The organism is Niallia oryzisoli, assembly GCF_043641075.1.
GTDB lineage: Bacteria > Bacillota > Bacilli > Bacillales > Cytobacillaceae > Bacillus_BD > Bacillus_BD oryzisoli_A.
Map to the genome: position 1 here is coordinate 166,399 of NZ_JBHZRC010000005.1, position 105,540 is coordinate 271,938.

94 protein-coding genes, 1 pseudogene and 1 riboswitch are annotated in these 105,540 nt (G+C 39.0%); of the genes and pseudogenes, 80 read left to right on the forward strand and 15 right to left on the reverse strand.

Annotated elements, in window-relative coordinates; genetic code table 11:
* Window positions 1–614 precede the first annotated feature (614 nt).
* From ACHUFV_RS16340 to tatA, 5 genes and pseudogenes are all read left to right on the forward strand, one after another.
* Window positions 615–689 (forward strand): annotated as a pseudogene (locus tag ACHUFV_RS16340) (4Fe-4S binding protein); the annotation flags it as partial.
* A 39-nt stretch (window positions 690–728) separates the two neighbouring features.
* The gene (locus ACHUFV_RS16345; protein WP_394236140.1) at window positions 729–1,172 is read left to right on the forward strand and encodes a 4Fe-4S dicluster domain-containing protein; all 444 of its coding nucleotides are present in this window, start codon (window positions 729–731) and stop codon (window positions 1,170–1,172) included.
* A 10-nt stretch (window positions 1,173–1,182) separates the two neighbouring features.
* Complete coding sequence (locus ACHUFV_RS16350) at window positions 1,183–2,763, forward strand: PucR family transcriptional regulator (RefSeq protein ID WP_394235960.1); 1,581 nt, start codon at window positions 1,183–1,185, stop codon at window positions 2,761–2,763.
* Window positions 2,764–2,955: 192 nt separating this feature from the next.
* Window positions 2,956–3,873, forward strand: a complete 918-nt coding sequence (locus tag ACHUFV_RS16355) for a 4Fe-4S dicluster domain-containing protein (protein WP_394235962.1) — start codon at window positions 2,956–2,958, stop codon at window positions 3,871–3,873.
* Window positions 3,870–4,043 carry a twin-arginine translocase TatA/TatE family subunit gene (gene tatA / locus ACHUFV_RS16360; RefSeq protein WP_394235964.1) on the forward strand — a complete coding sequence of 58 codons (174 nt, stop codon included), beginning with the start codon at window positions 3,870–3,872 and terminating at the stop codon, window positions 4,041–4,043. Before ACHUFV_RS16355 ends, tatA begins: the two co-directional genes overlap by 4 nt.
* 216 nt (window positions 4,044–4,259) lie before the next feature.
* Here the strand turns inward: tatA and pdxR are convergent, their stop codons facing one another.
* Window positions 4,260–5,708 (reverse strand): MocR-like pyridoxine biosynthesis transcription factor PdxR, encoded by a 1,449-nt coding sequence (pdxR, locus tag ACHUFV_RS16365; RefSeq protein WP_394235966.1) that lies wholly within the window; start codon window positions 5,706–5,708, stop codon window positions 4,260–4,262.
* A gap of 332 nt (window positions 5,709–6,040) precedes the next feature.
* Between pdxR and ACHUFV_RS16370 the strand changes: the two genes are divergently transcribed.
* Window positions 6,041–6,655, forward strand: a complete 615-nt coding sequence (locus ACHUFV_RS16370; protein WP_394235968.1) for a LysE/ArgO family amino acid transporter — start codon at window positions 6,041–6,043, stop codon at window positions 6,653–6,655.
* A 259-nt stretch (window positions 6,656–6,914) separates the two neighbouring features.
* The gene (locus ACHUFV_RS16375; RefSeq protein ID WP_394235970.1) at window positions 6,915–7,097 is read left to right on the forward strand and encodes a YolD-like family protein; all 183 of its coding nucleotides are present in this window, start codon (window positions 6,915–6,917) and stop codon (window positions 7,095–7,097) included.
* 77 nt (window positions 7,098–7,174) lie between these two features.
* On the opposite strand, the gene ACHUFV_RS16380 is transcribed toward ACHUFV_RS16375, so the two are convergent.
* On the reverse strand, window positions 7,175–8,056 hold the full coding sequence (locus ACHUFV_RS16380) for a LysR family transcriptional regulator (RefSeq protein ID WP_394235972.1): 882 nt from the start codon (window positions 8,054–8,056) through the stop codon (window positions 7,175–7,177).
* Window positions 8,057–8,317: 261 nt separating this feature from the next.
* On the opposite strand from ACHUFV_RS16380, the gene ACHUFV_RS16385 reads away from it, so the two are divergent.
* The 23 genes from ACHUFV_RS16385 (at window position 8,318) to ACHUFV_RS16495 (ending at window position 34,612) form a co-directional block, all read left to right on the forward strand.
* Window positions 8,318–9,937: a PucR family transcriptional regulator gene (locus ACHUFV_RS16385; RefSeq protein WP_394235974.1), complete on the forward strand. Its 1,620-nt coding sequence runs from the start codon at window positions 8,318–8,320 to the stop codon at window positions 9,935–9,937.
* Between the two features lie 175 nt (window positions 9,938–10,112).
* Complete coding sequence (locus tag ACHUFV_RS16390; protein WP_394235976.1) at window positions 10,113–11,573, forward strand: CoA-acylating methylmalonate-semialdehyde dehydrogenase; 1,461 nt, start codon at window positions 10,113–10,115, stop codon at window positions 11,571–11,573.
* Window positions 11,574–11,617: 44 nt separating this feature from the next.
* On the forward strand, window positions 11,618–12,955 hold the full coding sequence (locus ACHUFV_RS16395) for an aspartate aminotransferase family protein (protein WP_394235978.1): 1,338 nt from the start codon (window positions 11,618–11,620) through the stop codon (window positions 12,953–12,955).
* A 165-nt stretch (window positions 12,956–13,120) separates the two neighbouring features.
* A complete protein-coding gene (locus ACHUFV_RS16400) occupies window positions 13,121–13,777 on the forward strand; it encodes a DUF6198 family protein (RefSeq protein WP_394235980.1) in 657 nt (218 codons plus the stop codon).
* A gap of 45 nt (window positions 13,778–13,822) precedes the next feature.
* Window positions 13,823–14,902 carry an ethanolamine utilization protein EutH gene (eutH, locus tag ACHUFV_RS16405; RefSeq protein WP_394235981.1) on the forward strand — a complete coding sequence of 360 codons (1,080 nt, stop codon included), beginning with the start codon at window positions 13,823–13,825 and terminating at the stop codon, window positions 14,900–14,902.
* A gap of 304 nt (window positions 14,903–15,206) precedes the next feature.
* On the forward strand, window positions 15,207–16,646 hold the full coding sequence (locus ACHUFV_RS16410; protein ID WP_394235983.1) for an alanine/glycine:cation symporter family protein: 1,440 nt from the start codon (window positions 15,207–15,209) through the stop codon (window positions 16,644–16,646).
* Between the two features lie 302 nt (window positions 16,647–16,948).
* The gene (locus tag ACHUFV_RS16415) at window positions 16,949–18,460 is read left to right on the forward strand and encodes an alanine/glycine:cation symporter family protein (protein WP_394235985.1); all 1,512 of its coding nucleotides are present in this window, start codon (window positions 16,949–16,951) and stop codon (window positions 18,458–18,460) included.
* Between the two features lie 380 nt (window positions 18,461–18,840).
* On the forward strand, window positions 18,841–20,322 hold the full coding sequence (locus ACHUFV_RS16420; protein ID WP_394235987.1) for an alanine/glycine:cation symporter family protein: 1,482 nt from the start codon (window positions 18,841–18,843) through the stop codon (window positions 20,320–20,322).
* Window positions 20,323–20,512: 190 nt separating this feature from the next.
* Window positions 20,513–21,058: a DUF2179 domain-containing protein gene (locus tag ACHUFV_RS16425; RefSeq protein WP_394236142.1), complete on the forward strand. Its 546-nt coding sequence runs from the start codon at window positions 20,513–20,515 to the stop codon at window positions 21,056–21,058.
* 260 nt (window positions 21,059–21,318) lie between these two features.
* Window positions 21,319–22,839 (forward strand): aldehyde dehydrogenase family protein, encoded by a 1,521-nt coding sequence (locus ACHUFV_RS16430; protein ID WP_394235989.1) that lies wholly within the window; start codon window positions 21,319–21,321, stop codon window positions 22,837–22,839.
* A gap of 227 nt (window positions 22,840–23,066) precedes the next feature.
* Entirely contained in the window at window positions 23,067–24,260 is a 1,194-nt protein-coding gene (locus ACHUFV_RS16435; RefSeq protein ID WP_394235991.1) for an NAD(P)/FAD-dependent oxidoreductase, read from the forward strand.
* A gap of 53 nt (window positions 24,261–24,313) precedes the next feature.
* Entirely contained in the window at window positions 24,314–25,225 is a 912-nt protein-coding gene (dapA, locus tag ACHUFV_RS16440; RefSeq protein ID WP_394235993.1) for a 4-hydroxy-tetrahydrodipicolinate synthase, read from the forward strand.
* A 71-nt stretch (window positions 25,226–25,296) separates the two neighbouring features.
* Entirely contained in the window at window positions 25,297–26,091 is a 795-nt protein-coding gene (locus ACHUFV_RS16445) for an aspartate/glutamate racemase family protein (RefSeq protein WP_394235995.1), read from the forward strand.
* 231 nt (window positions 26,092–26,322) lie between these two features.
* Window positions 26,323–26,589, forward strand: a complete 267-nt coding sequence (locus ACHUFV_RS16450) for a (2Fe-2S)-binding protein (RefSeq protein WP_394235997.1) — start codon at window positions 26,323–26,325, stop codon at window positions 26,587–26,589.
* Window positions 26,590–26,592: 3 nt separating this feature from the next.
* Window positions 26,593–26,925 carry a (2Fe-2S)-binding protein gene (locus ACHUFV_RS16455; RefSeq protein WP_394235999.1) on the forward strand — a complete coding sequence of 111 codons (333 nt, stop codon included), beginning with the start codon at window positions 26,593–26,595 and terminating at the stop codon, window positions 26,923–26,925.
* Window positions 26,922–28,133, forward strand: a complete 1,212-nt coding sequence (locus ACHUFV_RS16460) for an NAD(P)/FAD-dependent oxidoreductase (RefSeq protein ID WP_394236001.1) — start codon at window positions 26,922–26,924, stop codon at window positions 28,131–28,133. The genes ACHUFV_RS16455 and ACHUFV_RS16460 overlap by 4 nt, the downstream gene beginning before the upstream one ends.
* A gap of 166 nt (window positions 28,134–28,299) precedes the next feature.
* The gene (locus tag ACHUFV_RS16465) at window positions 28,300–28,833 is read left to right on the forward strand and encodes an NAD(P)H-dependent oxidoreductase (RefSeq protein ID WP_394236003.1); all 534 of its coding nucleotides are present in this window, start codon (window positions 28,300–28,302) and stop codon (window positions 28,831–28,833) included.
* 223 nt (window positions 28,834–29,056) lie between these two features.
* Window positions 29,057–30,190 carry an alanine dehydrogenase gene (ald, locus tag ACHUFV_RS16470; RefSeq protein ID WP_394236005.1) on the forward strand — a complete coding sequence of 378 codons (1,134 nt, stop codon included), beginning with the start codon at window positions 29,057–29,059 and terminating at the stop codon, window positions 30,188–30,190.
* A 147-nt stretch (window positions 30,191–30,337) separates the two neighbouring features.
* Complete coding sequence (locus ACHUFV_RS16475; RefSeq protein ID WP_394236007.1) at window positions 30,338–30,748, forward strand: LytS/YhcK type 5TM receptor domain-containing protein; 411 nt, start codon at window positions 30,338–30,340, stop codon at window positions 30,746–30,748.
* 105 nt (window positions 30,749–30,853) lie between these two features.
* Entirely contained in the window at window positions 30,854–31,615 is a 762-nt protein-coding gene (locus ACHUFV_RS16480; protein WP_394236009.1) for an ATP-binding protein, read from the forward strand.
* Window positions 31,616–31,811: 196 nt separating this feature from the next.
* Window positions 31,812–33,101, forward strand: coding sequence for an ATP-binding protein (locus ACHUFV_RS16485; protein ID WP_394236011.1), 1,290 nt, complete (start codon window positions 31,812–31,814; stop codon window positions 33,099–33,101).
* Between the two features lie 112 nt (window positions 33,102–33,213).
* On the forward strand, window positions 33,214–34,065 hold the full coding sequence (locus tag ACHUFV_RS16490; RefSeq protein WP_394236013.1) for a DegV family protein: 852 nt from the start codon (window positions 33,214–33,216) through the stop codon (window positions 34,063–34,065).
* 31 nt (window positions 34,066–34,096) lie between these two features.
* Window positions 34,097–34,612 carry a YehS family protein gene (locus ACHUFV_RS16495; protein ID WP_394236015.1) on the forward strand — a complete coding sequence of 172 codons (516 nt, stop codon included), beginning with the start codon at window positions 34,097–34,099 and terminating at the stop codon, window positions 34,610–34,612.
* A 50-nt stretch (window positions 34,613–34,662) separates the two neighbouring features.
* Here the strand turns inward: ACHUFV_RS16495 and ACHUFV_RS16500 are convergent, their stop codons facing one another.
* Window positions 34,663–35,517 (reverse strand): HipA family kinase, encoded by an 855-nt coding sequence (locus tag ACHUFV_RS16500; RefSeq protein WP_394236017.1) that lies wholly within the window; start codon window positions 35,515–35,517, stop codon window positions 34,663–34,665.
* 343 nt (window positions 35,518–35,860) lie between these two features.
* Between ACHUFV_RS16500 and ACHUFV_RS16505 the strand changes: the two genes are divergently transcribed.
* Genes ACHUFV_RS16505 through ACHUFV_RS16520 form a run of 4 tightly spaced genes read left to right on the forward strand, consistent with a single transcriptional unit; the run spans window position 35,861 to window position 39,926 of the window.
* On the forward strand, window positions 35,861–37,396 hold the full coding sequence (locus ACHUFV_RS16505) for a spore germination protein (protein WP_394236019.1): 1,536 nt from the start codon (window positions 35,861–35,863) through the stop codon (window positions 37,394–37,396).
* Between the two features lie 18 nt (window positions 37,397–37,414).
* Window positions 37,415–38,509, forward strand: coding sequence for a GerAB/ArcD/ProY family transporter (locus ACHUFV_RS16510; protein ID WP_394236021.1), 1,095 nt, complete (start codon window positions 37,415–37,417; stop codon window positions 38,507–38,509).
* Complete coding sequence (locus ACHUFV_RS16515; RefSeq protein WP_394236022.1) at window positions 38,506–39,765, forward strand: Ger(x)C family spore germination protein; 1,260 nt, start codon at window positions 38,506–38,508, stop codon at window positions 39,763–39,765. The genes ACHUFV_RS16510 and ACHUFV_RS16515 overlap by 4 nt, the downstream gene beginning before the upstream one ends.
* Window positions 39,766–39,767: 2 nt before the next feature.
* Window positions 39,768–39,926: a hypothetical protein gene (locus ACHUFV_RS16520; RefSeq protein WP_394236024.1), complete on the forward strand. Its 159-nt coding sequence runs from the start codon at window positions 39,768–39,770 to the stop codon at window positions 39,924–39,926.
* A 69-nt stretch (window positions 39,927–39,995) separates the two neighbouring features.
* Here the strand turns inward: ACHUFV_RS16520 and sstT are convergent, their stop codons facing one another.
* Window positions 39,996–41,240, reverse strand: a complete 1,245-nt coding sequence (gene sstT, locus ACHUFV_RS16525; protein ID WP_394236025.1) for a serine/threonine transporter SstT — start codon at window positions 41,238–41,240, stop codon at window positions 39,996–39,998.
* 289 nt (window positions 41,241–41,529) lie between these two features.
* On the opposite strand from sstT, the gene ACHUFV_RS16530 reads away from it, so the two are divergent.
* Window positions 41,530–42,111, forward strand: coding sequence for a hypothetical protein (locus tag ACHUFV_RS16530; RefSeq protein WP_394236027.1), 582 nt, complete (start codon window positions 41,530–41,532; stop codon window positions 42,109–42,111).
* Between the two features lie 74 nt (window positions 42,112–42,185).
* Here the strand turns inward: ACHUFV_RS16530 and ACHUFV_RS16535 are convergent, their stop codons facing one another.
* Complete coding sequence (locus tag ACHUFV_RS16535; RefSeq protein WP_394236029.1) at window positions 42,186–43,046, reverse strand: YitT family protein; 861 nt, start codon at window positions 43,044–43,046, stop codon at window positions 42,186–42,188.
* Between the two features lie 349 nt (window positions 43,047–43,395).
* Between ACHUFV_RS16535 and ACHUFV_RS16540 the strand changes: the two genes are divergently transcribed.
* From ACHUFV_RS16540 to paaX, 20 genes are all read left to right on the forward strand, one after another.
* Window positions 43,396–44,592 carry an efflux RND transporter periplasmic adaptor subunit gene (locus tag ACHUFV_RS16540; protein ID WP_394236031.1) on the forward strand — a complete coding sequence of 399 codons (1,197 nt, stop codon included), beginning with the start codon at window positions 43,396–43,398 and terminating at the stop codon, window positions 44,590–44,592.
* Window positions 44,579–45,259 carry an ABC transporter ATP-binding protein gene (locus ACHUFV_RS16545; RefSeq protein WP_394236033.1) on the forward strand — a complete coding sequence of 227 codons (681 nt, stop codon included), beginning with the start codon at window positions 44,579–44,581 and terminating at the stop codon, window positions 45,257–45,259. The genes ACHUFV_RS16540 and ACHUFV_RS16545 overlap by 14 nt, the downstream gene beginning before the upstream one ends.
* Window positions 45,256–46,467 carry an ABC transporter permease gene (locus ACHUFV_RS16550; RefSeq protein WP_394236035.1) on the forward strand — a complete coding sequence of 404 codons (1,212 nt, stop codon included), beginning with the start codon at window positions 45,256–45,258 and terminating at the stop codon, window positions 46,465–46,467. Before ACHUFV_RS16545 ends, ACHUFV_RS16550 begins: the two co-directional genes overlap by 4 nt.
* 257 nt (window positions 46,468–46,724) lie before the next feature.
* On the forward strand, window positions 46,725–49,109 hold the full coding sequence (locus ACHUFV_RS16555; protein WP_394236037.1) for a polyprenyl synthetase family protein: 2,385 nt from the start codon (window positions 46,725–46,727) through the stop codon (window positions 49,107–49,109).
* Window positions 49,110–49,242: 133 nt separating this feature from the next.
* Window positions 49,243–49,426: riboswitch (Lysine riboswitch) on the forward strand.
* Between the two features lie 172 nt (window positions 49,427–49,598).
* Window positions 49,599–50,444 carry a transporter substrate-binding domain-containing protein gene (locus ACHUFV_RS16560; protein ID WP_394236039.1) on the forward strand — a complete coding sequence of 282 codons (846 nt, stop codon included), beginning with the start codon at window positions 49,599–49,601 and terminating at the stop codon, window positions 50,442–50,444.
* 61 nt (window positions 50,445–50,505) lie between these two features.
* Window positions 50,506–51,270 (forward strand): amino acid ABC transporter permease, encoded by a 765-nt coding sequence (locus ACHUFV_RS16565; RefSeq protein ID WP_394236040.1) that lies wholly within the window; start codon window positions 50,506–50,508, stop codon window positions 51,268–51,270.
* A 20-nt stretch (window positions 51,271–51,290) separates the two neighbouring features.
* A complete protein-coding gene (locus tag ACHUFV_RS16570) occupies window positions 51,291–52,028 on the forward strand; it encodes an amino acid ABC transporter ATP-binding protein (RefSeq protein WP_394236042.1) in 738 nt (245 codons plus the stop codon).
* 378 nt (window positions 52,029–52,406) lie between these two features.
* The gene (locus tag ACHUFV_RS16575) at window positions 52,407–53,732 is read left to right on the forward strand and encodes a phenylacetate--CoA ligase family protein (protein WP_394236044.1); all 1,326 of its coding nucleotides are present in this window, start codon (window positions 52,407–52,409) and stop codon (window positions 53,730–53,732) included.
* 408 nt (window positions 53,733–54,140) lie between these two features.
* Window positions 54,141–55,100: a 1,2-phenylacetyl-CoA epoxidase subunit PaaA gene (gene paaA / locus ACHUFV_RS16580; protein WP_394236046.1), complete on the forward strand. Its 960-nt coding sequence runs from the start codon at window positions 54,141–54,143 to the stop codon at window positions 55,098–55,100.
* A gap of 19 nt (window positions 55,101–55,119) precedes the next feature.
* A complete protein-coding gene (gene paaB, locus ACHUFV_RS16585; protein WP_394236048.1) occupies window positions 55,120–55,473 on the forward strand; it encodes a 1,2-phenylacetyl-CoA epoxidase subunit PaaB in 354 nt (117 codons plus the stop codon).
* Window positions 55,470–56,276 (forward strand): 1,2-phenylacetyl-CoA epoxidase subunit PaaC, encoded by an 807-nt coding sequence (paaC, locus tag ACHUFV_RS16590; protein ID WP_394236050.1) that lies wholly within the window; start codon window positions 55,470–55,472, stop codon window positions 56,274–56,276. The genes paaB and paaC overlap by 4 nt, the downstream gene beginning before the upstream one ends.
* A gap of 27 nt (window positions 56,277–56,303) precedes the next feature.
* The gene (paaD, locus tag ACHUFV_RS16595) at window positions 56,304–56,804 is read left to right on the forward strand and encodes a 1,2-phenylacetyl-CoA epoxidase subunit PaaD (RefSeq protein WP_394236052.1); all 501 of its coding nucleotides are present in this window, start codon (window positions 56,304–56,306) and stop codon (window positions 56,802–56,804) included.
* Window positions 56,805–56,823: 19 nt separating this feature from the next.
* Entirely contained in the window at window positions 56,824–57,126 is a 303-nt protein-coding gene (locus ACHUFV_RS16600) for an EthD family reductase (protein WP_394236053.1), read from the forward strand.
* Window positions 57,126–57,902, forward strand: a complete 777-nt coding sequence (locus ACHUFV_RS16605) for an enoyl-CoA hydratase/isomerase family protein (RefSeq protein ID WP_394236055.1) — start codon at window positions 57,126–57,128, stop codon at window positions 57,900–57,902. Before ACHUFV_RS16600 ends, ACHUFV_RS16605 begins: the two co-directional genes overlap by 1 nt.
* Window positions 57,903–57,917: 15 nt before the next feature.
* Window positions 57,918–58,691 carry an enoyl-CoA hydratase-related protein gene (locus ACHUFV_RS16610; protein ID WP_394236057.1) on the forward strand — a complete coding sequence of 258 codons (774 nt, stop codon included), beginning with the start codon at window positions 57,918–57,920 and terminating at the stop codon, window positions 58,689–58,691.
* 28 nt (window positions 58,692–58,719) lie between these two features.
* Window positions 58,720–60,237 carry an aldehyde dehydrogenase family protein gene (locus ACHUFV_RS16615; protein ID WP_394236059.1) on the forward strand — a complete coding sequence of 506 codons (1,518 nt, stop codon included), beginning with the start codon at window positions 58,720–58,722 and terminating at the stop codon, window positions 60,235–60,237.
* Window positions 60,238–60,338: 101 nt separating this feature from the next.
* Window positions 60,339–61,214, forward strand: coding sequence for a 3-hydroxyacyl-CoA dehydrogenase (locus ACHUFV_RS16620; RefSeq protein WP_394236060.1), 876 nt, complete (start codon window positions 60,339–60,341; stop codon window positions 61,212–61,214).
* The gene (locus ACHUFV_RS16625; RefSeq protein ID WP_394236062.1) at window positions 61,211–62,416 is read left to right on the forward strand and encodes a thiolase family protein; all 1,206 of its coding nucleotides are present in this window, start codon (window positions 61,211–61,213) and stop codon (window positions 62,414–62,416) included. The genes ACHUFV_RS16620 and ACHUFV_RS16625 overlap by 4 nt, the downstream gene beginning before the upstream one ends.
* 252 nt (window positions 62,417–62,668) lie before the next feature.
* A complete protein-coding gene (locus ACHUFV_RS16630; protein ID WP_394236064.1) occupies window positions 62,669–63,445 on the forward strand; it encodes an enoyl-CoA hydratase-related protein in 777 nt (258 codons plus the stop codon).
* 108 nt (window positions 63,446–63,553) lie between these two features.
* The gene (gene paaX, locus ACHUFV_RS16635; RefSeq protein WP_394236065.1) at window positions 63,554–64,444 is read left to right on the forward strand and encodes a phenylacetic acid degradation operon negative regulatory protein PaaX; all 891 of its coding nucleotides are present in this window, start codon (window positions 63,554–63,556) and stop codon (window positions 64,442–64,444) included.
* Between the two features lie 11 nt (window positions 64,445–64,455).
* On the opposite strand, the gene ACHUFV_RS16640 is transcribed toward paaX, so the two are convergent.
* Window positions 64,456–64,983 (reverse strand): gamma carbonic anhydrase family protein, encoded by a 528-nt coding sequence (locus tag ACHUFV_RS16640; protein ID WP_394236067.1) that lies wholly within the window; start codon window positions 64,981–64,983, stop codon window positions 64,456–64,458.
* A 72-nt stretch (window positions 64,984–65,055) separates the two neighbouring features.
* On the opposite strand from ACHUFV_RS16640, the gene ACHUFV_RS16645 reads away from it, so the two are divergent.
* A complete protein-coding gene (locus ACHUFV_RS16645; protein WP_394236069.1) occupies window positions 65,056–66,021 on the forward strand; it encodes an NAD(P)H-dependent flavin oxidoreductase in 966 nt (321 codons plus the stop codon).
* A 705-nt stretch (window positions 66,022–66,726) separates the two neighbouring features.
* On the opposite strand, the gene ACHUFV_RS16650 is transcribed toward ACHUFV_RS16645, so the two are convergent.
* The 8 genes from ACHUFV_RS16650 to thiS form a co-directional block, all read right to left on the reverse strand.
* Window positions 66,727–67,176: a PaaI family thioesterase gene (locus tag ACHUFV_RS16650; protein ID WP_394236071.1), complete on the reverse strand. Its 450-nt coding sequence runs from the start codon at window positions 67,174–67,176 to the stop codon at window positions 66,727–66,729.
* Window positions 67,177–67,199: 23 nt separating this feature from the next.
* On the reverse strand, window positions 67,200–68,753 hold the full coding sequence (locus ACHUFV_RS16655; RefSeq protein ID WP_394236073.1) for a solute symporter family protein: 1,554 nt from the start codon (window positions 68,751–68,753) through the stop codon (window positions 67,200–67,202).
* Complete coding sequence (locus ACHUFV_RS16660) at window positions 68,750–69,097, reverse strand: DUF485 domain-containing protein (RefSeq protein ID WP_394236075.1); 348 nt, start codon at window positions 69,095–69,097, stop codon at window positions 68,750–68,752. Before ACHUFV_RS16660 ends, ACHUFV_RS16655 begins: the two co-directional genes overlap by 4 nt.
* A gap of 394 nt (window positions 69,098–69,491) precedes the next feature.
* A complete protein-coding gene (locus ACHUFV_RS16665; RefSeq protein ID WP_394236077.1) occupies window positions 69,492–70,076 on the reverse strand; it encodes a thiamine phosphate synthase in 585 nt (194 codons plus the stop codon).
* 12 nt (window positions 70,077–70,088) lie between these two features.
* Window positions 70,089–71,243 carry a 2-iminoacetate synthase ThiH gene (gene thiH, locus ACHUFV_RS16670; RefSeq protein WP_394236079.1) on the reverse strand — a complete coding sequence of 385 codons (1,155 nt, stop codon included), beginning with the start codon at window positions 71,241–71,243 and terminating at the stop codon, window positions 70,089–70,091.
* A 7-nt stretch (window positions 71,244–71,250) separates the two neighbouring features.
* Window positions 71,251–72,033 (reverse strand): thiazole synthase, encoded by a 783-nt coding sequence (locus ACHUFV_RS16675; protein WP_394236081.1) that lies wholly within the window; start codon window positions 72,031–72,033, stop codon window positions 71,251–71,253.
* A gap of 14 nt (window positions 72,034–72,047) precedes the next feature.
* A complete protein-coding gene (gene thiF / locus ACHUFV_RS16680) occupies window positions 72,048–72,851 on the reverse strand; it encodes a sulfur carrier protein ThiS adenylyltransferase ThiF (protein WP_394236083.1) in 804 nt (267 codons plus the stop codon).
* A 5-nt stretch (window positions 72,852–72,856) separates the two neighbouring features.
* Entirely contained in the window at window positions 72,857–73,051 is a 195-nt protein-coding gene (thiS, locus tag ACHUFV_RS16685; RefSeq protein ID WP_394236085.1) for a sulfur carrier protein ThiS, read from the reverse strand.
* A gap of 821 nt (window positions 73,052–73,872) precedes the next feature.
* On the opposite strand from thiS, the gene ACHUFV_RS16690 reads away from it, so the two are divergent.
* From ACHUFV_RS16690 to ACHUFV_RS16745, 12 genes are all read left to right on the forward strand, one after another.
* Window positions 73,873–75,321 (forward strand): MFS transporter, encoded by a 1,449-nt coding sequence (locus ACHUFV_RS16690; RefSeq protein WP_394236087.1) that lies wholly within the window; start codon window positions 73,873–73,875, stop codon window positions 75,319–75,321.
* A 277-nt stretch (window positions 75,322–75,598) separates the two neighbouring features.
* Window positions 75,599–76,681 (forward strand): hydroxyectoine utilization dehydratase EutB, encoded by a 1,083-nt coding sequence (eutB, locus tag ACHUFV_RS16695; RefSeq protein ID WP_394236089.1) that lies wholly within the window; start codon window positions 75,599–75,601, stop codon window positions 76,679–76,681.
* 1 nt (window position 76,682) lies between these two features.
* A complete protein-coding gene (locus ACHUFV_RS16700) occupies window positions 76,683–78,383 on the forward strand; it encodes a PucR family transcriptional regulator (RefSeq protein ID WP_394236091.1) in 1,701 nt (566 codons plus the stop codon).
* Window positions 78,384–78,760: 377 nt separating this feature from the next.
* On the forward strand, window positions 78,761–79,951 hold the full coding sequence (locus ACHUFV_RS16705) for a M24 family metallopeptidase (protein ID WP_394236093.1): 1,191 nt from the start codon (window positions 78,761–78,763) through the stop codon (window positions 79,949–79,951).
* A gap of 27 nt (window positions 79,952–79,978) precedes the next feature.
* A complete protein-coding gene (locus tag ACHUFV_RS16710; protein WP_394236095.1) occupies window positions 79,979–80,986 on the forward strand; it encodes a cyclodeaminase in 1,008 nt (335 codons plus the stop codon).
* A gap of 29 nt (window positions 80,987–81,015) precedes the next feature.
* Window positions 81,016–82,209 (forward strand): M20 metallopeptidase family protein, encoded by a 1,194-nt coding sequence (locus ACHUFV_RS16715; protein ID WP_394236097.1) that lies wholly within the window; start codon window positions 81,016–81,018, stop codon window positions 82,207–82,209.
* A 34-nt stretch (window positions 82,210–82,243) separates the two neighbouring features.
* On the forward strand, window positions 82,244–83,695 hold the full coding sequence (locus tag ACHUFV_RS16720) for an aldehyde dehydrogenase family protein (RefSeq protein WP_394236099.1): 1,452 nt from the start codon (window positions 82,244–82,246) through the stop codon (window positions 83,693–83,695).
* 84 nt (window positions 83,696–83,779) lie between these two features.
* Window positions 83,780–85,117: an aminotransferase family protein gene (locus ACHUFV_RS16725; protein WP_394236101.1), complete on the forward strand. Its 1,338-nt coding sequence runs from the start codon at window positions 83,780–83,782 to the stop codon at window positions 85,115–85,117.
* 214 nt (window positions 85,118–85,331) lie between these two features.
* A complete protein-coding gene (aspA, locus tag ACHUFV_RS16730; RefSeq protein ID WP_394236144.1) occupies window positions 85,332–86,756 on the forward strand; it encodes an aspartate ammonia-lyase in 1,425 nt (474 codons plus the stop codon).
* A gap of 47 nt (window positions 86,757–86,803) precedes the next feature.
* Window positions 86,804–87,607 carry a fumarylacetoacetate hydrolase family protein gene (locus ACHUFV_RS16735; RefSeq protein WP_394236103.1) on the forward strand — a complete coding sequence of 268 codons (804 nt, stop codon included), beginning with the start codon at window positions 86,804–86,806 and terminating at the stop codon, window positions 87,605–87,607.
* A gap of 85 nt (window positions 87,608–87,692) precedes the next feature.
* Entirely contained in the window at window positions 87,693–88,826 is a 1,134-nt protein-coding gene (gene ald / locus ACHUFV_RS16740; protein ID WP_394236105.1) for an alanine dehydrogenase, read from the forward strand.
* A gap of 611 nt (window positions 88,827–89,437) precedes the next feature.
* Window positions 89,438–89,665, forward strand: coding sequence for a hypothetical protein (locus tag ACHUFV_RS16745; protein WP_394236106.1), 228 nt, complete (start codon window positions 89,438–89,440; stop codon window positions 89,663–89,665).
* Between the two features lie 142 nt (window positions 89,666–89,807).
* On the opposite strand, the gene ACHUFV_RS16750 is transcribed toward ACHUFV_RS16745, so the two are convergent.
* Entirely contained in the window at window positions 89,808–90,524 is a 717-nt protein-coding gene (locus tag ACHUFV_RS16750; protein ID WP_394236108.1) for a FadR/GntR family transcriptional regulator, read from the reverse strand.
* 439 nt (window positions 90,525–90,963) lie between these two features.
* On the opposite strand from ACHUFV_RS16750, the gene ACHUFV_RS16755 reads away from it, so the two are divergent.
* The 12 genes from ACHUFV_RS16755 (at window position 90,964) to ACHUFV_RS16810 (ending at window position 105,405) form a co-directional block, all read left to right on the forward strand.
* Complete coding sequence (locus ACHUFV_RS16755; RefSeq protein WP_394236110.1) at window positions 90,964–92,148, forward strand: M24 family metallopeptidase; 1,185 nt, start codon at window positions 90,964–90,966, stop codon at window positions 92,146–92,148.
* A 5-nt stretch (window positions 92,149–92,153) separates the two neighbouring features.
* Window positions 92,154–94,277: a hydantoinase/oxoprolinase family protein gene (locus tag ACHUFV_RS16760; protein WP_394236112.1), complete on the forward strand. Its 2,124-nt coding sequence runs from the start codon at window positions 92,154–92,156 to the stop codon at window positions 94,275–94,277.
* Complete coding sequence (locus ACHUFV_RS16765) at window positions 94,270–96,036, forward strand: hydantoinase B/oxoprolinase family protein (protein WP_394236114.1); 1,767 nt, start codon at window positions 94,270–94,272, stop codon at window positions 96,034–96,036. The genes ACHUFV_RS16760 and ACHUFV_RS16765 overlap by 8 nt, the downstream gene beginning before the upstream one ends.
* Before the next feature lie 113 nt (window positions 96,037–96,149).
* Window positions 96,150–97,556 (forward strand): purine-cytosine permease family protein, encoded by a 1,407-nt coding sequence (locus tag ACHUFV_RS16770; RefSeq protein ID WP_394236116.1) that lies wholly within the window; start codon window positions 96,150–96,152, stop codon window positions 97,554–97,556.
* Window positions 97,557–97,643: 87 nt separating this feature from the next.
* Window positions 97,644–98,882, forward strand: a complete 1,239-nt coding sequence (locus ACHUFV_RS16775) for an acyl-CoA dehydrogenase family protein (protein WP_394236118.1) — start codon at window positions 97,644–97,646, stop codon at window positions 98,880–98,882.
* Window positions 98,860–99,633, forward strand: a complete 774-nt coding sequence (locus ACHUFV_RS16780) for an SDR family NAD(P)-dependent oxidoreductase (RefSeq protein ID WP_394236120.1) — start codon at window positions 98,860–98,862, stop codon at window positions 99,631–99,633. Before ACHUFV_RS16775 ends, ACHUFV_RS16780 begins: the two co-directional genes overlap by 23 nt.
* A 32-nt stretch (window positions 99,634–99,665) precedes the next feature.
* Window positions 99,666–100,979, forward strand: a complete 1,314-nt coding sequence (locus ACHUFV_RS16785) for an aromatic ring-hydroxylating oxygenase subunit alpha (RefSeq protein ID WP_394236122.1) — start codon at window positions 99,666–99,668, stop codon at window positions 100,977–100,979.
* Window positions 100,979–101,557, forward strand: a complete 579-nt coding sequence (locus tag ACHUFV_RS16790) for an aromatic-ring-hydroxylating dioxygenase subunit beta (protein WP_394236124.1) — start codon at window positions 100,979–100,981, stop codon at window positions 101,555–101,557. Before ACHUFV_RS16785 ends, ACHUFV_RS16790 begins: the two co-directional genes overlap by 1 nt.
* A 40-nt stretch (window positions 101,558–101,597) precedes the next feature.
* A complete protein-coding gene (locus tag ACHUFV_RS16795) occupies window positions 101,598–103,106 on the forward strand; it encodes a glutamine synthetase family protein (RefSeq protein WP_394236126.1) in 1,509 nt (502 codons plus the stop codon).
* Between the two features lie 35 nt (window positions 103,107–103,141).
* The gene (locus ACHUFV_RS16800; protein WP_394236128.1) at window positions 103,142–103,411 is read left to right on the forward strand and encodes a hypothetical protein; all 270 of its coding nucleotides are present in this window, start codon (window positions 103,142–103,144) and stop codon (window positions 103,409–103,411) included.
* Between the two features lie 87 nt (window positions 103,412–103,498).
* A complete protein-coding gene (locus tag ACHUFV_RS16805; protein ID WP_394236130.1) occupies window positions 103,499–104,209 on the forward strand; it encodes a class II glutamine amidotransferase in 711 nt (236 codons plus the stop codon).
* Window positions 104,210–104,295: 86 nt separating this feature from the next.
* Complete coding sequence (locus ACHUFV_RS16810; protein WP_394236132.1) at window positions 104,296–105,405, forward strand: LLM class flavin-dependent oxidoreductase; 1,110 nt, start codon at window positions 104,296–104,298, stop codon at window positions 105,403–105,405.
* The last annotated feature ends 135 nt before the right edge of the window (window positions 105,406–105,540 follow it).

A 105,540-nucleotide genomic window follows, 5' to 3' on the forward strand; every position in this document is an offset into this window, starting at 1 on the left:
CCGAACCTGTGTCGACTTCGGACAGTTTTCATTGAATATAAGCTAGAACAATCCGAACTTCGGCGGACTTCGGACAGCTGTCATTAAATGTAGGCAAAAGCAGTCCGAACCTGTGTCGACTTCGGACAGCTTTCATTGAATATAAGCTAGAACAGTCCGAACTTCGGCCGACTTCGGACAGCTTTCATTAAATGTAAGCAAAAGCAGTCCGAACCTGTGTCGACTTCGGACAGCTTTCATTGAATATAAGCTAGAACAGTCCGAACTTCGGCGGACTTCGGACAGCTTTCACAGAATGTAAGCAAAAACAGTCCGAACCTGTGCCGACTTCGGACAGCTTTCATTGAATATAAGCTAGAACAGTCCGAACATCGGCTGACTTCGGACAGGTTTCACAGAATGTAAGCAAAAGCAGTCCGAACATCGGCTGACTTCGGACAGCTTTCATTGAATATAAGCTAGAACAGTCCGAACTTCGGCTGACTTCGGACAGCTTTCATTAAATGTAAGCAAAAGCAGTCCGAACATCGGCGGACTTCGGACAACTTTCACAGAATATAAGTAAAAATAGGCCAAACCAGGGCGGAAATAGTTCAGAAAGAAGGAATTACTTTATGACATCACATTTAGTGTTTTCCATCGACCTTAACAGGTGTATCAATTGTAAAACGTGTGAAATGGCCTGTAATGATTTTTATGGATTGATGGGGATGCATCGTAGAAATGTAATGACAATTGAAACAGATGCTTATGAACCGCCATTGCATATTTCTCTTTCTTGTAATCATTGTATGAACCCGGTTTGTGTATATATTTGCCCTGAGAATAACTTTCAAGTACGCGAGGATGGGATTGTTGTCCATAATCCAAGCGGCTGTAAAGGATGTGAGAGATGCATTGAAGCATGTCCTTTCGATGCCTTAAAGTTAAATCCAAAAACAAATCGAGCGGATAAATGTAATTTTTGTGTAGATCGGATTGAAGGTGGCTTAAGGCCAGTATGTGTAGAAAATTGCATAACAGGTGCACTGAGCATTATGAAAGTATCTTCAGATGAGATTAAGTCAAATAATTTTCAAGATGCAGATGTACCCATTGTTGCCTATACAAAACCTTCTATTAATATATTAAAAAAACAAAAGGGGCATATTTTTTTAAGGGAAGGAGGATAAATATCTATCTATGAAGCTCTTATTACAGGATGTTTTGTTTTATATACCACTATATCAACTTACCTTTTTAACTCCTTTACCAAAGGAAAATACTTATTTTGAGACCGTTTCAACCACCATTCCTGATCAATGGTTTGAAAGTCCAACTTTACTTCTGCTTGATACGGATGAGGAATGTTTAAAGCTAAGCAATAAAAAATTCGTCAATCAATTGATTCAAGATTCAAATCTGATTGGAATTATCCTTTGTCATCGACATGAAATCCATATTCAAGAGGATTGCCTTTTACTGCTGAGCGAATGTAAAGTACCGCTAGTCATTGCAGAAGAACCTTTATCTATCTCCGATCTACTTGAAGTTAAGAAGCGGCATCACGCCTTTAGTCTGCTGAGTATAGAGTTAAATGGATTTATGAATAAAGGGTTTATGCAAATTGCTGAAAATCTTTCTACAGCTTTAGAAACACCCTTTCTCTTTTTTGATGAAAATGACCAGCTCCTTTGGCAAATCGGTTCAGAAGAAGAGATTGAAAAAGTGTTACAATGGCTGCAAAGTGATGGGCATGAAAAGGGGAAAACCAATAATCCGAACCGATTGCTACCCGTACCATACGCAGATATGGGAATGGATGAGCCTTATGAACAATACATGATGAACATTGCGGGACAAGTTCAGCTAAGCCTAGTGACTTTAGCGAATTTGACAGAATGGCAGGGGAAAATCCTTGATAAATTCATTGGATTGTCAGCCCTCTTTTTTCAAACAGAAGAAATTATTAGGACTCAACGGGAACAGATGAAAGAGCATTTTATTTATGACCTTCTCTATCACAAGTTTGAATCGAAAAAGGTCCTGATCAAACAAGCAAAAACATGGGGATGGAACTTAGAAAAACCGCATCATCTATTTGTCATTGATGTTGCCTTGTCAGATGAGTGGATGATGAATTTGGAGTGGATGGATGAAATGATTGTTTATTTAGAAAACCATCTATCCGATTTAAATGATCAGATCATTTTATTTTCGTTTCAGGATCAAATTGTTGTTCTCTTGAAGGATGATGAAAATCGCAATCCAAGTAATAGAAAGAGTTTTGTATTTGAAAAAGCTGCAATGATTGAAAAGGAACTTTCGAGCCATTGGTCCGGCTGCCAATTTCATATTGGTATAGGGAAATGGTGTCAGGATAGCGTTAATCTTAATAAAAGTTATCAGGAGGCTAAAATGGCCTTGCAGTTTGGCAAAGTATGGTTGGAAAATCATCGTGTCTTTCATATTAATGATCTGGGTATATTTAATCTCATCATTCATTTGCATAAGGAGATTCTATACGATTTTTGTGAAGAATATCTGCCCTCTTTAATTGAAAGTGATAAAAAACTCGGAACAGAATATCTTAAGACCCTTAAAGCCTATTTTCAGTATCAAGGAAACGTTAATGAGGTATCCGAAGCGTTGTACATTCATCCTAATACGTTAAGAAATCGACTGAAAAAGATTGAAGACATGACCGGTGTGTACCTACAAAATAATGTAGATTTGCTAAACTTAATGGTGGCCGTTAAAATTCATTATTCTATGTCTTATTAAGTTCAATTCCCACTTAAAGGTAAGGCCAATTCATCATTTGGTCACCAATCATTTCTGTAAATAGGAATGGACTAGTAAACCTACACAATTTAACATGCTTAAGTGTAGAGAAACCCACACTCCTCAGATTGGACGATCCCTATTAAAATGAAATGGTAAGAGACAAGCAATCGAAAATAGGTGGTGGCATAGATGGCATTATTAAGTAAGTGGGTAGAAAGCTTGGATTATGAATATGAAATATTATCTTCCTGTACACGTCATAAAAGCCATCATTCTAATTGTTCAAAATGTGTGGATGTCTGTGAAAAGCAAGCCATTTCATTCACAAAAGGAAAGCCGGTGATCAATCATTCTGAATGTCTGCAGTGCGGTGAATGTATGGCCGCATGCCCTGTTCAAGCTGTTGCAGGCATCCTTCCGAAAAGGGAAATCAAACAAAATTGTCTTATGATTTCAGATCGTCATTTTCCAACAATAACGGAATTGCTTATTCTTCATAAAAAGGGGGTTCATTCCATTATTTTTGAAAATGAAGCCTTCATCCAAGAATGGAATTATCGGGTGGAACGGGTGAACGAAATGCTCTTGGAACTAGGAGAATCTCCCTTTTCAATTTCGACCGATTCTGTGGAGAGTGAGGATGTTTGCTCGAGAAGAGAACTTTTCTCACTGTGGAAAAAGGAGAGCAAATCTTTAATGAAGCAGATGACTCCTGCTAAGTGGCGTTTTAATCATAATGCTTTAGATTTGCGACAGTATTATACTGATTTTCAATTTACCACCATAACGGTTGATACGGATAAATGTACGCTCTGTGCAGTTTGTAAAAGAATTTGTGACCAAAAATGTTTTGATATTCAAGAAGGACACTTTTCTCTGTCATTGCAGGAATGTAATTCTTGTGGTTTATGTGCAGATATCTGTCCTGAGGCGGCGATTGTAGTGGAAGAACAAATCATAAAAACGAAAGAAATTCATTTTCCTGTATACGAGAAAACGTGCCAGACTTGTAATCACTCTTTTAAAACAGTGCGTGAACATGATGAAATCTGTACGATTTGTACAAAGATGAATCATATCTCGCAGAAAGGAGAGCGGGTAGTATGATATCTAATATTGGAATTCCGGGATTGATTTTAGTCTTAGTTCTTGCACTGATTATTTTTGGACCTAAAAAATTGCCTGAACTAGGGCGTGCAGTGGGTCAAACCTTAAAAGAATTTAAAAGTTCTACCAAGGATTTAATCCTTGATGAAGATGAAAAAAGTGAAAAATAGACAGAGTGACAATGCACAACCAGTATTTGTCCTTCTTATGGGAAGTACGCAACCACGTGAGAAAAACCAAGGGGACGGGCCCCATGGCCCTCCTAGACAGACAAAAAACTAGAGAGACAAAATTAAACAGAAAGTGCTGAAGAGATTCGAGTCTCTTCAGCACTTTCTGTTTATTCCTTCCGAGCCACGGAACCCGTCCCCGTGGTCTCGTGGTCTTTACATTAATCTTTTTATGACCATGGACAAGCGGCGCAGTCCGTCTTCTAGGTCTGAAAGAGATGCAAACGAATAGGAAATGCGTAGATATTGATCGGCTTGGCTGTCATAGACGTTTCCTGGATTAAGTAATATGCCTTCTGCAAGTGCCGTTTCAAATAGTTTTCTCATTGAAATCGGGGGTAGTAAACGCACCCAAATATAAAATCCTCCATTTGGCTTCTCCCATGTGGCAAGATGAGAAAAATACTTATCCAAAATAGTTAAGGTAAAATCTCTGCGAATTTTAAGCTTCGTCCTTATTTCATTAAGATGCTGATCATAAAGTCCACTGGTAAACCATTCAACTGCTGCCCATTGTGATAAAGAACTTGAGCCATAATCGGTTTGCATTTTAATATCTGCTAAATGCTCAATAACTGGCTCCGGGCCCACTACCCAGCCAATTCTAAGACCGGGACTTAACGTTTTTGATAAACTTCCCAAATAAAGAACTAATCCATGTTTGTCAAAAGCCTTAAGAGGTTTCGGAGGGTTCTCATCGAACCATAATTCCCGGTAAACATCATCCTCAATCAGCGGTAATTGTACTTGCTGACATGTGTTCAACAATTGATTGCGTCTTTGGGCTGTCATTAACGTTCCTGTAGGATTATGAAATGAAGGAATTGTATAAAGTAAGGAAGCTTTATGCAGCTTTTTATACTGTGGGATATGATCTACCTTAATCCCTTCCTCATCCAAAGGGATACCTAATAATCGCATACCTGATGATTGAAAGACATGCAGTGAATGAAGATAGGAAGGTTTTTCCGTTAATACGGTAGACCCTTTATGTAATAAGCTTACGCTAATAAGCTGTAAGGCCTGCAGAGCGCCTGAAACAATTAAAATGGAAGAAGGTGAAGCTTGAATACCCATGTTTTTCAGGTAGCTGCTTATTTCCTTCCTTAGTGGTAGTAAGCCTTTTGGTTCTTCATATCCATAGGAAATTTCTTTCATTGATAATTTTTCAAAAACCTGTTTCATAGACAGACCAGCCAAGAGGTCTGGTGATAATTCGCCCGTTCCTAAACGAATGATGTTAGGAATAAATTCTGCTTGATTAATTTCTTGAATGGTTGGGAGGTTTGGCTTGTGAATTCCCGAATTCACATATGAACTCCAATCAGGTGGAGGGGTTACAGCTAATAGATTCCATGAATTATGAATCACTTTTGTACCACTGCCGCTCTTTCCCTCAATAAGTCCTTCAGACGTTAGTTCATCATAAGCAGTAACAACTGTACTTCGATTGACTTCCAATTCTTTTGCTAACATGCGTTGAGGCGGAAGTTTATATCCTATCGGCCATTCTCCTGTTGATATTTTTCCTCTAATAAAATCAGTTATCTGTATGTGCAATGGTATAGATGAGGACTTATTAGGCCTCCAATTAATTGAAGACATGAAAGGCGTTCTCCTTTTTATTTAATCTTTGGCAATGTTAAAGAATAGAACTGAATTTAGTCAGCAGGTTGATTACAGTGGAAGGCACGAAGACTCCTGCGGGAGAAGCGAGACAGTCGAGACCCCGCAGACACGAAGTGGCGAGGAGGCTCGGCGGTCGCCCGCGGAAAGCGAAGTGCCTGAAACGGAAATCAACAACCATGTTTAACTGAGCCAATCTTTAACTAATTATATTACTTGGTTGGTTTACAATCCATCCAATTGGTTGGAGACAAGGATAAAGACACTTATTACAATAAAATTAGTTTAATAAAAGAAAGGGAGAATTTCAGATGTTAGAAGCATTTATTCATGGGTTTATTCTTGCACTGGGGCTCATTTTGCCACTCGGTGTTCAAAATATTTTTGTATTCAATCAGGGGGCACTTCAACCGAGCTTTATCAGAGTATTACCAGTTGTCATTACAGCCTCTTTATGTGATACATTTTTGATTCTGGTTTCGGTTTTAGGTGTTTCATTGTTAATCTTAAGCTCCTTTTGGATTAAAACCGTTCTGATAGGAGGAGGCTTTATTTTCTTAATCTATATGGGATGGACGACGTGGAATAGTAAGCCAAATAATGAAAAAGAAGAAGTGGCAAAGAAGTTTACATTAAAGAAACAAGTGTTGTTTGCTGCCTCTGTTTCGCTGCTCAACCCACATGCCATAATGGATACGGTTGGTGTAATTGGTCCAAGCTCCATCACATACCAAGGGGAAGAAAAAATAATGTTCGCCGTTTCATGTATTTTGGTTTCTTGGCTTTGGTTTTTAGGACTTGCCATTTTTGGACGAATAAGTGGAAAACTCGATAAATCAGGAAGCTTTATGCTGGTATTGAATAAAATTTCAGCCTTAGTGATGTGGGGTGCTGCTATTTACCTGGGGCTATCTCTTTTTAGTTAATAGATTCAGTTAAGGAATTTGTTATAGAGTTGTGCTACAATTCCTTTTACACTATCTCTTTCCTTTATCCTCCAATACCTCCTTTTCAATTGTATTTACTATTGATCCGTCCTAGTTATCTATAATAACCAAGATGTAGAAAATAATCAGAAAAAGACTTACATAACGTCTAATGATTGTATCTTATAAAAAAATATAATTGATTCATAGATTAGTTATTAAGAGGGCATCAATTGTCAGTTGAAAAGGAGAATTGTATATGTTTCTAAGAGAATTATCAACAAATCGCTTAATCACCATTAATTATTATAAGGACGGACTTTCACAAACATGTAAAGGCCATGTTTGCAGGCTTGATATATATCAACAAACCCTTTCTTTAAAAGGTGAGAATGAGCAGGTCTACTCTATTCGTTTTTCGCAAATTAAGGAAATTTGTTAACGCTTACTTATCTGTCTACAATACAAAGTAAAAAGTGACTCAAAAGGGAGAAAACCGTTGAGTCACTTAATTTAAAGCTAAAAATCCAATAAGTTATTGTCACTTAACCAGGAGTGGACACAATCAATAAATTTTTTTGTGGCAGGTGACATATTGGGTTTTGTGGCAATACCGATAATACGGAAAAAATCTTTTTCCAAATTAAGAATACGAACGTTATCGGGAACATGTGATAACGTCATTTTAGGCCTTATGCTGATACCTAAATTTTCTTGTACCATAGACTTGATTGCTTGGTCATCGGATACCCTGAATTTTACATTTGGTTTCATATTGTTTTCTCTAAAAATCTGTTGGATCTCGTTGTCCCAGCCTTCTTTGGGCAAAATCATGGGTTCGGCTTGTATTTCTCTAAAGGATATTTGTTCTTGTGAATGAAGTGGGTGCTGATCCGATAATATACAAAGCATTTTATCTTTTTTTAAAGGTGTAAATTCTAGAGATTTTGGAGTAGGTAAGGTTAAAAAGCCACAGTCAATGACTCCTTGTAAAATCCACTCCTCTAATATTGAATAATCACCTTCATATAATTTTAAGGTTATTCCTGGATAATCATTTTCAAACCGTTTAATAATATGAGGCAGCCATTGTGATGCAACACTCGTAAATGTACCAATATTCACGATACCAATATCTAAACCATTTATGGCGGCCACTTCCTGATTCATTCTTTCATTTATGAGGAGGATTTCACGAATAAATGTAATGATACGTTCACCATTACTCGTTAGCTGAATGCCTGACCGCCCCCGAGTTAGTAAAGAAAAGCCAAATTCGTTTTCTAGACTGGTAATAGCATGGCTGATACCCGATTGTGTTAATTTTAATATTTCCCCTGCTTTTGTTAGACTTCCCGATTCAACAACCGTAAAGAAAATTTCATATCTACTAAGTGTCATTGTCCTTATTCCTCATCCATTAATTATTCTCATGTATTATATTATAAACATTCATTTTACTCATGTATATGGTTGATATATACTTAGATTAATCTCAAAGTTAAAAAGATTTAGAAAATTATCTAAAATAACGACATTTTTCTAAAATAATAAAGATCGACATATATTATTTTTTTACTGTTAAATAAAGCGGTTACATCTTATTTAATTATGTGTACAAACAATGAATCAAATCACATCAAGAGAAACGGGGGAGTTGCGGTGAAATTTGAAGTAAAATTAACGGTGGAAGAAATTATGCAGAATAAGCAATTTAAACATGCACAAGTTTTAGCAGGGAAAACAGGTCTTAATCGACATGTCCGATGGGTTCATATTCTAGAATTAACATCAATAGATAATCTATTAAATGGAAATGAACTGATCCTTTCTACAGGAATTGGGTGGGAAGGGAATAAAGAAACTTTTAGATCTATCGTTCAACAGTCTATTGATTCCAATGCAGCTGGACTATGTATTGAATTGGGACGGTATATATCTGAGATTCCTCAAGAAGTTATAGAACTAGCTGAAACCCACAATTTCCCAATCGTTGTTTTTCCTAAAAAAGTACGATTCATTGACATCACACAGGAAATACATAGTCTTTTGATTAAAAAAAATTATCAAATCCTTTCTGATTTAGAGGAATATTCAACTAGTCTAAACCAATTGCTGCTTTCCTCTAATTCACAGCAAAGAATCCTGCAGCTTTTACATGATCATATAAAAATGACCGTATTTTATATCTCTAACCAAGGTAAAGTGCAAGTCATATCTAAGAAATCACCAGCAGAACAAGAGAAACTATTCCGACTTTTGAATGATAATAGCAGGTCAGAACATATGAACATTGCTCATCAGTCTGTACAAGCGATGGATCATACACTTGCAGATTTATTCATCATATCAGAGTCTGAAACTATTACGGAATATGAATCTTTAATATTAGATCGTAGTGCAACTGCATTAGCGCAAAGTCTTTTACGTGAGCTATATGTAGAAGAGCAAAGAAAGGCCAAAGAAGCAGAGTGGGTAGGACGTTGGCTTGAAGGCGAATACAGCAATGAACAAATCAGTCGCCATCTTTTAGAAATTGAACCGACTCTAAAGCCAAATGGATGTACGGTTTTGCTCTGTAAAGTTGATAATCTAGATGAAGTCATTCCGGAACTTAATTATTTATTAGTATACCTCCGATCCATTTTTGAACAACGCGGTATCTTCCTATTATCTCATCTACAAAAAAATCAAATGGTTTTTATTCTCATTAATAAATGGAAAACAAATGATATGAAGAAAAGGGTATCAGATGGAATTGAATGCCTTAGGAAGTCGGAATTTATAAAAAGAACAAAAGATTCCAACATCTACTTAGGTGTTGGGAAAATCGTCAGTCAATTAGATTTCATTAAAAATAGCTATGGTACAGCAAATGAAACTCTGAAATTCCGAGAAAAGATGTCAAATAAACTTAGCAGTTATTTCTATGAGGATCTATATATATTCCGATTAGTATTAACAGCAAACGAAAAGGGAGTCTTAAGTGATTTTATATCAGATTATTTAGGTCCAATATTATGGTATGATGAAAAGAAAAATGGTGAGTTACTTAAAACATTAAAAATTTATTTGCAATGTAAAGGTGGTAAAAAAGAAACGGCAGAACAACTTCATATTGTTCGTCAAACCCTTTATCATCGACTTGATAAAATCTATGAACTCATTGGTGATGATTTCATGGAACCCTATAAACGTCAAGCTATCGAAGTAGCGATTTCTGCCTATGAGTATATTTCCGAAACTGTTCCAGATATAACATATCAGATGAAATCATCATAAATTTTCATGAAACCCTCATTTGGGTTTCTTTTTTTTGCTCAATGTAAATTGATTCATGGAAAACAAACCCTTATTGCAGAAAATATTCAATTGATATGTTACACATTGTCTAATGAATGTCGTTTGGCTGCTTACTATAATTAACTCAAGAAATGAAACAATTGGAGGTTTTATCATGGAAGTAATTAAAGAGGTCCAAACGTTAAAGAACTTTATTGGAGGACAATGGATAGAATCCGCATCTGAAAAAATTGAAGAGGTTCCCAATCCAGCAACAGGTGAGGTTATAGCACGTATTCCGATATCTACTCGAGAAGATTTAGATCATGCTGTTTCAGTAGCACACGAAGCTTTTAAAATGTGGCGTAAAGTAGCCGTACCTCGCCGGGCACGTATTCTATTCCGTTATCAACAGTTGTTAGTAGAGAACTGGGAAGAGTTAGCTAAGCTAGTAACCTTAGAAAATGGAAAAAGTTATGCGGAAGCGTACGGTGAAGTTCAACGCGGGATCGAGTGTGTTGAATTTGCTGCAGGTATCCCAACGTTAATGATGGGAGAGCAGCTCCCTGATATTGCCACTGGAGTTGAATCAGGTATGTATCGTTATCCAATTGGGGTAGTCGGGGGAATCTCACCGTTTAACTTTCCGATGATGGTTCCATGCTGGATGTACCCACTTGCGATTGCATGTGGAAATACCTTTGTTCTAAAACCTTCTGAAAGAACGCCATTGTTAGCGAATCGTTTAGCGGAATTGTTTAAAGAAGCAGGTCTGCCGGATGGAGTCTTCAACATTGTACATGGTGCACATGACGTGGTAAATGGCATTTTAGAAAATGAAGATGTAAAGGCTGTGTCTTTCGTAGGATCTCAACCTGTAGCTGAGTATATCTACAAAACAGCGGCAGCAAACGGCAAACGTGTACAAGCTCTTGCAGGAGCGAAAAATCATTCAATCGTTATGCCGGATGCTGATTTAGATAACGCAGTTACGAATATTATTGGAGCGGCATTTGGATCTGCAGGCGAACGCTGCATGGCTGCCTCAGTTGTTGTTACAGTAGGTGATGTTGCTGACGAGTTAGTAAGTCGTCTGAAAAAAGCGGCGGATGAAATTACAATTGGAAACGGTATGGATGAAGGGGTATTCCTTGGGCCGGTTATTCGCCAGTCACATAAAGAACGTACCCTTCAGTACATTGAAATTGGTGAAAACGAAGGAGCTTCTCTCATTCGGGATGGAAGAAAGGATGCAGCAGCAAGTGAAGACGGGTACTTTGTTGGACCGACTCTCTTTGATAACGTACAAACAGAAATGAAAATTTGGCAGGATGAAATCTTTGCTCCTGTGTTATCCATTGTTCGAGTAGATACATTAGAGGATGCAATTGAACTTACGAACAAGTCCGAATTTGCTAATGGTGCATGCTTATATACAGATAGTGCAAATGCCGTTCGTACATTCCGTGAGGATATTGATGCGGGTATGCTTGGTGTTAATCTTGGAGTTCCTGCGCCAATGGCCTTCTTCCCATTCTCAGGTTATAAGAAATCCTTCTACGGTGACCTTCATGCAAATGGAAAAGATGGCGTAGAATTCTATACTCGTAAGAAAATGCTTACAGCTCGTTATTAAAAAAAGGACTAAAAAATTAATCTGGATGATAGGAGTTGATTATGTTGAATACAACAACCGTACAGGATTTACAGAAAACGGATGAAAAATATTTATGGCATGCGATGAGAGGGGCAAATCCTAATCCAAGTAATTTAATTGCCGCTAAAGCAGAAGGGGCATGGGTAACAGATATTGAGGGAAATCGATATTTAGATGGTATGTCTGGTCTTTGGTGTGTAAATGTTGGGTATGGACGAAAAGAGCTTGCTCAAGCGGCCTATGAACAACTAATGGAAATGCCTTATTTTCCTTTGTCACAAAGTCATGTTCCAGCAATTAAATTAGCTGAAAAAATAAATGAATGGCTTGGTGATGATTACGTCATTTTCTTCTCTAACAGCGGTTCGGAAGCGAATGAAACAGCATTTAAAATTGCACGTCAATATCACCAGCAAAAAGGGAATCATAATCGGATTAAGTTTATTTCTCGCTATCGTGCATACCATGGGAATTCAATGGGCGCACTTGCTGCTACTGGTCAAGCACAGCGTAAATATAAGTATGAGCCATTAGGTCAAGGATTCCTGCATGTAGCGCCACCAGATACGTACCGTAATCCAGATGATGTTCATACACTGCAAAGTGCGGAAGAAATTGATCGTGTCATGACATGGGAATTAAGCCAAACTGTGGCTGGTGTCATCATGGAGCCTATTATTACAGGTGGAGGAATTTTAATGCCTCCTGATGGGTATATGGCAAAGGTAAAAGAAATCTGTGAAAAGCATGGGGCACTCCTAATTTGTGATGAGGTTATCTGTGGATTTGGCCGTACAGGAAAACCATTTGGATTTATGAACTATGATGTAAAGCCTGATATTATTACGATGGCTAAGGGTCTTACAAGCGGTTACCTTCCGCTTTCAGCAACAGCGGTTAAAAGAGAGATTTATGAAGCATATGTTGGTACTGATGATTATGATCGTCTTCGCCATGTCAATACTTTTGGAGGAAGCCCTGCTTCATGTGCCTTAGCATTAAAGAATTTGGAAATTTTAGAAAATGAAAACCTAATTGAACGTTCTAAAGAATTAGGTGAAAGACTTTTACTAGAACTAGAAGAGATCAAAGCACATCCAAACGTAGGAGATGTTCGTGGAAAAGGTCTTCTATTAGGGATTGAACTAGTAGAAGATAAGCAAACAAAAGAGCCAATTAAGATTGAAAAAATAAACAAAGTAATGGCAATTTGTAAAGAAAAAGGCCTCATCGTTGGTAAAAATGGAGATACGGTAGCTGGATACAATAATATTTTACAACTTTCGCCTCCATTAAACATTACAGAAGAAGACTTTACGTTTATTGTGAATACGTTAAAGGAAAGTATTCAACAATTGTAATGACTGATTTTATAAATATATTGTAAAAAGTACTCTCGATCCCATGAAGGGGCGTCCCTATCCACACAGGGACGTCCCTATTGCATTCAAGGTGTAATTTATAGAGTGAGACTGCCCTTCTTAGATGGATGAAGTAGTGCTGGATCAGTGAATAAGTCGGAGGTCATGATGAAAAGTCTACCTGTAAACACATTATGGTTTGTTTGTTCTATTATGTTAAATGCTTTAGGAAATAGTTTTATGATCATAGCAAACCTAGGAAGCGCCCCTTGGGCAGCTGCAGGGGAAAATCTGGCGTCAATATTACCGTTTTCCATTGGCGTCTGCATTATTTTTTTGAATTTCTGTTCGTTTATGCTTAGTTACATTATGAAAATAAAATTTTCCTTCTCGATGTTTATTAAAAGTATGGTTCTTACCTTTGTTTTTGGAATGCTAATTGATCTGTTTGTGCACTTTCATCACATGATGTATGTACCGGAGAATATATGGATTCGTTGTTTATATATATTAATTGGGCTCAACCTCATGGCAATAGCTATAAGTATTTATTTTCAATCAAGCACAGTGTATTTGCCGTCTGATTATTTGTTGAAGGCATTTGGGAAGCTAATGAACAATTATACATTAGGAAATATTATTTGTACGTTAATTCCGTTATCCATCAGCCTCCCTATAATGATCGTTCAACAGCATATAATGGGTCTAGGTATAGGCACGATGTTGTACTTGTTTGGAATTGGAATTTTTATTGATCAATATAATCGCTGGATTGTGATTCATAAAGAAGTTCCAAAACAAAATACATACTTAGTAAAATAAAGAATGTGCAGGCTAACTGGGTAGTATTTGAAGGGAAGAGTTTTTATGGGAATCAATGAAATAATCGTTTATATCATGGTGTTTTTTCTCTGTTTAGGTGCCGTCGACAAATGTATAGGCAACCGAATGGGCTTAGGTCAAAAATTTAGTGAAGGCTTTATGGCCATGGGGATGTTAACGATGTCTATGGTTGGTATTGTATCCATAGCTCCTGTGCTATCTGGTATTTTAATCCCTTTAATTGCCCCCATCTATGCTTTAATGGGTGCTGATCCGTCTTCGTTTGCTAATACAATATTAGCCTTGGATATGGGTGGATATGCACTAGCGAAAGAAATGGCGTTAACTCCTGAAGCAGAGTTATTTTCATGGGTATTTTTAGGAACGATGATGGGGCCCACGATTGTCTTTACCATTCCAGTTGCTTTAGGGATGATTGAAAAAGAAGATTATCCCTACTTTGCGAAGGGGATTTTATTAGGTATCATTACGGTGCCCTTCGGTTGTCTTGTTGGTGGAATCGTGGCGAATATAAGCTTAAACATCATTATAGCCAACCTCATTCCGACTATTATCTTTTCAATCGTGATTGCGATAGGACTATGGAAAGCAGCAGACAAAATGATGAAAGGATTTCATTACTTTGGTAAGTGTATTGAAATTCTAGCGATATTAAGTCTTACAGCTATTATTATTGAAACATTAACAGGTTTAATCATTATCCCACATATGACGCCTATTTCGGAAGGAATTCAAACAGTTGGGATGATTGCCATTGTACTTGCTGGAGCTTTTCCAATGGTAGCGTTTGTAACTAAAATATTTAACAAGCATTTGGGGAAAGCAGGTAATCTGCTGGGAATAAATCATACGTCCGCAGCTGGTTTAGTTGCTACACTTGCCCATAATATTCCTATGCTTACTTTGCTAAAGAACATGGATCCAAGAGGAAAGGTCATAAATATTGCATTTGCCGTTAGTAGTGCTTTTGTTTTTGGAAGCCACCTAGGCTTTGTGGCAGGGGTTAATAAGGAAATGGTGTTTGCGATGATCGTTGGAAAGCTGGCGGGAGGATTGGCAGCTGTATTCTTAGCGATGATTGCCACGCGTAAGTCAACCAGTTAATAATGATATTAGACTAAATGCTGTTTAAATAGGGTGGCCACATTCGTGGTTGCCCTATTTCAATAATGTTTTTTGAAAATAAGTCTATTTGCCCTAATTATATTTGAACGTATTGTCTATGGAATAAATAGATCATTAGATTCTATTTTTATATTGTGAAATAACATAAAATAAATTATATTAGTATAGCAGAATATTTAGAAATATTAAAATTATGATAGATGTTAGGCATAGATCCACGGGATTTCTATGTAATACACCTTATTCATCCTAGTGTGTGCAGCAAATGATAGAAGTCCAAAAAATGAAATTGGAAATGGAGTATGTTATGCAGGCAATAATAAATGGGTTCAACGGAATTGTATGGTGTAAAGCTCTTGTTATTCTTTTTCTTGCAGCAGGATTGTTTTTTTCTATTGCTACTCGGTTTCCACAGCTAAGGCATCTTAAGGATATAAGAAGTTTAATTTTTGAGAAAGGTGATTCTAAATCCGAAGTATCTGCATTTCAAGGATTAACGATGACGCTTGCCAGCAGAGTCGGAATAGGGAATATCGCAGGCGTTGCAGCGGCCATTGCATACGGGGGACCAGGAGCTCTTTTTTGGATGTGGGTCATGGCATTTTTAGGAGCGGCCACTTCATTTGTTGAAACAACGCTTGCGCAGGTATACAAGGAGAAAGATGAAGGAGAGTTACGTGGAGGTCCACCATTTTACATCGAAAAAGGGTTAAAGTTAAAATGGCTGGCAGTACTCTATGCTGCGGTTACCGTGCTGGCACAAGGAGTACTATTACCTCCCTTACAGGCAAACACAGTTGCAGCTGGAATTGAAAATGCATTCGGGATTCCACCTTCCATAACAGGTGGAATATTGGTCATTGTTTTAGCGGCTATTATTTTTGGTGGAGTGACACGCATTGCTAGATTTGCAGAGATAGTGGTTCCCTTTATGGCAATCGGATATATAGTAGTTTGTTTCCTTGTTTTGGGGGCAAATATTTCTGAAATTCCTCAAATGTTTAAACTTATCATTGAAAGCGCTTTAGGTGTAAATGCAACATTTGGAGCAATAATAGGGTCTGCAATCACTTGGGGGATTCAAAGAGGCCTTTATTCAAATGCAGCTGGTGTAGGAAGTGAAATTTTCGGCGCAGCAGCAGTAGAAGTGTCCCACCCGGCAAAACAAGGATTAGTTCAGTCCTTTGCCGTTTATGTTGATACCTTACTTATTTGTTCAGCTACTGGTTTTATGATTCTTATTACAGGAATGTACGATGTTATTCCAAATGGAACAACACCCCTAGTAACGAATCTTGGGGATGTAGAACCAGGTGCAGTTTATACACAAAGAGCCATTGAGTCTGTATTACCAGGCTTTGGTTCTCCATTTATTGCTATAGCTGTTTTATTCTTTGCCTTTACGACTATGGTTGCCTATTATTATAGTGCAGAAACCTGTCTTGCTTATATTCTAGGGGTAAAGAAGAAAATCTGGATGAGAAATGTATTAGGGTTACTCGTATTAGGTGCTGTTTACTACGGGAGTGTTAACACTGCCGAAATTGGGTGGGGATTAGGCGACTTAGGAATAGGGAGTATGGGTTGGATGAATATCATCGTTATTTTATTTCTATCAAAGAAAGTGTTTATAATATTAAAGGATTATGAGATTCAGAAGAAAGAGGGGAAAAATCCATTATTTGATCCTGCTGAATTAGGTATTACAGATGCTGATTATTAGGAAAAGGAATACAAAAACAAAGAACACTCTAAATGTATTAAAAGTTAAATACTAAAAAAAAGCAGGGTGGCCATGTAAATGGCCACCCTGCTTTTTTAGGTTAAGGGAGTAGTCTACACCTATACAATCCAACTAAACTGCATCTGTCTTACCTATATTCTTATTTTCGCAGTGACAGAAGGTAAGTTTTGTTTAAATGAATCTTTTACAGAGTGTCTAAAGCAAATATTAATATATTCTATATAATTTATTTTATATTCTGAATCTTTAAATAATATTAATGAAAGGGAAGTGATATTTTTATGTTAGAATTGGTCAATTTACTGAATAGTTATGTTTGGAGTAATGCTCTAGTATTCTTATTCTTAGCTGTCGGACTATTTTTTACTGTCCGCACCAGATTTGTACAAGTCAGACGTTTTAAAGACATGGTTAAATTATTATTTGAAAAGAACAATGACAATGCAGGTATTTCTTCCTTCCAAGCATTAGCAATGTCTTTAGGTAGTCGTATCGGAACGGGTAATATCGTTGGGGTGGCTGCTGCAATTAGTTTAGGAGGACCAGGAGCAGTCTTTTGGATGTGGATCACAGGATTTTTTGGAAGTGCAACTTCTTTTATCGAGATCACACTAACCCAAATCTATAAAAGTAAATTAGAGGGTGAGTATCGTGGTGGTACACCGTTCTATATTTACAAAGGGTTAAATTTAAAGTGGTTCTCTGTTATTTCAGCAATTGTCTTAACCGTAGTTATTGGTCTTCTCTGGCCTACTGTACAAGCTAATACAATTGCTTTAACGGTACAAGATACTTTTAATATTCCACCTTTGGTTACAGGATCTTTATTAGCTTTATTAATTGCTGGTATTATTTACGGTGGTGTTAAGCGTATAGCAACTGTTTCAGAATATTTAGTTCCGTTTATGGCGTTTGGATATGTCGGTATCTGTATCGTATTATTAGCTTTAAATGTTTCTGAAATTCCAGCTATGTTTTCATTAATTGTTTCTAGTGCATTTAATTTAAATGCTGCATTCTCGGGACTTTTAGGTACTGCAATTGCTATGGGTGTACAGCGCGGAGTGTTTGCAAGTGCTGCAGGTCTTGGTACTGAAACTTTTGAATCTGGTGCAACAAGTGTGTCGCATCCTGCAAAACAAGGCTTAGTGCAAGCGCTTTCTATTTACATTGATACCTTCTTAATTTGTACTGCAACTGCATTTATGATTCTAATTACAGGAAAGTATAACGTTATTCCTAGCGGTGGGGATCCTATTGTTAACAACTTACCAGGTGCTGGTCCAGAATTATATACTCAAGTTGCAATGGGAACTCTAGTTTCACAGACTTTCGGTCAATATTTCATGACTGCTTCATTATTCTTATTCTGTTTTACAACATTAATTACGTATTTCTATAAAATGGATACAAATATAGCATTTGTTAGAGAAATTCTTAATCTTAAAAGTTCAAGCAACTTTGTTAATCACTTGGCACGCTTCGGACTTCTCGGAATGGTCATTTTCGGTGCTATTAACTCAGCTCCATTAATCTGGGGTATAACGGACTTAGGTGTTGGACTTCTCGGATGGATTAACGTAATCACTATTTTCCTTTTATCTAAGATTGCCCTAAAAGCGCTTAAAGATTACGATGAACAGAAACTAGCAGGACTCAATCCTGTCTTTCGCCAAAGTAAAGTTGGTATAAAAAATGCTGATTTCTGGGAAGAGCTCGAAGAAAAAGAGCTCGCAGAAAGAGAGATTGCAGCAACAAAGGAGCTAAAAGCAAGAGGACGCACTATTAAATAAGAAAATCTAAAAACAGATAGCATTGATGGTGGTTAAATATTTAGAAATAATAATAGAATCAAATGGAGCAGACGTTTTAAAAGCGACCTGCTCTTTTTTATTTACAGGGTTTAATGTAAAAGCAATAGTTATGAACGTTTAACAATATGTCTAATGATAGTATTCGGAAAATAGATTATTTTTAGATAAAGAACGGCAGCCAAGCATCAATTATAGAAAAATTGAGAGTGCTTTCAACAGAAGAATTTAATAACAGGAGAGGATAAGAGGTTTCAAGACAACCATTAAAGGATTAGTAAAGATGCTTACAATAATTTACTGAATATTAGTAATTTTAGGTTACCTATTAATTTAGAAATACACTAATCAGGGGGGATTTGATGAATGAAATGATTAATTGGTTAAATGGATATGTCTGGAGTCCAGTACTAGTTTATTTGCTCTTAGGGGTAGGTTTGCTGTATACCATTCTCACACGTTTTGTACAAGTAAGGTTTTTTAAAGAGATGATAAAGCTAGCTGCTGAGGACGAGAGTTCAAAGGCTGGAGTAAATTCTTTTCAAGCGTTAATGATGTCATTGGGAAGCCGAATTGGTACAGGTAATGTTGCCGGTGTAGCTACAGCGATTGCATTAGGAGGACCTGGTGCTGTTTTCTGGATGTGGCTTTCGTCATTTTTCGGGAGTGCGATTTCGTTCATTGAAATCACACTTACACAAGTATATAAAAGAAAAATAGATGGTGAATACAGAGGAGGTACTCCCTTTTATATTGAAAAAGGATTAAAACAAAAGTGGTTTGCCATTTTATCTGCCATTGTCACATTGATTGTCATGGGCCTATTATGGCCGGGTATACAAGCCAATACCGTTGCATTATCAATCAATGATGCCTTTGGAATATCACCAACTATAACGGGTATCCTTGTGGTTGTTTTACTAGGAACGATTATTTTTGGGGGTGTTAAGAGAATAGCGAAAACTGCAGAGATCATTGTTCCGTTTATGGCTATTGGTTACGTCATCGTTTGCTTAATCACCCTTGCCATGAATTATTCTAGCATTCCTAGTGTTATTTCCTTAATCTTTTCTAGTGCTTTTGATTTAAATGCAACTTTTGGAGGATTATTGGGTGCAGCCATTTCTTGGGGAGTTCAAAGAGGTATTTATGCAACGGGAGCTGGTTTAGGTAGTGAAACCTTTGAATCTGGTGCTGCAGAGGTATCCCACCCAGCAAAACAAGGTTTAGTACAAGCACTTTCTGTTTACATTGATTCCTTTTTAATTTGCACATCTACGGCATTTATGATCCTTATTACTGGAATGTACGATGTGAAACCAGAAGGAATGGAACCTATTACAAATAAACTTGGAGAAGTGGCTCCATCTTTGTATACACAACTTTCTATTAATTCAATATTCCCTGGTTTTGGTGCAGCTTTTCTTGCTATTGCTTTGTTTTTCTTCTGCTTTACAACACTAATATCTTACTACTATAAAGCCGAGACAAATCTTGCTTTTCTTAGAGATAATTTAAAAATAAAATCAGCTTGGCCCAATCATGTATTGAAGGTTTTCTTACTTGCAAGTGTCATGTATGGCAGTGTTAAATCAGCTTCTTTGGTTTGGGCGATAGGGGATTTAGGTACGGGAGCGATGGCTTGGGTAAACCTTACTGTCATTCTTCTCCTTACAAAAACAGCATTAAAAGTATTAAAGGACTATGAAATGCAGAAAAAGGCAGGGAAAAATCCCGTATTTGATCCTGTCAAGCTAGGAATAACTGGGGCAGACTTTTGGGAAGAAGAATACAAGGTACTTGAACATAATCAGCCAAAAAAGCAAAAAAAATCCATATCTTAATAGCCAATCAGTAAATTAAGATGTAGGTCATTTTGAACAGACTTTTCATTGAAGGGAGTCTGTTTTTTTGTGCATAATACTTCAAGATTACAAGTGTAAGAATAGTATTCTTTGCATGATCAAATGAATAAACTAATATTGGAATGACATTTTACATATAAGCTTAATAGGATGAGAGGAGTTATTTATGGTGATAAATATTCTGCTAATTTTTGCTCTTCAATTGGTGTATGTCCCTATTTTAACCCTTCGGACGATTTTTTTAGTAAAGAATATGAGTGTAGCTGCTTCAACATTTGGAATACTGGAGGCACTCGTTTATGTATTCGGTCTGTCCTTAGTTTTTTCGGGTCACCAAAGCATTGCTGAAATGATCGTTTATGCTATAGGTTTTGGTGTAGGATTATTTATTGGTTCACGGATAGAAAATAAGCTAGCCATTGGGTACACTTGTTTAGTTGTGAATTTAATGGAAATGAATGATGAACTGATAGCTTTATTAAGAAATAAAGGATTCGGGGTTACCGTCTTTGAAGGGATGGGACGTGATAGTAAAAGATTTCAATTAGAAATATTAACAAAGAGAAACCGGGAAAATGAAGTGATGGATTTAATCGAAGAGTACGAGCCAAGAGCATTCATCATCTCTTATGAACCTCGAAAATTTAAAGGTGGTTACCTAATTAAAGGTATGAAGAAGCATTGGAAAAAAAGCAATACTGTGAAACAATTGTAACTTTATTACGAAACGAACAAAAAGGATTGTGTGGTTAGTTGCTAAACTACCTCACAGTCCTTTTTATTTAGCCATCATGAACAAAAAGGACATTATGACTAATAAGATCGGTCTCTTAGAGGATATGTTAAATAAATTCAGTGATAGATTTGACACACTGTCCAATGAAGTGAATTAAGACCTAATGTAATATGTAATCAATAAATAGTTACAAAATTTCTAATTTTATAATTTTAATACTATATAAAGAGGTGCCATCAATGATTGTAGAAAAAGCAGAAATTGAATCCGTTTTAATAAGCAATAATACTACTCAAAAAATGTACATAAATGGTGAGTGGGTACTAAGTGAATCAGGTCAAACGAGTAGTGTGATAAACCCTGCCAATGGGGAAGTGATTGGAACCGTTACTTATGGGTCAGCAGAAGATGCCAAAAAGGCAATTGAGGCTGCCAAAAACGCATTTTATAAAAATGGATGGATAAAGAGTAGTGCTAGAGAGAGAGCCGAACTTCTTCTCCAAGTCTCTAATAAATTAGAAGAAAGAAAAGAAGAGTTTGCTTACCTTGATACATTAAATAACGGAAAAACGTTAAGAGAGTCATTGGGTGACGTGGAAGATGCGGTCAACCAATTACGCTATTATGCGGGATTAGCTACAAAGCCACATGGACAAACCTATGATGTTCCAGATGACATTCAAGCCATGGTTGTTCGTGAAGCAATCGGAGTGGTTGGAATCATCGTACCATGGAACTATCCGTTAGTAATGGCCAATCAAAAAATTGCAGCAGCTCTTGCGGCAGGTTGTACAGTAATCGTAAAACCAGCCCAGCAGACACCACTTTCTGTTATACGCTTGTTTGAAATCATTGATGAAGTAGGTTTTCCACCAGGTGTTGTGAATTTAGTGTTAGGGTCTGGAAGTAAAGTGGGATCCGAATTAGTGTCAAATCCTGATGTTGACAAAATTTCCTTTACCGGTGGTACGGATACAGGAATCATGTTAATGAAATCAGCAGCGGATACTGTGAAAAACATAAGTTTAGAATTAGGTGGGAAATCTCCGAATATCGTGTTTGCCGATGCGGATTTTGAAACGGCCGTTACTTATGCATTAGACGCTATTTTTGCGAACCAAGGACAGGTATGTTCAGCAGGCTCACGTTTAGTGTTAGAGGAAAGCCTATACGATACGTTTGTACCTGAATTAGTCAAACGGGCAAAGAAAATTAAAGTTGGTCCAGGATGGCAAGAAGGAGTTGAAATGGGGCCGCTTGTTTCTGAAGACCATATGAACAACGTTCTGAACTATATCGAGATTGGTAAAAACGAGGGAGCTACATTACTTTGTGGAGGCAATCGCATTCTTGATGGAGACTTAGTAAACGGCTACTTTGTTGAACCGACCATCTTTGGTGATACAACACCGAATATGAGAATTGTTCAAGAAGAAATCTTTGGTCCGGTGTTAGTGATTCAAACCTTTAAGACAGAAGAGGAAGCACTTGAATTAGCTAATGGAACCGTGTTTGGTTTAGCGGGTGCCGTTTTCACAAACGACGGAGCAAAAGCCCAACGTGTAATTCGCGGGTTACGTGCCGGTATTACATGGATTAATACGTATCATCCAACATTTAATGAGGCTCCTTGGGCTGGCTATAAGCAAAGTGGAATTGGGGCTGATTTAGGAACTTATGGTTTTGAAGAATATCTTCTAACCAAGCAAATCAACATCAGTCTTAACGTTCAACCATCAGACTTTTTTGAAGGGAAATAGGAAAAGGGGAAGCGCCTTGCTCAGCTCCGTATGGACTGGACCGATTCTGACTGAGATAAAGGAAACACGATGAGCACGACAGTGCGAATCGATGTTGACGCAATCGTTGCTGAAGAAGCGGGAAGTCCACTAGGAGCTAGGGGCTGGAGCTAGACATTCATCTAACTTAAAAAAATTATATTTTACTTACTAAATAAAATTGTCTGTATGAATGAGGAGGTGCATATATGAATAGCTTTGATGTTGTTGTCATTGGGGCTGGCGTCATCGGTTCTAGCGTAGCCTATCATCTAGCTAAAAAAGGTTTGGCGGTTGCCTTAATTGAAAAAGGCGGTGTGGCATCGGGAACTTCTAGTAGATGTGATGCAGTCGCATTAATTTGTGATAAAAAACCTGGGATTGATACAGAAATCGGCTATGCTAGTATTCAACTTTTTAAACAATTGGCGAAAGAATTTTCGGTTGACTTTGAATTTTCATCCCGTGGCAGCCTTTATGTTTGTGAAACAGAACAAGAATTAGAAATTGCTAGAGATTATGTTTCCCAACAAGCTAAAGCTGGTTATGATATGCGAATGGTCGATAGAAATCAATTACAAGAGATAGAACCCTATCTAGCGGATGATTTAGCAGGGGGAATTTGGACAGAGGTAGATTCGTCTATGAACCCATATAAATTATGTTACGCGTTTGTCGAAGAAGGAAAAAAGCTGGGCTTGAAAGTTTATGATTATCATGCTGTTCAGGATATCACACTCGACAACAAAGGAAGGGTCGAAAGTGTAGTAACCGACCGTGGATCCTTTAAAACAAAAAGGATTGTCAATTGTGCAGGTGTATGGTCTCCAAAAATTGCAGATATGGTTGGAATCCCTATTCCAATTAAGCCAAGAAAAGGCATGGTTCTAATATCTGAGAAAACTCCGTTAAAGATAGCGAGCCAAAAAGTTCATGAATTTGGATATATGTTATCTAAATTTGAAGATATTCAATTTAAGAGAAATGTAAGTGAATTAGTTGAAAAGCATAATGTCGCTTTTACTATTGAGCCTACTGAGGCAAATAACTTTTTAGTAGGAGGACATCGAGCCTTTAAAGGATATGACATTCGCGCAGAAATTGAAGTCATGAATGCCATAGCAGAAAGAGCGATTCGCTTCTTGCCTATCTTAAAAGAACTTAACTGCATACGAGCTTATGCAGGAGTAAGACCTTGGGTAGAAGATCACCTTCCAATTGTATCAGAAGTGGAAGAAGTACCGGGGTTCTATATGGCCAGCGGACATGAAGGAGATGGAATTAGCATGTCTCCTATTACAGGAAGAATGGTAGCGCAGCTTATTACAGGTGAGCCGACAGACTTTAACATCGATAAATTGAATTATTCTAGATACAAGAAAAAACAGGCTGCACACGCCTAATAAAAAAATACCTATCAATGAAAATAACAGGTTAATAATAGGAGGAATAAATAATGACAACAGCACCTAAAGGAATTTTCGTACCATTAATTACACCATTAAATGAGGATGAAACAATTGATTTTCAATCTTATAAGAAAGTAATCGACTTTCAAATTGAAAATGGCGTTCATGGCCTGCTAGTAGGAGGCACAACTGGAGAATACCATGTGATGTCAGTAGAGGAACGTAAAAGCTTAATCAAAGCTGGCTGTGAATATGCAGCTGGAAGAGTACCTGTTATGGCTGGTGTTGGCTGCGTTACTGCTGAGGAAACAATTGAACTTGCAAACTTTGCTGCAGAATGTGGCGCAACATGGGGACTAGTACTTGCTCCATATTATCATAAAACAAGTGAAGAAGGAGTTCGTGAATTTTTCAAGGAAATCGCGGCAAAATCAAATGTTGGAATCGTGATTTACAATTACCCGGGAGCAACAAGTGTTGAACTTTCGCCTGAACTAATTTATGAGTTAGCCCAGGAAGAAAACATTGTATCTGTTAAGGAGTCTGCAGATTTTGGTCACCTTTGTCAGGTATTAACTTTAACAAGAGATGTAGAAAACTTTACTGTATTTACTGGTGAGGAGCACTTCATTCTTCCTACTTTCTCAATTGGCGGACAAGGTGCTTTTGGAATCCTCGTCAATTTGCTTCCAAAGGAGCTTGTATCATTATATGAGCTTGCAGTTGAGAAGAGTGATTTAACTGCTGCGCGTGAATTGAATGCGAAACTATCAGGCATTTATGGATTAATGGAAGCAGAAGGTAACCCATATCCAGGTCCGGTAAAAGCAGGTATGGACATGATCGGAATCAAAGGCGGAAAAGTAAGAAAGCCTTTAACACAACCTACTGAGGATCTAAAAGCACAGATTGCAGAACAGCTAGTAAAGTTAGGATATGAAGTGAATTCATTAGTATAAAAAATATAAGATTATAACTAGTTTCAGAGAATACAGATGTATTCTCTGAAACTTTAAGGAGGAATTAATATATGAACTCTAAAGTATCGACCAATGAACGGGAGTATGGATATTTGGGAAAGGGAAATGAAAGCACTATCATTCATATGAAGAAAGGCCAATATATAGCAGGATATTCTGTCGGGATTCTTTTTTTAGACGAATGTTGGTACCCTGTTTTACCTGGAAATGTCGCCAATTTAGGTACGTATGATTTCCCTGTGAGGCTTAAAGTAGTCCCAAATTGCACGCAAGATAGAATTCATGTAGGAGACCCTACATTACTAGATGATATTATCAAAGCGGCTAAGGAATTTGAAGCAGAGGGAGCACGTGCCATTTGTGCAGCATGCGGATTTTTTGGTAACTTCCAGGACAAGGTAGCGGCAGCTGTAGATATTCCGGTCTATCTTTCAAGTGTTGTTCAAGTACCTTGGATTAAAACCGGGTTAAAGCCTTCTCAGAAAATTGGGATGTTGACTGCAGATGCACATGGGATTACTCCCGAACTTTTTAAAAGCTGCGGGATAGATGATCCTAGTATTTGTGTAGTAAGAGACTTAGGAAGGCTGCCTGAATTCTCGGCTATTATTGAAAGCAGAGGATCTTTTGATAACGAAAAGGTAAGAAAAGAAGTAGTGGATGCAGCTGTAAAAATGGTCAATGAAAACCCTGATATTGGAGCCATACTACTAGAATGCAGTGATTTGCCTCCATATGCAGCTGATATCCAAAGAGCGGTTAAATTACCGGTATTTGATTTCATTACCATGATTAAATGGGCTCATTTTGCGACTAGCCAAAAGCCTTATCATGGTTTTATTTAACTTCATTCAGCAGATTCCCTTCACTTCTATAAGTGGGGAATTAATGCAAATGGCTCTTCGATTCAGTGGGTGATTAAACCCAGCTGAAAGAAGTTAAGCCTCCGGCGGATGTCTCGGATTTTTTAAGGTAATTTATCGAGCGAGCTCGATAAAAATCCGGACGCAAATTCGACGGGCGAATTTGATTGTAGAACGTAAGGATTACATGAAAGAAGTAAGGGGGAGAAAGTTATGAGCGAAGACCAAACCGTTATATGCAGATGTGAAGAAGTTACAATCCAAGAAATTAAAGAAACGGTTAAGCAGTATCATTGTTCTGCACGTGAGATAAAGTTAAGAACACGCGCGGGTATGGGACCATGTGGTGGACGTACATGTCGTTGTATGATTGATAAAATAGTAGAACAATTGGGGGGACCTTCTGTCTCTAACGAAGTTTCACTTAGCTATCGTCCTCCGGTTAGACCCGTTTCATTTGGCGTATTAGGGGGGCAATAACATATGAATTCTATGAGAGTCGATCAGCACCCTGTTCTTGGAAATATGGGGCAAAGACAGAAGCTTAAGTTTGTATTTGAAGGGAAGCAATTCACAGCATATAAAGGAGATACCATCGCCTCCGCTTTGCTTGCATCCGGGGTTCGGACTTTACGTCGTCATGAGGATAAAGGTACACCAAAAGGAATTTATTGTAACATTGGTCATTGTTTTGAATGCCGGGTAAGAGTAAATGGACAAAATTCCGTTCGTGCATGTTTAACTCCGGTTGAAAACAATATGATTATTGAATCAAATGTGTCTCGTACAATGACATCACGAGGAGGTAAGGTATGATTGATTTAGCTATTGTCGGTGCCGGTCCAGCTGGTTTAAGTGCAGCCATTTCAGCAGCTGAAAATGGTTTAAAAGTGACTATCATAGATGAATTTGTCAAACCTGGCGGACGTTTATTGGGGCAGCTGCATGAGGAGCCAGATGGTAAATGGGTGAACGGGATTACCGAGGCGGAAAAGCTGTTTAAACGTGCGATTCAACTCGGAGTTATTATCAAATGTGGAGTATCCGTATATGATTTAGTGCAATTAGATAGTGGATGGTGTTTATATACAACCGGTTCGAGCATCAAGGCTAAATCGCTCCTTCTTGCTACAGGTGCATCAGAGACCGCTATCCCTATTCCTGGATGGACTCTTCCTGGTGTTATGTCTGTAGGAGCTGCACAGGTAATGGGAAATGTACATCGTGTCAAACCCGGTGAGAACGGGATGATTATTGGTGTTAACGTATTATCTGTAGCGATTGCAAGAGAGCTTCAATTATGCGGTGTAAACATTAAGGGGATAATCCTTCCGCAGCCGAGTCTTATTTCTGGTAATGCTTCTAACCCAGAGAAAAACATGGAATCTCTTTTACGATTAGCACATCTAGCTCCATCACCGTTAATACGTTTTGGCGGAAAATTAGTCAACCCAAAACTAGGTGCACGTTTGTATCCGAAAAATGGGTTTAAAATGTGGGGTATTCCTATTCAACTTCGCAAAGCTGCGATTGAAATACTTGGAGATAATCAAGTGGATGGTGTACGTATAGCAGATATAACGGCAACAGGTGAGATTGTTCCTGGGACAGAAAAAGTAGTACCAGTCGATTTTGTCTGTATTGCAGGCGGTCTTACTCCACTTTCAGAACTGGCGGCAGTTGCAGGCTGCTCCTTTAGGCATATTCCTCAGTTAGGTGGACACATTCCTCTACATAATGAAAGAATGCAGACCAACCTGAAGGGATTATACGTAGCAGGCAACATCACAGGTGTGGAAAGTGCAAAGGTGGCGATGGCACAAGGAAAAGTAGCAGGTTTATCGATTGCAGCTCAACGGAAGACTTCATCCAATCGCATGGATAATCAAATTCAAGAAGCCATTGAAAATGTGAAGGAAACGAGACGTAAGGCGCTCATACAGTTTCAGCCTGGTATTGAAGACGCAAGATCGCAATTATACCATAACTTTAATGAATATTCTGAAGCAAAAGTTTCTATCTAAGGCTGATCGTTTTTTGTATATCAGGATTTTACCAAGCGTATGCTATTTAAAATAGACTTCCCGTATTAGAATAATAACTAATGCGGGCATTTTCATGCATTTACATATAGTAAATTATTTGAAGTTAAACTAAACGGTTAAAATTCATTTCATGGAGGATAGATAGATGAAGGTTTTAGTCATTGTAGCACATCCCAATATTGAAGAGTCTGTTGTAAATAGAACATGGCTGGAAGAATTAAAGAAGCATCCGAATATAACCATAAATGAACTATATAAAGAATATCCAGACGAAAGAATCGATATTGAAAGAGAGCAAAAATTATGTGAAGAACATGATCGAATTGTTTGGCAGTTCCCTTTTTATTGGTATAGCTCACCGCCGCTGCTAAAAAAGTGGCAGGATGAGGTACTTACACATGATTGGGCTTATGGTTCAAAAGGAGATAAATTGCATAACAAAGAGTTAATATTAGCCGTATCAACGGGCAGTGCAAAGGAAAGATATCAAGCTGGCGGTAGAAATCACTATTCGATGAGCGAGCTGTTAAAACCTTTCCAAGCGACTAGTAATTTAATAGGTACGAAGTTTTTACCTGCCTATATTTTTAACGGAACATATACCGCTATTGATGAAGAACTAAAAGAAAGCGCACAAGCCTATGTCAATCATATTTTTTCCAAAGATATCTTTGAGTAATTCGGCAAATCTATCATTTGAATCCAGTGAGCGGATATTTCCTATTCAAAAGGAGATATCCGTTTTTTAATTATACAATTTGTAAGTAATCTAATGGATTAATAATTAACAACCAAAATGTAGCTTAAGTTCTAATAAGTGTTTTACATAGTGTCTAATGAAGTATAAAACACAAATGAGTATACTTCAGGTATAGAAAGTTACTTAATTAGGAGGTAATAAAATGATTATTGGAGTACCTAAAGAGATTAAAAATAACGAAAACCGTGTGGCCCTTACTCCAGCTGGGGTAATTTCTTTTGTAAATGCTGGTCATAAAGTAATAGTTGAGAGTGAGGCTGGAGTTGGGAGTGGTTTTACAAATGAAGACTACACTAACGCTGGAGCTGAGATCATTGGACAGGCTGCAGATGTATGGGCTCAAGCAGAAATGGTTATGAAAGTAAAAGAACCTCTTCCAAGCGAGTATGACTATTTCCGTGAAGGTCTGATTTTATTCACTTACTTACACTTAGCTGCTGAGCCAGCATTAGCTCAGGCTCTTAAGGATAAAGGTGTTATCGCAATCGCATATGAAACAGTTACAGTTAATCGCACGCTTCCGCTTCTTACGCCAATGAGTGAAGTAGCTGGTCGTATGTCTGCACAAATTGGATCTCAATTTTTACAAAAATCCAATGGCGGAAAAGGAATTCTACTTGCGGGAGTTCCTGGGGTGAGCCGTGGTAAAGTGACGATTATTGGCGGCGGTGTTGTCGGAACAAACGCTGCTAAGATGGCTATCGGTTTAGGCGCAGATGTTACGATTATTGATTTAAGTGCAGAGCGCTTACGTCAGTTAGATGATATCTTTGGTAACCAAATCAAAACGTTAATTTCTAATCCATTTAACATTGCAGAAGCTGTAGCAGAATCAGATCTTTTGATTGGTGCTGTATTAATTCCTGGTGCAAAAGCTCCTAAACTAGTAACGGAAGAAATGATAAAGGCGATGAAACCTGGGTCCGTTGTTGTAGATGTAGCGATTGACCAAGGTGGTGTTGTAGAAACAATCGATCACATTACTACACATGACAATCCAACTTATGAAAAACACGGTGTGATTCACTATGCAGTAGCCAACATGCCTGGAGCTGTTCCAAGAACGTCTACAATCGCATTAACGAATGTAACTGTTCCTTATGCATTACAAATTGCGAATAAAGGTGTATTTAAAGCAATTTCTGAAAATGAGGCATTAAAAAGCGGTGTTAACGTAGCAAAGGGAGAAATTACGTATGAAGCAGTAGCAAAAGACTTAGGTTATAGCTACACGAACGTTGAAGATGCTCTAAAAAAGGAATTAGCTAGTATTTAATTAAGTTTTATATGTTAAAAGAGAATAAAAAATGGCATCCATTTTGGGCGTCATTTTTTATTTTCTCGAATTTTATCGTTCAAAAATTTGTTCATATCATGCATTATCTTACTATCATACTACTTAAACTAAGGAAACGATGCTCATATGGATCTTGTTACAAAGGAATTGCTGATCAATTTTCTATTTATACTATTAGCTCTCTGTTTATTACAAATCCTATATATAGCTGTCTATGCCTATCGTTCAAAAGAATTAAAGAGTTGGCAAATAGCTTTATTCCCTTTTGTCTCACTTGTATTATGTATGATATTCCCAGTGTATTCGGATAAGGATGATATTTGGAGTTTATGTTATGTTCCATTTATTTTAGGTGGTCTATATGGTGGTTATAAACTTGTGTTAACACAAATAGGTATCGTTCTTTTTATTCGTTATTTAATGGGAGGGATGGGTTTTTATACTGGATCTGTAACTACTATTACTATCGGAATTGGCATTTGTGCCCTTTCCAAATATTATTTAAAAATGAATTTGAAGCGAAAGCTTTTACTTTAATTAGCTATACTGGTCGTTGGGATCACCGTATCTCAAGTATTTGAAGCCGTTTTTTTCTCAAAGCATCTAACAGGCTTATTTATCTTTGAGTTTTACAGTATTAATATGTTTGGAATTATTATTTCAACCATTTTATGGGAGGGAATTCGTACATACTCCAGCATATTACAAAATCTAATTAAGTCAGAAAAATTACAAATGGTCAGCCACTTGGCGGCTAGCATTTCACACGAGGTTAGGAACCCACTTACAGTAAGCAGAGGTTTTATGCAATTAATTTCTGCTGAGATTTCAACTGAAAAAGGAAAAGAATTCGTTAGTATTGCTTTAAAAGAGTTAGATCGAGCGACTGATATTATTAATGATTATTTAACCTTCGCTAAACCAGCTATAGAAAAAAATGAAAAGATTAATATTAATGAAGAAATTCTACAAGCTATCAATGTGATTAGTCCTCTAGCAACAATGAACGGAGTTGAAATAGAACAAATAATCAAGGATTCGGAGCAAAAGCAATATATGACGAATGGTGAACGTAAAAAATTCCAACAGTGTCTAATCAATATTATGAAAAATGGAATTGAAGCGATGAAGTCAAAAGGGGGTAAGCTCCAAATTCACTTGTATAGTTCTCAAGGTACAGTCAAGATTGATATTAGTGACCAAGGTGTTGGAATGTCTCAAGAACAAATCAATCGTCTTGGACAACCGTACTTTACCACTAAAGAAAAAGGGACTGGCCTAGGAATGATGGTTTCTTATAGTATCATAAAAGGAATGAATGGTACCATTCATGTAAGTAGTGAACCCCGTAAAGGCACCTCATTTAGTTTAGCCCTTCCAGTCTTTCTGCTACAAAAGGACTAATAAATAGTTGAAAAACCTAATCTTTGTTTATCGAAGATTAGGTTTTTATTATTAATTACAGTACAATAAATGTTTCAAAACAAGATTTTTCGGCAATAAATGTCGAATTTTGCGAATTTTATTTACATTATGTGGCAAAAATGATTAAATTTAGTTATTCTATATTTTTGAAAACCCTATCGTAGGAGCATAAACGATGAAAGATCAGATTCTATTTTTATTTAATCATTTACTCTTTATCTTGGTCATTTTGTTTATATATCAGTTTTGGTTGGACCGAAAGAAACGGACAATGAAGGAACAACGTATAATGCTCGTTGTTTGCACATCTATTTGTGTTATTTTTAGTATGTCTTTCACTGTTTCACTGACTGATAATTTTATTGTGGATTTACGGCAAATCCCATTATTAATTGGTGTCTTGTACGGTGGGGTATATGCAGCAATTCCATTGGCGATTATCACGCTAGGGTATCGACTCATTATCGGTGGTGCTGGGATTGCCGGGGCAATTAGTATGTGTATCTCCATTATTATAATTAGTCTTATTTTTTCTAAAAAATACGTAACATGGAATATCCGAAAAAAAGTCATATGGTCGATGTTTCTAGCACTTTATGCCTCTACTCTGATATTGGCTGTTTATTTAGTTTTGGCTACGGAAAATCTATTGATCGATAATGATCTTTCTCAAATGAATATTATCTATATCTTTAGTATCTTCATTATTTTTCATGTAGTAGGTACTGGGATTGTCACCTATGCCTTTGAGAAAATGAACAGCATGATCAGTATGAAACAACGAATCATTCAATCAGAAAAAATAGAATTAATTAGTCACTTAGCTGCATCCATCTCACATGAAGTAAGGAATCCATTAACCGTGAGTCGAGGCTTTATGCAGCTTTTGTTAGAGAGTTCATCTATGGAGAAAAAGGACGAATATGTGTCGATTGCTATGAGTGAGCTTGATCGTGCTGAGAAAATTATTACCGATTATTTAACCTTTGCCAAACCTTTAGATGATAAGCAGGAAATATTTGATATACAAGAAGAGTGTCTACATGTAATAGAAGTCATTCGTCCTTTGGCGAATATGAACGCAGTGGAAATTACGTCAAGACTATGCTCATCATATGTGAAAGGAAACCGTCAATCGTTCCAGCAGTGCCTGTTAAACATCACCAAGAACGGTATTGAAGCCATTCTGAACGGAGGGACGTTGCATATCGAGATTCAACCAACAAAAGATGAAGTTACTGTAATGATTGAGGATACAGGAATAGGCATGACAGAGGAACAAATCAAACGTTTGGGAGAACCATATTTCACTACAAAAGGTGCAAAGGGAACAGGCTTAGGTATGATGGTATCCTTCAGTATTATTCATTCCATGAATGGTTCCATACAAGTTAACAGTGAAGTAGGGAAAGGGACGAGCCTTGAGATCGTTTTACCACGAATAAACGAGAATGAAAAAGTGTAACAAAGGAAATAAATGTTTAACTGAGTGTTTGTCTCTTTTAATGTATAGTTAGAATAGGTCATGATAAAAAAGCATGAACAGTGATGGCTCGAGATTTGAAAGGGGACATACAATGGGAAGAATTATTTTATCGACGGAGAGTGGAGCGGATTTACCTGTAGATTTAGCAGAAAAACATGCTGTTCAAGTAGTCCCGATGCACGTGATTATGGATGGTAAGGATTATTTAGATGGTTCTTTACCTGTAAAGGATATATATGATTATTATGATCGTACAAAAAAAATACCCACTACAACGGCCACTAATATCCATGAGTATCATGAGTTTTTCACGAAAATAAGAACGGATTTTCCTGCTTGCATCATTATTCACATCGGTTATACTTCCAAGGCATCTTCTTCCTTTCAAAATGCAGTTCTAGCTGCAGAGAATTTTGAAAATCTTTATCTCATCGATGCTTTGAACGTTACAGGTGGATTAACTGCTATTGTGATGTATGCTGTTACTTTGTTAGAAAAACAACCTGAGATTGAACCTGTTCAACTAATCAAAAAGATAGAAGCAAAGGTCCCTAAATCAAAACTGGCTTTTATGCCAGGTAGCTTAGAATTTTTAAGAGCGGGTGGGCGCGTAAGTAACGCGGCTTATCTTGGAGCGTCTTTGTTAAAAATAAAGCCATGTATTGAATTAATTGAAGGAAAGCTTGTTTCAACTAAAAAATATCGTGGGAAAATGAGTAGTGTTGCAGAAAAACTCATGCATGAATATATAAATCAATACGACATTGATAAAGAACAAATATATTTGATATACTCAATCGGACTTGATGAAAGAATTATGCAGCAGATGGATGAAATGGCAAAAGAAACTGGTTTTAAAAATGTAAAATGGATTCAAGCTGGTGCGATGATTTCTACCCATGCTGGACCTGGGGGCTTTGGGATTGCAGGGTTAGAAATTTAAGCAGTTATGCAATGTTGTAGGAGGTTTATAAATGGAAAATAATGATATATTAATTAGATTAAGATATGCGCTAGATATAAAAGATGCAGATATGGTAGAGATATTCAACCTTGGTGGCAAGATCGTAACAAAAGAAGAAGTGAAAGAAATGCTTACGAAAACGAGTGATAGTGATGATGAGTATGTAGACTATGCAAATATATGCAGTGATAACATGTTAGAGTCATTTTTCAATGGACTTATTACTTATAAAAGAGGCAAACAAGATCCAAAACCAGAACAACCTAATAAATCAACACAATTTCCCAAGACAAATGAAAGTATAAATAATATCCTTCTTAAGAGAGTGAAAATTGCACTGTCATTAACTAGTGAGGATATGCTTGATATATTAGAGAAAGCAGGAGTCACCATAACAAAGGGTGAACTAAGCGCCGTGCTTAGAAAAGAAGGGCATCGGAATTATAAAGTGTGCGGAGATCGGTACGCTAGAAATTTCCTAAAGGGCTTAGCTATAAAATATAGGGAACAGGGTATTCAGTCGTAATATTGATCCGCATGTCCGCATTTAAATGAGGCGCATGAAAATTCATGCGCCTAGTTTTTGCTAGTCTTTTTTTTCTTTTTTTTAGTAGACTTATTACCGCTATACCGATTAATAAAGCTTTCCATGAGAGTCGGTAGGTTACTTTTTTGCTCTATGAGAAAAGTAACTAGCGCTGCACGTTCTTCTGTTGACACCTGCCACTCTTCAGGGATGGATTGGATGACTTCATATATTAATTCATGTGGAATAGCTGCGATCTTTTCGATAAATGATGTAAAATCCTCGCCATTAAGAATGGAGATAATCCATTGGTACGTTTCTCTGTAGGATAGTTTCTTGTTTCGCTTTTCGATGATTGTTTGTGGTGTCCATGTGTATCCACCAGGGAAGCATTTCCCATGATCAATCATGTGGAAATAATAACTGCCATCACTATGCTGTTCCATAAGAACATTCCGCAATGTCCGATCATAGTTAAACACCCAATGATCAAACACCACCATTGCTCCAAGCATATCGTGATTCTGTATCTCCGTTTTCGCTGTAAGTGAAGTATAGACTTCCTTTAATGTAATACTGCCCCCGATAAATAAACAGGCAGATTGCAGACCTGGATTGAATGAATATCTTGTGGATTGCAGCTCAGGGGTTTTATTGATGAATTCAGAAGAGATATATACTGGCTGAAAGGGGACAACAGGAAGGGAAAGTAACATACCCAATTTACTTACGACATACTCATTGATTACCTCTTTAGCTCTTCTACTTTCGGTACCATTCCATTTCACAACATAATTATTACCATCGCTAAAAAGAATAACATGCGCTGTTCCGCCAGGTAATGTTTCTATGAACTGAACGGGGTATTTTGAAAGTCCTAAATTGATTGAATTTATTTCCTCCATTTCTTTTTTTCTTCTTTGATGATTTCTTTTACTAATCCATTGATGTTGCTCATTTCTTTCCTCCTTTCTTTAAAACTCATTTCAAGAAAATACTAAAAAGATTTTCCTATATATAGTAAATACAAAGCCGAAAGATATTGAACCGGACAAGTACATTAATTTTAATATTCAATTGTTCACCTAGTAGCTCAGGTTCAAGGTGTCTAATTCCATTTGATTAGATATGTTAGTGATTTATTGTCATAATAAATCACTTTTTACAAATAATATCCACAGTGGCAATATTTTCTTAGTACAAAGTCTTTTATTTCTACACTATTTCTTCTTCAGGAGTTATACCAATATGAATAATTCATTTTTCAAAAAAAGAAAAGCTTTTGTATCAGAAATGAGCCAGGAATCTACAGGAAATACTAGTGATCAAAGTCTAAAGCTATTTTCTGGGAATCTAGTACAGGATATAAATCATTTTAAACAGCTCTATTCATTCCCTTCCAATGTTGATTTCATGCTTAGAGAATTTACTATCAATAAGATGGAGCGAAGGGCTGTCTTGTTTTATATTCCATCATTGACTGATGCGAAGCTGATTGATGATGCAATCATAAAACCGTTGATTATGAATGATAGGGAAATAACAGATGTGACATCAGCCATAGGTGCAAGTGCGATTAGAGCAGAGGCTGAAATAGACAAAGCGGTTCATGAGTTGAATACAGGAGACTCTCTTTTATTGGTTGAGGGACAACGACATGCTTATATTATTAAAACGGCACTCGCAGCCGGCAGAAGTGTAGAAAAACCTCAAAACGAAACGACATTATTTGGTCCAAAGGAATCCTTTATTGAAAAGGCAGATGTCAACATCTCTCTTATTCGAAAAAAGATTCGCAGTGAAGACTTTACGGTAGAAAAGATGACCATTGGAGGCCGCTCTAATAATGAAGTTTTTATTATCTATAACAAAGAATTAGCAAGCGAAAGGGTTTTGAATGAAGTAAAAAGTAGGATTGGGGCAATATCAAAAGATGCAGTTCAGAATATTAGCTTATTAGTTCAGCATATCGAAGACAGGAAAAGAAGTTTAGTTCCAACTGTGTTACAAACGGAGAGGCCGGATCGTGCGGCTTCTTTTATTGAGGATGGGTATGTTATCGTCGTCATGAATAACTCTCCGTTTGCATTAGTCGCACCATCAACGTTTTGGTCCTTTTACCATTCAGGAGATGATCATTATCTACGGTTTATTAATGGGAACTTTACTAGATTGCTTCGTATATTGGCCATGTTTATTACTTTATTCACTCCGTCAGCCTATATTGCTATTACAAATTATCATATGGAAATGCTTCCGACCGATTTACTATTAGCGATTGCGGGTGCACGAGAAATGGTGCCGTTTCCCGCCATATTAGAATTGCTGCTGTTAGAGCTGTCCTTTGAACTGATACGGGAAGCAGGGGTTCGAGTCCCTGTTCCGATTGGTCCGACAATTGGGATTGTCGGAGCGTTAATTTTAGGTCAGGCCGGAGTTGAAGCAAATGTGGTTAGTCCTATTGTAGTAATTGTTGTGGCCTTATCAGGATTATCCTCTTATGCGATTGGAGATGTAAATTTAAACTACACAATAAGAATTACACGGTTTGCCTTTCTTATAGCAGCAGGGCTAATGGGGATATTTGGAATGGTGCTCTGTTTTATGGCTGGTTTAATTTATTTAACATCATTAAAAAGTTTTGGCGTACCATATCTGGCACCACTGTCGCCAAAATATAAGTCATCAGGAGATACAGTATTCCGAAAGCTATTAACAAATGAACGACTAAGACCAGGATTTACAAAAACAAAAGATCTAACGAAAGATACTGTTTCTGAATAAGGAAGTTAGGTGATAATTTTGGGTAAATCTGAAAAAGACCAAGTGGGATTTATGGAGTTTTTTTCAATAATCGCAATTACAGTTGGGTTGAAGAGTACGGATATGAGTACGGTTTTACTGTTTAAAAGCGGTTTGAATGCAGCTTGGATGATTGCTATAGGCTCCTTTATACTAATTATTCCTTCCTTGCTCCTAGTAAATAGTGTTTTAAAAAAGTATCAATGCAAAACGATTTTGGAAGTAACACAGCTTACACTCGGAAAACCAATCGCTTTTGTCGTTGCTTTTATCATGCTTTGTTTAATCTTAATAAATACCGCAACAGACTCCAGGAGTTACATAACTCAATTGATTACGATTAACTTTCCGAATACACCCTTATTTATTTTGTATCTTTGCTTTTTAGCACTTTGTATGTGGGGAGCGAAAAAGGGATGGGAGACAGTGGGGACTATTGCATGGACGACCTTTCCTTATCTAATAATCGCTTTAAGCTTCTTGTTTTTTCTACTATTTAAAGAGGCTGTGTTTAATAGAATATTTCCCCTGTTCGGTACTGGTTTATGGGAAATTGCAAAAGGAAGTTTTAACTTTATCCCATTATTTTCTGAACCATTTACTCTCGCTGTGATGTATCCATTTGTGAAAGGTCATCAAACCTATACAAGGGGATTATATAGTTCTTTGGTTTTTACCGTTTTTTTGATGGTGTTGTTGTATCTATCGTATTTATGGATATTTGACTACCGGAGTATAGGAAAGATTACCTTTCCTTATAATGAGGCTATCCGATTTGTTACGATAGGAAGAAGTATTACCAATATAGAGACTTTTTTTATAACGATTTGGCTTGTTGGGGTTTTTGTCAAGTTTACCGTTTATATCTATTTAATAAGTAGAATATTCGGTTTTCTGTTTCGAATTGAAGAATTTGAACATACAATCATCCCAATAACCCTTTTAGTCTTCGTTATCGGATTGATACCGGAAAACAATGAGACGAATATTTTTCTTGTTAGAACGACTACAACCGCCTACGTTAAATACTTTATATTATGTTTCCCTCCATTGCTTTGGGCCGCAGCAAAGGTAAAGGAGGCAAGGGCAGGATGAAGAGGAAGGTAGGTTCATTTCTATTCCTAATCTCGTTGATTCTCCTCCTTACAGGCTGTTGGGATAAAAAGGAGGTAGAGGAGCGTTCCTATGTAGTGGCCATTGGGCTTGATCTTCCAAGCGGGCTTGATATAGAAAAGGAGCAAGCCATTGATGTCACGTTTCAATTTTCCAATCCAAAATTAAATGTTAAAGGGGTATCTCCTTCAGGAGGAGAAGAGATGAAGGATGTTGTATCCTTGACCGCACCTGACTTAGTATCCGCCCGAAACATGGCTAATTCATTTGTAACAAGAGAAATCTCCTTTACCCATAATAAAGTATTAATCGTTTCTGAAGAACTGGCTAAAACAGAGATCTTTTATCGACTCTTGACTACGGCCTTTAAAGATAGGGAAATACGAAGGGAAACGAGTATTATTGTCACGGAAGGAATGGCTTCGAAATTCATTGAAAAAAATAAGCCTGAGATGATGATAAGACCTCATCGTTATTATCAATTTTTGATTGACCGGGCGACAGAAACGGGATTAGTTCCAGAATCAACGATTAATCGATTTTTTGCGATTACGGACGGCGATGCCGACCTTTTTCTGGCCATGTACGGTTCCTACAATAAACATAAGGATGGATTTCAAGATGAAGATCAATACATAGCCGGGCAGGTACCAAAAAAAGGAGGAAACCCTGTTCAGCTAATCGGTTCGGCTGTGTTTAAGGAAGGTAAAATGATCGGCAAATTGTCAGGTGAAGAAACGCGAATCACCAGATTACTCGATAATACTTCAAACATAAGAGATTTGTTCTCCAGCTTTCAAGATCCTTTGGACAAAGAGTATAAAATAGCCGTTAGAATAAAGAAAACGAGAAAAAATAAAGTTGAAGTCAAGCTGCGAAATGGCCCGCCCGAAATAAATGTAACCTATCCGCTTGATATGAAAATCTTATCGGTTCCTAGTATGGTTAATTATGCGGAAGATATAGAAAATCAAAAGAAATTAAAACTAGCATTGGAAGAAAAATTGAAAGAAAACGCAGAAAAATTGATTAAAAAAACGCAAAAGGAGTTTAAGACAGAACCGTTTTATTGGTCCTTGTATGTTCGTCCTTTATTTAGTACTGTCAAGGAATATGAAACATGGGACTGGAATAATAAAAGATATCCCTATGCCGATATTCATGTAACAATGGATTTAGAAATTACCGGATTTGGTAAACAGTTTCGTGAATCTGACATAGAAAAGGTGATTGATTAAAAATGAACATCATATTTTGGGCCGTTGTATTGTTCGGCTCATGCTATAGTTTTTGGTACGCCTATTACTTAATCAAAGATAAGAACAAATTAGGGGCATTTGGCATGGTGTTAGTTGGTTGCTTGATAAGTGGATTATCCTTCATGGTTAGACTGAATTAAAAATAAAAAAAACCCATTTGCAAAAGATGTTTGCAAATGGGTTTTAGTATTTTGAACGCTGTAATCAAATTAGATAGCCTTCTTAGTATTAATCGTAAATTCCTTACCTTCTTTACGCTTTTTCGCATATTCAGCTGTTGCTGTAAATAATACGTCAGAGGACGAGTTCAATGCTGTTTCACAAGAGTCCTGTAACACACCAATGATAAAACCAACACCAACGACCTGCATCGCAATATCGTTTGAGATTCCGAATAAGCTACAAGCCAGTGGAATAAGTAATAATGATCCGCCGGCAACACCTGAAGCACCAGCAGCTGAAATAGCAGATAAAATAACGAGAATAACAGCTGTTGCAAAATCAACTTCAATTCCTAATGTGTGTACTGCAGCAAGTGTTAAAACAGCAATTGTAATTGCTGCTCCCCCCATATTTACTGTAGCACCTAATGGAATGGAAACTGAGTACGTATCTTCTTCCAAACCAAGTTCTTTACATAAACGCATATTTATCGGAATGTTAGCGGCTGAGCTGCGAGTAAAGAACGCGGTAATCCCGCTTTCTTTAACACACTTTAAAACTAATGGATATGGATTTTTTCTAGTATAGAAGTATACAATAATAGGATTTACAATAAGTGCAACAAAGAACATCGTTCCGAGTAGTACTAAAAGAAGTTGTCCATAGTCAGATAAGGCTGAAAGCCCATTTGTTGAAATGGCATCATAAACGAGACCCATAATTCCTAATGGAGCTAAATTAATAACCCATTTGACTATTGTAGAAATGGCGTCTGAGAAATTTGCAAGCATATCCTTTGTTGATTCAGCAGCATTTCTTAGTGCAAGTCCAAGAAGAATGGCCCAAGCTAATATACCAATATAGTTTGCATTAATGAGAGCATCTACTGGGTTGGCAACAACGTTAAATAATAATGTCTGTAATACCTCTAAAATTCCCCCAGGAGGTGTTACGTCTTCAGCCCCAGTTGTCAGTGTTAAGCTTATTGGGAAAATAAAGCTTGCAACCACTGCAACAAGTCCTGCTAATGTTGTACCGATAGCATATAGGACAATAATAGATTTCATATTTGTTTGTGTACCGCTTTTATGCCGGGAGATGGCATTCATGACGATGAATAAGACTAGAATGGGTGCAACAGCCTTTAAAGCACCAACGAATAAAGATCCAAGAATGGACACCCATGCTGTGGCGTTCGGAATGGCCAAGGCAAAAATAATACCAATCACCAATCCAACAAGGATTCGTTTAACCAGGCTCACCTGATTCCACTTAAGCAGTAAATTTTTCATTGTTTCCCCTCCGGTTATACTAAATTCTACCAAGAAAATACAGTTGTATCTGTGTGGTGGAATCTTCTATGTAACAATTAGTTTAACACGAAGATTGTAAATTGTGAAACAAATTATTATATTAAAATATTGGATATTTATTCATTGTGAAGAGTATATTTTAAAATAAACAAACGCTTCTACAAGAGCGTAACACATATTTCAGCGAACCTTTCACCAGTGAACATCTTTCTGAATATTAAATTATTTGCAGAATACAATGATAAGGATACTTTTAGGGGGTGAAGGGATGACGTTATCTAATACTATTCGTTGGCTTGGAATGTTGGCTGTAATTGGGGGCATATGCAGGCTATTGATGACACCGTTAGAATTAATGTGGGGGACAGATAATACAACGGCTCTTATCATTGGTGGGATAACAGGATCTGTTTTTATTATCATTGGTACTGCTGGAATTTATCTATTTCAAGCGGAAAAAGCGGGTGTACTGGGATTTATTGGTTTTCTTATGACTACATTAGGAAATATTCTCGTCTGCACTATGGTAATGATTGCTCTATTTGTTAACACTGCTTTACAGGATCCACAAATATTAGAGCAGGATCTGCCGGGTCCCATTGTACCAATCCGGATTATTATGATGATTACGATGAACCTGGGTTATATTCTATTTGGAATTGCTACAATTCGGGCCAAGATGCTGCCAAGATGGGGCGGGGCCTTAATGATACTGTTGGTTCTTATGACGTTTATTCCTTATACTGATTATTTATTTGCCGTAGTCTGGGGTCTATTCTACATTGTACTCGGATGGGCTGTCTGGTCCAGATCGAAGAATAGTGAAACTAAGGTTAGTGTAACTCAATAGATATAAAACTTAATATGAAGTAAGGAGCAGTCTAAATGACTGCTCCTATTGTCGTTTTAAATTAGACTTTCCCTTTACTTTTCATACGACTTATCTATCGTAAATCCACGACCTTTTACTTCGTTTACCTGGTTAATAACCATGAAAGCCTGTGGATCAATAGAAAGAACAAGATTATTCAGCTTTGGTAGTTCACGGTTTGAAACAATGGTAAGAACCACCAATCGCTTATCATGAAGATAGCCTGTTTCTGCATGCATTAATGTAGACCCTCTATCCAAGTGCTTGAGAATCATTTGATTGATTTCCTCATATTTATGGCTGATGATTTTCACCTGAGTTTTGGATTTTCCGAACATCAGAACCTTATCTAATATAACGGTATAAATCATAATGAGTAAGATACCATAAAGAACCTGTTCTTTATTGGCAAATAGCATTTGGGACAGCAAAATCAAGAAATCGAATGCATATAAGGACATAGAAATCGAAATTCCAAACTTTTTATTTAACACAAGCGGTGGAATATCCATGCCCCCCGTTGATGCTCCTGCTTTGATCACGATACCGATGCTACCCCCGATGATGATACCGGTGTAAATAGCAGCAAGCAGCTTGTCATCCGTAATATCTCGCAGCATCGTGACATTTTCAAAAATCCCAAGAATGAAGGGAAAGTAGAAGGTGCTGATTAAAGTGGTAAGTGCAAATGACTTGCCAAGCATAAAGGCTCCAAGAATAAACATAGCAATATTGAAAACGGATACAAAAATTGAAACAGGAATTCCAAACTGATGATAGAAAACTAGTGCTAGTCCAGTCGTCCCGCCAGTAATCAAGCCATTTGGAAGAATAAAGGCTGTAACAGCCAGAGCATAAAGCGTATTGCCAAAGAGGACTAGTCCGATATTTTTTAACCATGATGAATTGAACATAAAAAGCTGCTCCCTATATACATGTATGCGTCCAATCTAAGTAGAAAGGTATATAAATACTTTATATTAAACAGTTTGTGTTTAAAAGAATAATTTATGAATGAATCATCCAAATGGGATGGTCAGTCTATCCAAAAATATTTGTCTTTTAAGCGTAATATGACAAATTATTATAAATTTTCATGAATTATTGTAAATATATGGCGATTTTTCATAGATTTATCGATATAATGGGCAGAGAGTAGAATATTGAAATTTCTGTTTATTTATCTACCTTCCTTAGAAAATCTTTGAGATAGATGATGGTATATGATTTTCAGTAATTTCAAATGGTTAAGGGGGCATTAAAATGAAAAGAAAAAAGGTTTGGATACCGATTGTAACAATGGTTGGATTAGCGGCAATTGCCATGTTGGTCATATTTTTAATGAAGGATAGAAATGTAAATATGGCCAGTACGGATCCTCAAGAAATGCCTGTAACGGTTCAGAAGGCAGAAGAGAAAGAGTTAACCGAGACAATTCTCGTTACTGGTGAAATTGTCCCTGAAGGTGAACAAAAGGTATATATGGAGCCTGACAAAGGAGATATCATTGAATATAAAGTAGCAGAGAATCAAACTGTTAAAGCGGGTGATCCTTTATTTTTATATGATTCTTCAAAACTAAACGTTGAATATAATGGAGCGGTTCGGGAAAGGGATTTAATTAAACTGAGAGCAAAAGCGGAAGAAGCCCAAATAGCAGAATTGAATAAACAAATTGCGGCAGCAAAAAAGAATCCTTCTAGTGAATCTGAAGCAGAAATAGTTGATGTCAATCAGTTGACACAAGAAAAGGTGCAATTAGAGCTTCAATATGAAAACACAAAATCAGAGGCAGCTTCTGCGCAAGAGAGAATTAATGAAGCCACTAATCGTAAAAAGGAAATGACGGTTGTCAGTAAAATAGACGGGATTGTTGTGAAAGTAAATCAAAACATAGCCAAATCTGAGACTGGTGCCTCAGAGCCTGTTATACATATTATTTCAAATAGTCCTTATAAAGTAATTGGTACGATGAGTGAATTCGATTCAGTGAAGATTCAACCGGGACAAGCTGTCGTGATTCGACCAAAGGTTTATAAGGATCGGGAATGGAATGGTGTTGTTGAATCTGTTTCTCAGTTTCCAAATGAAGACGGAGCTGGCGGGGAAATGATGGGTGCACCAAGTGGAGGAAATGTAACAATGTATCCATTCAAGGTTGCCATTACAGATGATACATCGGAGCTCCGCCAAGGTTTTCATGTTTCGTTGGAAGTCAAAATTGTTGGAACGGAAAAAAAGCCGGTTATTCCGCATAGTGCCATTTTAGATGAGGATGGAATGGCTGTCGCATATGTATTAATAGATGGAAAGATTGAGAGACGTGAAGTGAAGACGGGTTCCATGAATGATGAATGGATCCAAGTTCTAGAAGGTATTAATAAGGATGAGCTTGTTGTTATTGCTCCATCTGAAGGAATGTACGATGGAATGGAAGTGACCTCCTTTGATGAAATTTAGTGAGATTAAGAAGATTTATGGAAAGGGAGCTCTTGAAGTCCCGGTCTTGCATGGGATTAATCTTACGATAGAAGATGGGGAATTTGTAGCCATCATGGGACCATCAGGATCTGGGAAATCAACCTTAATGAATATTATTGGTTTTTTAGATTACCCAACTTCAGGTACTTATGAATTGAATGAAGAAAATATCGGGACAGAAAAGGAAAACAAGCTGACAAAATTAAGAAATGAACATATTGGATTTGTTTTTCAACAATTCTTTTTGCTTCCAAGACTTTCGGTACTTAAAAACGTCGAATCACCTCTTATCTATGCTGGTGTACCAAAGCGCGAAAGAATCGAAAGAGCAAAACTTATGCTTAACAAGGTTGGATTAGAAGACAGAATGACTCATTTGCCTAATGAATTATCCGGTGGACAAAAGCAGCGGGTTGCAATTGCCAGGGCACTTGTGAACAACCCAGCTATTATTTTGGCGGACGAACCGACTGGTGCACTTGATTCAAAGACTAGTAAGCAGATTATGGATTTATTTGTCCAACTCAATAAAGAAGGTAAAACGGTTATTATCGTTACACATGAGGAGGAAATTGCTGCCTATACAAATAGGGTGATCACAATAAAAGATGGCGTGATTACGGATGATCAGAGGAGAACGTCATGAGTTTAGTAGAAAGTTTTAAATTAGCGCTTTACTCAATTTGGAAGCATAAGGTTCGTTCCATATTAACCATGCTGGGCGTTATTATTGGTGTAGCCGCTGTTATTATTATTGTCGCCATTGGCCAAGGGGCAAAGACGAAAATGACAGAAGAGCTGTTCAGTACAGACAAAAATGCAGTGGATATTTTCTATCAACCCATGCCTGCCGAGGGAGAAGATGAATCCGAGATGCTCTGGACGGAGCCGGAAATAACCTCTGAGGATATTGAACTGCTATCAGGAGTACCAGGTGTAGAAGCCGTGATCGCTACAAATCAGGGCTGGGGTCCGATGGTGTATGATGATCAGAAAGGTGATATGGAAATTACAGGGGTCGGCCCCGAGTTTTTTTCTGCAAGAAAAATTCAAGTGGTTGAAGGAAGAACCATCAATACGCGCGATAATGACGGAATGAACCGTGTGGTTATGATCGATACGGTGGCAAGAGATAAATTTTTCAAGGGGAAAGAAGACATTATTGGTGAGATTATTGACTTAAATGGTAATCCATATAAATTAGTCGGTGTGTATGAATCTCCCATACCGGAGCAGTACCGCGTAAGTGAAAACGGTGAGATGCTTATGCCGAGAAAGGTTATTACCATGATGTTTGGGAATCGAGAGATTGAGAGATTAGCCATTGTGGCAAGCGACCCGGAGAAAATCTCTGAAACAGGTCAGTTTGCTGCGGATACGTTAACCCAGAAAAAAAAGCTGGAGGACGGAATGTATGCAATCAATGATTTTTCACAATATGAACAAGAGGTAGACACCGTTATTACATTGATGACCCTGTTTATTGGGAGTATCGCAGGAATTTCCCTTTTAGTCGGAGGAATCGGGGTTATGAATATTATGCTGGTTTCCGTAACAGAAAGAACGAGGGAAATCGGAATCAGAAAAGCAATCGGTGCTACAAGAGGCCGGATCCTATTGCAGTTTTTAATAGAATCGATGACGTTGACTTTAATAGGGGGACTGATCGGTATTGGTCTTGCCATGGTTGCATCCATGGCTGTGACGAAATTCTCACCGATTGCAGCGACGGTAAGCCCGCTCGTTATCATCATCGGTGTAGGATTTTCAGCCTTTATTGGCATCATCTTTGGCATCCTTCCAGCCAACAAAGCAGCAAAACTCAGCCCAATCGAGGCATTACGGTATGAATAAAGCAGAGGCGGTTCTTCCGCTACTAATTCAATTGAAAAAGGACTAATTGCAGTCCTTTTTTTATTTAATAGAGCAGGAAAAATAATTGAAAAAATTAGCAATATATTCAACTGAATTTTTAGCATTCTATTCATAAAGATGTTATGTTTGGATTACGGAAGATATGTTTGGCAACTTTTTAATAGATATAGTGTTTGTTTTAGCAGAATCATCATACAAATAATAAAGAAGATATTTATATAGAAGGAATGTGTTATATGAATGAGGAGCTACTAATAAATGCAGATGCGTGCTATCGATTGGCTGAGCAGAAGGCTGCTCATTATTTTAATACACTCTCTGATCAGGTTATGCAGCAGAGCTATGTTCCAGTTTTGACAAAAGATATACAAGCTTGGAAGCAGAACCATATTCGTCATCATTCCATATTATCCTTTCTATCACCGGAGAAGGGAAATAAGAAGCCTCAGGGATACCACAATTATATTCAATGGCTAGATTACACAGGCAAGCTAGATCGTTATCTCGAACGAAGCATCTCATATATTTTCATGAGGGACCTCGGGAAGGCATTGAATTCACCACATACACAGAAAAGGGTCCAGCGTGTTGTTGGAAATTTGAAAAAGAACCTTACCAGTTCTAAAACAAAAAGCAAAGAAGATAAAACAGATACGTTCAGTATGGCCGGTTTGTATCGTAAGGCTCAGAAGGAGGGCATCGAATCCACCTTTATCTGGCTAATGAACAAATTAAAGACTGTATCCTCCCGTATACCGGAGGGGATAGATGCCGTGCATGCCGAGCGGAAGCTTATCAAAATTATTGCAGGAGTCATGATGCATGAAATAGAGGAAATGGATGAAGGGATATCCCTTAAAGAACGCAGCAGGAAACTTGATATAGCCATCAGGCTGGGCTATTCCTATGGTTTAACCTATCCCTTCATTGATGACCTTCTTGATTCCGGCGTCTTATCAGCTGATGAGAACCAGCAATATTCTAATTTAATACGGACAACCCTTGTTACCGGCATTGTTCCGGAGTTGGGAGAATGGCACGGAAAGAATGCCGGCCTAATCCAATTTATTCATTCAGAACTCCGGGAGGCCTTCGAGTATATACAAGCGCATCTTCATAGAGAGACAAAAGAGTTTTTTTTCGAACAGGCCTTTGTATTTTTCCATTCCCAGGAAATAGATCGGATGAAAGATTTAACCCAGCCAAATTACACAAATGAAGAACTATACATACCAGTCATTTTAAAATCAGCTTGTTCTCGGCTGATTGCTCGGTCTGTTATTAGTGCTCCCCGAGATGAAGACTTTGACAACCAAACATTTTTTTACGGTATTTATAACCAGCTTGCTGATGATTTTGCTGATATGTTTGATGATATGGAGGAAGGGGCAGTTACTCCCTATACGTATTATCTGAAGTATCATGATAAGCGTCCTGACTTGATTAACCCCTTTGAATTATATTGGACGGTCATTTTTCATTTAATACACGATGTCTATCACTCAGATTCCAATACCCGCGAAGTCATATTGGACAGGGCTATTAACGGTTTGAAACGTTTTAAAGAGCGAATGGGCCCCGAAAAGTATAATGAAATTATGGTGCTTTTCACTTCGAACATTCCAAAATTGAATCGGGTTATTCAAAAAATGGTGCAAAAAGCAGATGATGTCGATTTCTTTGATAAACTGCTGAGGGATCATATAATCACCATTCTGAAAAATGAACGAAACGAGCAGGAGGAATTTTTAGAAACAATAAAAACCGTACGTTCTCAAATCAATGATACCTTATCTATTCCTAAAGATAAGAAGACTGCTCTATTGAAAGAGCCAATTATTGAAGCCGCCAACTACAGTCTTGAAGGTGATGGAAAGCGTTTGAGACCGATTATGACCTGGGCCATGGGTGTTAATGGATATGGATTAAAAAGTACTGCAATCATACCGCTTTTGAAATCATTGGAATACATGCATACTGCCTCCTTAATCTTTGATGACCTGCCATCACAGGATAATGCATCCATCAGAAGAGGTCATCCGACCCTGCATCAGGCCTATAACATCTCCACAGCGGAATTGACCGGTCTCTTTCTAACGCAACGTGCGGTTAGGGAACAGGCATCCCTTAACCAATTTGATTCGAAGACAGTCCTTCAATTGGTTCACTACTCGGCCCAAAAGACTGAGGAAATGTGCCGGGGACAGGCGATGGATTTAGCATCAATTGGTAAACCATTAACACTGGAGCAATTAAATCTAATAGCGTTTTATAAAACCGGGATCGCATTCGAAGCTTCCCTTATCATGCCTGCGCTTCTTGCACAGGCGCAAGAAAAGGAATTAGAAACGTTGAAAAAATTTGCTTACCATGCTGGTATTGCCTTTCAAATTAAAGATGATCTGCTTGATGTTGAAGGAGATATTGATGTGATAGGAAAACCTGTTGGTAAAGATGTAGAAAACCATAACTCAACATTTGTATCAATTCTAGGTCTGGAAGGTGCTAAAAAGGAAATGTGGGAACATTTCTGTCTAGCAACAGAAGCGTTGCAGGAGGTTCCAAGAAATACCACTTTTCTGAAGCATCTATTGAACTATATAGTGAATCGGGATCATTAACACTATTATTACTATAGTAATAATGCGATGCTTTTTATAGTGAGCTAAACAAATATGATAGATTGACAGGATCTAATAATTATTTTAAAATACAAAATATAATTAGCTAATCGAATACAGCCTCACTTTTTACAGGTGGGGTAGAGGTTGCGGGATTTAACAGTCTTTAGTGGAGTCTGAGGAGACGATGAGACTAGGGAGAAGGAAATACCGCCGAAGCATGTAATATCCTCAATATTGCTTGCTGGGTCTGCAGCTAAGAACTGCAGGACTGTCTCAATAAACTTCCCGGTTTATTGAGGGGTGCTATCTCATTATGGGAAAAGAAGAGGGAAATTTAGGCCTGTTGCAAATACAAGGACCTGAGTTTAGCTCAGGTCTTTTTTTGTTGAAAGAAATGCCTGAATAAACAAAAATTCTGTAAGAAAATGCAGGGAAAGAGGAATAATAGATAGAACTACCATTAAACTAAAAAAGGAGAGGAAAAGGATGAGAAAAAAATTAGCATTATTTTTAACAGTTACACTTGCTGCACTTTTATTTATATCAGGCTGCGGCAACGGCAGTACATCTGACGAATCAAAGGATGCAGCAAAGAATGATAAGACATTTACAATTGGTCTTGAAGCAGGATATGCACCCTTCAACTGGACACAAATGGATGATTCCAATGGTGCTGTAAAAATGGATGGCAATGCAGAATATGCGGGCGGTTATGATGTTGAAATTGCCAAGAAAATAGCTGAAGGCTTAGGAAAAGAATTAGTGATTGTGAAAACAGAATGGGATGGACTTGTACCTGCGTTGACTTCAGGGAAAATTGATGCCATTATCGCAGGTATGTCTCCAACAGCTGAACGTAAAGAGACTATTGATTTCACGGATAACTACTATAAATCAGATTTAGTAATGGTTGTAAAAAAAGGCGGCAAGTATGAAAATGCGAAAACCCTTAAGGATTTTAAAGGCGCGAAGGTTTCAGCACAATTAAATACATTCCACTACTCAGTGATTGACCAAATTGACGGTGTTCAAAAGCAGCCGGCAATGGATAACTTCCCGGCCATGAGGGTTGCCCTTGAATCAGGGGTTATTGATGGATACGTTTCCGAACGTCCAGAAGCTGTGAGTGCTTCATCTGCAAATGATAACTTTGCGATGGTGGAATTTACTGAGGGCTTTGAAACATCTGATGATGATACGGCTATTGCAGTAGGGGTTGCAAAGGATAGTGACTTAACAGAAGAAATCAATAAAATCTTAGCTGGAATTTCTGAAGAAGAACGCCAGCAGATTATGGACAATGCTATAAAGAACCAACCAGCAGCTGAATAATGATCATGTGGAACCGAGTGCAGTATAACGCATTCGGTTTCATGGTTATAGGAGGAGAAACATGAGCTTTGAGTGGGTAGTCAAAATAATTTCAGAGAACTGGCCAATGTTCCTTCGCGGGGCAGGTGTGACGCTGTTCATATCAATTATAGGTACGATAGTGGGTTCCTTGATTGGATTATTAATCGGTGTCATACGAACAATCCCAATCCCTGAGCGGGGACCTAAGAAAATAGTTTTAAAAGTGGTTAATGCCATTCTTTCTATTTATATTGAATTTTTCCGTGGTACGCCAATGATTGTACAGGCAATGGTTATTTTCTATGGGTCAGCGTTAGCATTCGGGTTTGATATGGACCGGTTGTATGCGGCCGTTTTTATCGTGTCGATTAATACAGGTGCCTATATGTCGGAAATTGTCCGCGGCGGGATTGTCTCGATAGATAAAGGACAATTTGAAGCAGCACAGGCCATCGGGATGAATCATTTTCAGACGATGTTTAATGTGGTCCTGCCACAGGTAATTAGAAATATTTTACCAGCAACCGGAAATGAATTTGTTATTAATATTAAAGACACATCGGTATTGAACGTTATTTCAGTTTCAGAGCTATTCTTCCAGACCAAGTCGATAGCAGGCAACAACTTTAGATATTTTGAATCATTCTTTGTTGCGTGTATTTTATATTTTATTATGACCTTTGCCGTGACAAGAATATTGCGCTGGGTTGAAAGAAAACTGGACGGTCCGGACAACTATATTATGATGGGAAATCAAATGCAGGTTGAAACGCCAGAAGACATTATGCGCAAGGAAAAAAATTAGACGAAGGAGGAAGAGCAACAGTGGAAAAAGTAATCGATATTCAGCATTTAAGTAAATCCTTCGGGTCGCATGAAGTATTGAAGGACATTGATTTTTCTGTAAATAAAGGAGAAGTAGTTTGCATCATCGGTTCCTCTGGTTCAGGGAAATCAACTCTTCTTCGTTGTGTCAATCTCCTTGAGAAACCGAGCGGCGGCCAGATTATTTATAACGGAGAAAATATTCTCGATGACAAGCATGATGTATATGAGTACCGAAAAAATCTTGGAATGGTCTTCCAGCAATTTAATCTGTTTAATAACCATAATGTCTTAAACAATTGTACGGTAGGGCAAATAAAGGTGTTGAAGCGTTCAAAGCAAGAGGCAGAACAGGTTGCTTTGAAATATTTGAAGGTTGTTGGAATGGATAAATTCATTAATGCCAAGCCAAAGCAATTATCAGGAGGTCAAAAACAGCGTGTTGCCATTGCAAGAGCGCTTTCGATGGAACCGGCTGTTATGCTTTTCGATGAACCGACATCTGCTCTTGATCCTGAAATGGTTGGAGAAGTTCTAAAGATCATGAAGGAGCTGGCTGAAACAGGTCTGACGATGCTAATCGTCACGCATGAAATGGAATTTGCAAGAGAGGTATCGGATCGTGTGGTATTTATGGACAAGGGTGTGATTGCTGAAGAAGGAAGTCCTGAGCAGCTATTCAACAATCCAACTGAAGAACGGACAAGAGAGTTCTTAAAGCGGACGTTAAATAAATAACAATCAAAGGGTGAGCCCCAAAAGGGGCTTGCTCTTTTTTTGTTTTCCATGAATTATCTACTGAATAACTAAAGAAAAAATAATTTTCAAAAAATTTATTGTATAATTACTACTATAACCATACTAAAAAGCTATATAAATATTATTGAAATTTTCTTGCTTTGGATTAAAATTATTAATATAACAATGATTTACTATGAAAAATACCTATTGAAGAATAGGAGTTTGTGAAATTTTTATAATAAATATGAAAATTCTAAATATATTTACAACTATTTTAATGTGTGATAACTTATTAATGACAAATATAACAGGTTTATTTAAAAATAAAAAAACCTGTTATATTAAAGATAAATGTTGATTAGGGGAGGAACGTACATGATTATCCATAATGAAGAGGTTTTTTCACGCGAGGAGATGGAAGCGCTTCAGTTAAAGCGATTACAAGAAACAGTTGAAAGAGTATATAACAAAGTGCCGTTTTATCAAAACAAATTAACGGAAAGTAATCTAACACCTGAGAACATCCAATCTGTTGAGGATATTAAGAAGCTTCCTTTTACAAAGAAACAAGATCTCCGTGATAACTATCCTTATGGCTTGTTTGCTGCGAACCAAAAGGAGATTGTTCGTATCCATGCTTCATCAGGTACAAGCGGAAAACCAACTGTTGTTGCTTATACTCAAAATGATATTGATAACTGGGCAAGTATCGTGGCACGAGCCATTGCAATTGCCGGAGGGGAGCCTGAAGGGGTCTTCCAAAATGCCTATGGGTACGGCTTGTTTACAGGTGGTTTAGGGATTCATTATGGTGCAGAAAAACTTGGCATGGCAACGGTTCCTATATCAGGTGGGAATACGGACCGTCAAATAACTGTTATAGAGGATTTTAAACCAACTGTTATCGCAGGGACACCTTCCTATATTTTAAAAGTAGCTGAGGAAATTAGTGCTCAAGGTAAAGATCCTCGTGATACATCATTGAAGTTTGGTATCTTTGGAGCAGAGCCTTGGTCAGAGGAAATGAGACGAGTATTAGAAGAGTCATTTGATATTAAGGCATGTGATATATATGGTTTAAGTGAAGTTATGGGTCCTGGTGTGGCAATGGAATGTCATGAAGCACAAGATGGTCTACATATTGCAGAGGATCACTTTATCGTAGAAGTCATTAATCCTGATACGCTTGAGCCGGTTCCAGATGGAGAAGAGGGAGAATTAGTTTTCACTAGTTTAACGAAGGAAGCATTTCCTGTTATACGATATAGAACGGGTGATATTGCATCTATTACAAGGGAAAAATGTAAGTGTGGCAGAACGACAACAAGAATGTCCCGTGTAAAAGGGCGTATCGATGACATGTTAATTATTCGCGGTGTTAATGTATTCCCATCAGAGATTGAACATTTCCTCATTCAGCTAGAGGAACTAGCACCACATTATCAGGTTCATCTATTAAGAGAGGCTAATCTTGATATTGTAGAACTTCATGTTGAGATTACTGAAAGTATCTATCAACAAATAAATGGTGATATGGGACATGCAACCATTTCATCCATTAAGAAAGCTGTTCAACATTCAATGAAAAACCATTGCTTGGTTAGTATGAATGTTAAAGTGCTTCCTCCAAAAAGTATTCCTAGATCTGAAGGGAAGGCAGTACGTATCATAGACAGAAGACAAGAAAAGGTATTGGCATAATAAATAGCCTTTTTGTCGATATAAATATCTGAATCTTCGTAATAGATAGTAAAATTTGTAAATGATAGAAAAGGTACAGCTCCTATTGGCAATGGAGTTGTACCTTTTTCAGTTCTAGTTCCGTTGACATTCAAGCAAGGGATCTCTACTTCTTTCATAATCAAGAATGAAAATCCAACTGGGTGAATTTATTTATATAACAAGCGATTAAATTTTAAATGAATTAACGTTATTTACTATGAATAATATTGATGATATGATCACCACCTTTGAAGAATAATTGCTCTGAAAGTCCTTGATAATCCTACATAAATTTATAATATAAAAAATTATCAGAAAATGATTGCAATTCATATAACAGTAATTTATAATAACGTTATAAAGTTGTTATATAGGGAGGCAAAACAAATGGTTAATGCGGCTTTGTTAACTGAAGAGTCAGTAAAACTGGAACAGTTTATTCAAAGAATCGAAAATGGGGAAAAAATTGAAGTAGATGACTGGATGCCTGAAGAATATAGAATCGCATTGATAAAGCTGATATCGATGCATGGGATAAGTGAAATTATGGGAGCGCTTCCTGAGAAAGAATGGGTTCCGAAAGCTCCTTCATTAAATCGTAAGCTTGGTATCATGGCAAAGGTTCAAGATGAAATGGGACATGGCCAATTACTATTGCGTGTAGCCGAGGATTTATTAAAACCGTACGGAAAAAACAGAGGGGACTTAATGGATGATCTATTTAAAGGAGATTTAAAATTCCATAATGTCTTCCATATGGCAACAAAGACTTGGGGCGACGCAGGATTAATTGGATGGCTTGTAGATGGAGCAGCGATTATCACACAAACGAATATGCTAGGTGCTTCATACGGTCCTTATGCAAGAGCGTTACAACGTATCTGTGCAGAAGAAGTATTCCATGCTCACCACGGTGAAGCCATTATTATGGCACTTGCAGAAGGAACAGAAGAGCAAAGAGAAATGGTCCAGGATGCATTAAACCGTTGGTGGCCAGCGCTTCTTATGTTCTTTGGTCCGGCAAGCAGTGATACGACAGGGGCATCTAAACAGGATGTAACAATTAAATATAAGATTCGTACAAAATCAAATGAAGAGCTTCGACAAGATTTCTTTACAAAATATATTCCAAGAATCCAATCTCTAGGGCTAACGATTCCAGATTCAACGATTCATTTCGATGAGGAAAATCAAACATGGATTTACCAGCAGCCTGATTGGAACGAATTTAAGCAAATCATTAAAAATAAAGGGCCGCGTTCTCAAGCGAGATTGAATCTACGCCGTACATCCTATGAAAATAACGCATGGGTAAGAGATGCATTAGCGGCAGTGAGTAACCGATAAACGGGAGGAGGACTAAAAAATGGCAAACGAAACCAAAACATTTTATCAAGAATATGAAGTATTTAGTAAAAGAACACCAAGCGCTTCATTCCAACATCAATTTAGCCTTCTTGCACCAAATGAAGAAATGGCAATTGTGATGGCACAAGAAAATTTTATGAGAAGAGAACCTGTTTATGATATTTGGGTTGTGAATCGTACAAATATTCGTGGGTTAGACCAAGAAGAAAAGAGTATCTTAAACCGTCTGGATAACAAAGACTATCGAAATACAAAAGGTTATGGTTACTTAAAGAAAAAATGGCGTGATTACGAGCAAAAAATGTTTGACGAAAAAGAAATCCTATCTTGGGCAAAGGAGAAAAGTCAATGAGTGGAGCTGCATTAAATCCAGAAAATAAAAAAGCAATTATTAGCCTATTATATCAATTAGCAGATGACGACTTTCTATATGCCTATCGTAATTCTGAATGGTTAGGACTTGCACCGCATATAGAAGAAGATGTTGCTTCATCCTCTATCAGTCAGGATAGTATGGGGCACGCGGCGATGTTTTATCGTTTACTTGAAGAGTTAGGGGAAGGAAATGCTGATGATCTTGCCCATGCTCGACAATCGCATGAAAGAAAGAATTGTATTTTAGTAGAAAGAGTAAACGGTCCAGGAAATTATATGGAAGATGCGCAATATGATTGGGCATATGCAGTTGTTCGAAATTATCTTTATACAGCTGCTAAAAAAGTAAAAATACAATCATTAAAACAAAGCTCTTATCAGCCTTTAGCTGACGTAGCTTTAAAGGTTGATATGGAATTACATTATCATTCTCTTCACTGGAAGACTTGGTTTGTTCAATTATTTAGTTCAACTGAAGAAGCCAAAGCTCGCATGAATGAGGCGTATGCAAAAGTAATGGATGATTTCACAGATGTCTTCTCATTTGGGAAGGATGCGGAATTAATCAAAGTTTATAACTTAATTGATGAAGAAAGTGTATTAAGACAAAAATGGATTGATACGATTGCACCTGTATTAGAATCCGTTGAAATACAAATACCTGAGACCTTTAATACCGGCAAATTAAACGGTAGAAACGGTGACCATACCAAGGATTTACAGGGAGCGCTAGCAATTCTAAGTGAAGTGTATGATATAAATCCTGCAGTTGCTTGGTAAAGTGAAAAGGAAAAGAGGGGTCATACCATGTACACAACCATTCAATGTTCGAAAGAAGATGTGTTACACGTATTAGCAAATGTCAAAGATCCTGAAATAGATACAGTGAGTATTATCGATTTAGGAATGGTAGAAGGTATCACAATCGATAATCAAACAGTAAAGGTCGAGATCCTGCCAACATTTGTTGGGTGCCCTGCTTTGGAAATGATTCGTGGGAATATTGTAAAGGCTGTCAATGCATTAGAAGGCGTGGAGGAGACAACGGTGACGTTCGTCAACTCTCCTCCATGGACCTCCGATCGAATCACGGAAAAGGGAGTACAAGGACTAAAAGAGTTTGGTATTGCACCACCTCCTAAACATATGAAGGAAGACGGTTCCTGGCATGTGGATTGTCCATTTTGTGGATCAACTTACGTTACATTAGACAATATTTTTGGCCCGACAGCGTGCCGCAGTATTCTTTATTGTAAAAGCTGCAAAAATCCATTTGAAGCAATGAAACTAATTTCAAACACAATGTGAAAGAAAGAGGCTGGATACAATGGTAAAACTAATCGCATTTTATAAACAACCTGAAAATAAAGAAGCTTTTGATGAACACTATTTCAATGTGCATGTACCTATTACGGAAAAAATTCCTGGATTACGGAAAATGAAAGTGACAAAAGGAACAGGTTCTCCAATGGGTGGGGAAGCGAAATATTATTTAATCTGTGAAATGTATTATGACAGTTTGGAGGATTTAAAGGCTGGAATGAAATCTCCTGAAGGGAAAGCATCAGGAAAAGATGTGATGAGTTTTGCGGGTGATATTGTCTCCTTTATGATTGGTGAGGATTTGTAATGAATTCATTTGAGTATATTGAAAGATATATAGAGGATGGTGTAGGGGTTATCCAACTAAATCGTCCTAGACAGTTAAATGCGTTAAATCGAAAAATGATTCGGGAAATCGTGACTGCTCTTGAACAATTTGATCAAAATGATGAAGTAGTTTCCATTTTAGTGACTGGTAAGGGCCGTGCCTTTTCGGCGGGAGCAGATATTGACGAAATGGCTGAAAGTGACTCTATTCAGATGGAATTGTTAAATCAATTTGCTGATTGGGACCGAATCTCCCTTATCAAAAAACCAATGATTGGCGCAGTTAAGGGGTTTGTATTTGGCGGAGGATTTGAGTTGGCCTTAAGTTTAGATATCCTTATCGCTGCAAATGGAACACAATTTTCTTTCCCAGAGGTCCAACTGGGCGTGATGCCAGGAGCAGGCGGTACGCAGCGGTTAACTAAAATTGTTGGCCGAGCAAAAGCGTTAGAGTGGATTTGGACAGGTGATCGCATTCCTGCTGAAGAGGCATTGGAATATGGGATTATCAATCGAATTGTTTCAGAAGAAGTAATAATGGAAGAAAGTATGAAATTTGCGAAAAAATTAGCAAAGCAGCCTCCTCTTTCCTTAAGACTTATTAAGGACTCAATCAATAAAGCTGTTGACTATTCCTTATATGAAGGTATGCAGTATGAAAGGAAAAACTTCTACCTATTATTTTCATCTCAAGATCAAAAAGAAGGAATGCAGGCTTTTATCGAAAAGAGAAAAGCAGAATTTAGAGGAAGATAAGGAGGCTGCATGAAAATGTACGAAACGATTCAATACTTGGTTGTAGATGGTGTAGCAACAATTGAATTAGCTAGACCGGATAAATTAAATGCCTTTAATCGAACGATGATCGCCGAAATGACAGCGGCAGTGAAAGAAGCAGGGAAAGACAACGATGTAAGATGCCTCGTGTTTACAGGGGCAGGACGCGGCTTTTGTTCAGGACAGGACTTAGCTGATGTCGATGACAATATGGACCATGGTCAAGTATTGCGAGAACAATATGGTCCATTGATGAAAAGTATTATGAGCCTAGAAAAACCAGTTGTAGCAGCAGTAAACGGGGTAGCAGCAGGAGCAGGTTTCAGTTTAGCTCTAGCATGCGATTTCAGGCTGGCATCCGAAAAATCAAGCTATATAAATGCTTTTATAAATATAGGTTTAATTCCTGACTCTGGTAATCTTTATTTCTTGCAAAACCTTGTTGGTTATGCAAAAGCGATGGAAATTTCTGTTTTAGGAGAGAAAATTTCTGCAGATAAAGCGAAAGAGTTAGGGCTTGTCACAAAGGTTATTCAAACAGAAAACTGGGACGAAGAGGTTTCTCGGTTTTCTGAAAATTTAGCGAAGTTACCAACGAAAGCGATTGGTTTAATCAAACGAAATTTAAAATACGCCGATACCCTTTCGTTTGAAGCGTTTTTAGAGTCAGAAGCACAAGGGCAAAGAATCGCCGGTTTGACAAAGGATCATCAAGAAGGTGTTCAGGCCTTTATTGAAAAAAGAAAGCCCGTATTCATCGGGAATTAATTCAGGATACAAAAAGGAGCGGAACAAAATGACAACTATTCAACAAACTACTACAGAAAAGAATACATTGAAAAGAGATTTCTATCATTTAATCATAAACGGCCAAAAAGTAGAAAGTTCAAATGGTGGAACGATTAAAACGTATAATCCAGCTACAGGCGAGTTAATTGCAGAGGTAGCTAAAGCGACACAAGAAGATGCAGAAAAAGCAGTTCAAGCTGCACGTCATGCATTTGATCACGGTAAGTGGAGAAAGTTCCCTGTTAATAAGCGTTCACGCGTTTTAAACAAAATCGCTGCTATTATGCGCTCAAGATTCAATGAATTAGTAGAGCTAGAAATTCTAGATACAGGTAAATCTCTTGCGACAGCTCAAGGTCAAGTGAATCAAGCGATTGAAGACTTTGAATTTTATGCAGGCGCTATCGTTTCTCACGGCGGACGTGTAAATGCTATGCCAGGTCAGTTCCACAACTATACAGAAAAAGAGCCTGTTGGGGTATGTGCACAAATTATTCCATGGAACTATCCACTAATGATGGCAGCGTGGAAGGTTGCTCCTGCGATTGCGGTAGGATGTTCAATCGTTGTGAAGCCTGCTTCATTAACTCCGCTAACCGCTATTATCCTAGGTGAAATTTGCATTGAAGCTGGTGTTCCTGAAGGTGTTGTCAATATCGTTCCTGGCTCAGGCTCAGAGGTAGGAAATTATTTAGTAGAACATAAGCAAGTAGATAAGGTAGCGTTTACTGGTTCTACTCCAATTGGAAAGAACATTATGGCGAGAGCATCTGAAACATTGAAGCGTGTAACATTAGAGCTTGGTGGTAAGTCTCCTAATCTAGTATTTGAAGATGCAGATATCGACGCTGCAGTAGATGGATCATTATATGGAATTTTCTATAATACAGGACAATCTTGTGAGGCTCGTTCCCGTCTATATGTTCATGAAGATATTTACGATGAATTTGTCAGCAAATTTGTTGAGAAGACAAAGAGAATCAAACTAGGTGACCCATTTGATCAAGCAACACATATCGGTGCAATTATTGATCAAAACCAAGTAGAGGTTATCGATGGTTATGTGAAATCTGCGATTGAAGATGGAGCGGAAATTCTAGCAGGCGGTAAGAAAGCAGTAGTAGAGGGATTCGAAAACGGCTACTGGTATGAGCCAACTGTGATTGCAAACGTAAACCATGATATGAAAGTTGTAAAAGAAGAAATCTTTGGACCAGTTGTTGTCATCATGAAGTTTAAAGATGAAAAAGAGGCTATCAAACTAGCTAATGATACAGAATTTGGTTTAGGTTCTGCGATATGGTCAAAGGATGGAGCGCGTACACAACGTGTTGCAGGTCAAATACAAGCAGGTATTGTCATGGTGAACTGCCCATTCTCAGCTATGCCTGGAACTCCATTTGGCGGTTATAAGCAATCTGGTTTCGGAAGAGAGCTTTGCATTGAGACATTAGATTTATATACAGAGACAAAGAGTATCGTATCTTACTACGGTAGTCGTCCATTAAATCCACTAGGTTTGTAAGATCAGAACGTTCAGAGAGTCTGTTCCTAATGAACGGCAGCTGCCGAATTCATTAGGTAACAGCCTCTCCTTTACATAATTGAAAGAGGGGCGTAAAACGTATGATTAATAATTTAGTAGTAGTAGGGTCCGGTGTGATGGGAAGAGGCATCGCATATGTCGCTGCAGTTGGCGGATTTCATACTACAATACATGATACAAATGAAAAGGCGTTAGAAAATGCACAAAGAGAACTATATCAAATTTTTGATAAAGGATTAGCACGAGGAAAAATGACGGCAGAACAAGTTGAAGCTGCGAAAGGTAATCTTTTCTTTGCATCGCAATTGAAAGAAGCAGCTAGTAATGCCGATCTTGTGATTGAGGCAGTTCCAGAGAAAGCAGAGATTAAGAGGGCTGTATTCGAATCATTAGAAGAAATTGTACCGGAGCATTGTTTATTCGCAACGAATACGTCCACAATGAGTCCAACAGAAATTGGATCGTATGGAAAACGTCCGGAAAATACAATCGCGATGCATTTCTTTAATCCTGTTCATAAAATGCCGCTTGTAGAAATTGTTCGCGGTCTTGAAACTAGTGATGAGACAGCACGGGTTATTAGAGAAGTAGCGGAGAAGATGGGAAAAGAAACGGTTGTCATTAATGAATTCCCTGGCTTTGTAACAAGTCGAATTTCTGCCCTTGTCGGAAATGAAGCGTTCTATATGCTGCAAGAAGGGTTAGGAACACCAGAAGAGATTGATAAGGCGATTAAATTAGGCTTGAACTATCCAATGGGTCCTTTTGAGCTAGTCGATTTAGTTGGATTGGACGCCCGTTTAAATAACCTGAAATATTTACATGAAAAATTAGGTGAAAAATATCGCCCAGCTCCATTACTGGAACAATATGTGAAGGCAGGACGCCTTGGACGTAAATCAGGTAAAGGTGTATATGATTACAGCGTGAAGGAAAAAGAGGTGGTAACAAAATGAGAGAAGTCGTAATCGTTGATGCGGTTCGTACGCCGATTGGCAGATATAAAGGTGTATTTAAAAATGTACGCCCGGATGATTTAGGTGCCATTGTGATTAAGGCTCTATTAGAAAGAAATCCTGCTTTACCAGCAGATGAAATTGAAGAGGTAGTATTAGGTAACGCCAACCAAGCAGGTGAAGATAACCGAAATGTAGCGAGAATGTCCGCTCTATTAGCAGGTCTGCCGATTACGGTTGGTGGCACAACAGTGAACCGTCTTTGTGGATCAGGTCTAGATGCAGTCATGTATGCAGCTAGAGCGATTGCAATTGGCGAAGGAGATATTTTCATTGCCGGTGGTACGGAAAGCATGACACGTGCTCCGCTTGTCATGGGAAAACCTGAAGTTGATTATCCACGCGGCTCAATGGAATTACAGGATACAACCATTGGGTGGAGATTTACAAACCCTGTATTAGAAGAAATGTATGGCGCTGAAACGATGCCTAAAACAGCTGAAAATGTGGCGCAGGATTATAAAATTTCACGCGATGCCCAAGACCAGTTTGCTTTTGAAAGCCAGCAAAGGGCCAAAAAGGCGATGGAAGAAAATCGCTTTGAAGATGAAATTGTACCGGTCGTTATTAAGGATCGTAAAGGAAATGAAATCGTTATTGATAAGGATGAACATCCGCGACCAGATACGACAGTAGAAAAATTGGGTAAACTTCGACCAATTTTTGAAGGTGGTACAGTGACGGCGGGAAATGCATCTGGTGTCAATGATGGGGCTTCTGTTCTATTGCTAATGAGCGCTGAGAAAGCAAAAGAATTAGGCTTAAAACCGTTAGTCAAATATGTTGTTGGTGCAACTGCAGGCCTAGAACCAAGAGTCATGGGACTTGGACCAATATATGCTTCAAGAAAAGCACTGCAAAGAGCGAATTTGTCTGCTCAGGATTTAGGGTTGATTGAATTAAATGAGGCCTTTGCTTCACAGTCGCTTGAGTGTATGCGTCAATTAGAGTTAGATCCATCAAAGGTTAACGTCAATGGTGGAGCAATTGCATTCGGCCATCCGCTGGGTGCAAGCGGTGCGAGAATTTTAACAACATTAATTCATGAAATGAAAAAACGGGATGTTCAATATGGACTTGCAACGATGTGTATCGGAGTAGGTCAAGGCATAGCCGCAATCGTTGAAAATATTGCTGACTAATTCAACTTCATTCAGCAGAAATCCCTCACTTCTGTAAGTGGGGGGGTGAATGCAAAAAAGTTCTCCGATTCAGTGGGGGTGCAAACCCCTGCTGAATGAAGTTAAGCCTCCGGCGGATGTCTCGGATTCTTTTGGGGTAATTTATCGAGCGAGCTCGATAAAAATCCGGACGCAAATTCGACGGGCGAATTTGATATCCCTTATTTGGCTGATGCCGGATAAGGGTATTTTTATAGGAAGGGGTTTTAGAAAATGTCAAAAGTGTTATACAGTGTTGAAAATCATATTGCGTTAGTTACGATCAATCGTGCAGAGGTGCTAAACTGCTTTGATTATGATACATTACACCAACTAGCTGAAATTGTAGATAGGATTGAATTGGATCCAGAGGTTCGAGTGGTTATATTTACCGGGGCTGGTGAAAAAGCGTTCAGTGCAGGGGCGGATTTGAAGGAACGCAAAACTTTGTCACAGCAAGAGGTCCGTAGAAATGTGAAGGCCATTCGTGATGTGTTTAATCATATCGCTGAGCTTCCGCAGCCAACCATTGCAGCTGTGAATGGTCATGCATTAGGAGGAGGCTTTGAATTAATCCTAGCATGTGATTTCTCCATCTCTGTTCCAACAGCAAAAGTAGGTCTTACAGAGACAAGCTGGGCCATTATTCCAGGTGCAGGTGGAACGCAACGCTTGCCGCGACTAATCGGGGAAATGAAAGCAAAAGAACTTATTTTTACCGCTAAAAAGCTTACTGCTCAGGAAGCCTATGACTTGGGGATTATTACAAGGGTCGTAAATAATGAGAATGTCGTAGATGCATGTATAGCCTTTGCGGGTGAAATGTTGAAAAATGGTCCAGTGGCATTAAAGCAGGCAAAGTATGCCATTCATCAAGGGATGAATGTTGATATCCAGACGGGCTTAGCGATTGAATCGAAGGCGTATGAACTAACGATTCCAACAGAAGATAGACTTGAGGCTTTAGCAGCGTTCAGTGAAAAAAGAAATCCTGTTTTTATAGGGAAATAGTAGTTGCCAGATTATTAAAAAATTAGATATGATTAGAGTAAGTCTAAAGCGTATGGATAACATGTAAAGAGTAGGATTATGCGCTGAAATAAGAAAAGAGTGATGTAATTGAGTAAAACGCAATCATTGATCCTAACACTATATGGTGATTACATACGCCATTATGGAAATAAGATTTGGATTGGAAGCTTAATTCAGCTTCTAAAGCCGTTTGATCACAATGAGCAGGCTGTACGTGTAGCCGTTTCACGAATGATGAAGCAAGGACTGCTGCAATCGGAACGAAAAGGGAATAAAAGCTATTATAAGCTTACTGAAAGAGGAGTAAGCCGTGTAGATGAAGCAGCGAGAAGAATCTACAAACTGGATCCGCATGAATGGGATGGCAAGTGGAGAGTTGTCATGTATAACATTCCTGAGGAAAAAAGACAGGTCCGTGATGATTTTCGAAAAGAGCTGCAATGGAGCGGTTTTGGGAACCTTTCGAATGGTTGCTGGATATCGCCTAATAACTTTGAAAAAGAGATCCACTTGCTTATTAGTAAATATAAAATAGAAGAATATGTTCAGCTTTTTCTTTCTAAGCATATTGGACCTCAGCCAGATGACCATTTAGTGCAGAAATGCTGGCCGCTAGATGAAATCGGGGAAAAATATGAAGAATTTATTGATTCTTATAGTAAAAAGTTTATTGTTCATCAAAGTGTGATACAAAGCGGTGAAATGTCGGATGAAGAATGTTTTATTGAAAGAACTAATTTAGTTCATGTGTATCGCAAATTCTTATTTGTTGATCCATTTCTTCCGAAGGAGCTATTACCCGAACGGTGGATTGGGAATCATGCGGCATTATTATTTAATCAATATTATAAAATTCTTTCAGAGCCGGCCATAAGGTTCTTTGAGGATATTTTTCAGGAAGAAAATGATTTAGGAATGAAAGAAAACTACAACGAGGAAGAATCCTCCTTGATTAGTTATCATGAACCAACAACCTAGGACAAATTGTCCTAGGATTTTAGAGTTTCTTTTAGAGTTTCATTGTATATGTAGCTTTTCTCGACGTAGGTATCAATGGATAATTGAATAAGCTCTAAATCAGAATCATTTAGTTCTCGTACCACTTTTCCTGGTGAGCCTATTACAAGGGAACGAGGCGGGATTACTTTACCAGCTGGTATCAGTGAATTTGCACCAATGATACATTCTTCACCAATTACTGCGCCATCTAAAATGGTAGATCCCATCCCGATGATACATCTTTTTTTAATCGTACAACCATGAAGAACAACATTGTGACCGACAGTCACCTCGTCTTCAACAATGACTGGGGCGCCATCATATAAATGAATCGTAGAATTATCTTGAATGCTGCAGCGGTCTCCAATAATGATGCTGTCCTCGTCACCGCGTAAAACAGCATTGAACCAGATAGAGGTCTCTTTACCGACCGTAACGTCTCCTATTAAATGAGAGCCTGGGGCTATGAATGCGGTGCTGTGAACGACTGGCTTTTTGTCTTGAAATGGGATAAGCATTGTAGAATCTCCTTTTTAATTTTTATAATTTTCATATAATTATATCATACTATAAGGATAAGGTGGATTGAAATGAACTCTATATGTGAACAGCTATCGATAAAATATCCGATTATACAAGGAGGAATGGGGAATATCAGTCATGCAGCGCTAACTGCTGCAGTATCAGAAGCAGGCGGACTCGGTACAATCGGCTGTGGGACCATGAGTCCTCAAGAAGTAGAAAATATTATTTTGGAAACAAAAGAAAAGACAAAACGACCATTTGCGCTAAATATTGCCATTACGGTAAGCCCCTATGCTTCGGAATTGATACAGTTAGCCATTACACATCATATACCTGTTGTGTCCTTATCTGCAGGTAATCCAGCTCCATTCATCCCGGTGCTGCATCAGAATGGAATTAAAGTAATTGCGGTGGTAGCCTCTGTGAAACACGCTCAAAAGGCAGAAGCAGCAGGAGCTGATCTGTTGGCAGCTGAAGGGTTTGAGGCAGCTGGGATTAATTCCAATCTTGAGCTAACTACCTTTACGTTAATCCCACAGATTGCAAATGCTGTATCGATTCCAGTCATTGCAGCAGGAGGCATTGGTGATGGAAAAGGGCTTGCTGCAGCTCTTATGCTTGGGGCTAGCGGAGTTCAAATGGGGACTCGTCTAATTGCGACAAAGGAAGCGCAGTTACATGATCATTATAAAGAAAAAATAATCCAGGCAAGCGACACAGATACACGAATCATTGGACGGTCTGTCGGACGGGTAAGACGTGTCCTGCAAGCGGGATATACAGAAAAAATCAGACAAGCGGAGAATGATGGTTTAAGCTTAGAAGAGTTTAATCGAATGACATCTGAAGACTATCATATTAAGGGTGCTGTATACGGGGATTTGGAGAATGGCTATATTAATAGCGGACAAATTGCCGGCCTTGTGACAACCATACCAACGGTAGAAGAACTATTTACTAGTATGGTAGAAGAAGCAATGGAACGAATGGACCATGGTCTTCGTAATTTGTCTGCTTTGAATAAACGGTAATTTTATAAGAAAAGGAGGACCGATTGCCATAATAACGGGTTCTCTTTAAGGGTGCAAAACAGTAAATCGCAATGCAAAAAGGGTGCGAAATCACAGTGATTTCGCACCTATTTTTGAATTTTCAATGTTTTTAATAATTTATCATGCAAAATCACATAGAAAATCGCTTAGCAAATAAAAACTTGCGAATAGATATTATCCATTCGTGTATTTTGTTGCTAAATGATAGGCTAAAAGCATGTTCATATATGGATAAAATAAAGGAATAAATAAAGAATTGAATCTTCGGACAGAAGAAATCGAAATATTATCGGATGTGTCCGAAGTCAGGGCAACTTCGGACAGAAGAAATCGAAATATCCTCGGATGTGTCCGAAGTCAGGGCAACTTCGGAAAGAAGAAATCGAAATATCCTCGGATGTGTCCGAAGTCAGGGCAACTTCGGAAAGAAGAAATCGAAATATTATCGGATGTGTCCGAAGTCAGGGCAACTTCGGACAGAAGAAAGCAAAATACTATCGTATGTGTCCGAAGTCAGGGCAACTTCGGACAGAAGAAAGCAAAATACTATCGGATGTGTCCGAAGTCTAAAATTAAGAAAAGACATGGCATTCTTATCCATGCTTTTTCTTACGTTATTTATTTATTTATTTTTTGCACCTAAAAAGAGAACCCGTTATTGCGATAACGGGTTCTCTTTTTAGATTAGTTTTCTACCGGAACAAAATAAGTATTTTTGCGATAGGCTAATGCTTCCATAGAAGCTAAAAGCTCACCGTTGCTTTCTACCTGGATTTTATACCATGAAGTACGATTGTTTTTCTTTTCTTCAACTGCAGTAGCCTTTAATCGGGATCCCTTCATCCCAGCTGCCATGAAATTAACTGTCGTATTCAAACCAACAGCGGTTTTTCCATATGAATTACAAGCAGCGGCAAATACATAATCCGCTAAAGCAAAGATAATCGCTCCGTGTACGGTTCCATGTGTGTTTAACATATGGTCTTGTATGTCTAGTTCAGCTGTTGCTGTTCCTTCTCCAAGCTCAAGAAGTTTAATCCCAAGGAATTGTGCATAGGGCTCCTGCTCGAAATGCTCAAAAATTTCATCATAATATTTCTGATGTATTTGTTGCTCTGTTAAATTTGTAATCATGCTAGTCGCCACCTTTACTTATATTAATGTTCCTCGGGTGCGCTTATTCCAAAGCCTGTATTTGATTTAAACAAAACCTCTTCAAAGCGGCCTGTAGAAGCACTCTTCTTAGATGATAGGACTGTTCCAAGATAGGCTCCGATGAATCCTAGTGGAACTGTTACGATTGTTGGATTTGCTAATGGAAATAACGGGTCTCCTGTTAAAATGGCTGCACCAGCCTCAGGATTCCATACATTTGGGCTCAATAAAACAAGGATAACAGAGCTGATTAATCCAATTACCATTCCTGTTACAGCGCCAGTTGAGTTGAACCGCTTCCAATAGATTGTCAACAACATGACTGGAAGGTTTGCACTTGCTGCAATCCCCAAAGCTAAAACGGATAAAAACGCTACGTTTAAGTTCTGGGCTGCTAATGCTAAGAGAATAGATGTAACTGCTACTGCAACAGAGGCAATACGTGCAACCTTCATTTGTTGCTTTTCCGTGATGTTACCTTTTTTAATGATTTGTCCATATATATCATGGGCGAAGGCAGATGCTGATGTTAATACAAGTGCTGAAACAACAGCGAGAATAGTCGCAAACGCAACGGCTGAGATGAAAGCAAATAGGAAATCGCCTCCAACTGATAGCGCTAACATTGGTGCTGCCATATTTCCAGAAGGATTAGCTGCTACGATATTATCCCAGCCTACAAATGCGGTAGCTCCAAATCCTAGAAAGACTACCATAAGGAAAAATGCACCAATAAACCATGTAGAATAGAAAACTGATTTTCTAGCAGTTACTGCATCTTTTACTGTGAAAAAGCGGATAAGCAGATGTGGTAATCCAGCGACTCCAAGAACAAGTGCCATGTTAAGGGAAATCATATCCAAACCATTACTGTACTTGTTGCCTGGGTTTGCTAATTCAGCTCCAAATGGGCTTGCCGTTTTAATCTGCTGGAACATTTGAATGATGCTGAAATCAAATTTAGCAAAAACTAAAAAGGTTAAAACAAACGATCCGCCAAGCAGAAGTACTGCTTTTATGATTTGAACCCAGCTTGTTGCTGTCATTCCTCCGAAAATTACATAGATCGTCATCAAAATCCCGACAATGACAACGGCGATCCAATAATCGATGCCCAGCATTAAACTAATCAGTCCGCCTCCGCCAACCAATTGGGCGATCATATAAAAAATAGAAATGACGAGTGTGCTGGCAGCTGCTGTACCGCGAACTTTGTCAGAAGGAAAACGAGACGTAATCATATCAGCTAGTGTGTATTTTCCTAAGTTCCGCATAGGTTCAGCAACTAAATACATTAAAAATAGAAAACCTAGTAGATTTCCGATACTCATATAAAATCCATCAAAGCCAATTAACGAAATCGCGCCTGTAATTCCTAAAAAGGAAGCGGCAGACATGAAATCACCCGCTACAGCTAAACCATTTTGAGTAGCAGTAAGTCCTCCTCCAGCTGTATAAAAATCACTAGTGCTCTTGGTCTTTTTTGAAGAGAGGTAAGTAATAACTAAGGTTAATAAGATGATTCCTACGAAAAGCAGGATAGAAAGAACGCTCATTCACCTAGCTCCTTTCTATATTTTTGTAAAATTGCTTTAGATAAGTTATCATACTTTTCTGACTTCTTAACATAAATAAATCCACAAATCCAGACGACTAAGAACTGCATGGATGCAAACAACCAAGCGCCTGTAATCGGGCCGATAACTTCCGTATGTAATACTTTCGTGTATGCAGCCAATAATGGTAAAGAAAAGTAAAAAATGAGGAAGAATACCGTTGTTGGAATAATAAATGATTTTTTTCTTTTTACTAATTCCTCAAATTCATTTGTTTTGATCAAGCTGTGATAAGGTATACCTTGTTGATCAGATTGTTCCTCAAGAAGTATCGATTGTTTCATAAAACATCTCCTCGCTTCATAACTATTTTATTTTTACAAATAATACTTATGTTATGTTCATGGATGTAGAATCGTTTAAAATTAGATAGATACCTATTTTATCGGTTCGCCCTCCTTGTTTTAATAATAAATCACTTTTTGAACGAAAGGATATAAAAGTGTTATACGTATACGAATATATCATACATATAATTGGAAGTAAATAATATTTTTAATTATTTGAATAGTGAAAATGTTGGGTTGTAAATAGATGATCTCTTTTGTTAAAGCGGTTACTAAAAAGTGGATATATCAAATAGTAGGAATGTGTTAAAAATCAAGTTATATACATAATTAAAAAGACCAAAGAACATAATACGTTCCTTGGTCTTTCTTCTAAAGAAAGTCAACTGCTTCAAATGCTAAATTGTTGCGCTAGTTCAACCGGTGTAGGACTGGTCATTGCCTCTGACATGATACAAAATCCCTTAGCACCTGCTGCTAGTATTTCTTTTACATGATGGCGTTGTATTCCGCCAATGGCAAATACCGGAATATTAACCGAAGCACTTACCTCTTTTAGAAAGGAGAGTCCCCTTGGAGGAACTCCTTTTTTACTATCTGTAGAATAGATATGCCCTGCAATTAGGTGGGTAGCTCCTAATGAAACAGCTTCTTTTGCCTCCTCAACTGAATGGACGGAAGCACCAATCCTCCTAAAGGTTTGTAAATCACGTTGGTAGTTTCTTAGATTTGTCATTGATAATTGTATATCTACTAGGCCAAGCTTAGCCGCGACAGAAATGTTTTGATTAATGATCAGTGGAACATTGTGTTGATCACAGATGTCCTTCACTTGAAGGGCTAAACATTCATATTCATCAAGCTCTATATCTTTTTCTCTAAGCATGATGGCATGCGGCTGGCCCATAGCTAATTGATTGATTTGTGCTAAAAAGTCATGGTTACAGAGTTTCCGATTGGTCACATAAATCAGCATTATACGGTCCGCCTAGACTCTAATATAGTCTGTATAGACCGGCTGCAGCCCTTTTTGTACAAGCATGTCGTGAACTTCTTTGACGCTTCTTTCATCGGAAATCTCAAACTGCTTGTCGCCTTTTTGCTCCTCTTCATGACCGCCTACGCCAACATTCACACCTGCGGACATTTTCGTCGCCACCATGCCTGCAACATGGTCACGGAATCCTGCCCTTTCGCGGGTAGAAATCGTAATTCCCGCAAATGGCATAAATAAGCGGTAAGCCATCATCACCTGTAAAAGCTGCTTTTCGTGCACATCCTTTGAATTATTATCGGCATTGTTGATATATGGACGTATCCGTGGAACGGAAAAGCCAATCTCTGCATGCGGATATTTTTGCTGTATTAACTTTGCGTGCAACCCAGCGGCAAAGGCATCCTTGCGAAAATCATCAAGTCCTAATAATGCACCAAAGGAAACACCGCGCATTCCGCCTAATAATGCCCGCTCCTGCGCATAGAAACGGTAGGGGTAAATTCGTTTCGATCCCCATAAATGAACCTGTTCATATTTATCTGGATTGTAGGTTTCCTGATAAACTGATACAAAGTCAGCACCGCATTCATGCAGGTACGCATATTCGTCGACGTTTAAAGGATAGATTTCAATTCCGACTGTCTTAAAGTATTTGGCAGCAAGCTTAATCGTCTTCCCGATATATTCAACATCTGATTTATAGCGGGATTCACCGGTAAGAAGTAAAATCTCCTCTAATCCTGTAGCGGCAATTGCTTTTAATTCATCTTCCGCTTCATTAGGGTTAAGGACAGCACGCTGAATTTTATTGGTTGCTTTGAACCCACAATAGACACATTCATTTTCACAATAATTAGCAATATATAATGGAGTAAAAAGGGTGATGCTGTTGCCAAAATGCTTCTTGGTTTCCGCCATTCCCTTGCGAGCTATTTCTTCTAAGTATGGCAGCGCGGCAGGGGAGAGAAGCACACCGAAGTCCTCCAATGACAGATGGTCTTTGGCTAGCACCCTCTCAACATCCTGTCCTGTATAAAGACTATAATCATATGTTTCTACCGTTTTTAACACCCTGTCCATTAAATCAGATTGGATGATTTCCATTCCTTCCTGATACTGCATATGGTCAACTCTTTTTTTAGCCATTTCTCAATCAATCCTCCAAAAATCCTGTTAATGGACTAGATGCTTCAGCTTTAAAATCTAGCACTCTTCCTAAACCAGCTAAATAGGCTTCACGTCCTGCTTTGATTGCTTGCTTAAAAGCACTTGCCATCATGGACACATTGTTTGCTGTGGCAACAGCTGTATTACACATAACGGCAGCAGCACCCATTTCCATGGCTTCGCAGGCTTGGGATGGACGTCCGATACCGGCATCGACAATAATAGGTAAGTCGATTTCATCTACTAGAATTTGAATGAATTCCTTTGTACACAGACCTTTATTGCTACCAATCGGTGCACCTAAAGGCATAACCGCAGCAGCACCGGCATTAACTAGCGCTCTTGCAGTATATAAATCAGGGTACATATAAGGCATTACAATAAAACCTTCTTTAGCCAGCATTTCGGTTGCTTTAACCGTTTCTTGATTATCAGGCAATAAGTATTTGGAATCAGAAATAACCTCTAATTTAATAAAATCTCCACAGCCCAACTCCCTGGAAAGACGGGCGATTCTTACTGCTTCCTCTGCTGTTCTTGCACCGGAAGTATTCGGTAGCAGCGTAATGTTTTTGGGAATATAATCAACGATATTTTCTTCGCCGCCTGTATTCGCTCGTCTAAGGGCCAGCGTGACAATTTCAGCTTCTCCGTGTTCAATTACGGCTTTCATAAAATCGAGTGAGAATTTACCTGAACCTAGAATAAAACGGGAATGGAACTCGTGTCCGCCAATCGTTAATGTATCTTTTAATAATGTTTCTTTCATCTGAAAAATCCTCCTTATACTTCCTCTTGTCCTAATAGCAATCGTAGAATCATATTTGCTTGATGCCCGGCGCAAATTTGCACTCGTGGTGCCATTAACCCACTGCCGATCCTTGCTTCATTTTCTAGATCTCCACATACATATAATTGTTTCATCAGTCTTCTTGTTTGGATTAAATTCGAGCTGTCAAAGCCTGCCATTCCGGATCCGGATACGATTTTACAACCGGGGAGCTGCTCCAATGCCGTATTCACCAGCATGGCCTTGGCATCCGGTTTGTCGAAGGCTTCACAAATGACATCGTAGCCTTCAAAAAGCTCCTTCACATTTTCTTCTGAAATTTTAGCGTCTCTTGTCTCGATTGTAATAAATGGATTAATTTCTTCTAGCTGCTCCTTGAGTGCGGCTGTCTTTGGCATTCCCAGATGTCGAACGTAATAGCTTTGCCGGTTAAGATTACTAGGCTCAACAATATCAAAATCAACTAGAAATAGATGTCCAACCCCGATTCTCGCCAGCATAACCGAAATATTAGAACCAAGACCGCCTAAACCGGCGATGGCGACCTTTCCTTTTTTTACCCTTTGATGGACATAGGGAGTATGCCTGGCCATCATCATGCTTTCTAATTCCTCTTCATCAGGCATGACGCCTTTTCGAATAATAGAAAGAATGTCATTCTCAGCTAAGGGTGAATCTTGATTGATTTGAAATCCGTTTAAAATAACGATATCTTCAGGATTTCCTATACTTTCTCTTACTTGAAATGCGGTCTGATAAGTCGTTTCCTGTTCCTTTCCATTGATGATTATTTTCATGTTGATCAGCCTCCTCCTACAAATCTAACAATTTCTAATGTATCCTCTTCTTTTAGAATGACATTCTTATATTCTGCTTTCGGAACAATATTTCCATTGCATTCAACTGCTATTTTTGTTAAATCAAAGTTTCGTAGCGTTAAATAGTCATACAAACTTTGTTCTTCCTCTAATGCGACAAAAGACCCGTTTACCTTCATTTTTTTACACTTCCTTTCAATTTTTCCACAAAAAAAAGCACAAAAAGGGTAACACCCTTTCGGTGGTGCTCCCCATTTTGTGCTTGCTTTATTTTATTAATTGGTTAAATTATATAAGAGTCTTGCAATTTCGTCAATTGGAGATTTGCCTATTGAATGTAAAAAGAAAACAATTATAAATTTACATGCTAAATTATTAGCGGAGGACTTATATGAAATTAAATTATATAGAACTGAAAAACTAACGAAACTTTATCGATTCTAAATTGCACTTTTATGAGAGACCCTTTTTATCGGGGCAAATGAATTTTGTAGTTATATTGTCTAAAAAGCTGAAAAAAATCTTCATACAGTTTGTGTATTGTTTAGGTTTTTTATTCTTGTTAATCTAAAAAATATACAGAAAAGTCAGAACTTTCTTAAAGGTGTTGTATGAGAAGGTTGGAAAGGTAGTGATATTTCAGTGTTTTGTAAAGAAACTGAGTTTCCTTAGAGGATTCATAGGGTATAAATGACAAGCAGGAATGCGGGGCAAAAACCATCCAGTGGAATATTTTTTACTAATAATAATAGTACATATTTTACTTAAATGTACTTAAACAATCAAGCTTGAATAACCACTTTTAATGAAAACGTTTTCCTGTTTATGACAAAAAAGAAAATGGTAGCGACCTCAAAGATTGAAATTCAATTTAATTTTCACTCACATAGCATAAGTATCGTTTTTCTCTTTATTTGAAACGGATATCAATCAATCTTCTCACGAAAATTTTCAAATGATCAATTCCTATACCTGTAATGAAGATGGAGGAAAATGAAATATGAGTAATTTAAAAAAAGAGGATATTATTGTTGTAGATACGAAGGTTGCTAAGCAAACGGTTGTCGTTACTTCGCTTGGTAATGCCATGGAATGGTTTGACTTTGGTCTCTATGCGTATTTAGCCGTTACGATTGGTAAAGTCTTTTTTCCTGAGATTGACCCTGCCCATCAATTGATTTATGCATTTGCCACTTTTGCCATTGCATTTATTGCGCGTCCAGTGGGAGGTTTAGTTTTTGGAATGCTGGGAGATCGAGTGGGCCGTAAGAAAGTCCTTTCTCTTACACTAATCATGATGGCCGCTTCAACATTGTTTATCGGCCTTATTCCAAGCTATTCCACTATCGGTATTGCCGCTCCGATTTTGCTGCTGATTGCTAGGTTAGTACAAGGGTTTTCAACTGGAGGCGAATATGCCGGCGCCATGACTTATATTGCTGAATCAACATCAGATAAAAAGCGTGGTTTTCTAACAAGTGGTTTAGAGGTTGGAACAGCCGTAGGGTTTTGTGCCAGTGCTGCATTAGTGACTTTTTTGACATACATTATCGGCCCAGAAAGAATGGTTGAATGGGGTTGGCGAATTCCATTTTTGATTGCTGGACCTATGGGGTTTATTGGATTTTATTTACGTTCTCGCTTAGAGGAAACACCGGCATTCAAGGCGATGGAAGAAGCAAAGGAAGAAGATCGTCATCGTGCATCTTTGAAGGAAATTTTGACAAACCATTGGAAGCCTCTTTTAATTTGCTTAGGAATTGTATTCTTTTATAACACATCGCTATATATGGTTCTCACGTATATGCCATCTTATTTAACCCAAGAACTTGGCTACAGTGAAACAAAAGGATTAGTTTTTAATCTTCTTGTGATGATTTTGCTGATTCCAATTATTTTAGGGATGGGTTATTGGAGCGATCGAATTGGTCGCAACAAAATTGTTAAAGGAGCTCTCATTGGTACGATTTTACTTAGTGTACCTGCTTTTATCATGATGGGTTCAAACAGTAACCTTGTTGTTTTTGCTGGATTGTTAATCCTTGGTATTACGCTCGCTGCTTTTCAAGGTGCACTTCCTGCAACATTACCGTCCTTATTTTTTACGAAGGTACGTTACGGCTCACTTGCAATCACGTATAATATTTCTACCTCTTTATTTGGCGGTACAACCCCGCTAGTTATTGCTTGGCTCGTGAGTCAGACGAAGAACAGCATGGTCCCTGCCTATTACTTGATGGCAGTTTGTATCATCGGACTTGTAGTCGTTGGCTTCTTTGTAAAAGAAACCGCCGGCAAATCGTTACGCGGATCTGCCCCAACGGTAGATGATCCAAGTGAAATCAATGAACTATTGAAAAATCCAGATAAGGCTCTCTGGTGGAAAGAAGAATTGCCTGTAGAAGCAGTGGTAGAAGGTAAGTTAAATCCAAACGTCACTGCAAAATAATATAGGAATAAATATCGTAAAACACCTTATAAAAGACTTACTTATGAGGTGTTTTACCTTTGTTTGAGTCATTAAGCATTTCAAGATGATAATCTAGTGCAATAAATCACGTGCTTGATTGACTTCTCAATGTGCGAGAACTTACAGACGAATATCACCCTAATAACAGTTAAATCAAAAATCATTAAAAAAATACTATTGACTCAATAATAATTTGTATATTATGAATTATTGAAATATATTAACAATTAGATATAATAAACATATAGGATATGGAGTGGTTTTATTGAAAAATGCAAATGAAAGAATACAAAGCGGGAAGTTCATTCAAAAAATATGGGAAGCAAGAAAACAAATTCAACCATTCATTTCATCAACTCCATTGATTCATTCCTCACCTTTCTCTGAAAAAGCAGACTCAAATGTCTATCTTAAACTAGAAAATCTGCAGAAAACGGGGTCCTTTAAGGTTCGTGGAGCGGCGAATAAAATTTTACATTTGACGGAAGAAGAAAAAAGATGTGGGGTTGCCACCTTTTCAACAGGGAATCATGGATTGGCCGTTGCTTATGTGGCGCAAAAACTTGGTATACAATCAACCATTTGTATATCCAACCGAGTTCCAAAGGCAAAAGTAGATGCACTAAAAAAATCCGGTGCACAAATTCGAATCATCGGTGACAGTCAGGACGATGCAGAGAAATATTGCTATGAACTTGAAGAAAAATATGGCATGACCGTCGTAAAGCCATTTGATGATCATGATATTATTGCTGGCCAAGGAACCGTCGGACTGGAGATTCTTGAGGAGGTTCCCGATCTTGAGGCATTGCTTGTTCCATTATCAGGTGGAGGTTTATTAGCAGGTACTGCTCTTGCGATAAAATCGGTTCTTCCGTCTATTCATGTCATTGGTGTCTCCATGGAGAGATCGCCTGTCATGTATGAAAGCATTCAAGCAGGAAATCCGGTCGTACTGAAAGAACAGCCAACATTAGCTGATAGCTTGCTAGGCGGGATTGGATTAGATAATGAGTATACGTTTCACATCATCAAGGAATATGTGGATGATTTCCTTCTCGTTTCTGAAGAGGAAATTGCTGAAGGAATGGGGTTCATGATGGATGCCCACCGAATGGCTGTTGAAGGTGCCGCTGCTGTTGGGATGGCAGCAATTTTAAATAATAAATTATCAAAAACCTATAGAAAAGTAGGAACGATTGTTAGCGGATGTAATGTCGATGTATCAGTGGTCTCTCATATCCTTCAAAACTATGTACAAAAAATGAATAAACTCTATCATCCTATGAAAGCTGGACTACCAATTAGAAACTCCAAAATTGAAAGGAGAGATGGTTAACATGCTGCATGTTAGTGACATAATCGAACTTCCCCTATTGAAAACCTCCAAAATAAAAACAGGTAAAGACGTTATCAGTAACCGATTGATTGAATGGATTTCGGTTATTGAAAGCCCCGTTGAAAATTTTGTCAGAGAGAATGAATTTGTCCTTAGTACAGGAATTGGCTGTCATGAGGACATTGATATATTATTAGAATTTGTAAAAGATGTATATAATTCGGGGGCATCGGCCTTAGGAATTGCTACAGGCCGCTACATATTTGAAATTCCCGAAGAAATCATCCAATTTGTGGAGGAAAGAAATTTTATTTTAATAGAAATTCCATGGGAGATTCGCTTCGCTGATATCATTCATGAAGTGATGAGAGAATTAAACCTTGTTCAACAGCAGGATTCAAAACGTTCCAATGGGATTCATCAAACGTTAATTCAAATGATTCTAGATGGTAAAAACCTTGAGCAAATTTCAAATTATGTTGAAGAAGAGCTGGACCTTCCCATTTTAATTTTAGACAAGAAGGGAAACCCAGTCGCTGGCAGTGCGAAGCAATCAAAGGTATTTAGTATCAGGAATCAATTGATTAAAAAGCAAAAAAATCAGGAAGCCTCCAACCATCCGTTACATTCTAAAATAAGAAAAATAGCTGATGAAGAATCGAATTTATATCATCTCCCTATTCAAACGAATGGAGTACATGAAGGGGAAATCTGTGTTCATTCTGATATAAATTATGAGCTGAATCAACAGGAGCTTCATATTATTGAACATTCCATGATGGCTTGTGCCTTATGGTTTTCTCGAAAAAGTGTCGTAACGAAAGCCGAGATGCGCTTGCAAAATGATTTTCTTTTAAGGCTGATCAAGGGGGAAAATCTTTCCGAGGAATATAAAATGTCACAAGCAGAGCAGTTTCAATACAACTTGGATATCCCCTATGAATGTATTATTGGGTTTCCAGAGAATCTAGCATCCTTGATGGAAAAAGAACATAAAAGGCATTCTAAAAATAATAATTGGCTGGAAAAGATGGTCATTTACATAAAAGAAGAATTGATATTTGCAGCAGAGGCTGTGAAGCATCAAATGCTATTTGCTTATGATGGAAACCAGATGATTATTTTCTTAGAAATAACAAAGGAATCAAATGCGGATTCAGTGAATCACTTTTTAGATTTGGTTGAACGTAGATTAAAGCATTTATTTCCTAGTTTGACTTTATCATGGGGAATCGGAAAGCATAAGGATGGGAATGGAAATTTTTCTAAAAGCTTCAAAAAAGCAAAAGCGGCATTAGATATGGGAAGGACGCAAATTGGCATTGGCAAACGGGTCAATTTCGATGAAATGCGCATGAATCGGTTATTACTTAATTTGGCAATCAATGAAGAAGTGCAGGAAATCATCGCGGCCCCTATCTTACCATTGGTTGAATATGACGAGAAGCGGGATATGGATTTAATTAATACGTTTAAGGCCTATAACCGGAATAGTGGAAATGTCAGCCAAACCGCACGTGAACTGAATCTCCACCGCCAGTCACTTTTATACCGGCTAAGAAAAATTGAATCCTTAACAGGACTATCACTCGTTAATCCAGATGATCTATTCCTGTTGGATTTTAGTATTCGCGTTTGGTTAACAGGGGCCATAAAGAGAGAACAAATCAATACAAACCTCTCCAATATCAATGGATTGTAAAAAAGGGAGTTTGGTACAGAAATATCTGTAGCAAACTCCCTTTTTTATGCACTTTTCTAGTTAAACGCTGTTAAAAGGAAGGCTGTGTTAAACAACGGTGTCGGTGCTTTAATGGACTGAGATATACGTGTCCATTAAGTGACTCTTGCTAAATCAAACGCATGGCCACATACAAAACAGTCCATTTATCAATAATCATCATTAACTTAGCGAAAACGAAAAACTGTCTAACGTATGATTCAAATTGTATAAAAATAATTTCTGAAAATTCATACACATTAGCGAATGTTTTATTGAAGCATTCTCCCTATAATGAAATTAACAAATGGTCATAACTTTTTAAACACAATATAGATACAGTAAAGAGAGGGATTATGATGTTGCCATTTAGTTTAAAAGAGTATAAGAAACGATTGGATCAAACAAAGAAAAGTATGCTGGAAAGAGGAATTGAAGTTTTAATTGTAACGAACCCAGCAAATATGAATTATCTTTCTGGATATAATAGCTGGTCATTCTATGTTGATCAAATGCTAATTGTTATAGTCGATGAGGACCAGCCGATATGGATAGGTAGAAAAATGGATGCGAATGCTGCAAAGGCTACTACATGGCTTTATCATGAAAATATCATCCCTTATTCAGAAGACTATGTCCATTCTAAAATAAAGCATCCTAGTGAATTTGCTGCTCAAATCTTAACCCAAATTGGCCAATCCAAAAGCCGAATTGGACTTGAAATGGATTCTTACTATTTTTCAGCACAATCCTATGAATGCTTAAAGAAAAATCTTCCGAATGCGATATTCTCTGATGCTAGTTTGCTAGTCAACTATGTCCGCATTATTAAATCAGATCAGGAGATTGAATTCATTAGGAGAGCAGCAAAAATTGTAGAAATCGGCATGCAAACGGCTGTGAATTCGATACAAGAAGGCGTTAGAGAGTGTGATGCAGTTGCCAATATTTATGGAGACTTAATCCGTGGGACGAGTGAATTTGGGGGAGACTACCCTGCCATCGTACCGATGCTGCCTGCAGGAGAAAATACATCTACTCCACATATCACTTGGACAGATAAAAAATATACAAATGACCAAATGGTTATCATTGAAATTGCAGGCTGCTACCAGCGCTACCATTCACCATTAGCACGTACCGTTTCACTTGGAAAGCCAAGTCAAGAGGCATTGGATGTATCCAACATTGTGGTGGAGGGATTAAACGCCGCGCTTGAAGTAGTCAAACCAGGTGCGACTTGTGAAGATCTTGAAATCGCTTGGTCAAAGGTTATTTCCAAGCATGGAATTGTTAAAGATTCAAGAATTGGTTATTCCATGGGATTAAATTATCCGCCTGATTGGGGCGAGCATACAGCAAGCATTCGCAGAGGAGATCTCACTGTATTACAGCCGAATATGACTTTCCACTTAATCCCAGGATTATGGTTTGACAATTATGGAATTGAGATCAGTGAATCATTCAGAGTGACAGAAACTGGCTGTGAAGTGCTAACGAATTTTCCAAGACAGTTGTTTGTAAACGAAAATCATAATCTTCAAGTATAATCGGTTTTTACAAGGAGTGACCCATTTTTGAAAATCTTTACAGAAAGCGATATTCGCTCTTTTATTAAGTTAAACAAAGAAGTGATTCACATCATTGAAGACGCCTTTAAGCAATTAGTGACAAAACAAGTGATGATGCCTCCGATTATGCGTATTGATGTGAAGGAAAATAACGGGGAAGTGGACGTGAAATCAGCGTATATTCCAGATAAGGATTTATTCGCCATAAAGGTTTCCTCCGGTTTTTTTAATAATAATCAATTGGGCCTGCCAAGTGCGAATGGCTTCATGATGCTCATTAGTACGAAAACGGGTGAGCCCAAAGCCTTTTTACTAGACAATGGATATTTAACAGAAATTCGAACGGCAGTAGCAGGAGCGGTTGCAGCGAAATATTTAGCGAAAGATGCGGTGACGACTGTCGGAGTCATTGGAACGGGGGCACAGGCAAGATACCAAATGACAGCGCTTAAACTCGTTCGCGATTACAAAGAAATACGGGTATACGGCCGGTCGGAATCAAAAGTTCAGAAGTTTAAAGAGGAGATGGAGGCTGCTTTGAATATCACAGTTATCCCAGCCTCCTCGCCTGAAGCGGTTGTCAAGGCCAGTGAAATTGTCGTGACAACTACGCCTTCCAAAAGTCCAATAATCAAATCAGAGTGGCTTCATCCTGGCCTTCATATTACGGCGATGGGATCGGATGCGGAAGATAAACAAGAGCTGGAAGGCGCGGTTATTGCCAACTCAGATCGATACGTGTGTGACTCCAAGGCACAGTGTCTTTGCTTAGGTGAGCTCCATCATGCGATTAAAGAAGGAAAAATGAATCAAGAGGACTCTGTCACAGAGCTAGGCGAAATCATTGCTGGAGCAGCTCCAGGCAGAATCAATGATCATGAAGTAACCGTTTGTGATTTAACAGGCACAGGGGTACAGGATACAGCCATTGCTCTCCATGCGTATCAGCAGCTTGAGGCCTTTGAAACCATTGGGCTGACGGTGGAAAATCATAAACAACTGACAGTGATGTAGGAAATTCAGAATAGGAGGTAGTTTTACTCATGATTGTAACGAACGACCTGATCAAAGAGGCAATGGCAATCGAAGACCAGCTTGTAGGCTGGAGGAGGCATCTTCATCAAAACCCGGAATTAAGCTTTCACGAATTTCAAACTTCCCAATTTGTTGCCGAAACCTTGAAGGAGATTGAAGGTGTCACAATTCAAACCCACATTGCTAACACAGGAGTTGTAGCAGCCATTTCTTCTGGAGAAGGAAAAACCGTGGCGATTCGGGCGGACATGGATGCCCTGCCCATCACGGAAAAAAATGAACATGGCTTTCAATCACAAAATCCAGGTGTTATGCACGCCTGCGGCCATGATGCCCATACAACGATTTTACTGGGTGCCGCAAAAATCCTAGCCAAAAAGGCAAAGGAAGGATCCTTTCAAGGAACAGTAAAGCTTATTTTCCAGCCTGCGGAGGAAGCGACAGATCAGGAAGGCTTATCAGGGGCACCGTACATGATGCAGGAGGGAATATTGGAACAGGTTGAGTCCATTATTGCTCTTCATATGTGTCCATGGGAGCCTGTCGGAACCATCCAGGTGAATGATGGCTATAGCATGGCAAATGTCGATGTTTTCCATGGGAAAATTAGAGCGACAGGCGGGCATGGGGGATATCCTCATTTAGGCACGGATCCCATTTGGATGCTGGGATCGTTCCTGCAAGCATTTTATGGGATTATCTCGCGAAAAATATCTGCACTAGATACAGCCGTTGCAAGCATTGGTCAAATCGAGACAGGAACGGCCAGCAATATCATTCCTGAGGAAGTATCGATTACAGGTACATTAAGGACCTATTCACCTGATGTCAGAGATCAGCTGGCGAAAGAGGTGGAGCAGGCATTTAAAGTGGTGGAAGCATTCGGCGGATCTTATACGTTCGAAGTAGAACGAGGAGAGCCGGCTTTAAATAATGATCCAAAAGTAAATGAAATGATTAAGGAAGCAGCAAAAGAATTATACCCAGAGATCAAAATCGTACAGAAACCATTTGGACTTGGCGGAGAAGATTTCGGATATATGACAAGAGAGATTCCAGGGGCGATGTTCTTCCTGGGCTGTGCACTGCCGGATGGGATTTCACGTGACTTGCATACGAATATTTTTGATATTGATGAAGGCTGTCTGCCGTTAGGCGTGTCCATTCTTACTGAAGCTGCTCTTAAGCTGCTAAAGCAATAATCCTTTTATAACTTCTCAGGAAGGTGTGATGTGTATGAAAACGAAAGTACTTGGCACGAAAATGTTCCTTGCGGGTGAATGGATTAGTAAAGAGGAAACAATTGCCGTATGTAACCCTCAGGATGATTCATTGATTACAAATGTTCCTGCAGCCTCTGCAGAGGATATGTTATTTGCCATTGAACAAGCGAAGGAAGGGGCTCAACGAGCTGCTTCGATGCCCGTTCACCAAAGGATCAGCATCTTAAACAAGGCAGCCAATTATATTAATAAAAACAGCGAAAAATATGCTGAAACGATTGCCCTGGAAGGCAGTAAAACGATTAATCAGGCAAGAGCCGAAGTGAAACGCTGTATCCAAACGTTGCAAATATCGGCTGAAGAAGCAAGACGTATACAGGGAGAAACGATTCCGTTTGATCAAAGAGAAGGCAGTGAGGATCGCCTTGGCTACTATTATCGTTTTCCAATTGGAATCATTGCCGCCATTACTCCTTTTAATGACCCTCTTAACTTAGTTGCCCATAAAGTCGGCCCTGCCATCGCCTCAGGAAATGCGATTATCGTGAAGCCGGCGACGGTTACGCCGTTGAGTGCTCTACTTTTAGCGGAAGCCTTTGAAGCGGCAGGACTGCCTCCTAAAGTGCTTTCCGTTATTACCGGGCATGGAGGGGAAATTGGCGATCTATTAATTACACATCCGGCCATTCGAATGGTTTCCTTTACAGGCGGACTCGAAACAGGCGAAAAGATTGCTCATAAAGCAGGCTTGAAAAAGATTAGCATGGAGCTTGGATCCAATTCACCTGTCATTATATTGAAAGACGCCGATCTCCCGGAGGCTGTTGAAGCAACCGTTTCAGGAGCGTTCTATGCAGTGGGACAAAATTGTCTAGGAGTCCAGCGGGTGTATATTGAACAGGATATTTACGATGAGTTCTGCTCGGAGTTCGTTGCTCGGGTAAGCCAATATCGAGTGGGCGATAAGATGCTGGAAACAACAGACATGGGTCCGCTGATTAACGAAAAGGAAGCGATAAGGGTAGAAAAATGGGTGAATGAAGCCGTTGAAAAAGGGGCCACTCTTCTCATCGGAGGCAAGCGTGACGGTGCCTATTATTCTCCGACCGTCTTAACAGATGTACCGGCAGATTGCACGATCGCACAGCAGGAGATATTTGGCCCAGTTGTTTTACTATACCCTGTGGATGATTTTGCCTCTGCGATTGAAAAATCCAATGATGTGGACTATGGGTTGCAGGCTGGAATTTTTACAAAAGATATTGAAAAAGCCTTTGAAGCTATTGAAAAAATGAATGTGGGCGGAATAATGATTAATGACAGCAGTGATTATCGGATTGACGGGATGCCATTTGGCGGTGTGAAGGGATCTGGACTTGGAAGAGAAGGTGTGAAGTTCGCGATTCAGGAGATGACAGAGCCAAAGGTCGTTAGCTTTAAGCTGAATTATAAAAAAACGGTGTAATGGTAAGGCCGAACAGCCTTTTACTAGACTGAAACTTAATAGATGAAAAAATAATAAAATTTAAAACCGGAAGGGGAAATTACAATGTTATTAGAAGTGACTGAAAGCGCGCAAAAAAAGTACGAGGAATTAGCAGAGCTAGATAAGAAGCATTTCTTTCATCCGTCTACTTCATTTAGACAGCAAAAGGCAGATGGACCAGGGTTTATTTTTACAGAAGGAAAAGGAATCTATTTAAAGGATATTAGAGGAAGAGAAGTGATTGATAGTTTATCTTCATTGTGGAATGTAAATATCGGCCATGGCAGGGAGGAGCTTGCGATTGCGGCGATGGAGCAAATGAAAAATCTAGCTTACAGCTCAACGTTCGCAACGAACAGCCATGAACCAGTCATTCGCTTAGCAGCCAAAATTGCTGAAATGGCACCTGGTGATTTGAACTATACGTTCTTCACATGCGGCGGTTCTGAATCAAATGACACGGCATTCAAAACAGCACGCTACTACTGGAAGATGAAGGGGTATAAAAATAAAACAAAAATCATTTCTCGCGGCAAATCTTATCATGGGGTATCCATTGGTGCGTCACCTGCAACAGGATTGTTCCCATTCAGAGATTTCCCAGGATTATCTCAGGATCATCTTTATGTCGATTCATCTATAGAAGCACTGAAGGAAATGATCGAGCGTGAAGGTGCAGACACGATTGCAGCCATCATTTCTGAGCCAGTTCAAGGCTCTGGCGGCGTGAACCTGCCACCATCGCAAAACTTCTTTAAAGAGCTTCGTGAAATCTGTGATCAAAACGATATCCTGTTCATTGCTGATGAGGTAATCAATGGCTTCTACAGAACAGGTAAAAACTTTGGAATCGACAACTTTGATGTGGTACCTGATATGATGGCCATTGCGAAGGGGATTACGAGCGGCTATGCTCCGCTTGGAGGGGTCGTATTCACGGATCGATTGAAAGAAGAGTTAACGGAACTGACAGAAGGTAACTTCTACCACGGATATACGTACAGCGGTCATAACACAGCCTGCGCAGTCGCTCTTAAAAACTTAGAAATTATTGAACAAGAAAAATTACATGAAAATGTAAACCTAATGGGTGCAGAGCTGCTAAAAGGATTCAAATATTTAGAGCAAACGCACGAGGAAATTGGAAACATTCGTCAAATTGGTTTGCTTGGTGCGATTGAAATTTTTAAAGACAGAGAAACAAAAACAACCTTTGCAGAACCAGTATCACTAAAGGTAGTAGAGGAAGCCCTTAAGCATAATATGATTGGCCGCGCCATTGTTTATGAGGGTCAAGATACAATTGCCTTTGCACCGCCATTCTGTATCACAAAGGATGAAGTAGAAAAAATCATTTCCATTATTGATACTTCTTTAACGGCCGTTAAGAAGACATTGTAAAAGAATGACTTATTCTATGGATAAAGGTCTGAATTATCAAGAAACGGGATCTCAGTCAAGATAGATAAGTTTTTTCCAAGTGCATTTGCAATGAAATCACCCTGCTAACGGTACGAAAAATTGGCTTTCATTTACCGAAGAGATACCGATTACATTTCAAGATGTAAAGGCAGGGTGATTGATCAATAAGGTGGGTAGCATTGTGGTAAATACAATAGAAAATCAAGAAGTACGAATAGAGAAGGACTTTCTAGGAGCAAAAGAAGTCCCTAAGGAAGCTTATTACGGGATACAAACACTGCGTGCCGTTGAAAACTTCCCGATAACAGGATATACGGTTCATGAAGAGCTGATTAAAGCTTTAGCGATTGTTAAAAAAGCTGCAGCCCTTGCGAATATGGATGTGAAACGTTTATATGAGGGGCTCGGAAATGCGATTGTGCAAGCGGCCGATGAGATGATTGAGGGAAAAAGACTGGATGAATTCCTTGTCGATCCCATCCAAGGCGGGGCAGGTACATCGATGAACATGAATATCAATGAAATCATTGCAAACCGTGCGCTTGAGCTGCTTGGCCATGAAAAAGGATCATATATGCTTCTGAGTCCTAACAATCATGTCAATATGTCGCAATCAACCAATGATGTCTTCCCAACGGCTATTCATATCGCAACGCTCCATTTATTAGAGAAGCTATTACAAACGATGAGTCAAATGCGGGCTGTGTTTCAGGAAAAAGCGCAAAAATTTGACCCTATCATCAAAATAGGACGGACCCATTTACAGGATGCCGTTCCAATCAGACTGGGGCAGGAGTTTGAAGCCTACAGCCGCGTGCTGGAGCGGGATATAAAGCGCATTAAGCAAACACGTGAACATCTATATACGGTAAATATAGGAGCAACAGCTGTAGGAACAGGATTAAATGCAGATTCTCGTTATATTGAAAAGGTTGTCAGTTATCTAGCGCAGATAAGTCAGCTTCCATTACAAAATGCGGATCATCTTGTTGATGCCACACAAAATACAGATGCTTATACGGAGGTTTCTGCTAGCTTAAAGGTTTGTATGATTAATATGTCTAAGATGGCTAATGATATCCGATTAATGGCTTCAGGTCCTCGTGCAGGATTAGCTGAACTGATCTTGCCCTCTCGCCAGCCAGGCTCATCGATTATGCCTGGAAAGGTCAACCCAGTCATGCCTGAAATGATGAATCAAGTAGCCTTCCAAGTCATTGGTAATGATCATACCATCTGTCTCGCTTCAGAGGCAGGTCAGCTTGAACTCAATGTGATGGAGCCGGTTCTCGTCTTTAATTTGCTTCAGTCGATAAGCATCATGAATAATGCCTTCCATGCTTTTACAGAGCATTGCTTAAAAGGCATTGAAGCAAATGAGGAACGTTTAAAAGAGTACGTAGAAAAAAGTGTCGGGATTATAACAGCCGTCAATCCGCATATCGGATATGAAGTAGCCGCACGTATTGCCAGAGAGGCTATCTTAAATGGAAAACCCGTACGGGAGCTTTGTTTGCAATATGATGTTTTAAGGGAAGAGGAACTGGAATTAATTTTAAATCCATATGAGATGACAAAGCCCGGAATTTCGGGGGCAGCTCTACTGGATAAGGATTAAATTAAATCTTAGGCAAGGTTTTAAACTGTAGATGGGGTTGATTTTGTATGGTCACACAGGTACTGCAAAAAATGCAGACAATTGTTCGTTATCAGAATCCTGCCGGTGAAATCTATTACGGAATCGTTGAGGATGATGAAATTTTACAATTGCAAAATGATTTTTCTGAGATTGTTAACAATGAATTAACCTTTGATGGTGTAAGACTTAAATCTAGTGATGTGAAAATATTGGAGCCTGTAACGCCTTCAAAATTGATTAATTTCGGCTGGACCTATGCTGAACACGCAAAGGAAACGGGGGGAAAGGCGAATCTCAAGGAACCCTTTCTATTTTTAAAGCCAACAACCTCCTTGATTCCAAATGAAGGGGAGATCATTCTTCCTTCCAGTGAATTAACGAACCAGGTAGAAATGGAAGGGGAAGTGGCCATTGTTATTGGGAAACGCGGTAAAAACATCAGTGAAGAAGAGGGCATGGATTATGTTTTTGGCTATACGATTTTTAATGATGTAACGGCAAGAGACCTAACAAAAAGGGATCCTCAGTTCACACGCGGCAAGGGCTTTGACACGTTCGGTCCATTAGGCCCGTGGATTGTCAAAGGAATCGATCCAACCCATTTACAAATCGTCACCACATTAAATGGAAAAGTCGTTCAGAAAGGCAACACGAATCAGATGTCACACTCCATTCCTTACCTTATCAGCTGGATTTCACAAGTGATGACGCTGGAGCCAGGTGACGTGCTGGCTACCGGTTCGCCTTCCGGCAGCTGTCCGATGAAGTCAGGCGACGTCGTAGCGGTGGAAGTAGAGGGAATTGGGAAGCTGTCTAATTATGTTGTCTAGGGACAGAGGGACGAGGAACCTGTCCTCGTGTCCTATCAATCTTGTTTTTTATAAAAAAATCGAATGAAAAAAGGAGTTTTTTAAGATGATTATTGGAGTACCAAAGGAAATTAAAAATAACGAAAATCGTGTAGCTATTACCCCGGCTGGAGTAACGACATTTAAAAATAATGGACATGAGGTGTGGGTAGAAACAAGTGCTGGTTTAGGGAGCGGATTTACAGACAACGATTATACTGAAGCCGGTGCCAAAATTGTCTCTTCAGCAAAGGAAGCATGGTCCGCTAAAATGGTGATCAAGGTAAAAGAACCACTTCCAGAAGAGTACGGTTATTTCCGAGAAGGTTTAATTCTTTATACGTATCTTCACCTTGCTCCAGAGCCTGCGTTAACGAAGGCGTTAATTGAAAATAAGGTCAATGCGATTGCCTATGAAACGATTCAATTAGAGAACGGCTCTCTTCCACTATTAACTCCTATGAGTGAAGTAGCAGGCAGAATGTCCATTCAAATTGGGGCGCAATTTTTAGAGAAATCTAAAGGCGGCAAGGGTGTTCTACTAGGCGGCGTACCTGGCGTTTCGCCGGGAGGAGTGGTAATTGTAGGCGGGGGGATTGTTGGAACGAATGCTGCAAAAATGGCCCTCGGCTTAGGTGCAAGAGTCACGTTATTGGATATTAACGCGGATCGTCTTCGTCAGCTCGATGACCTGTTCCAAGGACGCGTAAAGACTTTGATGTCCAATAGTCATAATATTGCAGAGGCAGTAAAAAAAGCCGATTTATTGGTGGGTGCAGTCCTCATTCCAGGTGCTCGTGCTCCTCGATTAGTGACAGAGGAAATGGTGAAAAACATGAGTCCAGGCTCAGTAATCGTTGATGTTGCTGTCGACCAAGGCGGGTCCATTGAAACGATTGACCGAATTACCACACATAATGAACCAACGTATGAAAAGCACGGTGTTCTACACTACGCGGTAGCAAATATGCCTGGCGCCGTGGCACGCACATCAACACTCGCATTAACAAATGTGACGATTCCATATGGTGTGCAGATTGCAAATAAAGGATACAAACAAGCGGCGTTAGATAATAAAGCATTGGCTAAAGGTATAAATATAGTTGATGGAAAAGTGACCTATAAAGCTGTAGCTGAAGCACATGGTTATAACTATATTCCAGTTGATACAGTATTGCAGGATCAAACCATTTCTGTCTAAACGAGAAAACATGATTTAACCCAGATGCTCTATTTTAATCCCTAGTTTGACAAGTACTTACGGGTTAGACAGAGCAGAAGACGTATTAAACCTCGTTAAAAATTGTGATTTATCGCGAAAAGGCATTTCTCGGGTTGCTTTCTCATTTTCAACTTTTAGAAAAAGTATTATTTAAATACTGCAGGGCTAATCAATTGATTGGCCCTTTTTACTTTTTAGGAAACGCTCGGACGCAACAGGAATAAAAGGAACAACTAAAGAACAATATTAAGAAAACTTAAATCAAAGTATTGAGGATTTAGTAAAGAGGCTTAAACAGAAAAGTTATCATCCAATACTTGTAAGAAGAACTTATATTGACAAACCAGGTACAACTAAGAAGCCACCGTTGGGCATACCTGAGCATGAGGATAAAAATGTACAACGAGAAATCACCAAAATACTAAACTCAATTTATGAAAATAATTTTCGATTTGGAAAATTTGATACCTTCTTTGATGAATCAGGAAATCGGTTTGGTTTAAGCGGGTAATTTTCGTTGTTGAATATATATCGTTCATCTGCAAAAAATATCTCCTGATATGGAAAGTTTCCCTTAAGGAGAGATTTAAATGAAAATTGATTTTGATTTAATCAGACAAACTGAGCGATACCACTATGATGATCCTACATGCGGTGTTTTGATTGATATCTTCCGGAATGGCAGCCATTGGCATGCTATCGCAATTGCTGAAAACGCGGAGTGGTATTGTCATAATGGCTTCGGAGAAACAAAAGAGCAGGCAGCAGAAGAGGCTATTATTGGTGTGTTAAAACTTGTGAAAAATAGGGATTTATAGATGGGCATTTGTTGAACCAAACGTTTAGATTGGGTCCTTACTAAGGAGCGATAAAGCGATCGAGGAAAGATTGCTTTATCGCTTTTTTTTTTACCGGATAAGAGAGGTAAAGCTGGGAAGTAGGCCACCAAATCTTTGTGTTTCATTTATTCATAGGCTCTGGCATAAAATTCATGAACAGGCTGAGATGTTGACCCATCTTTGCGGCAGCAAGATCAGGATTTTTTTGTTCAATCGCTTCATAGATTTCATATAACTGCTGAATTAATTCTTTTCTTAGTGATTCTGGGCAATCAGCATGAGTTAAGAACTTGTTTAATGAAAGAGTAATCGCTTCGATCGTAATAATGACCATCCGATTATGGGTTGATTTGGCAATCGCTTGATGAAATTTATAATCCTGCTCGTAGAATAATTTACTAGAAACGCCGGAATCTATGCTTGGCAGACATTCCCTTAGTCTGATTAAATCTTCGTCTGTCCTTCTTAAGGCTGCCAAGGAACAGGACTTTAACTCGACTGTTTCTCTTACTTCTATTACCTCGTCAATTGTCATTCCTTCAAGACTTAAGGAAAGGGAAATATAATCACTGATGTCATTGATCAGGGCATTGAGGTCAATTTCAGCAACGAAATGGCCTCCTTTTGCTCCTGGCTTTGTCACAATTAATTTGGATGCTGCTAATAGTTTAATTGCATCTCGAATGGTTGGCCTACTAACTTGAAATTGGCTGGCCAGTTCTTGTTCGGGTGGGAGCTTGTCCCCTGGCTTTAAATCTCTGCTTATAATGGCTGTTCTTATTTGGTCTGCGATTTGTTCAGATAAAGTTAATAGTTTTTTATTTTTAAACAACATCATCATCTCACACTCTTTTATATTATTTGTAAAAAAAATAATAGTAGAAAACATTACATTGTACTGTCAATTCTAGACAACATATGGAATAGTAAAATTACCATTTAATTAGACTTAATAATGATAAATGTAAAATAAACATACATTTACCATATTTATAATTATTATAAAATTCAAAATAATTAAAATCAACTATTTTACCTATATTATCCAAGGAATACAACAACTGGACAATAAAGCTGTTGTATCTATTGCTAGAGCTCTACATTCTGTAGACCTAGGTTCGTAGTGAAGGATGTAGGTTCGAAATGTATTTCTAACAACTCTTGATTCAATATAAAGGTAAAAATTATTAACAATTAAACGTATTTACAAAGGTTATCAGATAAATTATTATTTGATTAAGAATTTTTAGAATATTTAGAAAAAAGGAGGAGAGTCTATGATTATTTCAATAGAAAAATCTGAAAGAGAGCAGCGACTAAGTCGTGTGAGATCTCTTATAAAGGAGAAGGGGTATAAAGCAATCTTATTTGTTGCAGATTCTTATCTGGGGAAAAAGGGCTCCTTGCGTTATCTATTTGATAACCATTTAATTCATCGTTATGGATATGGGATCGTGTTAGAGGAAGGGCAATTTCAAATTCTTCCATCCGGTTTACACTGGTGCACGGACAGAAGGGTTCCCGATACACTGTTTCCGAAGGACCATGAGATACTTAAAGTAGTCAGAATTTTTAGAAAAAATAATATCGATAGCGGTATTGTCGGAGTCATTGGCTTAAATAATACGATGAAAATTGAAGATTATAAGTATCTATCACAAGAGCTCCCAAATATTCAATGGGTAGATGCTAGTGTTGCCTTTGAGGAGATTCGCTCCATTAAAAGTGAAACAGAAATTGCAGGAGTTAAAGAAGCCAATCGTATCATAGAGGCGGGCTTTGACAGGATTATTGAACATATTCGTCCAGGAATGACAGAAGAGGAAGCCGTCTCTGTCGCTTATGAAACGGTACATGCTTTAGGCGCTAAGGATACACTTTTTTTAACATTATCGAGTGAAGAAAAGGGAGCAGTTGAACCAATCTTTTTGAATCCACGCCCACGCATCATTAAGGATAACGATTATTTAATTGTGTCACTGGAAATTACCGGACCGAGCGGCCACTGGGTGGAGCATTCACGGATGTTCTGCTTTGGAAATCGAGATGAAGAAATGGAAAGATTAGCACGACTGGTTGCAAGAGGAATTGATTATGCGGAAAAAACAATGAAACCCGGTGTGAAAGTGACAGATGTACAGGCAGAGCTGGAAAGAATGGCTGCCGATGCTGGAACGGTATGCGGTCATCTCACCGGACACGGAATTGGAATGGATGTTATCGAAAGGCCGTTTGTTGCTCGGCAAACCGGAACCTCATTTATTGGTGTAGAGGTACCGGGCGAGGAGGATGAACAGCTACTGTATTTAAAAGAAGGCATGGTCATCAGCTTCCATCCACAAATTATGAATCCAGATATGAAAAAGTCAGCTTATATGTCTGATGTATTTGTCATTACTGAAAACGGTGCTGAACGATTGTCCAAACGAAATCATGAAGTCATTTTAATAAAGGGAAGGTGACATAAATGAAATACCGTATTGGCATTGATGTAGGAGGAACTTTTACTGATTTTTTGTTAACGGACCAGATGGGGAACTCAACCGTTTATAAAACACTTTCCACTCCAAAGGATCCGACGATTGGATTTTTTAACGGTCTTACTGAAATGGCTCAGGACCGTGGGATGGAGCTCAAGCAGTTTATTCAACAAATCGAGCTGATTGTCCACGGGACTACGGTTGGTACGAATGCGGCACTTACTTATTCAGGTGCCAAAACAGCGCTGTTAACCACAAAGGGCTTCCGTGATGTTCTTGAGATGCGTCAAGGGTTGCGGCCGGATGCCTATAACAATCAATATATTTCACCTAAACCTTTTGTGCCTCGTCATTTGCGAATTGGAATTGAAGAGCGAATGGATTACAAAGGTCAAGAAATCGCTCCGTTATCCGAACAGGATATTAATAAGGCAATCGATTATATCCGCGAGCAGGGAGTAGAGGCGGTTGCCATTAGTTTTATGCATTCCTATGCAAATGCGGATCATGAAAAAAGAGCTGGTGAAATGGTTCGTGAAAAGCTACCACATCATTATGTGACCATTTCAAGCGAACTGGTCCCTCGTTCCCGATTATATGACAGAAGCAGTACGACGGTATTAAATTCATATATCGGCCCAATCATAAAAAATTACTTAACTAATTTAACTCAAAAACTAGAAGAATTACAGTTTAACGGCACGTTGTTAATTATGCAGTCTAATGGCGGAGTTGCAACACCGCAAGCAACTATTCTGAAAGCGGCCAATACGCTACTATCGGGACCTGCGTCAGCACCAGTTGCTGGCAGTTGGTATTTAAAACCTCATGGTATCGGGGATGCGTTAACGATGGACATGGGGGGAACTAGTTTTGATGTGGCCCTGGTCAAAGACGGCTACCCGTTAATCCGCACGGAAGGTGAAATTGCTGATTGGCCAATCAGCCTGCCGACAGTCGATATCCATACAATTGGATCTGGAGGCGGCTCGATTGCCTGGGTTGATGAAGGAGGTTTGCTTCATGTTGGGCCGAAAAGTGCCGGCGCTAATCCAGGACCAGCCTGCTACGGATTTGGGTCGTTGCTGCCAACGGTTACAGATGCCAATTTAGTACTTGGCTACTTAAATCCATCCTATTTTCTTGGTGGCAAAATGCAGCTGGATACAGAGGCAGCAAGAAAAGCCATTAAAACAGAAGTGGCAGATAAATTAGGTATTTCGGTAGAAGAAGCAGCACAGGGCATCATTGATATGGTGAATGTCAATATGGCGAATGGAATCCGGGAAATTACGACGAAAAGGGGCTATGATCCGCGCGAATTCCCACTCGTGTGTGCTGGAGGAGCAGGACCTCTGCATGCTGCAGCCATCGCTGAGGAGCTGGAAAGCACGCTGGTGATTATTCCGAAGGAGTCTTCTATTTTCTGTGCAGCCGGTATGCTGATGTCTGATCTGCGCCATGATTTTGTAAAGGTATTCCGTACCTCCACAAAAACAACAACGCTGACAGAAGTACTTCGTACATTCCAGCAGCTGGAAGAGCAGGGTGCTCATGAGCTGAAGGGAGATGGAGTGAAGGACGAGGATATGAAATATCACTACAGCCTGGACATGATGTATAAAGGCCAATACTTCCAAGTTAATGTTCCTTTTACTGAGGAAGAAATGAAGTCGTTAACTCTTGATGGAATAGAAAATAAGTTTCATGAGTGGCATGATCAATTATTTGGCTATAGCACACCGGAAATGGAAGTTGAGATTATCAATTTTAATTTGTCTGCGCTAGGTATTACGCAAAAGCCAAATATGAAGCATGCTGACTTTCAGGGACACTCCCCGCAACACGCTTATAAAGGAAAGCGGCCAATGTCACACGGGAATGCAGGTAAGTTAGTTGAAACACCAGTTTATGATGGAGATGCCTTAGTACATGGCAATGTAGTCATCGGACCTGCAATTATAGAGCAAAAAGTGACAACCATTATCGTATCGGAATGCTTTAATGTCATTGTTGATAAAAATGATAATTATATTATGCATAGTAAAGAAACGGCCCAGGATTCCATTCAACACTTTATCGAGGAAAAAAGAGGTGTGATATATGAGTGAGAACAATCAAACCATTAATCCGATTTTAGCTTCGGTCATTCAACGGAGATTAAATGCAGTTACACATGATATGGCAAAGGTGCTGCAGCAAACATCTCGCTCTCCTGTTTTCAATGAAGCCGGTGATTTTGTTACCGGATTATTTGACCATAAAACAAGAATGATGGAGCAAAGTGCAAACATTCCTATCATTGGTTTTGGTGCCCAGCCGGCCCTGCCTTATATTATGGAGTCATTTAAAGACAATCTCTATCCTGGAGATGTCATTGTTCACAATGATGTCTATGAGGGTGGAAATCAAACCCATGATGTTGGAATATATAAACCAGTCTTCTATCAGGATGAACTAGTAGGCTGGACAGTCAGTAAAGGTCATCTATCCGATCTTGGAGGTGCGACTGCAGGCGGCTATAATCCGCAGCATACAGAGGTGTGGCAGGAGGCAATCCGGATTCCGGGACTGAAAATCGTGAAAAAAGGTAAAATCATTCCTGATGTATGGAAAATGCTGTTTGCCAATACGCGCGTCAAAATTGTTGAAGAGGATGTTAAGGCCATGATTGGTGCGTGCAATATTGGCGAACGCGGTCTGTTAACTATTATTGAAAAATATGGGCTGGAAACCTTCCGCAGTCATTTGGACTATATAATAGAAGCAACTGAAAAACAAACGAGGGAAATTGTCCGCAAATGGAAACCAGGGACGTATTATGGTGAAAGCTATATGGTGTCTGATGGAGTAGATCCATTAAGGAAATATAAGATTGCTGTTCATATTACGATTGAGGATGGCAAAGTAAAGATGGACTTTACCGGCACAGATAAACAAGCGCCTGGATTCACTAATATGCCACCTGCTGGCGCAAAGGCAGCTTGCGCTATTGCGTATCTGATGCTGATTAATCCGGGAACGGAAATTGCTTCTAATGAAGGCTTGTTCTCCTCATTAGAATGCTATTTTCCAAAAGGTAGTATTTTGAACCCGAATTTTCCGGCAGCCACGATTGTTGGCAACCAAATTGCTGATGTCCTTCTGGAAGCAATTATGAATGCCTTTAAGGAAGCCGTTCCGGATCAAGTAACAGCTGGCTGGTGTAAGGCTTGTCCGCCGGTATTCTCAGGAATGGATCCGCGCAAAAATGAACCATATTTTGACTTTGGATTCATGGCAAAAGGTGGACAGGGGGCATTAGATGGCTATGATGGCTTTAACGGAATCGGCTTTGCCGGAGCAGCGGGTTGCATGCGTTCACAGGACCCGGAAATGTTAGAAATTAAAGATCCTTTCTTTATGGAGGCGTATGAGTATTTACCTGATTCAGCCGGTTCTGGTCAATTCAGGGGCGGATATGGAACCTATGTAAAAATGAGGATCGACGGAGACAACAATTCGGTCGGTACGCTTGGAGACGGGATGGAATATGAAGGAGCCGAAGTTCCAAAAGGCCTGTTTGGTGGAGGTGAAGGGACAAGCAATGATTATATTCTCCATTTCCCTGATGGAACGACTCAGAAGGTAGGATCTAAGGACATGGTCTTTCGGGTTCCAGCGGGAACTTGGCTGGAAATGTACTGTGGAGGCGGAGGCGGCTACGGTTCACCTGTGCAGCGTGACCCGCAAAAGGTTCAGGAAGAGGTCTTGTCAGGATTACTTTCGGTTGAAAAAGCAAAGGGGGAATACGGAGTTGAAATCGATTCCGAAACAGGTACTGTTAATCTTGAAGCAACCGAAGAATTAAGAAAGCAAATGCTGGTATAAAAAGGATTTAATAATGTTGCCGTGCCTGTCCTACAGAGGGGCCATACCACGGCTATTGGTAGGAGCTCCTCGCCGGGACAGACAGGATATTCCAAAGTATGGGGGCGAAATGAATGTCAAAGAAAAATTTGGAAAGTATGATGGAAGATTATTCCCTTGAAGCTGTTCCTTCGGAGATGAGACGTCCTTGGAGAGAGCTGGCAGCAGTTGGAGCTGGAATCGGTTCAAGTCTTGCTGTTTTGCTTACAGGAGGTTTAATTACCTATATGGCCGGATTTTGGATGGGAATGCTTGCTGCTTTTATCGCTTTTCTGGTCAGTACTTTTTTTACTATATCATTAGGTATCATTTCTTTCCGTGATGGCTATTCGAGTAATATTATTTCGCGGGCCTATGCTTTTGGAACGAGGGGTTCTGCTTTTGGATCATTGATCTGGGCATTTATGATTATTGGCTTCCTTGGCATGGAAAGTGTGTTAATCGGAAATTCTCTTCTCTTCTACTTTGATATTGAACCAACGTTTACTGTAAAACTCATCTTTTATCTCATCATGACCGGAATCTGGATTGCTCTCTCTCTATTTGGCAGTAAAATCGTTTCTCGTGTTGCTGAGATCATGATTCCTCTTCTTTTCCTAATGCTGCTATTTATGGTGTATCTTCTTATGAATCAAGGATCATTAATGGATGCTGTAACCCACGGGATTCTCATTCCAAATATGACTCAAGGGCAGGGATTTGCCATTGCTTTGAATTCAACCATCGTCATGGCCGGTCTATTGGCCATTGTCGTTTCAGACTTTACCCGATTTTCTAAATCGCCAAAAGATGTGGTGAAGGTTAGTGTAGCGTCAAATATTTCCCTCTATTGTGTAACCATGGTGTTTGGTGCCATCATTACCTACTTTGGATATCAAATTACAATGGATTATTTTCTAAAACAAGGCATGGATGTTGGTGCAGCCGGGATGGCGGCTATTACCAATCCAGGTATCATGCTGGTGCTTGGTGGTGGAATCTGGGGACTATTGACCATTATTTTTTCTCAGTCAAAGGTTCAGGTGGGAAATTCCTATGAAGGGGCATTGGCACTTGTTAACCTGTTCGATTCTGGCTTTAATTGGCGCCCTGGCCGTGCTGTTATGGTTGTGCTGGCAAATATCATCTCGCTTCTTTTTATCTTTGGAAACATTCTGCACTTTATTGAGGCATTCTTAACGTTTGGAAGTGTGCTTTTATGTGTCTGGGTGACGATCGTTTTAACAGACTACTATTTTATCAGGGGAAAAATGAAAATGGGTAAGCAAGGCATTGAAAACCTTGCCGATATTCCTGCAGTAAATTGGAAGGGTCTGATTACACTTGTTCTTAGTACAATCATTGGAATGACCTGCTATCAATTAAATTGGTTTGGTGTTCCAGTTTTCATATCAGCTCCTCTAGCATTTATTTTTTACACTGTACTAAGTGTATGGGGTGTCCAGGCCTCTTTAGCAAAAGAAAAACAGGCTGATATCTAATTAATTTAAGCTCTTTACTGATGGCATACTAAATCACCTTTTGTTAAAAGCATATTCTTTACAATTTATTAATGGGAGAGATGAATAGTGGGTATTAATTTCGAATTAACTGAAGAGCAAAAGCAATGGAAACAGCTATGTAAGGAGTTAGCGGTAGATTTTTCAAAGCGTGCGGCAGATCACGATCGTGATCGGACTTCTCCGGTTGAAAATTATCGCAAGCTCTATGAAGCAGGTTTGTTTGGCTTAACGATCCCGAAAAAGTATGGTGGTCTTGGTTCTGGATTCTTAGGCTATACGATTGCAATTGAGGAGCTCGCTCAAGGCTGTGCTGCCACTGCTATGTCTTGGAATATGCACGCATCAGGAACAGCAGCCATCATGGAAAATCCTGAAATCTCTGAGGAAATGAAACAATATGTTGCTGATCTTGTCATAAAAGAGGGGAAACTACTCTGCCAATCTGTTTCCGAGCCGACGTCCTCCAGTTTGATTGGCCAATCCTATACGCCTTCATTAATCGCGAAAAAGGTAGATGGAGGCTATCTATTAAACGGAAAGAAAGCATTTTCTTCCATGTTTGAAGCGAGTGATTATGTGTACTTATTTGCTCATCCAGAGGGAGATCCGAACCCGCAAAGCAGCATCGGCTTCTTTATTGATACAAAGTCAGAAGGCATCAAGGTATTTGATGTGTGGGATACATTGGGAATGCGTGCAACCCGCAGTAACACCGTAGAATACAATAATGTTTTTGTTCCGGAAAGTCAGGTATTGCATAAGACCGACGCTTTCTTAGAATCGTTTATTATGAAAAATGCTGCATGGGCATTCGGAACATTTGCCTCCTTGTATTACGGCATCGGACGGGGAGTTGCTAATTGGGTGAAGGAAACATTAATTACCCGCAAGCCGAAAGGGTATGCGCAGCCAATGGGCTACCATCCTTCGATGCGTCTGCGCGCAGGAGAAATTTTCTCCGAAATGGAATCAGCTCGTTTCATGGTCTATTATGCAGCCTGGACTCATGATACGAAAGGGGCAGGTCCTGAAACATATGCCGCTTGTTTACGAGCGAAATATATTATGATGCAGGCAGTCAGCAAAACCATACGCTCGGCGTCTATTGCTTGTGGTGCTCACGGCTTAATCAAAGGGCTGCCATTTGAGAGAATGGTTCGCGATGCCTTTACAGCACCCATTATGCCGCCGAATGAAGATGCTGTTCTAGATCAAATCGGTGTGATGGATTTAGGACTGGACCCAGCTGAATTATTACCATTTTTAAAGGAGGAAATTATGGATGAAGCTGCAGCGGTTAAGTAATAAAGTCGCCATTATAACAGGAGCAGGAAGCGGAATTGGACGGGCAACGGCGAAACGCTTTGCTGATGAAGGGGCACGGTTAGTATTAAATGATATTAATAAGGCTACTCTAGAAGAACTAGCGGGGGAAATAGCACGGAAGGATCAGTGTGTTCTTGTCAGCGGGAACATTGCACTGGAAAGCACAGCAGCGCTTTTGAAGGAAACGGCTTTAAAGCGGTTTGGCAGAATTGATATTTTAGTAAATAATGCAGGCATTCACTGGATTCAAGATATTACGGAAACAACCTCAGAGGATTTTGACCATGTGATGGCGACGAATGTAAAAAGCATGTTTTTGAATTGCAAAAATGTCATTCCAGAGATGATCAAGCAGCAGAGGGGAGTCATTGTGAACTTAAGCTCTGTTTCTGGATATGTCGGTCAGGAAATGTTAGGAAAGAGTACCTTTTTATATAACATGACGAAGGCGGCGATTCTGCAGCTAACCAGATCACTTGCAACTCGCTACGCTAAGGACGGCATTCGTGTTACTTGTGTGGCACCGGGCGTAACAAAGACGAATCAAATTACGACAGTGCATACGCCTGATTTAGACGGATTCTGGCAGGCTGTTGAGGGCGTTCAGCCGCTTGGAAGATACGCAGATCCTGCCGAGATTGCGAATTGTATTCTATTCTTAGCCTCTGATGAAGCGTCTTATGTAACGGGTACTTCCTTAGTGGCAGATGGCGGTTATTTAGCATTGTAGAGGAATCTTTTAATCAAAGGGTGTGAAGGAAAATGGGTAAATCAAAATGGGATGCGCTTATTAAACCAGACCGAGTACATCGGAAGCTGTATACTGACCAAGAAATATTTACTGAAGAAATGAACAATATCTTTGGTATGGCGTGGGTGTATTTAGCCCATGAAAGTGAAATCCCGAAGGTAAATGACTATAAAACTAGCTATTTAGGAAAACGGCCTGTCATTGTAGTTCGAGATGATAAGGACAGATTCCGAGCTATGTTTAACCGTTGTACACACCGCGGTGCAACTGTCTGCCGAAATCATCGAGGTTCGGCTAAGCTGTTCACCTGCCCATATCATGGCTGGAATTTCAAGAACACGGGCGAACTTGCTGGTGTCCCATGGCCAAAGGCTTATAGCGAAGACTTTGATAAAAAGGAGTGGGGTTTGAAACAGGTAAGGGTGGAAAGCTATCGCGGCTTTATATTTGGAACCATCAACCCCGAGGCCCCGGCATTGATTGATCATTTAGGAGCAGCGCGTGATTACCTCGATCAGTGGCTTGATCGTTATGATGGAAAAAAGATTGTGGTCGGGAACCCACATCGAATGGTTTATAAAGGGAATTGGAAATTAACGTATGACAACGCGGCTGACGGCTATCATGTGATGTTTTCGCACCGTTCTCTGCTCGAGATGGGCGGACGAATGGGTGAAAATAAAGATATGACTTATTTTGCTGATAATCCAGACTTAAGCGCAATGAGTGTTCAATACCTTGGCAACGGGCATACGTTGATTGATCAGCGTCCCAATTATAAAAATCCGGGAGAGTATTGGAAGCAGCAGCGTCCACAGCCGGGCCGTGAGGTATTTGAAGCGGTAATCAGGGAGCGCTACCAGGAGGCAGACCGCTTGCTCGATCAAGCAATTGGAGCGCAAATGAATTTAAATATTTTCCCGAATTTATTATTAATTGGGAATCAAATCCAGGTCATTCAACCATATGAAGTCGATCAGACAGAGCTAATCTGGTATTCAACAACGGTTGAAGGATTGCCAGAGGAAATTAACTTGTTACGAATGAGAACACAAGAAGATTTTCCTGCTTTTGGTGAGCCGGATGATATGACTAACTTTGAAGAGTGTCATATGGGCTTAACCATTTCGGAGGTTGAATGGATTCATACCGGACGCGGACTTGGTGTACCGAGACGTCAGACGATCGATGAGCGAGGTGTTATTTCAGGACCTGTCACAGATGAGCTGCATATTCGCAATTATTTTCAGGAGTGGAAAAGACTCATGAGTGAAGGGGCAGAAATGAGAGCTTCCGAGGAATCATTGAAGGGAGTGTCGCCATGATGACAAATGATAGTTCAAAAGCTTCCTTTTATATGGACGAAGATTTTTATACTAATCTATTAGAAGGCTTGAGGGACTGGGACCATGAAGGCGTGTATGCCTCACAGGAAACCCGGCTGGAGATTCTGAATTTCATATACCGTGAAGCTCGTCTTCTTGATGAAGGGAAGCTAGAGGATTGGCTTAATTTATTTTCTTCGGAATGCCTATATTGGGTTCCTTTTATTCCAGGAGGTGGAAATCCATTCAAGGAAGTTTCGCTTGCCTTTGACGACCGCAGACGGCTCGAGGACCGCATTTACCGGCTGAGAACCGGCTATGCTTGGTCGCAAACTCCACCTTCAAGAACCATCCGCGTGTTTAGTAATGTGGAGGTTTGGCAGGATGGAGGAGTAGATCAAGTACGAGTCAGGGCAAATTTCATGCTGTCCGAGCTGCGAAGCGGGAAGAAAAATTCGTATGCAGGTTGGTGCGGCTTTCGTTTGAAGAAGGAAAATGGTGAATGGAAAATCACTCTGAAACAGGTCAATCTAGTAGATTCAGATCAAGGGCATGAAAATCTAACTTTTATTCTATAAAAATACTAAAAATTCAAACCATAAAGAGGGGATGAAGAACATGGATACAATCCTTCAGGTTAGTCAGGATGGTTTTATTGCCCGTCATCAATTATGGAACAGTGAGCAAACTGCAGCTGTGGAAAAAATCTGTGCTGAGATTCAGGAGAAAAATTTGCGTCTGATTCGAGTAGCCTGGTCTGACCAGCATGGTATTTCAAGAGCGAAGACATTAACTGTTCCTGCTTTTCTAGGTGCGTTAACGGATGGCATTGACTTTAATACGGGACCGCTCTTTTTTGACACGGCTAATGCGATCGTGTTTAACCCATTTGTCAAAGGAGGAGGATTTGATTTAGTAGAAATGACAGGGTGCCCGAACTACGCGCTTGTCCCAGATCCATTAACATTCCGGGTACTGCCTTGGGCACCGCAGACAGGCTGGATCTTATGTGATGCGTATTTAAAGACAGGTGCTCCGCTGCCGTTTGACAGCCGCCAGGTTTGCCGTAAAGCATTAAAGGAATTGAACGAAAAGGGCTATGATTTACTGTCTGGTTTGGAAGTAGAGTTTTCTTTAACCAAAATAGTCGATAATGAAATCAATCCGGAGCTATTAGGGGCACCAGGAAGTCCAGGCGAGCCACCGAAGGTAAGACCGGTAGCAAGAGGGTACCAATATCAGCTGGAGGCTCATAATGATGAAATTGATGAAATCCTTCAGCTGATTGTGACAAATATGGAAGATCTCGGGCTTCCAATCAGAACGATTGAAGATGAGTGGGGTCCAAGCCAAATCGAAGTGACTTTTGCACCGATGCGCGGGATCGCTGCCGCAGATGCCATGCTGCTGTTTAGAACAGCAGTGAAACAAATTTGCCGTAGACATGGATACCTTGCAACCTTTATGTGCCGCCCTTCCATTCCTGGCTTTTTCTCAAGCGGCTGGCATTTACATCAATCCCTAGTGGATATTGAAAGTGGCGAGAATTTATTTATGCCTGAAGTTGAAACGGAGTCACTCTCCGTTCTTGGAAAACAATATATTGCCGGTATTCTAAAACATGCCCGTGCATCCACTGTGTTTACAACACCGACCGTTAATGGTTATAAGCGCTTCAAGCCAAACTCATTAGCTCCTGACCGCGCCGGATGGGGTGTTGATAACCGCGGTACGATGATTCGCGTGTTAGGCGGCTACGGTATTAAGAGTACTCATTTTGAAAATCGAGCCGGCGAGCCGGCGGCCAATCCTTATCTCTATTTTGCTTCACAGATTTTTGCCGGACTGGACGGGATTGAAAATCGGTTAGATCCTGGAAAAGCCTGTGATGAGGCCTATCTGGATGAGCGTGAGATGATACCAAGAAATCTCCAGGAAGCAGTAGACTCCTTACGCGATTGTACGCTTTTTCAGCATAAAATGGGTCCATTGTTTGTGGATTACATTATTAAAATGAAGGAAAGTGAAATTTCCCGTTATATGGCTTATGTAGAAAAGGAAAAAGTGGAGGATTATCAAAATATTGTGACCGAGTGGGAGCATCGGGAGTATTTTGAAATTTTCTAATTCCGTTTCGTACACTGCACAAAGGTGGGAGGATGATGTCAAAAGGAATGTATAATCAGCCAGCAGTAGACGAACTGTACAAACAAAATCAACGACTGAAAAAGAGCATTCAGATATACGAAGAATTAGCAGAGGAGATTCGAACGGCTTCAGTAGTGGACAGGAGTATCTATTCAGGTGGTGAAGAGGATCCAGAGTGGCTCTCTATTAATCGTGAGGATTATACTCAGTTACTAGCGGTTCTTTCAAAACTAGATTTATGGAAACCCTGGAATCAAACGATACAGCCTAGGATACCGAAATAATACTTTGCCATATGGAGGTGTGAGCGCCCTCCCTTCTGGGGAGATATCATCAGAAATAAGGAGAAAAATACTGTTAGAGGTGTAACGATGTGTGAGCTATTAGTCATTAAAAGTGATGAAACAATTCCAATAGATTGGATTTTTCATTATGCGAAGCTGCTCGAGGAATATGGAGTAGCAGGTTTTGGCTGGGGAGTTGCCTGGAAATCCGAAAGTGGTGAAATCAGAAGATATCGGGCAACAGAGGGAATAAAGAAGGATCAGCTTGCAGCCCAAGCGCTAGAAGGGGTTCAAGCAAAGGAATATCTTGTTCACTTACGTAAACCGAGCTTAATGAAATCCATATCCTTTTATAACTCGCAGCCCTATGTAAACGAGGATCATTCACTTGCCTTTGCGCATAATGGTTTTTTTAATAATCACTCGCACTATCGTGATTCGTTTTCCTATAAATTAGAGGGGACGTCCGATAGTGAGGTAGGCTACCAATATTATGTTCAGAGATTGAATGAGCATGGTAATTCACAGACTGCATTGGAATTAACTCATCGACATTTAGCAGGCAAAGCTAATCTAATCGCTTTTCGCAAGGATGTGGAGACGTTGATTTACGCAGGGAATGAGGATAACAATATCTATGTATTCAATCTAGAAGGAATAAAATGTGCTGCAACGGCTCTTCATAGTCAGGATGATTTTATTTTCGAAGCCATTTTTCCAACTGCCACAGCTATTCAACAAATCCCATTATTTTCTGTTTGTGAATTAACAACGGGGAATTTAATCACAAATAATTAAGCAGGGGATTCTGTCTAACAAACTGAGATGAACATTGCTACCAGGAGTAAATAAATGTTGTGAAAAAGGATAGGAGGAATATAACTGTGTTAAAAAGGGATCAATTTTTACTTGGTTCATTCTGTAGCAATTGTTCAAATGGGATGTCCATTACAAAGGTACCTGAGAGATGGGTAAACTCCTGGGAAAACAATCTTTCGTTAGGAACAATGCTTGATGAGGCGGGAATTGATTTTATGCTTCCGGTTGCACGCTGGGTTGGGACTCCTGGTGAAGAAATTGATTTTCATGGTTCAGTTCTTGAAACAATCACTTGGGCAACCGGGCTTCTGGCATTAACCAAAAATATTCATGTCATCTCTACCGTCCATACCGCAATAAACCATCCTGTCGTATTAGCAAAACAAATGGCTACCATGAGTCAAATTGGGAAAGGCCGTGTAGGATTGAATATTGTTGCCGGCTGGCATAGGCCTGAATACGAAGCCTTAGGACTGGTTTTACCGGAGGATCACGAAACAAGATATGGCTATGCACAAGAGTGGTTTCATGTCGTTAAAAAGCTTTGGCAGGAAGAAGATTATTTTGATTGGGAGGGAAGATACTTCAATCTTAAACGTGTGAAAAGTGACCCGCATCCCATTGCTGATATTCCGATTATTAACGCTGCCGGATCTAAAGAGGGGCGTGAGTTTGCAACAGAGAATGCAGATTTTCTATTTACACCTGCAATGGATTTGGCCCGGTCTAAGGAAGAAATTGCAGATTTGAAGAATCAAGCTAGTGGAAAAGGACGTTCTGTTGATGTATTAACGTTTTCCCATGTTATTTGCCGCCCAACTGAGGAGGAGGCACTTGAATATCGTGATTATGTAGTAAAAACAAATGCAGACTGGTTAGCCGTAGAAAATGTCATTAATATGCAGTTCGCCAATGCTCAATCCTTCCCGCATGATTTATTAAACCTCATGCGTGATCGCTTTGCTTTGGGGCATGGCGGATTTCCATTAGTAGGAACACCTGAACAGGTAGCAGACGGTATTACGTCGTTAGCTGAAGCTGGATTTAAGGGAACGACATTATCTTTTATCGATTATAATGCTGAGTTTCCTTACTTTCGCGATCATGTGCTGCCAATTCTTGAAGAACGAGGATTGCGAAGTAATAGGGAGCTTTCTAATAGTAATGTAATGTAGGTTGATTGAAGTCTTACGCAAGAATAAAAATCTAGGAAACCCAATCATATAGATTGGGTCAGATTGTCGACAAAAGGGGTTCGGAATGGTCTCATTCCGAACCCCTTTTCTTGAATTTCTTGGATTTTTACTGAT

What these genes read in the sequence shown, in the direction of transcription:
- ACHUFV_RS16345 (WP_394236140.1), top strand. Translation starts at nt 729, where the DNA reads ATGACAATTGAAACAGATGCTTATGAACCGCCATTGCATATTTCTCTT.
- ACHUFV_RS16350 (WP_394235960.1), top strand. Translation starts at nt 1,183, where the DNA reads ATGAAGCTCTTATTACAGGATGTTTTGTTTTATATACCACTATATCAA.
- ACHUFV_RS16355 (WP_394235962.1), top strand. Translation starts at nt 2,956, where the DNA reads ATGGCATTATTAAGTAAGTGGGTAGAAAGCTTGGATTATGAATATGAA.
- tatA (WP_394235964.1), top strand. Translation starts at nt 3,870, where the DNA reads ATGATATCTAATATTGGAATTCCGGGATTGATTTTAGTCTTAGTTCTT.
- pdxR (WP_394235966.1), bottom strand. Translation starts at nt 5,708, where the DNA reads ATGTCTTCAATTAATTGGAGGCCTAATAAGTCCTCATCTATACCATTG.
- ACHUFV_RS16370 (WP_394235968.1), top strand. Translation starts at nt 6,041, where the DNA reads ATGTTAGAAGCATTTATTCATGGGTTTATTCTTGCACTGGGGCTCATT.
- ACHUFV_RS16375 (WP_394235970.1), top strand. Translation starts at nt 6,915, where the DNA reads ATGTTTCTAAGAGAATTATCAACAAATCGCTTAATCACCATTAATTAT.
- ACHUFV_RS16380 (WP_394235972.1), bottom strand. Translation starts at nt 8,056, where the DNA reads ATGACACTTAGTAGATATGAAATTTTCTTTACGGTTGTTGAATCGGGA.
- ACHUFV_RS16390 (WP_394235976.1), top strand. Translation starts at nt 10,113, where the DNA reads ATGGAAGTAATTAAAGAGGTCCAAACGTTAAAGAACTTTATTGGAGGA.
- ACHUFV_RS16400 (WP_394235980.1), top strand. Translation starts at nt 13,121, where the DNA reads ATGATGAAAAGTCTACCTGTAAACACATTATGGTTTGTTTGTTCTATT.
- eutH (WP_394235981.1), top strand. Translation starts at nt 13,823, where the DNA reads ATGGGAATCAATGAAATAATCGTTTATATCATGGTGTTTTTTCTCTGT.
- ACHUFV_RS16410 (WP_394235983.1), top strand. Translation starts at nt 15,207, where the DNA reads ATGAAATTGGAAATGGAGTATGTTATGCAGGCAATAATAAATGGGTTC.
- ACHUFV_RS16415 (WP_394235985.1), top strand. Translation starts at nt 16,949, where the DNA reads ATGTTAGAATTGGTCAATTTACTGAATAGTTATGTTTGGAGTAATGCT.
- ACHUFV_RS16420 (WP_394235987.1), top strand. Translation starts at nt 18,841, where the DNA reads ATGAATGAAATGATTAATTGGTTAAATGGATATGTCTGGAGTCCAGTA.
- ACHUFV_RS16430 (WP_394235989.1), top strand. Translation starts at nt 21,319, where the DNA reads ATGATTGTAGAAAAAGCAGAAATTGAATCCGTTTTAATAAGCAATAAT.
- ACHUFV_RS16435 (WP_394235991.1), top strand. Translation starts at nt 23,067, where the DNA reads ATGAATAGCTTTGATGTTGTTGTCATTGGGGCTGGCGTCATCGGTTCT.
- dapA (WP_394235993.1), top strand. Translation starts at nt 24,314, where the DNA reads ATGACAACAGCACCTAAAGGAATTTTCGTACCATTAATTACACCATTA.
- ACHUFV_RS16445 (WP_394235995.1), top strand. Translation starts at nt 25,297, where the DNA reads ATGAACTCTAAAGTATCGACCAATGAACGGGAGTATGGATATTTGGGA.
- ACHUFV_RS16450 (WP_394235997.1), top strand. Translation starts at nt 26,323, where the DNA reads ATGAGCGAAGACCAAACCGTTATATGCAGATGTGAAGAAGTTACAATC.
- ACHUFV_RS16455 (WP_394235999.1), top strand. Translation starts at nt 26,593, where the DNA reads ATGAATTCTATGAGAGTCGATCAGCACCCTGTTCTTGGAAATATGGGG.
- ACHUFV_RS16460 (WP_394236001.1), top strand. Translation starts at nt 26,922, where the DNA reads ATGATTGATTTAGCTATTGTCGGTGCCGGTCCAGCTGGTTTAAGTGCA.
- ACHUFV_RS16465 (WP_394236003.1), top strand. Translation starts at nt 28,300, where the DNA reads ATGAAGGTTTTAGTCATTGTAGCACATCCCAATATTGAAGAGTCTGTT.
- ald (WP_394236005.1), top strand. Translation starts at nt 29,057, where the DNA reads ATGATTATTGGAGTACCTAAAGAGATTAAAAATAACGAAAACCGTGTG.
- ACHUFV_RS16475 (WP_394236007.1), top strand. Translation starts at nt 30,338, where the DNA reads ATGGATCTTGTTACAAAGGAATTGCTGATCAATTTTCTATTTATACTA.
- ACHUFV_RS16480 (WP_394236009.1), top strand. Translation starts at nt 30,854, where the DNA reads ATGTTTGGAATTATTATTTCAACCATTTTATGGGAGGGAATTCGTACA.
- ACHUFV_RS16485 (WP_394236011.1), top strand. Translation starts at nt 31,812, where the DNA reads ATGAAAGATCAGATTCTATTTTTATTTAATCATTTACTCTTTATCTTG.
- ACHUFV_RS16490 (WP_394236013.1), top strand. Translation starts at nt 33,214, where the DNA reads ATGGGAAGAATTATTTTATCGACGGAGAGTGGAGCGGATTTACCTGTA.
- ACHUFV_RS16495 (WP_394236015.1), top strand. Translation starts at nt 34,097, where the DNA reads ATGGAAAATAATGATATATTAATTAGATTAAGATATGCGCTAGATATA.
- ACHUFV_RS16500 (WP_394236017.1), bottom strand. Translation starts at nt 35,517, where the DNA reads ATGGAGGAAATAAATTCAATCAATTTAGGACTTTCAAAATACCCCGTT.
- ACHUFV_RS16505 (WP_394236019.1), top strand. Translation starts at nt 35,861, where the DNA reads ATGAATAATTCATTTTTCAAAAAAAGAAAAGCTTTTGTATCAGAAATG.
- ACHUFV_RS16515 (WP_394236022.1), top strand. Translation starts at nt 38,506, where the DNA reads ATGAAGAGGAAGGTAGGTTCATTTCTATTCCTAATCTCGTTGATTCTC.
- ACHUFV_RS16520 (WP_394236024.1), top strand. Translation starts at nt 39,768, where the DNA reads ATGAACATCATATTTTGGGCCGTTGTATTGTTCGGCTCATGCTATAGT.
- sstT (WP_394236025.1), bottom strand. Translation starts at nt 41,240, where the DNA reads ATGAAAAATTTACTGCTTAAGTGGAATCAGGTGAGCCTGGTTAAACGA.
- ACHUFV_RS16530 (WP_394236027.1), top strand. Translation starts at nt 41,530, where the DNA reads ATGACGTTATCTAATACTATTCGTTGGCTTGGAATGTTGGCTGTAATT.
- ACHUFV_RS16535 (WP_394236029.1), bottom strand. Translation starts at nt 43,046, where the DNA reads ATGTTCAATTCATCATGGTTAAAAAATATCGGACTAGTCCTCTTTGGC.
- ACHUFV_RS16540 (WP_394236031.1), top strand. Translation starts at nt 43,396, where the DNA reads ATGAAAAGAAAAAAGGTTTGGATACCGATTGTAACAATGGTTGGATTA.
- ACHUFV_RS16550 (WP_394236035.1), top strand. Translation starts at nt 45,256, where the DNA reads ATGAGTTTAGTAGAAAGTTTTAAATTAGCGCTTTACTCAATTTGGAAG.
- ACHUFV_RS16555 (WP_394236037.1), top strand. Translation starts at nt 46,725, where the DNA reads ATGAATGAGGAGCTACTAATAAATGCAGATGCGTGCTATCGATTGGCT.
- ACHUFV_RS16560 (WP_394236039.1), top strand. Translation starts at nt 49,599, where the DNA reads ATGAGAAAAAAATTAGCATTATTTTTAACAGTTACACTTGCTGCACTT.
- ACHUFV_RS16565 (WP_394236040.1), top strand. Translation starts at nt 50,506, where the DNA reads ATGAGCTTTGAGTGGGTAGTCAAAATAATTTCAGAGAACTGGCCAATG.
- ACHUFV_RS16575 (WP_394236044.1), top strand. Translation starts at nt 52,407, where the DNA reads ATGATTATCCATAATGAAGAGGTTTTTTCACGCGAGGAGATGGAAGCG.
- paaA (WP_394236046.1), top strand. Translation starts at nt 54,141, where the DNA reads ATGGTTAATGCGGCTTTGTTAACTGAAGAGTCAGTAAAACTGGAACAG.
- paaB (WP_394236048.1), top strand. Translation starts at nt 55,120, where the DNA reads ATGGCAAACGAAACCAAAACATTTTATCAAGAATATGAAGTATTTAGT.
- paaC (WP_394236050.1), top strand. Translation starts at nt 55,470, where the DNA reads ATGAGTGGAGCTGCATTAAATCCAGAAAATAAAAAAGCAATTATTAGC.
- paaD (WP_394236052.1), top strand. Translation starts at nt 56,304, where the DNA reads ATGTACACAACCATTCAATGTTCGAAAGAAGATGTGTTACACGTATTA.
- ACHUFV_RS16600 (WP_394236053.1), top strand. Translation starts at nt 56,824, where the DNA reads ATGGTAAAACTAATCGCATTTTATAAACAACCTGAAAATAAAGAAGCT.
- ACHUFV_RS16605 (WP_394236055.1), top strand. Translation starts at nt 57,126, where the DNA reads ATGAATTCATTTGAGTATATTGAAAGATATATAGAGGATGGTGTAGGG.
- ACHUFV_RS16610 (WP_394236057.1), top strand. Translation starts at nt 57,918, where the DNA reads ATGTACGAAACGATTCAATACTTGGTTGTAGATGGTGTAGCAACAATT.
- ACHUFV_RS16615 (WP_394236059.1), top strand. Translation starts at nt 58,720, where the DNA reads ATGACAACTATTCAACAAACTACTACAGAAAAGAATACATTGAAAAGA.
- ACHUFV_RS16620 (WP_394236060.1), top strand. Translation starts at nt 60,339, where the DNA reads ATGATTAATAATTTAGTAGTAGTAGGGTCCGGTGTGATGGGAAGAGGC.
- ACHUFV_RS16625 (WP_394236062.1), top strand. Translation starts at nt 61,211, where the DNA reads ATGAGAGAAGTCGTAATCGTTGATGCGGTTCGTACGCCGATTGGCAGA.
- ACHUFV_RS16630 (WP_394236064.1), top strand. Translation starts at nt 62,669, where the DNA reads ATGTCAAAAGTGTTATACAGTGTTGAAAATCATATTGCGTTAGTTACG.
- ACHUFV_RS16640 (WP_394236067.1), bottom strand. Translation starts at nt 64,983, where the DNA reads ATGCTTATCCCATTTCAAGACAAAAAGCCAGTCGTTCACAGCACCGCA.
- ACHUFV_RS16645 (WP_394236069.1), top strand. Translation starts at nt 65,056, where the DNA reads ATGAACTCTATATGTGAACAGCTATCGATAAAATATCCGATTATACAA.
- ACHUFV_RS16650 (WP_394236071.1), bottom strand. Translation starts at nt 67,176, where the DNA reads ATGATTACAAATTTAACAGAGCAACAAATACATCAGAAATATTATGAT.
- ACHUFV_RS16655 (WP_394236073.1), bottom strand. Translation starts at nt 68,753, where the DNA reads ATGAGCGTTCTTTCTATCCTGCTTTTCGTAGGAATCATCTTATTAACC.
- ACHUFV_RS16660 (WP_394236075.1), bottom strand. Translation starts at nt 69,097, where the DNA reads ATGAAACAATCGATACTTCTTGAGGAACAATCTGATCAACAAGGTATA.
- ACHUFV_RS16665 (WP_394236077.1), bottom strand. Translation starts at nt 70,076, where the DNA reads ATGCTGATTTATGTGACCAATCGGAAACTCTGTAACCATGACTTTTTA.
- thiH (WP_394236079.1), bottom strand. Translation starts at nt 71,243, where the DNA reads ATGGCTAAAAAAAGAGTTGACCATATGCAGTATCAGGAAGGAATGGAA.
- ACHUFV_RS16675 (WP_394236081.1), bottom strand. Translation starts at nt 72,033, where the DNA reads ATGAAAGAAACATTATTAAAAGATACATTAACGATTGGCGGACACGAG.
- thiF (WP_394236083.1), bottom strand. Translation starts at nt 72,851, where the DNA reads ATGAAAATAATCATCAATGGAAAGGAACAGGAAACGACTTATCAGACC.
- thiS (WP_394236085.1), bottom strand. Translation starts at nt 73,051, where the DNA reads ATGAAGGTAAACGGGTCTTTTGTCGCATTAGAGGAAGAACAAAGTTTG.
- ACHUFV_RS16690 (WP_394236087.1), top strand. Translation starts at nt 73,873, where the DNA reads ATGAGTAATTTAAAAAAAGAGGATATTATTGTTGTAGATACGAAGGTT.
- ACHUFV_RS16700 (WP_394236091.1), top strand. Translation starts at nt 76,683, where the DNA reads ATGCTGCATGTTAGTGACATAATCGAACTTCCCCTATTGAAAACCTCC.
- ACHUFV_RS16705 (WP_394236093.1), top strand. Translation starts at nt 78,761, where the DNA reads ATGTTGCCATTTAGTTTAAAAGAGTATAAGAAACGATTGGATCAAACA.
- ACHUFV_RS16715 (WP_394236097.1), top strand. Translation starts at nt 81,016, where the DNA reads ATGATTGTAACGAACGACCTGATCAAAGAGGCAATGGCAATCGAAGAC.
- ACHUFV_RS16720 (WP_394236099.1), top strand. Translation starts at nt 82,244, where the DNA reads ATGAAAACGAAAGTACTTGGCACGAAAATGTTCCTTGCGGGTGAATGG.
- ACHUFV_RS16725 (WP_394236101.1), top strand. Translation starts at nt 83,780, where the DNA reads ATGTTATTAGAAGTGACTGAAAGCGCGCAAAAAAAGTACGAGGAATTA.
- ACHUFV_RS16735 (WP_394236103.1), top strand. Translation starts at nt 86,804, where the DNA reads ATGGTCACACAGGTACTGCAAAAAATGCAGACAATTGTTCGTTATCAG.
- ald (WP_394236105.1), top strand. Translation starts at nt 87,693, where the DNA reads ATGATTATTGGAGTACCAAAGGAAATTAAAAATAACGAAAATCGTGTA.
- ACHUFV_RS16745 (WP_394236106.1), top strand. Translation starts at nt 89,438, where the DNA reads ATGAAAATTGATTTTGATTTAATCAGACAAACTGAGCGATACCACTAT.
- ACHUFV_RS16750 (WP_394236108.1), bottom strand. Translation starts at nt 90,524, where the DNA reads ATGATGTTGTTTAAAAATAAAAAACTATTAACTTTATCTGAACAAATC.
- ACHUFV_RS16755 (WP_394236110.1), top strand. Translation starts at nt 90,964, where the DNA reads ATGATTATTTCAATAGAAAAATCTGAAAGAGAGCAGCGACTAAGTCGT.
- ACHUFV_RS16760 (WP_394236112.1), top strand. Translation starts at nt 92,154, where the DNA reads ATGAAATACCGTATTGGCATTGATGTAGGAGGAACTTTTACTGATTTT.
- ACHUFV_RS16765 (WP_394236114.1), top strand. Translation starts at nt 94,270, where the DNA reads ATGAGTGAGAACAATCAAACCATTAATCCGATTTTAGCTTCGGTCATT.
- ACHUFV_RS16770 (WP_394236116.1), top strand. Translation starts at nt 96,150, where the DNA reads ATGTCAAAGAAAAATTTGGAAAGTATGATGGAAGATTATTCCCTTGAA.
- ACHUFV_RS16780 (WP_394236120.1), top strand. Translation starts at nt 98,860, where the DNA reads ATGAAGCTGCAGCGGTTAAGTAATAAAGTCGCCATTATAACAGGAGCA.
- ACHUFV_RS16785 (WP_394236122.1), top strand. Translation starts at nt 99,666, where the DNA reads ATGGGTAAATCAAAATGGGATGCGCTTATTAAACCAGACCGAGTACAT.
- ACHUFV_RS16790 (WP_394236124.1), top strand. Translation starts at nt 100,979, where the DNA reads ATGACAAATGATAGTTCAAAAGCTTCCTTTTATATGGACGAAGATTTT.
- ACHUFV_RS16795 (WP_394236126.1), top strand. Translation starts at nt 101,598, where the DNA reads ATGGATACAATCCTTCAGGTTAGTCAGGATGGTTTTATTGCCCGTCAT.
- ACHUFV_RS16800 (WP_394236128.1), top strand. Translation starts at nt 103,142, where the DNA reads ATGTCAAAAGGAATGTATAATCAGCCAGCAGTAGACGAACTGTACAAA.
- ACHUFV_RS16805 (WP_394236130.1), top strand. Translation starts at nt 103,499, where the DNA reads ATGTGTGAGCTATTAGTCATTAAAAGTGATGAAACAATTCCAATAGAT.